107 protein-coding genes, 3 tRNA genes and 1 pseudogene (2 of these 111 only partly in view) are annotated in these 113,794 nt (G+C 72.8%); 63 read left to right on the top strand and 48 right to left on the bottom strand.

The genetic code is table 11. The annotated features are described in order from the left end of the window. Positions 1-309 carry the 5' portion of an SDR family oxidoreductase gene (locus tag AA0005_RS14735; RefSeq protein ID WP_413450883.1) on the bottom strand. Its footprint begins 1,239 nt before the window's first position, so 309 of the gene's 1,548 nt are visible here — the first part of the coding sequence; the start codon lies at positions 307-309; its stop codon lies beyond the left edge, outside the window. 44 nt (positions 310-353) lie between these two features. Continuing rightward, positions 354-785 (bottom strand): protein-tyrosine phosphatase family protein, encoded by a 432-nt coding sequence (locus AA0005_RS14730; RefSeq protein WP_413450882.1) that lies wholly within the window; start codon positions 783-785, stop codon positions 354-356. Between the two features lie 71 nt (positions 786-856). Here AA0005_RS14730 and nadE point away from each other — a divergent pair, with 71 nt between their 5' ends. After that, complete coding sequence (gene nadE / locus AA0005_RS14725) at positions 857-1,699, top strand: ammonia-dependent NAD(+) synthetase (RefSeq protein WP_413450881.1); 843 nt, start codon at positions 857-859, stop codon at positions 1,697-1,699. Positions 1,700-2,067: 368 nt separating this feature from the next. On the opposite strand, the gene AA0005_RS14720 is transcribed toward nadE, so the two are convergent. After that, positions 2,068-3,018: a DUF808 domain-containing protein gene (locus AA0005_RS14720; RefSeq protein WP_413450880.1), complete on the bottom strand. Its 951-nt coding sequence runs from the start codon at positions 3,016-3,018 to the stop codon at positions 2,068-2,070. A gap of 129 nt (positions 3,019-3,147) precedes the next feature. Here AA0005_RS14720 and AA0005_RS14715 point away from each other — a divergent pair, with 129 nt between their 5' ends. The 3 genes from AA0005_RS14715 to AA0005_RS14705 are packed head-to-tail and all read left to right on the top strand — an operon-like array spanning position 3,148 to position 5,564. Continuing rightward, positions 3,148-4,122: a zinc-dependent alcohol dehydrogenase gene (locus AA0005_RS14715; protein WP_413450879.1), complete on the top strand. Its 975-nt coding sequence runs from the start codon at positions 3,148-3,150 to the stop codon at positions 4,120-4,122. Beyond that, the gene (locus AA0005_RS14710; protein WP_413450878.1) at positions 4,123-4,509 is read left to right on the top strand and encodes a 6-pyruvoyl trahydropterin synthase family protein; all 387 of its coding nucleotides are present in this window, start codon (positions 4,123-4,125) and stop codon (positions 4,507-4,509) included. It abuts the gene before it with no gap. 2 nt (positions 4,510-4,511) lie between these two features. After that, positions 4,512-5,564 carry a glycosyltransferase family 4 protein gene (locus AA0005_RS14705; RefSeq protein ID WP_413450877.1) on the top strand — a complete coding sequence of 351 codons (1,053 nt, stop codon included), beginning with the start codon at positions 4,512-4,514 and terminating at the stop codon, positions 5,562-5,564. Here AA0005_RS14705 and ribA read toward each other — a convergent pair. From ribA to orn, 4 genes are all read right to left on the bottom strand, one after another. After that, positions 5,538-6,950, bottom strand: a complete 1,413-nt coding sequence (ribA, locus tag AA0005_RS14700) for a GTP cyclohydrolase II (RefSeq protein ID WP_413450876.1) — start codon at positions 6,948-6,950, stop codon at positions 5,538-5,540. The genes AA0005_RS14705 and ribA overlap by 27 nt on opposite strands. A 54-nt stretch (positions 6,951-7,004) precedes the next feature. Further along, positions 7,005-7,670 (bottom strand): HAD family hydrolase, encoded by a 666-nt coding sequence (locus tag AA0005_RS14695; protein ID WP_413450875.1) that lies wholly within the window; start codon positions 7,668-7,670, stop codon positions 7,005-7,007. 62 nt (positions 7,671-7,732) lie between these two features. Beyond that, a tRNA-His gene (locus tag AA0005_RS14690) sits at positions 7,733-7,805 on the bottom strand. A gap of 74 nt (positions 7,806-7,879) precedes the next feature. Continuing rightward, positions 7,880-8,521, bottom strand: a complete 642-nt coding sequence (gene orn, locus AA0005_RS14685; protein WP_413453106.1) for an oligoribonuclease — start codon at positions 8,519-8,521, stop codon at positions 7,880-7,882. A gap of 204 nt (positions 8,522-8,725) precedes the next feature. Between orn and AA0005_RS14680 the strand changes: the two genes are divergently transcribed. The 8 genes from AA0005_RS14680 (at position 8,726) to AA0005_RS14645 (ending at position 17,970) form a co-directional block, all read left to right on the top strand. After that, positions 8,726-9,769: a hypothetical protein gene (locus AA0005_RS14680; RefSeq protein WP_413450874.1), complete on the top strand. Its 1,044-nt coding sequence runs from the start codon at positions 8,726-8,728 to the stop codon at positions 9,767-9,769. Then, positions 9,766-11,346: a hypothetical protein gene (locus AA0005_RS14675; protein WP_413450873.1), complete on the top strand. Its 1,581-nt coding sequence runs from the start codon at positions 9,766-9,768 to the stop codon at positions 11,344-11,346. The genes AA0005_RS14680 and AA0005_RS14675 overlap by 4 nt, the downstream gene beginning before the upstream one ends. Next, on the top strand, positions 11,343-12,071 hold the full coding sequence (locus tag AA0005_RS14670; protein ID WP_413450872.1) for an ABC transporter ATP-binding protein: 729 nt from the start codon (positions 11,343-11,345) through the stop codon (positions 12,069-12,071). Before AA0005_RS14675 ends, AA0005_RS14670 begins: the two co-directional genes overlap by 4 nt. Beyond that, complete coding sequence (locus AA0005_RS14665) at positions 12,068-13,294, top strand: ABC transporter permease (protein ID WP_413450871.1); 1,227 nt, start codon at positions 12,068-12,070, stop codon at positions 13,292-13,294. The genes AA0005_RS14670 and AA0005_RS14665 overlap by 4 nt, the downstream gene beginning before the upstream one ends. Before the next feature lie 143 nt (positions 13,295-13,437). Beyond that, positions 13,438-14,094 carry a TetR family transcriptional regulator gene (locus AA0005_RS14660; protein WP_413450870.1) on the top strand — a complete coding sequence of 219 codons (657 nt, stop codon included), beginning with the start codon at positions 13,438-13,440 and terminating at the stop codon, positions 14,092-14,094. A gap of 17 nt (positions 14,095-14,111) precedes the next feature. Continuing rightward, on the top strand, positions 14,112-15,035 hold the full coding sequence (locus AA0005_RS14655; RefSeq protein WP_413450869.1) for an ATP-binding cassette domain-containing protein: 924 nt from the start codon (positions 14,112-14,114) through the stop codon (positions 15,033-15,035). Next, on the top strand, positions 15,032-16,663 hold the full coding sequence (locus AA0005_RS14650; protein WP_413450868.1) for an ABC transporter permease: 1,632 nt from the start codon (positions 15,032-15,034) through the stop codon (positions 16,661-16,663). Before AA0005_RS14655 ends, AA0005_RS14650 begins: the two co-directional genes overlap by 4 nt. 74 nt (positions 16,664-16,737) lie before the next feature. Continuing rightward, positions 16,738-17,970, top strand: coding sequence for an APC family permease (locus tag AA0005_RS14645; protein ID WP_413450867.1), 1,233 nt, complete (start codon positions 16,738-16,740; stop codon positions 17,968-17,970). Here the strand turns inward: AA0005_RS14645 and AA0005_RS14640 are convergent. Next, positions 17,937-19,298 (bottom strand): MFS transporter, encoded by a 1,362-nt coding sequence (locus tag AA0005_RS14640; RefSeq protein ID WP_413450866.1) that lies wholly within the window; start codon positions 19,296-19,298, stop codon positions 17,937-17,939. The genes AA0005_RS14645 and AA0005_RS14640 overlap by 34 nt on opposite strands. Before the next feature lie 100 nt (positions 19,299-19,398). Here AA0005_RS14640 and AA0005_RS14635 point away from each other — a divergent pair, with 100 nt between their 5' ends. Further along, a complete protein-coding gene (locus AA0005_RS14635) occupies positions 19,399-20,832 on the top strand; it encodes an MFS transporter (protein ID WP_413450865.1) in 1,434 nt (477 codons plus the stop codon). Between the two features lie 19 nt (positions 20,833-20,851). Here the strand turns inward: AA0005_RS14635 and AA0005_RS14630 are convergent, their stop codons facing one another. Further along, entirely contained in the window at positions 20,852-22,351 is a 1,500-nt protein-coding gene (locus tag AA0005_RS14630) for a SulP family inorganic anion transporter (RefSeq protein ID WP_413453105.1), read from the bottom strand. Positions 22,352-22,559: 208 nt separating this feature from the next. Between AA0005_RS14630 and AA0005_RS14625 the strand changes: the two genes are divergently transcribed. Then, complete coding sequence (locus tag AA0005_RS14625) at positions 22,560-22,943, top strand: MerR family transcriptional regulator (protein ID WP_413450864.1); 384 nt, start codon at positions 22,560-22,562, stop codon at positions 22,941-22,943. A 25-nt stretch (positions 22,944-22,968) separates the two neighbouring features. Here AA0005_RS14625 and AA0005_RS14620 read toward each other — a convergent pair whose 3' ends face one another. From AA0005_RS14620 to AA0005_RS14610, 3 genes are all read right to left on the bottom strand, one after another. Further along, the gene (locus AA0005_RS14620; protein ID WP_413450863.1) at positions 22,969-24,528 is read right to left on the bottom strand and encodes an SPFH domain-containing protein; all 1,560 of its coding nucleotides are present in this window, start codon (positions 24,526-24,528) and stop codon (positions 22,969-22,971) included. A gap of 163 nt (positions 24,529-24,691) precedes the next feature. Beyond that, the gene (locus AA0005_RS14615) at positions 24,692-24,880 is read right to left on the bottom strand and encodes a hypothetical protein (RefSeq protein ID WP_413450862.1); all 189 of its coding nucleotides are present in this window, start codon (positions 24,878-24,880) and stop codon (positions 24,692-24,694) included. A gap of 18 nt (positions 24,881-24,898) precedes the next feature. Beyond that, positions 24,899-25,141, bottom strand: a complete 243-nt coding sequence (locus AA0005_RS14610) for an acyl carrier protein (RefSeq protein WP_413450861.1) — start codon at positions 25,139-25,141, stop codon at positions 24,899-24,901. Between the two features lie 136 nt (positions 25,142-25,277). Between AA0005_RS14610 and AA0005_RS14605 the strand changes: the two genes are divergently transcribed. The 3 genes from AA0005_RS14605 (at position 25,278) to AA0005_RS14595 (ending at position 27,525) form a co-directional block, all read left to right on the top strand. Then, positions 25,278-25,979 carry a hypothetical protein gene (locus AA0005_RS14605; RefSeq protein ID WP_413450860.1) on the top strand — a complete coding sequence of 234 codons (702 nt, stop codon included), beginning with the start codon at positions 25,278-25,280 and terminating at the stop codon, positions 25,977-25,979. 78 nt (positions 25,980-26,057) lie between these two features. Continuing rightward, a complete protein-coding gene (locus AA0005_RS14600) occupies positions 26,058-26,534 on the top strand; it encodes a DUF6869 domain-containing protein (RefSeq protein ID WP_413450859.1) in 477 nt (158 codons plus the stop codon). A gap of 64 nt (positions 26,535-26,598) precedes the next feature. Further along, the gene (locus AA0005_RS14595) at positions 26,599-27,525 is read left to right on the top strand and encodes a hypothetical protein (protein ID WP_413450858.1); all 927 of its coding nucleotides are present in this window, start codon (positions 26,599-26,601) and stop codon (positions 27,523-27,525) included. On the opposite strand, the gene AA0005_RS14590 is transcribed toward AA0005_RS14595, so the two are convergent. Beyond that, positions 27,522-28,481 carry a helix-turn-helix transcriptional regulator gene (locus AA0005_RS14590; RefSeq protein ID WP_413450857.1) on the bottom strand — a complete coding sequence of 320 codons (960 nt, stop codon included), beginning with the start codon at positions 28,479-28,481 and terminating at the stop codon, positions 27,522-27,524. The genes AA0005_RS14595 and AA0005_RS14590 overlap by 4 nt on opposite strands. A gap of 81 nt (positions 28,482-28,562) precedes the next feature. Between AA0005_RS14590 and AA0005_RS14585 the strand changes: the two genes are divergently transcribed. After that, complete coding sequence (locus AA0005_RS14585; RefSeq protein ID WP_413450856.1) at positions 28,563-29,327, top strand: alpha/beta fold hydrolase; 765 nt, start codon at positions 28,563-28,565, stop codon at positions 29,325-29,327. A gap of 26 nt (positions 29,328-29,353) precedes the next feature. On the opposite strand, the gene AA0005_RS14580 is transcribed toward AA0005_RS14585, so the two are convergent. Next, positions 29,354-29,426, bottom strand: a tRNA-Arg gene (locus tag AA0005_RS14580). Between the two features lie 104 nt (positions 29,427-29,530). On the opposite strand from AA0005_RS14580, the gene AA0005_RS14575 reads away from it, so the two are divergent. From AA0005_RS14575 to AA0005_RS14535, 9 genes are all read left to right on the top strand, one after another. Then, entirely contained in the window at positions 29,531-31,135 is a 1,605-nt protein-coding gene (locus AA0005_RS14575; protein ID WP_413450855.1) for a hypothetical protein, read from the top strand. Further along, complete coding sequence (locus tag AA0005_RS14570; RefSeq protein ID WP_413450854.1) at positions 31,132-32,634, top strand: GTPase; 1,503 nt, start codon at positions 31,132-31,134, stop codon at positions 32,632-32,634. Before AA0005_RS14575 ends, AA0005_RS14570 begins: the two co-directional genes overlap by 4 nt. A gap of 112 nt (positions 32,635-32,746) precedes the next feature. Next, positions 32,747-33,232, top strand: a complete 486-nt coding sequence (locus AA0005_RS14565) for a single-stranded DNA-binding protein (protein WP_413450853.1) — start codon at positions 32,747-32,749, stop codon at positions 33,230-33,232. 105 nt (positions 33,233-33,337) lie between these two features. Continuing rightward, positions 33,338-35,020 (top strand): energy-dependent translational throttle protein EttA, encoded by a 1,683-nt coding sequence (gene ettA / locus AA0005_RS14560; RefSeq protein WP_413450852.1) that lies wholly within the window; start codon positions 33,338-33,340, stop codon positions 35,018-35,020. Continuing rightward, complete coding sequence (locus AA0005_RS14555) at positions 35,020-35,484, top strand: acyl-CoA thioesterase (RefSeq protein WP_413450851.1); 465 nt, start codon at positions 35,020-35,022, stop codon at positions 35,482-35,484. The genes ettA and AA0005_RS14555 overlap by 1 nt, the downstream gene beginning before the upstream one ends. A gap of 172 nt (positions 35,485-35,656) precedes the next feature. Further along, complete coding sequence (locus AA0005_RS14550; protein WP_413450850.1) at positions 35,657-36,490, top strand: CPBP family intramembrane glutamic endopeptidase; 834 nt, start codon at positions 35,657-35,659, stop codon at positions 36,488-36,490. Beyond that, positions 36,487-37,641 (top strand): sensor histidine kinase, encoded by a 1,155-nt coding sequence (locus AA0005_RS14545; RefSeq protein WP_413450849.1) that lies wholly within the window; start codon positions 36,487-36,489, stop codon positions 37,639-37,641. The genes AA0005_RS14550 and AA0005_RS14545 overlap by 4 nt, the downstream gene beginning before the upstream one ends. Beyond that, entirely contained in the window at positions 37,638-38,291 is a 654-nt protein-coding gene (locus AA0005_RS14540; protein ID WP_413450848.1) for a response regulator, read from the top strand. Before AA0005_RS14545 ends, AA0005_RS14540 begins: the two co-directional genes overlap by 4 nt. A 103-nt stretch (positions 38,292-38,394) precedes the next feature. Next, positions 38,395-40,458, top strand: coding sequence for a hypothetical protein (locus tag AA0005_RS14535; protein WP_413450847.1), 2,064 nt, complete (start codon positions 38,395-38,397; stop codon positions 40,456-40,458). Here the strand turns inward: AA0005_RS14535 and AA0005_RS14530 are convergent. The 6 genes from AA0005_RS14530 to ptsP form a co-directional block, all read right to left on the bottom strand. After that, the gene (locus AA0005_RS14530; RefSeq protein WP_413450846.1) at positions 40,425-40,715 is read right to left on the bottom strand and encodes a hypothetical protein; all 291 of its coding nucleotides are present in this window, start codon (positions 40,713-40,715) and stop codon (positions 40,425-40,427) included. The genes AA0005_RS14535 and AA0005_RS14530 overlap by 34 nt on opposite strands. A gap of 74 nt (positions 40,716-40,789) precedes the next feature. Beyond that, a complete protein-coding gene (locus AA0005_RS14525) occupies positions 40,790-41,791 on the bottom strand; it encodes a DNA topoisomerase IB (RefSeq protein ID WP_413450845.1) in 1,002 nt (333 codons plus the stop codon). Positions 41,792-41,889: 98 nt separating this feature from the next. Further along, complete coding sequence (locus tag AA0005_RS14520; RefSeq protein ID WP_413450844.1) at positions 41,890-44,154, bottom strand: family 20 glycosylhydrolase; 2,265 nt, start codon at positions 44,152-44,154, stop codon at positions 41,890-41,892. 83 nt (positions 44,155-44,237) lie between these two features. Continuing rightward, the gene (locus AA0005_RS14515) at positions 44,238-45,134 is read right to left on the bottom strand and encodes an acyl-CoA thioesterase (protein WP_413450843.1); all 897 of its coding nucleotides are present in this window, start codon (positions 45,132-45,134) and stop codon (positions 44,238-44,240) included. After that, positions 45,131-45,529: a globin gene (locus AA0005_RS14510; protein WP_413450842.1), complete on the bottom strand. Its 399-nt coding sequence runs from the start codon at positions 45,527-45,529 to the stop codon at positions 45,131-45,133. Before AA0005_RS14510 ends, AA0005_RS14515 begins: the two co-directional genes overlap by 4 nt. Then, a complete protein-coding gene (gene ptsP, locus AA0005_RS14505; RefSeq protein ID WP_413450841.1) occupies positions 45,526-47,223 on the bottom strand; it encodes a phosphoenolpyruvate--protein phosphotransferase in 1,698 nt (565 codons plus the stop codon). Before ptsP ends, AA0005_RS14510 begins: the two co-directional genes overlap by 4 nt. A 206-nt stretch (positions 47,224-47,429) precedes the next feature. On the opposite strand from ptsP, the gene malQ reads away from it, so the two are divergent. Then, positions 47,430-49,577: a 4-alpha-glucanotransferase gene (gene malQ / locus AA0005_RS14500; protein WP_413450840.1), complete on the top strand. Its 2,148-nt coding sequence runs from the start codon at positions 47,430-47,432 to the stop codon at positions 49,575-49,577. An 80-nt stretch (positions 49,578-49,657) separates the two neighbouring features. On the opposite strand, the gene AA0005_RS14495 is transcribed toward malQ, so the two are convergent. After that, positions 49,658-50,989: a PTS transporter subunit EIIC gene (locus tag AA0005_RS14495; protein ID WP_413453104.1), complete on the bottom strand. Its 1,332-nt coding sequence runs from the start codon at positions 50,987-50,989 to the stop codon at positions 49,658-49,660. A 310-nt stretch (positions 50,990-51,299) separates the two neighbouring features. On the opposite strand from AA0005_RS14495, the gene AA0005_RS14490 reads away from it, so the two are divergent. From AA0005_RS14490 to AA0005_RS14470, 5 genes and pseudogenes are all read left to right on the top strand, one after another. Continuing rightward, positions 51,300-52,070 (top strand): GntR family transcriptional regulator, encoded by a 771-nt coding sequence (locus AA0005_RS14490; protein ID WP_413450839.1) that lies wholly within the window; start codon positions 51,300-51,302, stop codon positions 52,068-52,070. Beyond that, complete coding sequence (locus AA0005_RS14485) at positions 52,067-52,318, top strand: PTS transporter subunit EIIB (RefSeq protein WP_413450838.1); 252 nt, start codon at positions 52,067-52,069, stop codon at positions 52,316-52,318. The genes AA0005_RS14490 and AA0005_RS14485 overlap by 4 nt, the downstream gene beginning before the upstream one ends. Before the next feature lie 70 nt (positions 52,319-52,388). Then, positions 52,389-52,649: pseudogene (locus AA0005_RS14480) on the top strand (glucose PTS transporter subunit EIIB); the annotation flags it as partial. Continuing rightward, positions 52,646-53,104 carry a PTS glucose transporter subunit IIA gene (locus tag AA0005_RS14475; RefSeq protein WP_413450837.1) on the top strand — a complete coding sequence of 153 codons (459 nt, stop codon included), beginning with the start codon at positions 52,646-52,648 and terminating at the stop codon, positions 53,102-53,104. The pseudogene AA0005_RS14480 and the gene AA0005_RS14475, both read left to right, overlap by 4 nt. Continuing rightward, on the top strand, positions 53,095-53,781 hold the full coding sequence (locus AA0005_RS14470) for an HAD family hydrolase (RefSeq protein ID WP_413450836.1): 687 nt from the start codon (positions 53,095-53,097) through the stop codon (positions 53,779-53,781). The genes AA0005_RS14475 and AA0005_RS14470 overlap by 10 nt, the downstream gene beginning before the upstream one ends. Before the next feature lie 541 nt (positions 53,782-54,322). Here the strand turns inward: AA0005_RS14470 and AA0005_RS14465 are convergent. The 3 genes from AA0005_RS14465 to pepN are packed head-to-tail and all read right to left on the bottom strand — an operon-like array spanning position 54,323 to position 58,513. Continuing rightward, a complete protein-coding gene (locus AA0005_RS14465; protein WP_413450835.1) occupies positions 54,323-55,030 on the bottom strand; it encodes a pyrimidine reductase family protein in 708 nt (235 codons plus the stop codon). A gap of 7 nt (positions 55,031-55,037) precedes the next feature. Then, complete coding sequence (folP, locus tag AA0005_RS14460) at positions 55,038-55,928, bottom strand: dihydropteroate synthase (RefSeq protein WP_413450834.1); 891 nt, start codon at positions 55,926-55,928, stop codon at positions 55,038-55,040. Beyond that, positions 55,925-58,513, bottom strand: coding sequence for an aminopeptidase N (gene pepN, locus AA0005_RS14455; RefSeq protein WP_413450833.1), 2,589 nt, complete (start codon positions 58,511-58,513; stop codon positions 55,925-55,927). The genes folP and pepN overlap by 4 nt, the downstream gene beginning before the upstream one ends. 162 nt (positions 58,514-58,675) lie before the next feature. On the opposite strand from pepN, the gene AA0005_RS14450 reads away from it, so the two are divergent. Further along, a complete protein-coding gene (locus AA0005_RS14450; protein WP_413450832.1) occupies positions 58,676-59,293 on the top strand; it encodes a disulfide bond formation protein DsbA in 618 nt (205 codons plus the stop codon). A gap of 70 nt (positions 59,294-59,363) precedes the next feature. Here the strand turns inward: AA0005_RS14450 and xylB are convergent, their stop codons facing one another. After that, complete coding sequence (xylB, locus tag AA0005_RS14445; protein ID WP_413450831.1) at positions 59,364-60,812, bottom strand: xylulokinase; 1,449 nt, start codon at positions 60,810-60,812, stop codon at positions 59,364-59,366. 78 nt (positions 60,813-60,890) lie between these two features. Between xylB and AA0005_RS14440 the strand changes: the two genes are divergently transcribed. Together AA0005_RS14440 and xylA are read left to right on the top strand one after the other, a co-directional pair. Further along, a complete protein-coding gene (locus AA0005_RS14440) occupies positions 60,891-62,126 on the top strand; it encodes an ROK family transcriptional regulator (protein ID WP_413450830.1) in 1,236 nt (411 codons plus the stop codon). Between the two features lie 65 nt (positions 62,127-62,191). After that, positions 62,192-63,373 (top strand): xylose isomerase, encoded by a 1,182-nt coding sequence (xylA, locus tag AA0005_RS14435; RefSeq protein ID WP_413450829.1) that lies wholly within the window; start codon positions 62,192-62,194, stop codon positions 63,371-63,373. 130 nt (positions 63,374-63,503) lie between these two features. Here the strand turns inward: xylA and AA0005_RS14430 are convergent, their stop codons facing one another. Next, positions 63,504-65,201 (bottom strand): phospho-sugar mutase, encoded by a 1,698-nt coding sequence (locus tag AA0005_RS14430; protein WP_413450828.1) that lies wholly within the window; start codon positions 65,199-65,201, stop codon positions 63,504-63,506. A gap of 15 nt (positions 65,202-65,216) precedes the next feature. Beyond that, positions 65,217-66,050, bottom strand: a complete 834-nt coding sequence (locus AA0005_RS14425) for a purine-nucleoside phosphorylase (protein ID WP_413450827.1) — start codon at positions 66,048-66,050, stop codon at positions 65,217-65,219. A gap of 66 nt (positions 66,051-66,116) precedes the next feature. Between AA0005_RS14425 and AA0005_RS14420 the strand changes: the two genes are divergently transcribed. The 5 genes from AA0005_RS14420 to AA0005_RS14400 all read left to right on the top strand — a co-directional run bounded on the left by AA0005_RS14420 (position 66,117) and on the right by AA0005_RS14400 (position 71,435). Next, positions 66,117-67,619 carry an NAD(P)H-quinone dehydrogenase gene (locus AA0005_RS14420; RefSeq protein WP_413450826.1) on the top strand — a complete coding sequence of 501 codons (1,503 nt, stop codon included), beginning with the start codon at positions 66,117-66,119 and terminating at the stop codon, positions 67,617-67,619. Then, positions 67,619-68,719 (top strand): succinyl-diaminopimelate desuccinylase, encoded by a 1,101-nt coding sequence (gene dapE, locus AA0005_RS14415; protein WP_413450825.1) that lies wholly within the window; start codon positions 67,619-67,621, stop codon positions 68,717-68,719. The genes AA0005_RS14420 and dapE overlap by 1 nt, the downstream gene beginning before the upstream one ends. After that, on the top strand, positions 68,716-69,567 hold the full coding sequence (locus AA0005_RS14410) for a TIGR00730 family Rossman fold protein (RefSeq protein WP_413450824.1): 852 nt from the start codon (positions 68,716-68,718) through the stop codon (positions 69,565-69,567). Before dapE ends, AA0005_RS14410 begins: the two co-directional genes overlap by 4 nt. A gap of 140 nt (positions 69,568-69,707) precedes the next feature. Then, a complete protein-coding gene (locus tag AA0005_RS14405) occupies positions 69,708-69,878 on the top strand; it encodes a DUF3117 domain-containing protein (RefSeq protein ID WP_110852098.1) in 171 nt (56 codons plus the stop codon). Positions 69,879-69,881: 3 nt separating this feature from the next. Then, positions 69,882-71,435, top strand: a complete 1,554-nt coding sequence (locus AA0005_RS14400) for a leucyl aminopeptidase family protein (RefSeq protein WP_413450823.1) — start codon at positions 69,882-69,884, stop codon at positions 71,433-71,435. A gap of 70 nt (positions 71,436-71,505) precedes the next feature. On the opposite strand, the gene AA0005_RS14395 is transcribed toward AA0005_RS14400, so the two are convergent. From AA0005_RS14395 to AA0005_RS14355, 9 genes are all read right to left on the bottom strand, one after another. Continuing rightward, on the bottom strand, positions 71,506-71,895 hold the full coding sequence (locus AA0005_RS14395) for an ectoine synthase (RefSeq protein ID WP_413450822.1): 390 nt from the start codon (positions 71,893-71,895) through the stop codon (positions 71,506-71,508). Positions 71,896-71,898: 3 nt separating this feature from the next. Further along, entirely contained in the window at positions 71,899-73,173 is a 1,275-nt protein-coding gene (gene ectB, locus AA0005_RS14390; protein ID WP_413450821.1) for a diaminobutyrate--2-oxoglutarate transaminase, read from the bottom strand. A gap of 43 nt (positions 73,174-73,216) precedes the next feature. Next, positions 73,217-73,756: a diaminobutyrate acetyltransferase gene (ectA, locus tag AA0005_RS14385; RefSeq protein ID WP_413450820.1), complete on the bottom strand. Its 540-nt coding sequence runs from the start codon at positions 73,754-73,756 to the stop codon at positions 73,217-73,219. 367 nt (positions 73,757-74,123) lie between these two features. Continuing rightward, a complete protein-coding gene (locus AA0005_RS14380) occupies positions 74,124-75,419 on the bottom strand; it encodes an ABC transporter ATP-binding protein (protein ID WP_413450819.1) in 1,296 nt (431 codons plus the stop codon). A gap of 24 nt (positions 75,420-75,443) precedes the next feature. Further along, complete coding sequence (locus tag AA0005_RS14375) at positions 75,444-76,292, bottom strand: carbohydrate ABC transporter permease (protein WP_413450818.1); 849 nt, start codon at positions 76,290-76,292, stop codon at positions 75,444-75,446. Further along, positions 76,292-77,287 carry a carbohydrate ABC transporter permease gene (locus AA0005_RS14370; protein WP_413450817.1) on the bottom strand — a complete coding sequence of 332 codons (996 nt, stop codon included), beginning with the start codon at positions 77,285-77,287 and terminating at the stop codon, positions 76,292-76,294. The genes AA0005_RS14375 and AA0005_RS14370 overlap by 1 nt, the downstream gene beginning before the upstream one ends. Continuing rightward, positions 77,284-78,546, bottom strand: coding sequence for an extracellular solute-binding protein (locus AA0005_RS14365; protein ID WP_413450816.1), 1,263 nt, complete (start codon positions 78,544-78,546; stop codon positions 77,284-77,286). The genes AA0005_RS14370 and AA0005_RS14365 overlap by 4 nt, the downstream gene beginning before the upstream one ends. Positions 78,547-78,695: 149 nt before the next feature. After that, entirely contained in the window at positions 78,696-79,559 is an 864-nt protein-coding gene (locus AA0005_RS14360) for a phosphatase PAP2 family protein (RefSeq protein ID WP_413450815.1), read from the bottom strand. Positions 79,560-79,599: 40 nt separating this feature from the next. Then, on the bottom strand, positions 79,600-80,748 hold the full coding sequence (locus AA0005_RS14355) for a macrolide 2'-phosphotransferase (RefSeq protein WP_413450814.1): 1,149 nt from the start codon (positions 80,746-80,748) through the stop codon (positions 79,600-79,602). Between the two features lie 85 nt (positions 80,749-80,833). On the opposite strand from AA0005_RS14355, the gene nudC reads away from it, so the two are divergent. Beyond that, positions 80,834-81,811 carry an NAD(+) diphosphatase gene (gene nudC / locus AA0005_RS14350; protein ID WP_413450813.1) on the top strand — a complete coding sequence of 326 codons (978 nt, stop codon included), beginning with the start codon at positions 80,834-80,836 and terminating at the stop codon, positions 81,809-81,811. Here the strand turns inward: nudC and AA0005_RS14345 are convergent. Further along, on the bottom strand, positions 81,783-82,040 hold the full coding sequence (locus tag AA0005_RS14345; RefSeq protein WP_413450812.1) for a mycoredoxin: 258 nt from the start codon (positions 82,038-82,040) through the stop codon (positions 81,783-81,785). The genes nudC and AA0005_RS14345 overlap by 29 nt on opposite strands. Before the next feature lie 115 nt (positions 82,041-82,155). On the opposite strand from AA0005_RS14345, the gene AA0005_RS14340 reads away from it, so the two are divergent. The 3 genes from AA0005_RS14340 to AA0005_RS14330 all read left to right on the top strand — a co-directional run bounded on the left by AA0005_RS14340 (position 82,156) and on the right by AA0005_RS14330 (position 84,954). Continuing rightward, complete coding sequence (locus AA0005_RS14340) at positions 82,156-84,201, top strand: ATP-dependent DNA helicase UvrD2 (protein ID WP_413450811.1); 2,046 nt, start codon at positions 82,156-82,158, stop codon at positions 84,199-84,201. A gap of 174 nt (positions 84,202-84,375) precedes the next feature. Further along, a complete protein-coding gene (locus tag AA0005_RS14335) occupies positions 84,376-84,510 on the top strand; it encodes a hypothetical protein (protein WP_413450810.1) in 135 nt (44 codons plus the stop codon). Between the two features lie 180 nt (positions 84,511-84,690). Next, complete coding sequence (locus AA0005_RS14330) at positions 84,691-84,954, top strand: WhiB family transcriptional regulator (RefSeq protein ID WP_413453103.1); 264 nt, start codon at positions 84,691-84,693, stop codon at positions 84,952-84,954. Between the two features lies 1 nt (position 84,955). Here the strand turns inward: AA0005_RS14330 and AA0005_RS14325 are convergent, their stop codons facing one another. Continuing rightward, positions 84,956-85,984, bottom strand: coding sequence for a thiamine biosynthesis protein ThiF (locus tag AA0005_RS14325; protein ID WP_413450809.1), 1,029 nt, complete (start codon positions 85,982-85,984; stop codon positions 84,956-84,958). A 138-nt stretch (positions 85,985-86,122) separates the two neighbouring features. Here AA0005_RS14325 and AA0005_RS14320 point away from each other — a divergent pair, with 138 nt between their 5' ends. Then, a complete protein-coding gene (locus AA0005_RS14320) occupies positions 86,123-86,656 on the top strand; it encodes a M48 family metallopeptidase (protein ID WP_413450808.1) in 534 nt (177 codons plus the stop codon). Here AA0005_RS14320 and AA0005_RS14315 read toward each other — a convergent pair. Further along, positions 86,653-88,083: a zinc-dependent metalloprotease gene (locus AA0005_RS14315; RefSeq protein ID WP_413450807.1), complete on the bottom strand. Its 1,431-nt coding sequence runs from the start codon at positions 88,081-88,083 to the stop codon at positions 86,653-86,655. The two genes, AA0005_RS14320 and AA0005_RS14315, sit on opposite strands and share 4 nt — an antisense overlap. 140 nt (positions 88,084-88,223) lie before the next feature. Between AA0005_RS14315 and AA0005_RS14310 the strand changes: the two genes are divergently transcribed. Continuing rightward, a complete protein-coding gene (locus tag AA0005_RS14310; RefSeq protein ID WP_413450806.1) occupies positions 88,224-89,321 on the top strand; it encodes a PDZ domain-containing protein in 1,098 nt (365 codons plus the stop codon). A 4-nt stretch (positions 89,322-89,325) separates the two neighbouring features. On the opposite strand, the gene AA0005_RS14305 is transcribed toward AA0005_RS14310, so the two are convergent. Continuing rightward, positions 89,326-89,883, bottom strand: a complete 558-nt coding sequence (locus AA0005_RS14305; protein WP_413450805.1) for a PPA1309 family protein — start codon at positions 89,881-89,883, stop codon at positions 89,326-89,328. Between the two features lie 137 nt (positions 89,884-90,020). Between AA0005_RS14305 and AA0005_RS14300 the strand changes: the two genes are divergently transcribed. The 4 genes from AA0005_RS14300 to AA0005_RS14285 all read left to right on the top strand — a co-directional run bounded on the left by AA0005_RS14300 (position 90,021) and on the right by AA0005_RS14285 (position 94,844). Further along, positions 90,021-93,062, top strand: a complete 3,042-nt coding sequence (locus AA0005_RS14300; protein ID WP_413450804.1) for a UPF0182 family protein — start codon at positions 90,021-90,023, stop codon at positions 93,060-93,062. Between the two features lie 86 nt (positions 93,063-93,148). Further along, positions 93,149-93,225, top strand: a tRNA-Met gene (locus tag AA0005_RS14295). Between the two features lie 179 nt (positions 93,226-93,404). Continuing rightward, positions 93,405-93,638 carry a helix-turn-helix domain-containing protein gene (locus AA0005_RS14290; protein ID WP_413450803.1) on the top strand — a complete coding sequence of 78 codons (234 nt, stop codon included), beginning with the start codon at positions 93,405-93,407 and terminating at the stop codon, positions 93,636-93,638. Positions 93,639-93,644: 6 nt separating this feature from the next. Beyond that, positions 93,645-94,844 carry a tyrosine-type recombinase/integrase gene (locus AA0005_RS14285; protein WP_413450802.1) on the top strand — a complete coding sequence of 400 codons (1,200 nt, stop codon included), beginning with the start codon at positions 93,645-93,647 and terminating at the stop codon, positions 94,842-94,844. Between the two features lie 577 nt (positions 94,845-95,421). On the opposite strand, the gene AA0005_RS14280 is transcribed toward AA0005_RS14285, so the two are convergent. Further along, positions 95,422-95,628 (bottom strand): hypothetical protein, encoded by a 207-nt coding sequence (locus AA0005_RS14280; protein ID WP_413450801.1) that lies wholly within the window; start codon positions 95,626-95,628, stop codon positions 95,422-95,424. A gap of 41 nt (positions 95,629-95,669) precedes the next feature. Between AA0005_RS14280 and AA0005_RS14275 the strand changes: the two genes are divergently transcribed. Further along, complete coding sequence (locus tag AA0005_RS14275) at positions 95,670-96,578, top strand: hypothetical protein (RefSeq protein ID WP_413450800.1); 909 nt, start codon at positions 95,670-95,672, stop codon at positions 96,576-96,578. A gap of 632 nt (positions 96,579-97,210) precedes the next feature. Continuing rightward, entirely contained in the window at positions 97,211-97,900 is a 690-nt protein-coding gene (locus AA0005_RS14270; protein WP_413450799.1) for a hypothetical protein, read from the top strand. Between the two features lie 54 nt (positions 97,901-97,954). On the opposite strand, the gene AA0005_RS14265 is transcribed toward AA0005_RS14270, so the two are convergent. Beyond that, positions 97,955-98,398 (bottom strand): hypothetical protein, encoded by a 444-nt coding sequence (locus AA0005_RS14265; RefSeq protein ID WP_413450798.1) that lies wholly within the window; start codon positions 98,396-98,398, stop codon positions 97,955-97,957. A 361-nt stretch (positions 98,399-98,759) separates the two neighbouring features. Beyond that, positions 98,760-99,011 carry a hypothetical protein gene (locus tag AA0005_RS14260; protein ID WP_413450797.1) on the bottom strand — a complete coding sequence of 84 codons (252 nt, stop codon included), beginning with the start codon at positions 99,009-99,011 and terminating at the stop codon, positions 98,760-98,762. 986 nt (positions 99,012-99,997) lie between these two features. Between AA0005_RS14260 and AA0005_RS14255 the strand changes: the two genes are divergently transcribed. The 9 genes from AA0005_RS14255 (at position 99,998) to AA0005_RS14215 (ending at position 108,553) form a co-directional block, all read left to right on the top strand. Next, positions 99,998-100,156 (top strand): hypothetical protein, encoded by a 159-nt coding sequence (locus AA0005_RS14255; protein ID WP_413450796.1) that lies wholly within the window; start codon positions 99,998-100,000, stop codon positions 100,154-100,156. Between the two features lie 99 nt (positions 100,157-100,255). After that, positions 100,256-100,978 (top strand): hypothetical protein, encoded by a 723-nt coding sequence (locus AA0005_RS14250; protein WP_413450795.1) that lies wholly within the window; start codon positions 100,256-100,258, stop codon positions 100,976-100,978. Further along, on the top strand, positions 100,971-102,134 hold the full coding sequence (locus AA0005_RS14245; RefSeq protein WP_413450794.1) for an XRE family transcriptional regulator: 1,164 nt from the start codon (positions 100,971-100,973) through the stop codon (positions 102,132-102,134). The genes AA0005_RS14250 and AA0005_RS14245 overlap by 8 nt, the downstream gene beginning before the upstream one ends. Positions 102,135-102,256: 122 nt before the next feature. Further along, positions 102,257-104,443 (top strand): ATP-dependent endonuclease, encoded by a 2,187-nt coding sequence (locus AA0005_RS14240; protein WP_413450793.1) that lies wholly within the window; start codon positions 102,257-102,259, stop codon positions 104,441-104,443. After that, positions 104,440-105,189 (top strand): UvrD-helicase domain-containing protein, encoded by a 750-nt coding sequence (locus AA0005_RS14235; RefSeq protein WP_413450792.1) that lies wholly within the window; start codon positions 104,440-104,442, stop codon positions 105,187-105,189. The genes AA0005_RS14240 and AA0005_RS14235 overlap by 4 nt, the downstream gene beginning before the upstream one ends. Before the next feature lie 58 nt (positions 105,190-105,247). After that, on the top strand, positions 105,248-106,558 hold the full coding sequence (locus tag AA0005_RS14230; RefSeq protein WP_110854004.1) for an ISL3 family transposase: 1,311 nt from the start codon (positions 105,248-105,250) through the stop codon (positions 106,556-106,558). A gap of 55 nt (positions 106,559-106,613) precedes the next feature. Further along, on the top strand, positions 106,614-107,777 hold the full coding sequence (locus AA0005_RS14225) for a 3'-5' exonuclease (RefSeq protein WP_413450791.1): 1,164 nt from the start codon (positions 106,614-106,616) through the stop codon (positions 107,775-107,777). A gap of 210 nt (positions 107,778-107,987) precedes the next feature. Further along, complete coding sequence (locus AA0005_RS14220; RefSeq protein WP_413450790.1) at positions 107,988-108,206, top strand: ribbon-helix-helix domain-containing protein; 219 nt, start codon at positions 107,988-107,990, stop codon at positions 108,204-108,206. Beyond that, a complete protein-coding gene (locus AA0005_RS14215; RefSeq protein ID WP_413450789.1) occupies positions 108,173-108,553 on the top strand; it encodes a type II toxin-antitoxin system PemK/MazF family toxin in 381 nt (126 codons plus the stop codon). The genes AA0005_RS14220 and AA0005_RS14215 overlap by 34 nt, the downstream gene beginning before the upstream one ends. Positions 108,554-108,875: 322 nt before the next feature. Here AA0005_RS14215 and AA0005_RS14210 read toward each other — a convergent pair whose 3' ends face one another. From AA0005_RS14210 to AA0005_RS14190, 5 genes are read right to left on the bottom strand one after another with little or no spacing between them, the layout of a single operon-like run. Next, positions 108,876-110,384, bottom strand: coding sequence for a SpoIIE family protein phosphatase (locus AA0005_RS14210; protein WP_413450788.1), 1,509 nt, complete (start codon positions 110,382-110,384; stop codon positions 108,876-108,878). Then, the gene (locus AA0005_RS14205) at positions 110,381-111,169 is read right to left on the bottom strand and encodes an alpha/beta fold hydrolase (protein ID WP_413453102.1); all 789 of its coding nucleotides are present in this window, start codon (positions 111,167-111,169) and stop codon (positions 110,381-110,383) included. Before AA0005_RS14205 ends, AA0005_RS14210 begins: the two co-directional genes overlap by 4 nt. Before the next feature lie 57 nt (positions 111,170-111,226). Further along, positions 111,227-112,360 carry an FAD-dependent oxidoreductase gene (locus AA0005_RS14200; RefSeq protein ID WP_413450787.1) on the bottom strand — a complete coding sequence of 378 codons (1,134 nt, stop codon included), beginning with the start codon at positions 112,358-112,360 and terminating at the stop codon, positions 111,227-111,229. Beyond that, a complete protein-coding gene (locus AA0005_RS14195; protein WP_413450786.1) occupies positions 112,357-112,578 on the bottom strand; it encodes a helix-turn-helix domain-containing protein in 222 nt (73 codons plus the stop codon). Before AA0005_RS14195 ends, AA0005_RS14200 begins: the two co-directional genes overlap by 4 nt. Beyond that, positions 112,579-113,085: a DUF2975 domain-containing protein gene (locus AA0005_RS14190; RefSeq protein WP_413450785.1), complete on the bottom strand. Its 507-nt coding sequence runs from the start codon at positions 113,083-113,085 to the stop codon at positions 112,579-112,581. 244 nt (positions 113,086-113,329) lie between these two features. Between AA0005_RS14190 and AA0005_RS14185 the strand changes: the two genes are divergently transcribed. Further along, positions 113,330-113,794, top strand: partial view of an ABC-F family ATP-binding cassette domain-containing protein gene (locus AA0005_RS14185; RefSeq protein WP_413450784.1) — the 5' end (the start) only. It continues 1,095 nt past the right edge of the window; the window shows 465 of its 1,560 coding nt (coding positions 1-465); its start codon is at positions 113,330-113,332; the stop codon falls past the right edge of the window.

Raw genomic sequence — 113,794 nt, 5'->3', positions numbered from 1 at the left:
CCGCTCGACGAAGTCGCCGCCGCCGCCCATCGAGTGGACGAGGTAGAGGACGGTGTGGACGTCGGCCATCGCGGCGCGCACCTGGTCGCCGTCCTCGAGGTCGGCGGCGACGAGCTCGACGTCGCCGGCCCACGGCCGGTCCTCGAGCTTGCGCGGGTCGCGTGCCCCCGCCCGGACGGCGAAGCCGGCGGCGACGAGCTCGGGCACGAGGCGCCCGCCGACGTAGCCGCTGGCACCGGTGACGAGGACACGCCGGCCCGCGCCCTCGGGCAGGGCCAGGTCGAGCGGGGACGTCGGGCGCGAGCTCATCCGCCCACGCTAGAGCGGGGGCGCTCCGGACACCTGTCGAGCGGTCACCCGTGCAGGTGCTGTGCCGCGGTGCCGACCCAGCGCCGCTGCTGCCGCGTCTCGACCGCCCGCGGGTGGTAGCGCAAGCGCACCCAGGCGACGGCGTCCTCGGTCGGCACCCCGCCCATGACGGCGAGCAGCGCCAGCGCCGCGCCCGTCCGGCCGACCCCGCCCCCGCAGGCGATCTCCACCCTCTCGGTCGCGGCGCGGGCGTAGGCCTCCGTGAGTGCGTCGACCGCGTCAGGTGTCGAGTCCGGGAGCCGGAAGTCGCGCCAGCGCACCCACCGGTAGTCCCGCCCCTCGACCCGGGGCTCGCGGCCGAGGAGGTAGACGGCGAAGTCCGGGACGTCAGAGTGCGGGCGGCGCACGCCACCACCCCGGACGCGGCGCCCGTCCGGCAGCTCGACGACCCCGGGCCCGGGGTCCCAGCCGGTCATGCGCAGAGCCTAGTGCGCCCCACCAGGGCCTATGTGATGACGACGTAACACGGCGCCAGTACATTCGCGGAATGGACACCCAGCTGCAGTCGGAGATCATCACCGCGCTCGAGGTCGTCGACCCCGACACCTTCGACGCCGCCGCCGAGGCGGAGCGTCGCATCGAGTTCCTCGCCCGCTACCTCCAGGACACCGGGGCCAAGGGTCTCGTGCTGGGGATCAGCGGCGGCGTCGACTCGACGGTCGCCGGGCGCCTGTGCCAGCTCGCTTGCGAGCGGGTGCGGGAGGCCGGCGGTGAGGCCACGTTCGTCGCCGTCCGCCTGCCCTACCGGGTGCAGAAGGACGAGCACGACGCCGTCGCCGCGATCGAGTTCATCGGCGCCGACATGGTCGAGACGATCGACATCGGCCCCGCGACCGACGCCCTGTGGGACCAGGTGCTCGCCTCGCGCACGCCGGTGACCGACGCCCGAGACGACTACCACAAGGGCAACGTCAAGGCCCGCCTGCGCATGGTCAGCCAGTACGCCATCGCCGGCGCTCGCGGGATGCTCGTCGTCGGCACCGACCAGGCGGCCGAGGCGTGCGTCGGCTTCTACACGAAGCACGGCGACGGCGCCGCGGACCTCACCCCGCTCTTCGGCCTTCCCAAGCGCCGGGTGCGCGACATCGGCCGCCACCTCGGCACGCCCGACGATCTCGTCAACAAGATCCCGACGGCGGACCTCGAGTCCGACAAGCCGCTGCTGGCCGACGAGGAGGCGCTCGGCGTGCGCTACGACGCGGTCGACGACTACCTCGAGGGCCGCGAGGTCTCCGCCGAGGACGAGGCGACGATCGTCGGCTGGTACCGCCGCACGGGCCACAAGCGCGCCCTGCCGGTCACCCCCGACGGCTACCTCGGCCGCCCCTGACGCAGTAACAACTCCGCTCTCGGCGACAGAACGCTGTCGCCGAGAGCGGAGTTGTTCCGGGGACGGCCTTGCGTGCCACAAAGGCGCCACGTCCGGGCGCCGATCAGGCCTGGGGCCTTGACGTCGGCGGCCGGTCGGCGGTCCTGGCGCCCGCTTGTGGCACCCTCCCCGCTGACCCGGCTCGTCCGGTGACAGTGCGGGGTTGTTCCAGGGACAACCTGGGTGCCACATAGGCGTCTGGTCCGGGTGTCGATCAGGTCCGGGGCCTTGACGTCGGCGGCCGGTCGGCGATCCTGCGCCCGCTTGTGGCACCCTCCCCGGTGACCCCTGTCGACGCCGAGGGGGCTGGAGAATCCGGCTGTCGGTGATCAGTGGGCGGCGGCGTCCTTCTTCTTCCGGGGGACGAGGTGCATGACGACGACGGCGAGGGCGCCGACGATGAGCCCGACGACGGCGGAGGCCAGCGTGTCGACGAGCCAGGTGACGAAGCCCTGCAGCGCGCCCAGCCCGCCGGCGACCGCCTCCTCGAGGTGGTGGACGAGCTCGTAGGGGGCGTGCCAGCCGAGCTCGTCGACCCCGACGAGCAGGATGTGCCCACCGACCCACAGCATCGCGATGACACCGACGACGGACAGCACCGCGAGGACCTTCGGCATCCCCTTGACGAGGCCCCGGCCCACCTTCTGCGAGAGAGTCGAGTCCCGCTGCGCCATGCGCAGCCCGATGTCGTCCATCTTGACGATGAGCGCGACGACCCCGTAGACGAGCGCGGTGATCCCGAGCGCCACGACGACGAGGATGATCGCCCGGTTGAGCAGCGGCTCGTCCGCGACCTCGTTGAGCGCGATGACCATGATCTCGGCGGAGAGGATGAAGTCGGTCTTGATGGCCGAGCTGACCATCCTGTTCTCGTGGTCCTCGCCCTTGGCCGCGACGGGCTCGGCCGTCTTCTCCTTGTGGTGCCCGGTGACGTACTCGTAGAGCTTCTCCGCGCCCTCGTAGCTGAGGTAGAGCCCGCCGAGCATGAGGATCGGGGTGAGCAGCCACGGGACGAACTGGCTGAGCAGGAGGATCGCCGGGAGGATGAACAGGAGCTTGTTGCGCAGGGAGCCGCGGGCGATCCGCCAGATCATCGGCAGCTCGCGCTTGGCAGTGAAGCCGTGGACGTAGCGCGGGGTCACCGCGGCGTCGTCGATGACGACGCCCACCGCCTTGGCGCTCGCGCGGCCCGCTGCGGCACCGATGTCGTCGACCGAGGCCGCGGCGATCTTGGCCAGGGCGGCGATGTCGTCGAGCAGTGCAGCTAGGCCACCGGCCATGGGATCTCACTTCCGTTCACGAGGGCGCACGCGCGCCGCTGGTCAGCGAGAGCATAAGTGCTGCACGGGCCGGGGGCGCGCGTGCCCGTTCGCGCCGGCCCGCACCCGGCGGGCAGGATGGGCCACGTGATGGCAGAGGCGTACTGGACGGTCGGTCCCGAGCGGGGAGAGATCCGACAGGCGCCCCTCGACCCTCCCGACGCCGGTGAGGTTCTCGTCCGCACGCTGCGCTCGGCGATCAGCCGCGGCACCGAGACGCTCGTCCACCGCCACGCCGTCCCCGAGGCCGTCCGCCCGCTCATGCGCGCGCCCTTCCAGGAGGGTGACCTCCCCGGGCCGGTGAAGTACGGCTACCTCTCCGTCGGCGTCGTCGAGGACGGCCCCGACGAGCTGCGCGGCCGGCGGGTGTTCTGCCTCCACCCCCACCAGACCCGGTACGTCGTCCCCGCCACCGCCGTCGTCCCCGTGCCCGACGACGTGCCCACCGACCGTGCCCTCCTCGCCGGCGCGGTGGAGACCGCCGTCAACGCCCTGTGGGACGCCGCCCCGCGGCTGGGGGACCGGGTCGCCGTCGTCGGGATGGGGATGATCGGGGCGTCCGTCGCCACCCTCCTCAGCGGCTTCCCGCTCGAACGGCTCGAGGTGGTCGACGTCGACCCGAGCCGCCAGGAGCTCGCCGCACGTCTCGGCCTGACGCTCGTGACGCCGGAGGACGCGACGGGCGACTGCGACGTCGTCGTCCACTGCTCGGCGAGCGAGGCGGGGCTCGCCACCGCCCTGCGCCTGGCCGGTGAGGAGGCGGAGGTCGTCGAGCTGTCCTGGTACGGCACCGACGCGCCCCGGGCGCCGCTGGGGGAGGCCTTCCACGCCCGGCGGCTGACCCTGCGCGGCAGCCAGGTCGGCGCCGTCAGCGCCGCCCGCCGCGCCCGCCGCACCACGACCGACCGGCTGGGGGTGGCACTCGACGCGCTGCGCGACCCGCGCTTCGACGCCCTTCTCACCGGGACCAGCGACTTCGCCCGGCTGCCGGAGGTCATGGCGGACGTCGCCTCCGGCCGGCTGCCCGCCCTGTGCCACGTCATCCGCTACCCCGAGGAGAGCTGAGTGTTCAGCGTGACGGTCCGCGACCACATGATGGTCGCCCACAGCCTGCCCGACCCCTTCTTCGGCCCCGCCCAGGGGCTGCACGGGGTCACCTACGTCGTCGAGGCGACGTGGTACCGGCCCGAGCTCGACGAGCACGGGGTGGTCATCGACATCGGCGCCGCGACCGAGCGGCTCGGTGAGGTGACCGGCGCGCTGCGCTACCGCAACCTCGACGAGCTCGAGGAGTTCGCCGGCGTCGTCACGACGACCGAGGTCGTCGCCCGGCACGTCGCCCACCGCCTCGCCGAGGGCCTGGACATGACCCCGTACACGGCCCTGGAGGTCACGCTGCGCGAGCACCCCGACGCGTGGGCGACCTACCGTCTCGAGCTCCCCGGGAGCTAGCCGTGCCGGCGCTGCGGCTCGTCGTCCCGGCCCGCGGGGCCGGACCGAGCGGCGGGGACGTCTACGACGCGCAGCTCGCGCGCGCCTGGGAGGCGGCGCACGGACCGGTCGAGGTCCGTGCCCTGCCCGGCCCCTGGCCGCGGCCCGGGCCCGCCGACCGGGAGGCGCTGCGCGGGGCGCTGGGCACCTCCGGCACGGTCGTCGTCGACGCCCTCGTCGGCAGCGCCTGCCCCGGGGAGCTCGCCGAGGCCGTCGCCGCGGGGGCGCGGGTCGTCCTCCTCGTCCACCTGCCGCTGCCCGCGGAGGCGGGTCTGCCGCCCGCGGAGGCGGACCGGTTCGCCGCGCTCGAGTCCCGCACCGTCGACGCCGCCTCCGCCGTCGTCACGACGAGCCGCTGGGCGGCCGCCGACCTCGTCCGCCGCTACGGCCGCGCCGACGTGCTCGTCGCCGAGCCCGGCGCCGAGCGCGGACCGGTCGCCGGCGGCAGCCGCCCGCCGCACCTCCTCGCGCTCGGGGCGCTCACCCGGGCGAAGAACCACGCCGTGCTCGTCGCGGCACTCGACGCCGTGCGGGACCTGCCGTGGCGGGCGACCTTCGCGGGGCCGTCCGGTGCGCAGCCGGAGGTGGCCGCGGAGGTCGCGCAGGCGCTGGACGCTGCGGGACTCGCCGGTCGCGTAGCGCTGCCCGGCGCCGTCACCGGGGAGGAGCTCGAGGCGCTGTGGCAGCGCACCGACCTGCTGCTCGTGCCCTCGCTCGTCGAGACCTACGGGCTCGTCGTCATCGAAGCCCTGGCCCACGGCGTCCCCGGCGTCGTGGCCGAGGGCACGGGGGCCGTCGAGGCACTTGCCGGGCGCCCCGGCCCGCTCACCGGCGGCGCGCCAGGTACGGCAGTGCCGGCCACCGAGGCCGAGGCGTGGACCCGGGCGCTGCGCCGCTGGCTGACCGACGCGGACCAGCGGACCGCGTGGCGGGCGGCCGCCCGCGCGCGCCGGGAGGAGCTGCGCACGTGGGCCGACACCGCGGCGGACCTACGGCGCGGGCTCGGCCTCGACTGAGCGCAGCGCCCGCAGGTCGAGCTCGGTGCACACGTCCTCGCCGAGGACGAAGCGGCGGGTGCGGGTGCGCAGGGCGTCGGCGAGCAGCTCGGAGCCGGTGAAACGGACCCCGGGCACGCCGTCGCCGATGAGCACCGGCGCCGTCGTGAGGAAGAGGCGGTCGAGGACACCGGCGTCGAGGAAGGCGGAGACGATGCGGCCGCCGCCCTCGACGAGCACCCGGCCCAGGCCCCGCTCGCGCAGCAGCTCGAGGACGCGGGACGGGTCGGCCGGGCCGTTGTCGTCGAGGCGGAGGACCTCGACGTGCGGGGCGAGGTCACCGGGGACGGTGGCGCCCGGGCCGACGAGCCACAGGGTGGGCGCGGCGCCGTCGGTGAGCACGTGGGAGTCGAGCGGCGTGCGGGCCCGCGGGTCGAGGACCACGCGGACCGGGTGGGCGCCGGGGACGGCGCGCACGGTGAGGCGGCAGTCGTCCGCGGTCACCGTCCCCACACCGACGACGACGGCGTCGACGAGCGCCCGCAGCCGGTGCAGGTGCTCGCGGTCCTCCTCGCCGGTGACGAACTCCGCGTCCCCGGTGCGCGAGGCGATGAAGCCGTCCAGGCTCTGGCCGAGCTGGGCGATGACGGCGTGGGAGCCGAGCGCGACGAGCGGGCCGTAGCGGTCGACGAGCTCGTGGGCGGCGTCCTCCGGGGCGACGACCGGCACCGCACCGCGCAGCAGCGCGTCCCAGGCGTCCTCGGCGGCCGGGCGGTCGTGCCGCATCCGGGCGCGCTTGGTCGCGAGGTAGGCCTCGTTCTCCGGGTGGGCCGGGACGATGAGGCTGACCCGCTCGACGACGTCGACACCCAGGGCGGTCAGCGCCTCCTCCTTGGCGGGGTTCGAGGACAGCAGCCGGATCCGCTGCACGCCGAGGTCGCGGAGGATCGCCGCGGACTGGTCGTAGCTGCGGGCGTCGGCGCTGTGCCCGAGGGCGAGGTTGGCGTCAACAGTGTCGGCGCCCATGTCCTGCAGCGCGTAGGCGCGCAGCTTCTCGAGCAGGCCGATGCCGCGACCCTCGTGGCCGCGGACGTAGACGACGGCGCCCTCACCCTCGGCGGCCACCGCCGCGAGGGCGGCGTCGAGCTGCTCGCCGCAGTCGCAGCGCCACGAGCCGAAGGCGTCACCGGTGAGGCACTCGGAGTGGACCCGCACGAGCGGGGTGGTGCGCGGATCCGGGTCGGTCAGGCCCATGACGAGGGCGACGTGCTCGGTGCCGCCGGCGTCGCGGAAGCCGAGCATCCGGAAGGCACCGTGCCGGGTCGGCAGGACGGTCTCGACCTCACGCTCGACCACGGCGGGCGGCTGCGCGGCCAGGGGTTCGGCGCGCTCCTCGAGCTGGGACATCGATTGATCCTTCCTTCACCGGTCGGGCGACCTCGCCACTCTAGACGGGACCACTCACAGCGCGGCGAGGCTCGGCGCGGCCGCCACGGCACCCGCGGCGAGCAGCTCCGCCCGCCGCGCGGGGTCGGGGGACAGGCCGATGCAGGGCATCCCGGCCGCCGTCGCCGCGTGGACGTCGCTGGCAGAGTCGCCGACCATGACGCCGTCCGCGGGCCTCACGCCGGCGCCGTCGGCCGCGGCCAGCAGCGGCTGCGGCGAGGGCTTGAGGCGGTCCAGGCGCTCCGGGTCACGCCCGTGGACGGGCAGTCCGGCGAGGAGCACCCCGCCCTTGGCGAGGACCGCGGCCGCCGCCTCCGGTGCGTTGTTCGTGACGACGGCGACGGCGGTACCCCGGTCGAGGCAGGCGGTGACGAAGGTCTCTGCACCGGCAGCCAGCGGTGCGCCGGCCGCGGCCGTGAGCTCCCGGTCCGTGCACCACCGCTCCACGGCGCGCCCCACGTCCGGGCCCCGCTCGGCGACGAGGCGAAGGAGCTGGACGTGGTCGGTCTCGGCGGCGAGCTCGTCGTCGGGCTCGAGACCGAGCGAGAGAGCGAGCTCCAGCGCGCCGGCTGTGACCCGCAGGTACTCCTGGCCGGGCAGCAGCCGGGTGAGCGGCCCGTCGAGGTCGAGCACCACGAGCCGTCGGGAGCTGAGGAGCGCTCGTGCCGCGTCGTCGTCCACGGCGCGATCGTACGGGGGAACGACCGAGGCCCGGACCGTGACGGTCCGGGCCTCGGGCTCGGGGTGAGTGACGGGACTTGAACCCGCGACATCCGCGACCACAACGCGGCGCTCTACCAGCTGAGCTACACCCACCATGCGCGCCTCAGCGAGACGCAGCAGTCACCCACTCTAGCCGGTGGATCCCGGCGGTGTGGAATCCGGACGGCTCAGGGAGCGGTGATGCGTGTCTCACCGGAGGTCTTGGCGGCCGCCTTCGCGGCCAGGCGCTCGACCTCCGCCGCGGTGGGGCTGGCCATGACGGCCTCGGCAGCGGCCTTGACCGTGGGCGTGTCCGGGCCATCGCCCTCGGGCCACAGGGCGGCGCGGTAGTAGCGCAGCTCGTCGATGCTCTCGAGGATGTCCGCCAGCGCCCGGTGACCGCCGTGCTTCTCCGGGGAGTTGAAGTAGGCGCGCGGGTACCAGCGGCGAGCCAGCTCCTTGATCGAGGAGACGTCGATGATCCGGTAGTGCAGGTGGGCGACGAGCTCGGGCATGTCGCGCTCGAGGAAGGTGCGGTCGGTGCCGACCGAGTTCCCCGCCAGCGGCGCCTTGCGGGGCTCCGGGACCCAGCGACGGACGTAGGCGAGGACCTGCTCCTGCGCGTCGGCCATGGTGAGCCCGCCGTCGAGCTCCTCGAGGAGACCGGAGGTCGTGTGCATCTCGCGCACGACGTCGCCCATCTGCTCGACGGCGCCGGCCGGCGGCGCGATGACGAGGTCGATCCCCGCGTCCACCGGCTTCAGCTCGGAGTCGGTGACGACGACGGCGACCTCGATGAGCGCATCGCGGCTGAGGTCCAGCCCGGTCATCTCGCAGTCGATCCAGACGATCGGGTCCTTGACGGTTCGCGCAGGCACCGTCCCACTGTAGGTGGTCGCGCCGCGGCCGTTACCGAACGGAGACCGGTGCGGCGAGGAAATCCACCCTAGGGATGACGTGATCGTCGACGTCTGCTCACTACCGTGAGCCCGAGTGGCTCGCAACTCGTGCGGGCCTCGTCCGAGGAGATGCCCATGCGCCCCCGACGCGTTCTCGCCGCCGCCGTCGCCGTCGCAGCACTTGCTGCCTGCTCAGGAGGCCCGGCCTCCGAGGACGGCGAGCTCAGCTGGGAGGACAGTCCGCTCGACGAGGCGCTGGGTGCCCTGTGGGGCAGTGACCAGAGCCCGGAGGACCTCGAGCGCGAGCAGGTCGAGCAGAACCGCGAGATCGAGGAGATGGTCGCTGCCTGCATGGCCGAGGAGGGCTTCGAGTACACGCCGGTCGAGCAGGACATGGGCACCGTCGTCACCGACGACGAGGACTGGAACACCGAGGAGTGGGCCCAGCAGTACGGATACGGCGTGACCACCGACCCGTGGTCGGAGGAGGTGTCGGACGAGCCCGAGGAGGAGTGGACCGACCCCAACGAGGACTACGTCGCCGGCATGTCCGGCTCCGAGCAGGAGGCGTACTACGAGGCGCTCTACGGCCCGCCGACCATGGAGGACGAGGAGTGGGTCGAGGGCGAGGAGATCGTCGAGGAGTACAACTGGGAGGAGGGCGGCTGCCAGGGGCGCGCCTACCACGAGGTGTACGAGGGGGAGGAGGACTCGTGGTCCGACCCCGCCTTCACCGAGTTCTTCGAGGCCATGGACAAGCTCTACGAGGACGCCGAGAACGACTCGCGCACCCGTGAGCTCTACGAGGAGTGGGCCACCTGCATGGCCGACGCCGGGATCAGCGGCATGACCACCCCCGTCGAGGCCACCGACCACTTCTACACGGAGTACGACAAGCTCTACACGGAGGCCGACGCGCAGATCGACTGGGACAACCTCGACTGGGAGGCCCTGGAGGCCTCGGGCACCGACCCCGTCCGCGACATCATGGAGGAGATGGGGCTGGCCGAGCTGCGTGAGCGGGAGATCGCCACCGCCGTCGCCGACTACCGTTGCCAGGAGGAGATCGACCTCGAGAGCCGCTCCCTCGAGATCCGCTTCGAGCTCGAGGAGGAGTTCGTCGAGACCTACCAGGCGGACATCGACGCGCTGCTCGCCGCCCACGGGCAGGACGCGTGATCCGGCGCCGGCAGCGCCCCGACGACGCGGAGGAGCCGGTCCTCGACCTGCCTGCTGCCCCCGAGGACGAGCTGCCGCCCGAGGTCCGGGCGCCCCGGGCCAACCGGACCATCGTCGTCGTCGCGGTGACCGCCGTCGCGAGCCTGGTGGCCGGGATCCTGGTGAGCAACCTCGTCATCTCACCGGCGCAGCGCGCCGCGGAGGCCGCACCCCCGGAGGCGGGGCTCATCACCGTGCCGGTGGAGGAGCGTGAGCTGTCCACCGACCTCACGCTGCGCGGCGACGCGCTGTACGACGACCCCGTCGCCGTCAGCATCGAGACCACCGACATCGGCGGGCCCGCCGTCGTCACCGGCCAGGTGCCCGCCGTCGGCGACGTCGTCGAGGCGGGGCAGGTCGTCATGGAGGTCGCCGGCCGCCCGGTCATCGTGCTGCCCGGTGAGCTGCCCGTCTACCGCACGCTGCGCGTGGGCAGCTCCGGCCCGGACGTCACCCAGCTGAAGAACGCGCTCCACGCCCTCGGGATCAACGCGGGCAACCGGGAGTCGGACGTCTTCGACGCCGCCACGGCCGCCGGCGTCGACGCCCTCTACCAGCAGGCCGGGTACTCCTCGCCGCTCGCGGAGGAGGGCGCCGACGAGGCGCTCGCCGCCGCCCGGGAGGGGCTGCGGATGGCCGAGGAGGCCTACGCCCAGGCGCAGGCCGAGGTCGGCCGCGCCGCCGGCGGGCCCCCGCCCTCCGAGCGGCTGCGGCTCGACACCGCGGTGGCCCGCGCCGAGCGCGCCGTCCAGCTCGCCGCGCCGGAGGGGGCCGAGGCCGTCACCCAGGCGCAGGAGGAGCTCGCCGTCGTCCGCGCCGAGCGCGAGGAGGCGCTGGCCGCCCGCGACACCTCGGTCGAGCGCGCCGCCCGCGACGCCGCCGCGACCGCCGTCGAGGAGGCCGCGCGCGCCCTGGAGGAGGCGCGCAGCAACGCGATGACCCCGCTGCCCGCGGCCGAGGTCGTCTACGTCGACACACTGCCCCGGCGGGTGGACTCGGTGACGGTCCGCCGCGGGGACACCGTCAGCGGAGAGGCGCTGACCATCTCCGGTGCCACCCTGCAGGTCCTGGCGAGCGTCTCCGCCGCCGACGCCGCTCTCGTCGCCGAGGGGACCACCGCCTTCCTCGCCGTCGGCGAGGAGGAGATCGAGGCGACCGTGACCGAGGTCCGCACCCCCACGCGCCGTCCCGAGGGCGGCGGCGAGGGCGAGGGTGAGGGCGACGGCGGGTCGAGCGGTGGCGGCGACCGCCGCGAGCTGGTCCTCGTCCCGGTCGAGATCAGCGAGGAGCAGCGCGCCGCCGTCGTCGGCGACAACGTCCGCGTGACGATCCCCCTCGAGTCGACCGGCGGTGAGGTCCTGGCGGTCCCGGTCGCCGCGCTGACCGCCGGGCCCGGCGGGGAGAGCCGCGTGGAGGTGGACCGCGGCGGTGAGCGCACCGAGATCGTCGTCGTCGAGACCGGGCTCGCCGCCGACGGCTACGTCGAGGTGAGCGCCGAGGGCCTGGCGGCCGGGGACCTCGTGGTGGTGGGCCGGTGACGGCCACCCGCGAGGACCCTGCCGCGCTTGCCGACGACGCCGGGCAGGCGCCGCCCGTCGTCGACCTCCGCGAGGTCTCCCGCTCCTTCCCCGGCCCGCCCGCGGTCACCGCGCTGCACCCGGTCTCGCTCCGGGTGCCGCGCGGGGAGTACCTCTCGATCGTCGGGCCCTCCGGCTCGGGCAAGTCGACGCTCCTCAACCTGCTCGGCCTGCTCGACCGGCCCTCCGCCGGTGAGTACTGGCTCGACGGCATCCCCACCCACACGGTGGGGGAGCGCGAGCGCACCGCCCTGCGCGGCGGCCTCATCGGCTTCGTCTTCCAGGCCTTCCACCTCCTGCCGCACCGCACCGTGCTCGAGAACGTCCTGCTCGCCACGATGTACTCCGGCGTGCCGCGGGAGGAGCGGCTGCGGCGGGCCTACGGCGCGCTGCAGCGCGTGGGCCTCGAGCACCGCATCGGCTTCCGGCCCACGACCCTCTCGGGAGGCGAGCGCCAGCGGGTGGCCGTCGCCCGCGCCGTCGTCACCGCCCCGCGGCTGCTCCTCGCCGACGAGCCCACCGGCAACCTCGACACCGCCACGTCCGGCGAGGTCCTCGACCTCTTCGACGAGCTCCACGCCGACGGCCTCACCCTGCTCGTCATCACCCACGACGACGCCGTCGCCGCCCGCGCGCAGCGCCGGGTGCGGATCACCGACGGCGTGCTGCGCGAGGTGACGGCGTGAGGGGCGGCAACGGTTTCGGTGCGCGGGACCTGCTGCGCGAGTCCGCGCACGGCATCGGCGCCCGCCCGGGCAAGCTCGCCCTGACGATCCTCGGCACGGTGCTCGGCATCGCGGCCCTCGTCGTGACGATCGGCATGGCCCAGACTGGCGGCGGGCAGATCGCCCGCCAGTTCGACGCCGTCGCCGCCACCCAGGTGGTCGTCACGCCCGGCACCGCGGAGGGGGCGGGCGGCACGAGCCGCTCGCGCACCGCCCTGCCGTGGGACAGCCCGGAGCGGCTCGAGCGGCTCAACGGGGTCGAGGCCGCCGCCCTCCTGGCCGAGCTCGACCCCGGGGACCGCCGCATCACCTCCGTGCCGCTCGTCGACCCGGCTGCGGCCACCCAGGCGCAGCCCACGCTCGTCGCGAGCTCGGCCGAGCTGCTGCCCGCGCTGCGCGGCGAGCTCGCCACCGGCCGCATGTTCGACGCCGGGCACGACGCCCGCGCGGACCGCGTCGTCGTCCTCGGCTCGGGCGCGGCCCAGCGGCTGAGCGTCAACCGGGTGGACTCCCAGCCCGCCGTCTTCATCGGCGAGGAGGCCTACACCGTCATCGGGATCATCGACGACGTCGCCCGACGGCGCGACGTCCTCGACGCCGTCATCCTCCCGCTCGGCACCGCCCGCGCCGACTTCGGTCTCACCGCGCCGAGCGAGGTGCAGGTGCGCATCGCCGTGGGCGCCGGGCCGCTGCTGGCCGAGCAGGCACCGCTCGCGCTGTCGCCGAACACGCCGGAGAACATCACCGTCCAGGCACCCTCCCTGGGTAACGCGCTGCGGGAGAACGTCCAGGGCGACATCAACGCGATCTTCCTCGCCCTCGGCGGGGTGGCGCTGCTCGTGGGAGGCCTCGGCATCGCCAACGTCACGCTGCTCGGGGTCATGGAGCGGGTGGGGGAGATCGGCCTGCGGCGGGCGCTGGGCGCGAGCCGCCGGCAGATCGCCACGCAGTTCATCGCCGAGTCGGTGACGATCGGCCTGCTGGGCGGCCTCATCGGTGCCTCGCTCGGCGCCTTCGCGGTGGTGGGCATCAGCGTGGTGCAGGAGTGGACGCCGATCCTCGACCTCTGGCTGGTCGCCGGCTCGGCCGCGCTCGGCGGGGTCATCGGCCTGCTCGCCGGCGCCTACCCGGCGCTCAAGGCCGCCTCCCTCGAGCCCGTCGCCGCCCTCCGCGGCGGCCTCTGACCCACCCGCCCGAGCCCACCGCGCCGCCGACAGCACACTTACCGCCGACAGCACACTTACCGCCGACAGTGCACTTACCGCCGACAGCCGACTTCTCCGAGACCGCTTGACGCCCGACTGAACGCGCGTTTAGCCTCTTGAACATGAGTTCAGCCGAGGCGGTCGAGCTCACGACCCGCGCCCGCATCCTCCGTGCCGCCGTCCGCCGGTTCGCGGCCGACGGCATCGCCGCACCGCTGCGCACCATCGCGGCGGACGCCGGGGTGAGCGCGGCGCTGATCATCCACCACTTCGGCTCACGGGACGGGCTGCGCGAGGCCTGTGACGAGCACGTCCTCGCGGTGACCCGGCAGAGCAAAGCCACCGTCTTCACCGGGGGCGCCGGCGCAGGCGCGATGCTCACGCAGCTCGCCCAGGTCGAGGGCTACGCGCCGGTCGTCGGGTACGTCCTGCGCCGGCTCCAGGCCGGCGGCCCGCTGGCTGCCCAGCTCGTCGACGGCTTCGTCTCCGACGCCGTCGAGTACCTCCGCCAGGGTGAGGAGGCCGGCGTCGTGCGCCCCAGCGCAGATCCCGAAGCACGCGCCCGCGTCCTCGCCGAGCAGGCCCTCGGGGCCCTGCTCCTCCAGCTCCCGGCCCAGCAGGACCACCTCGACCTCGAGGAGCTCCCTGCCTGGCTGCGGAGCTACTCCGAGCGCATCGTCGGCCCGCTGCTCGAGATCTACACCGAGCCGCTGCTCCTCGACCGATCGCTGCTCGACGCCTACCGGGCCGACCGTGCCGGCCGACCCGCCGAACCCTGACCCCTCAGGAGAACGCCATGTCGGACACCGCCATCCGTGCGCAGCACCTGACCAAGACCTTCGGCTCCGCCCGCGCCCTGGACGGCTTCTCGCTCACCGTGCCCACGGGGCAGGTCACCGGCTTCCTCGGCCCCAACGGCTCGGGCAAGTCGACGACCATCCGGGTCCTGCTCGGGATGCTCCGCGCCGACTCCGGGACCGCGGAGGTCCTCGGCCGCGACCCCTGGCACGACGCCGTCGCCGTCCACCGCCGCCTCGCCTACGTCCCGGGGGACACGAGCCTGTGGCCCGGCCTCACCGGCGGCGAGGCCATCGACGTCCTCACCCGGCACGAGCGGGGCACCGCGCACCGCCGGCGCCGAGCCGAGCTGCTCGAGCGCTTCGAGCTGGACCCGACGAAGCGGACCCGCACCTACTCCAAGGGCAACCGCCAGAAGGTCGCGCTCGTCGCCGCGCTGTCGCGCGACGTCGAGCTCTACCTGCTCGACGAGCCCACCTCGGGGCTCGACCCGCTCATGGAGGCGGTCTTCACCGAGGAGGTGCGGCGCCTGCGCGACGCGGGCCGCACCGTCCTGCTCTCGAGCCACATCCTTGCCGAGGTCGAGAAGCTCTGTGACACGGTGACGATCATCCGCGCCGGCCGCGACGTGGAGAGCGGCACCCTGGCCCAGCTGCGCCACCTCACCCGCTCGACCGTCACCGCGACGACGACGGCGGACCCGGCCCGCGTCGAGCGGGTACCGGGCGTCCATGACCTCGTCGTCGACGGCGGCCGCCTGCGTTTCGACGTCGACGACACCGCCGTCCCGCGGCTCCTGCCGCTGCTGGCCGAGCTCGAGGTCCACGACCTCACGATCACCCCGCCCTCCCTCGAGGACCTGTTCCTGCGCCACTACGGCGACGAGCTGGTCCACGACCAGGTCGTGGGGGCCGGACGATGACCACGACGACCGCGACCCCGGCCACCCACCGGGAGCCCCTCACCGGCACCGGCATGCTCCTGCGGCTCTTCCTGCGGGTCTCCCGGCGCCAGATCCTCGTCTGGACGCTCGCCTTCGCCGTCCTCGTCGCCGCCTCCGTGGCCGCGCTCCGCGACACCTACCCGGACGCGCAGGCCCTGCAGGCCCGGGCCGCGCTCATGGACAACCCGGCCGCGGTCATGATGACCGGGCCGGCCTTCGCGCTCAACGACTACACCTTCGGGGCGATGCTCGCGAACGAGCTCTCGCTGTGGGTGTTCCTCCCCGCCGCGATCATGAGCGTCCTCCTCGTCGTGCGCCACACCCGCGGCGAGGAGGAGTCCGGCCGCCTGGAGATGGTGCGCTCGCTGCCGGTGGGCCGCTTCGCCCCGGCGCTCGCCGCGGTGCTCACCGTCGTCGTCGCCGACGCCGCCGTCGGGCTCGCCGTCACCGGGGCGCTCGCCGGCACCGGGATGGAGGCCGCCGACTCGGTCGCCCTCGGCCTGGCGACGGCGCTCACCGGTCTGGTCCTTGGCGCCGTCGCCGCCGTCACGGCCCAGCTCAGCGAGCACGCCCGCACCGCCTCGGCCCTCGCCCTGGGGGCGATCGCCGTCGCCTTCCTCGTGCGCGGGACCGGCGACGTCCTCGACCGCCAGGGCTCGTGGCTCTCGTGGCTCTCGCCCTTCGCCTGGGCGCAGCAGACCCGCCTGTACGTCGACCTGCGCTGGTGGCCGCTGGCAGTCTCCGCGGTGGTGACCGTCGCGCTCCTCGTGCTCGCGGCCACGCTCGCCCGCCAGCGGGACCTCGGCGCGGGGCTCCGCCCCGCCCGCACCGGGCCGGCCACCGCCTCCGACTCCCTCCGTCGACCGGCGGGCCTGGCCACCCGCCTCCTGCGGGGCACCTTCGTCGGCTGGGCGGTCGCGCTGTTCCTCTTCGCGCTCGCCTTCGGGACGCTGGCCACCTCCCTCGAGGGGATGGTCGAGGACATCCCGGCGGTGGGGGAGTGGATCAGCCTCGACCTCGGCGACCTCACCAGGTCCTTCGCCGCCGTCATCCTCGGCTTCTTCGCGGTCGGCCCGCTGGCGCTCGCCGTCTCCGGCGTCCTGCGCCTGCGCGAGGAGGAGCGGGCCGGCCGGGTCGAGGGGGTGCTCGTCTCCGGCAGCTCCCGGACGGCGCTCGTGGGCGCCTGGGTGGCGGTCGTCGCCGCGGGCACGGTGCTGGTCCAGGTCCTCCTCGGCCTCGGCGTCGGGCTCGGCGTCGCGCTCGCCACCGGCGAGGCGGCGTGGGTCGGTGAGCTCATCGCCGCGTCGCTCGCCCACCTCCCCGCCATCCTCCTCGGTGGTGCCGTCGCCCTGGCGCTGCACGGCCTGGCCCCGCAGCTCGGTGGGCTGGCCTGGGTGCTGGTCGTGTGGGCGGCGATCGTCGCCATTCTCGGCGGCCTGCTGGGCCTACCCACGTGGGCGCAGGACCTCTCGCCGCTCGCGCACACCCCCGCCGTCCCCGACGAGCCCCTCGCCCTCGCCCCGCTGCTCGTCATGGCGGCTCTCGCCGCGGCCCTCACCGCCGTCGGCCTGCTCGGCTTCCGACGGCGCGACGTCGCCGCCGCCTGACCCGCCTGTTCACCGGCCGGTCACCCGGGCGCTGTAGCGTCCCGCCACACCTGCCCACCTGCTCGAGGAGGACCGTGCCGAGCGAGCCCGCCCTGACCCGCCGCCTGGGCACCGGCGACGCCGTCGTCGTGGGCCTGTCCTCGATGATCGGCGCGGGAGTCTTCGCCGTCTTCGCACCGGCCGCCGCGGCGGCGGGCAGCGCCCTCCTGCTCGGGCTGCTCGTCGCCGGCGCCGTCGCGGTCTGCAACGCGACGTCCTCGGCGCAGCTCGCCGCCCAGTACCCGAGCTCCGGCGGCACCTACGTCTTCGGGCGGGAGCGGCTCGGCGCGTGGCCCGGTTTCCTCGCGGGCTGGTGCTTCGTCGTCGGCAAGGCCGCGAGCTGCGCGGCGATGGCGCTGACGGTCGGCGCCTACGCCGCGCCGGACGGCTGGGAGCGGCCCGTGGCGGCCGCCGTCGTCCTCGTCCTCGGCGCCGTCAACTGCGCGGGGGTGCGGCCGATGGCGGTGGTCGCGCGCGTGGTCGTCGCCGTCGTGCTCGCCGTCCTGCTGCTCGCGGTCGCCCTCGGCCTCGGCGAGGCGGGCGGGGGCGCGGCCCTCGGCGCGACCGACTGGTCCTGGTACGGCGTGCTGCAGTCCGCCGGCCTCCTCTTCTTCGCCTTCGCCGGCTACGCGCGCCTGGCCACCCTCGGGGAGGAGGTGCGCGAGCCGGAGCGGACGATCCCGCGCGCCGTCCTCCTCGCGCTCGGCCTCGTCCTGGCGACCTACCTCCTCGTCGCCGTCATGCTCCTGCTCACGCTCGGCCCCGAGCGGCTGGCGGCGTCGCCCGCCCCGGTGGCCGACGCCGTCGGCGGGACGTGGCTCGCCCCGTTCGTCCGCGGTGCGGCGGCGCTCGCGGCCCTCGGCGCGCTGCTCACCCTGCAGGCCGGCATCGGGCGCACGACCCTCGCCATGGCCCGGACCGGTGACCTGCCGCGGTGGCTCGGCGCTGTCCACCCGCGCGCCCGGGTGCCGTACCGGGCCGAGGCGGTGCTCGCCGTCGTCGTCGCGGCTGCGGTCCTGCTCGTCGACCTGCGCGAGGCGATCGGCTTCTCCTCCTTCGGGGTGCTGCTCTACTACGCGGTCACCAACGCGGCCGCCCTCACCCAGCCGCGGGAGTGGCGCCGCTTCCCGCGGGCGGTGCCGGTGGCGGGGCTGCTCGGCTGCCTCGTCCTCGTCGCGACCCTGCCGGCGACGGCGGTCGTGGGCGGCGCCGTCGTGGTCCTCGCGGGTGCGGCCTACAGGGCCGGGCGGCGGGTGACCCGGCGGTAGGCGCGGTCCCACCAGTGCTCGGTCTGCGGCACGACGACGCGCTCGCCGCGGCTCATCCGCTCGAGGACGTCCGCGCGCACCCCGAGGAGGGTGAGGACGAGGGCGAGGGTGGAGACGACGGCGATGAGGCCGATGGAGGCCACCGCCCACCGGTAGTCGAGCAGGCTCGGGTCGGCGGCGCCGGACCGCAGGTCCAGGACCCTCCCGACGACGATCGCCGCCACCATCGCCCCGACGAAGCCGCCGGCGTTGACCAGGCCCGTCGCCGTCGAGATCCGCACCGGTGCGTTGTAGTCGCGGGCGATGTGGAAGCCGATCTGCGAGCCGGGACCACCGAGGGCGAGCAGGACGAAGGCCACCGTGACGACCGCGTGCGGCGGCTCGCCGCCCGGCCACAGCACGAGCAGCGCCAGGCCGGCGATGCCCAGGAGGGCGACGGCGATCGCCATCGGGGACCGCCAGGTCGGGCGGCGGCCGGCGAGCGGGCCGACGACGAAGCTCATCGCGAGCGTGCCGAGGACGAAGATCGACAGCTGGGAGGCCGCCGCGGCGTCGGAGTAGCCGAGGCCGGCGGTGAGGTAGGGGTAGCCCCACACGAGGGAGATGACGACGCCGGGCGCCATCGTGGCCTGGTGGGTCCAGAAGCCCAGGCGCGTCTCGCGCCGCGACCACGCCTCACGCACGTCGGCGACGGCGCGGCGCGGGACCGCGGGCACGTCGGCGGGCAGCACCCGGTAGGGCGCCGCCACCGCGGGCCGCAGCAGGAGCAGCGCGTAGACGAGCGAGGCGGCGGCCGTGAGCGCGAAGGTGCGCGTCCAGCCGAGCCAGCCGAGGGCAGCGACGAGCGGGACCGTCGCGGCGAGGTTGCCGGCCATCCCGATGAGGCCGGTGAGCATCGTGAGGACGGCGTAGCGGTGGTGCGGGAACCACATCGCGGCCAGCCGCAGCACCGCGATGAAGACGGCGGAGTCCCCGATCCCCAGCAGGCCGCGGGCCGCGAGGGCCACGGGGTAGCTCGTGGCGAAGGCGAAGGCGAGCTGCGCGGTCCCGAGCACGAGGGTGGCGGCGAACAGCACCCGGCGCGGGCCCCACCGGTCGATCGCGACCCCGGAGGGGACCTGCATGACGGCGTACAGGCCGAGCTGGACCATGACGAAGGAGCCGAGCTGGGTGGCCGTGATACCCAGCCGGTCCACCGCGTCCGGACCGGCCACGCCCAGCGAGGCGCGGTGCAGCAGCGCGAGGAAGTAGACCCCGCCGCCGGTCAGCCACACGGCCCACGCGGACTGGCGGGCGCGGTCACCGAAGCGGGAGAGTGGCGAGGTCACGATGGTCCATGATCCCACCGCACGGTGGCGGTCAGTAGCATCGTGAGGCACACATCGACGAGAGGCGGCCCACCCTGAGCCCGACGAGCGCGGTGAGGCCGTGAGCCCGGCCGAGGACACCCCGGACCCCAGGCGCTGGCGCATCCTCGCGGTGCTGCTCGTCGCCATCTTCATGTCGCTCGTCGGCGTAAGCATCATCAACGTCGTCCTGCCCTCGATCCAGCGCGGGCTGGAGGCCAGCGACTCCGAGCTCCAGTGGGTGCTCACCGGGTACGCGCTGACCTTCGGCGTCGTGCTCGTCGCCGCGGGCCGGGCGGGCGACATCCTCGGGCGCGGGCCGCTCTTCATCGTCGGCGTCGCGCTGTTCACGCTCTCCTCGGTGGCCGGCGGCCTCGCGCCGGACCCGCTGAGCCTCAACATCGCCCGCGTCGTCCAGGGCCTGGGCTCCGGGCTGCTCAACCCGCAGGCCGTCGGGATGATCCAGCAGTACTTCCGCGGCGCCGAGCGGGGCCGCGCCTACGGCGCGCTCGGCAGCGTCATCGGGGTGTCCGTCGCGATCGGCCCGGTCATCGGCGGGCTCATCGTCCAGCTCGCCGGGGAGGCGCAGGGCTGGCGCTGGACCTTCCTCGTCAACGTCCCCGTCGGGATCGCGGCCATCGTCCTCGCGCTCCGCTGGCTGCCCCGGCCGCTGCGCAACCCGCGCGAGGCGGGCGCACGCTCGGTGATCCGGGACCTCGACCCCGTGGGTGCCGTACTCCTCGGCCTCGCCGTCCTCGCTCTCCTCCTGCCCTTCGTCGAGCGCACCCTCGGGCCGGGCGGCTGGCTCGTCCTGCCCGTGGGCCTGGGGCTGCTCGGCCTGTGGGTGTGGTGGGAGCGGCGCTACCGCGACCGTGGCCATGCCCCCATGGTCGACCTCGCGCTCTTCCGGGTCCGCAGCTTCTCCACCGGCACGCTCATCGCCGGCCTCTACTTCATGGGCGTGACGAGCGTGTGGGTGCTCGTCGCGCTCTACGTCCAGAACGGCCTGGGCCGCAGCGCCCTCGAGGCCGGCCTCATCGGCATGCCCGCCGCCGTGCTCTCGGCCTTCACCGCCAACTGGTCCGGCCGGCGGGTGGGCCGCCACGGCCGGCGGATCGTCGTCGCCGGGATCTGCAGCGCCATCGTCGGGCTCGGGCTGAGCATCGCCGTCGTCCAGCTCGTCGACGCAGAGCGCGCGAGCGTGTGGTGGATGCTCCTCACCCTCGCCTTCGTCGGCGGCGCGCAGGGACTGGTCATCACCCCCAACCAGACGATCACGCTCGGGGAGGTGCCGCTGGAGTACTCCGGCAGCGCCGGCGGGGTGCTGCAGACCGGCCAGCGCATCGGGACGGCGATGGGCCTGGGCATCATCACCGCCGTCGCCTTCGCGGTGCTCGACGGCGGTGGGTGGCCCCTCGCCGTCACCGCAGGCTTCGCGACGACGGCGGGGCTGCTGCTCGTCACGCTCGTCATCGCCGTCGTCGACGTGCGCGGGGAGCGGCGGCCCACCGCCTGAGCGGAGGGTCGCCGCGGTCCTAGGACTCGCCGCTCAGGTGGCCGGCGAGGCGGGCGTGCCGCTCGGCGCTCGCCTCGTTGAGCCCGGTGATGGTGACGTTCTTGCCCTTGGCGGCGTACTTCGTCGTGATGGCGTCGAGCGTCGCGACGGTCGAGGCGTCCCAGATGTGCGACTGCGACAGGTCGATGACGACGTTCTTCGGGTCTCCGGTGTAGTCGAACTGGTAGACGAGGTCGTTGGACGAGGCCCACAGCAGCTCACCGACGACGGCGTAGACGCGGGTGTCCTCGTCCGGGTGGGCGACCTCGACGACCTGGGTGAAGTGGGAGACCCGGTTGACGAACATGACCGCGGCGACGACGACGCCCGCGATGACGCCGTAGGCGAGGTTCTCGGTCGCGACGGTGACGGCGACGGTCGCGAGCATGACCGTGGTCTCGCTCTTCGGCATGCGGCGCAGGGTGGACGGCTTGACCGAGTGCCAGTCGAAGGTGGCGACCGAGACCATGACCATGACGGCGACGAGGGCGGCCATGGGGATGGTGCCGACGATGTCACCGAGCCCGACGACGAGGATGAGGAGGAAGACACCCGCGAGGAAGGTGGAGATGCGGGTGCGGGCGCCGGAGACCTTGACGTTGATCATCGTCTGGCCGATCATCGCGCAGCCACCCATGCCGCCGAAGAAGCCGGTGATGACGTTGGCGGTGCCCTGGCCCCACGCCTCGCGGGTCTTGTCGGAGTGGGTGTCGGTGACGTCGTCGACGAGCTTGGCCGTCATGAGCGACTCCATGAGCCCGACGAGCGCCATCGCGACGGAGAAGGGGCCGATGATCTGCAGGGTCTCGAGGGTGAGCGGGACGTCCGGCAGGAAGAGGGAGGGCAGGGAGTCGGGGAGCTCGCCCTGGTCGCCGACGTTCGGGACGGCGAGGCCGAAGGCGAGGGTCACCGCGGTGAGGACGACGATCGCGACGAGCGGGCCCGGCACCGCCCTGGTCACGCGGGGCACGAGGACGATGAGCGCGATGCCCGCGACCACCATGGCGTAGACGTGCCAGGAGACGTCGGTGAGGTACGGCAGCTGGGCGAGGAAGATGAGGATCGCCAGGGCGTTGACGAAGCCGACCATGACGCTGCGCGGGATGAACCGCATGAGCCGGGCGACGCCCAGGAGACCCATGGCGACCTGGATGAGGCCGGCGAGGATGACCGTGGCGATGAGGTAGTTCATGCCGTGCTCACGCATGACCGGGGCGATGACGAGGGCGACGGCGCCGGTCGCCGCCGAGATCATCGCGGGGCGGCCGCCGAGGAAGGCGATGGACACGGCCATGGTGAAGGAGGCGAAGAGCCCCACGCGCGGGTCGACGCCGGCGATGATCGAGAAGGAGATCGCCTCGGGGATGAGCGCGAGCGCGACGACCAGGCCGGCGAGCACCTCGGTGCGCAGGCGGCGGGGGCTGCGCAGCGCCCCGACGACGGAGGTGACGTCCTCGGTGCGTGCCCGGCGGCGCTCCATGGGGCTGGGGCCGGGCGCGGCGAGGGGTGAGGTCACGAGGTCTCCCGTGGTCGAGGCGGCGGGGCGCCCGGTCGTCAGGTCAGGCGGCGCGCCGTCGAGCCGGGAGCAACTCTAACGTGACGTGAGAGTTCTGCGGGCGTGACATCGCCCACCACCGGTGCGTGCGGCCCGCTCGGTAGAGTCGGGACCCCGGACGAGAGGACGCCGCATGGGCAGCCGCATGCAGATCGGCGAGGTCGCCGAGCGCACGGGGCTGTCCCTGCGCACCATCCGCTACTACGGCGAGGTCGGCCTCGTCGCGCCGTCGAGCAGGACCGAGGGCGGGTTCCGTCTCTACACCGACGGGGACGTCGCCCGGCTCGAGCTCATCAAGACGATGAAGCCGCTGGGGTACACGCTCGAGGAGATGAGCGACGTGCTCGAGGTGCTCGCGGAGCTCGAGGGCTCCGCGAGCCGTCGTCCCGAGCTGGACGAGCGGCTGGTCGCCATCCGCGCGTCGGCCGCGACCCGCCGGGACCGCCTGCGCAAGGAGCTCGCGGCCGCCGAGTCCTTCATCCTGCAGCTCGACGAGCGAGCCGGGGACGGCGCCTGACCGGCGTCGTCCTCGGCAGCTGTCGTCAGCTCGTCGCGGCCTGGCTGTCGCCGTCGTCGCCGCGGCCACCCACGCCGGCCGGCTGGGGCTGCTGCCCGCCGGTGCGGCCGCGGACGATCTCGAGCAGGTCGATGCCGGTCTGCGCCTTGAGCAGGGTGGCGAGCTCCTGGACGCCCACGGAGACCTGGTCGGTGAGCCGGGAGGCGCCGTCCTTGTCGATGACGGTGATGTCGTCGATGCTGCCGAGCGCGTCGGCGTAGGGCTGGGCCATGCGGGGGAGCGCGTCGAGGACCATCTGGAGGCGGGCCGACTCGGGGAAGGCCTCGTAGGCGTCGGCCTCGGCCTTGATCGCGGCACCGCGGGCCTCACCCTTGGCCCGCTCGGCGGCCGCCTCGGCCTCACCGCGCGCCTGGACACCGTCCGCCTCGGCCCGGGCCAGGGCGAGGGCACCCTCGGCCCGGCGCTGCTGCTCGATGAGCTGGGCCTCGGCGCGGGCACGGGCCGCGGAGGCCTCGGCGTCGGCCTGTGCCATGGTGCGCTGCGCCTCGGCCTCCGCCTTGCGGATCGCGGCGGTCTTCGATGCCTCCGCCTCCTGCTCGGCGGCGTACTTGCGGGCGTCGGCCTCCTGCGCGGCCTCGTACTTGCGGGCCTCGGCGGGCTTGCGGACCTCGGTCTGCAGCTCCTGCTCACGCAGCGCCGCCCGGCGCTGGGCGACCTGCTCCTGCTGGACGAGGACGGCCTGCTGGGCCTCCGCCTCGGCGCGCTCGCGGGCGGCCTCGGCCTCGGCCTGCGCCGTCGCGGTCTCCTGGGCAATCTGCGCGTTGCGCAGCGCGAGGGCCTTGTTCGACTCGGCGATCTGGACGGCGGACTCGTTGGACCGTTCCGTGCTCTCCTGGCGGGCCTGCGCCTCGGCGATCTCCGCGTCCCGGGCGACGGCGGCGGCCCGGGGGCGCCCGAGGTTGCGGATGTAGTCGCCGCTGTCCTCGACGGTCTGGATCTCGAAGTTCTCCAGGACGAGGCCGCGCTCGGCGAGCATCGGGACCGCGATGTCCTTGACCTCCTTGGAGAACTCCTGGCGCTCGTAGAGGATCGACTCGACGGTGAGCGTGCCGGCGATGGTGCGCAGGACACCGACGAGGACCTCGCTGGTCTGCTGCTCGATGACCTGCTCCTGGCTGCGGCCGGCGAAGCGCTGGGCAGCGGCGCGCACCATCCGCTCGGTCCCCCCGACCTTGACGACGGCGATGGAGCGCAGCGTGACGCCGACACCGCTCTTCGTCGTCGCGTCCTCGGCGGCGACGGAGAAGCTCTGAGAGGCGAGCGACAGGCGCACGACCTGCTCGAACACCGGCTTGACGAAGGTGCCGCCCCCGATGACGACGCGCTGGCCGGACAGGTCGGTCGTCTCGTCCCCGGTCTCGGGGTTGATGACCGGCTTGCCGCTCTTGCGGCCGGTGATGATGAGCGCCTCGTCCGGCGTCGCGATCTTGAAGCGCACCTTGGCGTAGATGAAGCCGGCGATGACGAGGACGATGAGGGCAACGACCGCCACGACGACGATCAGGGCGGTGCCGGCGAGTTCCATGGGGCTCCTTCGCGGTGGACGGTACGGCCGTGCGCAGCCACCCTACCGACGCCGGACGCGACACTTGTCGCTTTCCACCGCCCCGCCCCATCTCCCGCCGACAGCACACTTACCGCCGACAGTGCACTTAGCGCCGAGAGCCGACTTCTCCGGCGTCGTCCCGTCAGCCGGCGTCGAAGCGGTCCTCGCCGGCGGCGTCGGGGTCGTCCCGCGGCTCGCCCTGTGCCGGTACGGCGCCGGTGAGGTCGGGGGTGTCCTCCCTGGTCTCCGGGGCGGCGCGGTCGGGTGTCTCGGGGGCGGACGTGTTCTGCGGGTTCTCCACGGGCACGTCCCCGGTCGGGCTCTCACTCATCGCTGTGCTCCTGTTCTGTCACTGCTGCGGTGACGTCTGGTCGGTGCCGCCCCCGAGCTGGCGGAGGAACTCGTGGCAGCGGTGCGCCCGCTCGGAGTCCTCCCTCATCACCTGCTCGAAGAAGGCGGCGATGTCCTCCTTGCCGGCGTTGCGGGCGTCGCGCACGTACTGGCCGTAGTCGTGCCCGGCCTTGAGCGCGTGGTACTGCACGGAGATGAGGTCGAAAGTGACGTCGTCGAAGCCGGTCTCGCCGGTGGCCATGGTCTGCTCCCTCGTCGGTGAAACGTGCTGGTCCTCCTAGTGTGTGACCGCCATCACGCCCGGTGCATCTCGGGACTTCGACCACCTCGTCCGCAGAGCCCTGAAAGATCGTGCTGCCGGCCGACACAGTCGGGACATGGCTCCCGATCGACCCGCAGGCCACCGACGGCGGCTCCGTGTGGCCCTCGCCGCTGCCAGCCTGTGCGCGCTCGCCGCGTGCGGGACACAGTCCGCGCCGGTCGACCCGGGTGTGACGGACCCCGGGACGAGCGCCCCTCCGCCGGCGGAGGTCGTCGAGACGGGTCCGGACTGCCTCGCCGACGACGTCGTCGCCAGCATCTCGCTGTTCCCGCACGAAACCGGCCGTCCCGGCCCTACGCCGGGCACGGTCCCGCCGGACTTCGCGCCGGCCGCCGTCGTCACCTGCAGGGTCTCGCTGACCGAGCCGCTCCTGGAGCCCGCCCCGCCCACCCTCGTGCCGCGGATCGACGACCTCGGTGCCGACGAGCCCGTTCCCAGCGACGACGGCGAACCCGGCGCGGTCCAGCGGCTCACCGTCGAGGAGGTCACGCTCACCGGCGACCTTGAGCCACTCCTCGACGCGCTCGCCCGAGAGTCGGAGCCGCCGAGCACGGGTGCGTGCATGGCGATGATGGAGATCAAGCCGGTGGTCTTCCTCGTCGACGACGAGGGCCGGGCGGTGTGGGCGCAGTGGCCGGTCGACGGCTGCGGCTTCACCCTCGAGGGAGCCACCGCGACGCTGGACGGACTGGGGGAGACGAGCGTGACCGTGCACCGTGTCGACCAGTGCGTCGGGCCGTGTGCGACGTCGGACTGAGCTGCTGCCATGACCCGGGTGCTGGAACGTGTTCTTCGACGCGACGCCGTCGCGACGGGTCCTGGGCCATGATGAGCTGTGCAGTGGAGCCCGGAGACGATCGCGGACGTAGCGCAGGCGTACCGCGCCAACCACTCGCTCGGCAGGGGCGACAGGCAGGCCCGCCTCGCACAGGAACAGCACTTCTGGGCTGCGGATGCCGTCACGGATGCCGCGGGAGACGGCACCCTGCCGCTCGAACTCATCGACGCGCTCCTGCACCTGGAGCCGCACGACGAGGCGCTCGAGTCGTACGTCGCCGCCGATGCGATCGAGGACGTCATGAGGAAGCACCCCGGCCGGTATGTGGCAGCCATCGCTGAGCGCTGCCGGCGGGACCCGGTCTGGGCGCGCGCGGTCGGCGGCGTGTGGCTGGACCGGTCCACCTGGGACCTGATCCCCGACGAGCTCCGAGCGCTCATGCTGGAGCCGGAGATCCCCCAACAGGTGCAGCGGGTGCGCACGCGCCGCGGGCGGAAGGCAAAGCGCCAGTCGCAGCGGGGCCGGCGCCGCTGAGGCGAGTGCTCGCGAAAGCGGCATCTCAGATGCGGCGCTGTGGCACGGTGTCGAGGTGCGTCGAGTGCTGAGCAGTGTCGCGGCCCTGTCCGTCGTCGTCCTGGCCGCGTGCTCGCCGGCCGAGCCTGCGTCAGAGCCTGCCGCGGCCGCGGCCACCCCTGTGCCGTCGCCTGACGACGGCGAGCAGGAGGGCACCCTGTGCGCGGAGTTCCCGCCGCGGGAGCCGATGTACCCGCCGGACCAGCTGGAGGGGTGGTGGAACGCGACCCCCGCCGACCCGCAGACGGGCGAGGTCGTCGTGGACCCGGCCGAGTGGGCCGACGCGCGGATGCGGGAGCACCCGCGCGTGGCGGTCGTCAGCACCCAGTCCGGGGCGGGGGTGACGTGGGACCGGACGAGCTGCGGCACGTCCGTCGACGGCATCCCGACCGTCGCCGACGACTGGCCACCGCTGTCCTACGTGGTCGTCGACGCGGACACTGGGGAGCTGCTCGACTCCGTGGAGATCGTCGACGTCGACGGCGGCGAGGACCTCGCGACGACCGCGAGCGTCTTGGCCACCGTTCTCGACAACGGGGGAGTGAGGCTTGAAGGGCACGAGGCCGCCCGGTACTCCGCCCTCGTGGCCCCAGAGGACCCCTATGGCCTCGAGCTCGCCGGGGCCGTCGGCATCGACGACCCCGACGTCGTCGGTGGCGCCTTCGAGTCTCCCGACGGTGTGGGCTTCAGCTTCCGCGTCCAGCGCGGGCCGGACCTGGACCTCGGCGACTTCCTGGGCTTCGTCACCGAGCCGCTCGAGGTCGACGGCGGTGAGGGGCGGACCGCCGGCGCCCGGTCGTGGAGCTTCCTGGCGGAGGCGCTGGCCACCGGCGGCGAGTGCACCGCCTCGGTCACCGCGCTGCCCACCAGCACCGACGTGCCGCCGTTCCCAGAGGGCTACGCGGACTACCTCTCGACCACCGTGCTCCAGCGGCTGCTGGCGACCTGCTAGCCCGCGGCCGCGCTGGCCCGTAGACGGTCAGCGAGGGCGAGGACCTCCTCGCGCAGCGCGTCGGGGGTGAGGACCTCGAAGTCCCAGCCGAGCCCGGCGAGCATGCGCGCCATGCCGTCGAGGCGCTCGGCGCGTGTCTCGAGGAGGACGCCGTCGGCGTGCTCGCCCAGGCGCCCGACGCTCGGCGGTAGCCGCTCGGCGGCCTCCGCGCGGGTGGCCCGCAGGACGACCCGCACCTTGTGCGCCCACCGGACCTCCGCGATCCCGGACACGACCCGGGCGGTGGCGTCGAAGTCGGCGGGGACGTCGTAGGAGCCCTCGCCCTGGGCGACCGAGGCGATGCGGTCGAGGCGGAAGGTCCGCACGTCGTCCCGGCCGTGGTCGTGCCCGGTGACGTACCAGCGGCCGGAGTGGAACACGAGGCCGTAGACGTCGAGCTCGCGCCGGGACTCGCGCCCGTCCCAGGCGGTGTACGCGACCGCGACGGTGCGCCGCGCCTGCGCCGCCGCGGCGAGCGCGAGGAGGACGTCGGCGCCGGCCGGGGCGGCGACCCGGGCCGGGCTCGTGAACTCGGCGCTCGCGAGCAGGCTGTCGAGCCGCCGGCGCAGCGCCTGCGGCAGGACGCGCGAGACCTTGGCGAGCGCGCTCGCCGTCGCCGCGGGGGCGGTGGTGGCGAGCCCCGCGCGCTCCGCTGCCTTGAGGCCGAGGACGACGGCAACCGCCTCGTCGTCGGTGAGCATGAGCGGCGGCAGCTTGTACCCGGGCAGGAGCCGGTAACCGCCGTACCGGCCGCGCTCGGACTGGACGGGGATGCCGAGGTCGGCGAGGTGCTCGGCGTACCGCCGCACCGTCCGCTCGTCGACCCCGAGCCTGCCTGCCAGCTCGCCGACGGTGCGCTGCCCACCCGTCTGGAGCAGCTCGAGCATGGCGAGCACGCGGGCGGTCGGGCGGGTCACCGCGGACCTCGCCGCGTGCCGTCGAGGTCGCTCCGATATACCGGGCGGGAAGTGTCCACAATGCACCCTAGCGTCGTGCCCATGAGCACCGACACCACCACCTACGTCCTCGTTCCCGGCTTCTGGCTGGGCGCCGCGGTCTGGCGACCGGTCGCCGACGCGCTGCGCGCCCAGGGCCACACGGTCCACGCCGTCGACCTCACCGGGATGGGCGAGCGCGCCCACCTCGCCACCCCGCAGACCGGCCTCACCACCCACGTCGACGACGTCGTCACCCTGCTCGAGGAGCAGGACCTGCACGACGTCGTCCTCGTCGGCCACAGCTACGGCGCTCTCGTGGTGACCGGCGCGGCGGACCGCGTGCCCGAGCGGGTCGCCCGCCTCGTGTACATCGACTCCGGCCCCCTGCCGCAGGGCATGGCGCAGGCCGACTTCGACGGGCCGGAGACGCGCGCGGCGAACGAGGACCAGGTCATGACGCACGGCGAGGGCTGGACGCTCGCGCCCCCGCCCTGGGCCGTCCTCGCCGACGGCGTGGACGGGGTCGATACCGCCGCCGTCGCCGCCCTCGTCGCGGGCTCACGGCCGCAGCCCTGGCGCACCGCCACCGAGCCGGTCACGCTCACCGGCGCGTGGGAGCGGCTGCCGCGGACCGCGGTGCTGTGCAGCTTCGGTGTCGACCAGGTGAGGCAGCTGGCACCGCACGCGCCGGTGTTCGCGCTCATGGTCGACGGCGACTGGAGCTACGTCGAGCTCCCGACCTGGCACTGGCCCATGGTCAGCCGCCCGGCAGAGCTCGCAGACGTGCTTGGTTCGGTCGGTCAGGCGGCGCCCGTGCACGCCTGACGGCGGTCCGGCCCGCCCGCCGTCTGCGCCCCCGGCAGGACTCGAACCTGCAACCTACGGATTAGAAGGCCGTTGCTCTATCCATTGAGCTACGGGGGCCCGGCGCGCGGCCAGGTCCCACGGTAGTGCCTGTGGACGACACGCACGCCGACACGTGACGCGCAGGCTTGGTCCTGGACGCGCTGACCAGGGAGGATGGAGGGGTGACTGCCACCCCCTACTCCCGAGACACGCTCTCGGCCCGTCATGTGCGGGGGCGGTCCCCGATTCTCGACGTCGTCACCGACCTGCTCGACGACGTCACCTCCACCCGTTTCCCGCTCGACCTGCCCGGTACCGAGGGACTGCGCGAGCTGCGCGACCGCGTCGAGACGCAGATCGGTGCCCACCTCCTGCCGCGGCTCAAGCGGGAGGCGGGTCCCGCCGTCGTCGTCCTCGGGGGCTCGACGGGGGCGGGGAAGTCGACGCTGGTCAACTCCGTCGTCGGCCGCGAGGTCTCGCCCGCCGGAGTGATCCGGCCCACGACCATCAGCCCCGTCCTGGCCGTGCGCAGCGAGGACACCTGGCTCGTCGCCGAGCACCCCGTCACCGAGCTCGCCCAGGTCGTCCCCGACGACGGCGTGCCCGCCGGCCTGGCCCTGCTCGACGCCCCCGACCTCGACTCCGTCCTCGAGGGCAACCGCACCCTGGCCAACCTCCTGCTCGAGACCGCCGACCTGTGGCTCTTCGTCACCACCGCCGCCCGCTACGGGGACGCCGTGCCGTGGCGGGTGCTCGCGCAGGCGCAGGAGCGGGGGATCTCCGTCGCCGTCGTCCTCAACCGGGTGCCGCGCCGCGTGCTGCCGGAGGTGCGGGCCGACCTCATGCGCCGGATGACCGAGCTGGGCCTGGGGGAGGCGCCGCTGTTCGTCGTCGAGGACGTCGGACCGCACGAGGGCCTGCTGCCCGAGCGCGTCGTCGAGCCCGTCCGCACCTGGCTCGGTCTCCTCGGCGGCCGCAACACCGCCCGCGGCGTCGTGCGCCGCACCACCCAGGGCGTGTGGGGGACACTGCGCGAGGAGCTGCTGCGCCTCGCCGACGGCGTCACCGAGCAGGCCATGGCCGCCGGCACGCTGCGCTCGCGGGCCGAGCAGGCGGTGGGGGAGGCCGCCGACGCGCTCGTCGCCCGCCTGCGCACCGGCGTGGCCACCCAGGGCGCCCCGACCACCCGCTGGCTCTCCGCCGCCAGCAGCGGCGGCGTACTCGCCCCGCTCACCGGCGACGTCTCCCGCATCCGCAAGGGCTGGCGCGGCAGCGGCGTGCGCGACCGCAGCCGCGCCGCCGTCGCCATCGGCGCCGAGACCCGCCAGGCGCTGGCCCCGCTCGTCGCCGACGCCGCCGCCGACGCCGCCGCGGGCCTCCGGGCAGCCTGGTCCGAGCCCGGTCGCGGCGGGACGGCCCTGCTCATGGACGACGACGGCGCTCGCGACCCGCGCGTCGAGGGCGCCATCGCCGCGTGGGCGACCCGTACCGGCACGCTCGCCGAGCGGGTGCTCGGCGAGTCCGCACGTGCCCTCGACCCCGCGGGGCTGAGCGGACTGCTCCAGGCGGCCGCGGCCGGTCTCGAGGGCGCCGCCCGCGCCGTGCGCTCGCTCGTGCCGGGCGAGGACGTCGTCGCGGCCGTCGCCCAGGACCTGCACACGACCGCGGCCGAGGCCGTGCGGGACGAGGCTCGCCCGTCCCTCGACCGGCTGGCCGCCCTCGGGCTGCGCAGCGAGGCCGGAGCGGGCCTGCGGCTGCGGGCCAGCGAGCTGAGAGGACACCGATGAGCCACCACGGCGCGCACGCCGCCCCCGCCGCCGACGACGCCCGCCTCAGCGCGAACGTCCAGCGGATCGCCGCCGCGCTCGAGCAGGCCGGTGACGAGGTCGCGCCCGAGCTCGTCACCGCCTCGCTCGCCGACATCGCCCAGGTCGAGCGGCGCCTCGCGCTCGGGGTGGACCGCACCGTCGTCGCCCTCGTCGGCGGAACCGGCTCGGGCAAGTCCTCGCTGTTCAACGCGATCTCCGGGCTGCGCTTCGCCGACGTCGGGGCGATCCGCCCCACGACCGACCGGGCGGCGGCGTGCGTGTGGGGCGGCCCTGCGACCGAGCTCCTCGACTTCCTCGAGGTGTCCGAGCACCGGCGTATCGGGCGCGAGAGCGTGCTCGACGCCGACGAGGAGCGCGCCCTGCACGGCCTCGTCCTGCTCGACATGCCCGACCACGACTCCGTCGCCGAGGCGCACGCCGACCAGGTCGACCGGCTGCTGCCGCTCGTCGACATGCTCATCTGGGTGGTCGACCCCCAGAAGTACGCCGACCACGCGCTGCACGACCGTTACCTGCGGGCCCTGGCGGACCGCCAGGAGGCCATGCTCGTCCTCGTCAACCAGGCCGACACCATCCCGGCCGCCGCGGTGCCCCGGGTGGTGGAGTCCGTGCGGGAGCTGCTGCGCGCGGACGGCCTTGACCGGGTGGAGGTCATCACCACCTCGGCCGTCACCGGGCTGGGGGTGGCCGACGTGCGCGAGGTGCTCGCCCGGACGGTCGCCCGGTCCTCGACGGCGGCGCGCACCGCCGAGGCGGAGGTCGCCGCTGTCGCCCGCCGGCTGCGGGCCGCCGTCGGCGCGGACGAGCCCTCCCTCGGGGCCGCCGAGGTCGATGCCGCCGCCGGCGAGCTGAGCCGGGCCGGGGGCGTCGCCTCCGTCGCGGACTCCGTGCGCGCCGCGCTCGTGCGGGTGCGCTCCAGCGCCCTGGCCCGGCCCGAGCCCCCGGCCACGGGCGCCGTCGAGGCCGTGCGGGGCCGCTGGCTCACCGCCGCGACGACCGGCCTGCCCGAGCGGTGGGAGCGGGCCGTGACGCAGGCCGTGCCCACGGCCGAGACGCTGCGCGAGTCCGTCACGGCCGCCGTCGAGGGCGTGCCGCTCCCCGACGTGCGGCGACCCGGTCTGCTGGCCCTGCACGTCGGTGGCCTCGTGCTGGCGGCGCTCGGCGCCGTCGCCCTCGTCCTCGGAGCGCTCGGCGCCCTCGGGGCGGCCGACCTGCCCGGCGGGGTGCTGCTCGCCGTCGGGGCCGGCCTCGTGGTCCTCGGTGTCGTGGGGCTCGTCGCCGCGCGGGTGTCGCGCGGCTCGCAGGGGGAGCGGGCCGCGGCGCAGTACCGCCGCCAGGTGGAGGAGCGGGTCGGGGAGGTCGTCCGGCAGGAGCTCGCTGCCCCGACGGTCGCCGTGCTCGAGCGCCACCGCACGCTGCGCCTGGCCCTCGACGCGGCTGCTGCACAGGACGCCTGAGCCGCCGGACCCTCCACAGCCGGGGTCCACGCCGTCCCCGGACGACGGCGGGCAGCGGCATCGTCGTGCTCACCGCCGGCACCCGGCCGGCTCTCAGCGAGGGAGCACTGCGATGAGCGACACCAACCAGATCACCGTCCGTGGCCGCGTCGGCACCGACCCGGAGATCGTCGTCACGACGAACGACCGGGAGGTGACGAAGTTCCGGCTCGCGTGCACACGCAGCTACCGGGACTCCGCCACGGGGGAGTGGCGCGAGACGGAGACCGAGTGGTTCACCGTCAAGACGTGGGGGCCCAACGGCGCGATGGTGCAGCGGTCGGTCCGCCGGGGCATGCCCGTCGTGGTCCAGGGCGTCTTCAGCTCCGAGGAGTGGGCCGGGCCCGAGCGCACGAGCCACACCAACGTCATCACGGCCGGCGTCATCGCCGTCGACATCAAGTACGGGCAGGTGAGCTACACGAAGGTGACCCGCGAGGTGCCGAGTGAGGCGGTGCCGACGGCGGAGGGCGCGGACACCGGCGAGGACACCGGCGCGAGCGGGCCGGAGCCGCTGACGGCCGACGACCCGTGGGAGAAGGCGCCCGCGGAGGTGTGATCGCCTCGAGCGAAGCGACGTACGCCCCGGGCGCGGCCGTGGCCTACCCTGGAGGACGCAAGTGGCCGGGCGATCCGGCCCGCATCCTCGAGCAGTGGGAGAGTTGTGGCCGAGTACATCTACTCGATGGTCAGGGCACGCAAGGCGCACGGTGACAAGGTCATCCTCGACGACGTCTCCATGTCCTTCCTGCCCGGCGCCAAGATCGGCATGGTCGGTCCGAACGGCGCGGGGAAGTCGACGATCCTCAAGATCATGGCCGGGCTGGAGCAGCCCTCGAACGGTGAGGCGCGGCTGAGCCCGGGCTACTCCGTCGGGATCCTGCTGCAGGAGCCGCCGCTCGACGAGTCGAAGAACGTGCTGGAGAACGTCCAGGACGGTGTCGCCGAGATCAAGGCCAAGCTCGACCGCTTCAACGCGATCGGCGAGGAGATGGCCAACCCTGACGCCGACTTCGACGCCCTCATGGCCGAGATGGGCACCCTCCAGGGGGAGATCGACGCCGCCAACGCCTGGGACCTCGACTCCCAGCTCGAGCAGGCGATGGACGCCCTGCGCCTGCCCCCGCCGGACGCCGACGTCTCCGTCCTGTCCGGTGGTGAGCGTCGCCGCGTCGCGCTGTGCAAGCTCCTCCTCGAGGCGCCCGACCTCCTGCTCCTCGACGAGCCCACCAACCACCTCGACGCCGAGTCGGTCCTCTGGCTCGAGCAGCACCTGGCGAAGTACGCCGGTGCCGTCATCGCCGTCACCCACGACCGGTACTTCCTCGACCACGTCGCGGAGTGGATCGCCGAGGTCGACCGCGGGCGCCTGTACCCATACGAGGGCAACTACTCCACCTACCTGGAGAAGAAGGCCTCCCGTCTCGAGGTCCAGGGCAAGAAGGACGCCAAGCTCCAGAAGCGCCTCAAGGACGAGCTGGAGTGGGTCCGGTCCTCGGCCAAGGGCCGCCAGGCCAAGTCCAAGGCGCGTCTGGCCCGCTACGAGGAGATGGCCGCCGAGGCCGAGCGCACCCGCAAGCTCGACTTCGAGGAGATCCAGATCCCGCCGGGCCCGCGCCTGGGCTCGGTCGTCATCGACGCCAAGAACCTCGAGAAGGGCTTCGGGGACCGCACGCTCATCGACGGGCTGTCCTTCTCCCTGCCGCCCAACGGCATCGTCGGCGTCATCGGCCCCAACGGCGTCGGCAAGACCACGCTCTTCAAGACGATTGTCGGCCTCGAGCCGCTCGACGGCGGCGACCTCAAGGTCGGGGAGACCGTGAAGATCTCCTACGTCGACCAGTCCCGCGAGGGCCTGGACCCGAAGAAGACGCTGTGGGAGGTCGTGTCCGACGGCCTGGACTTCATCCAGGTCGGCAAGGTCGAGATCCCCTCGCGCGCCTACGTCTCCCAGTTCGGCTTCAAGGGCGCCGACCAGCAGAAGCCGGCCGGGGTGCTCTCCGGCGGTGAGCGCAACCGCCTCAACCTCGCGCTCACCCTCAAGCAGGGCGGCAACCTCCTGCTCCTCGACGAGCCGACCAACGACCTCGACGTCGAGACGCTCGGCTCGCTGGAGAACGCCCTGCTCGAGTTCCCGGGCTGCGCCGTCGTCGTCTCGCACGACCGGTGGTTCCTCGACCGCGTGGCCACGCACATCCTCGCCTGGGAGGGCACCGAGGAGAACCCGGCGAACTGGTACTGGTTCGAGGGCAACTTCGCCGCCTACGAGGAGAACAAGGTGGCTCGTCTCGGCCCGGACGCCGCGCGTCCCAGCCGGATGACCTACCGCAAGCTCACGCGCGACTGATGGCCCGGCTGACCGTTCCCGTCAAGCTCCGCTGGTCGGACATCGACGGCTACGGGCACGTCAACAACGCGGCGATGCTCACCCTCCTGGAGGAGGCGCGCATCGCCGCGTTCTGGGCGAGCCCGGAGGACCCGGACGTCACCGGCGGCAGGATCCTCGCCGCCGGTGACGGCGCGCAGACCGCCACCTTCATCGCGCACCAGGAGATCGAATACCTCGCGCCGCTCGAGTACACGACGGCGCCGCTCCAGGTGGAGATGTGGCTCGCCCGCATGGGCGGGGCCAGTATCGACGTCTGCTACGAGGTGCCCGGCCCGGAGGGTGTGGCCGTGCGCGCGATGACGACGCTCGTGCTCGTCGACAGCGCCACCGGCCGCCCGCGCCGCATCACCGACGACGAGCGTGCCGCCTGGTCCGAGCTCGTCGAGGCGCCGGTGACCTTCCGCCGCAACCTCACCCGCTGACGCAGCAGCACGCGCCCTTCCGCCGAGAGCCGGACTCCTCGGACACCTTCGCTGTCCCCCGTGCGGGGGACGACCAAGTGTCCACCCCGGGGTGACGACCCGGCCGAGGCCCGAGACCTAGCGTTTCGAGCAGTCGCAGCACCCTGCGACGGAACCTCGGAAGGGACTTCTCGTGCGTCTTGCCAAGCAGCTCGGAACAGTGGTGGTTGTCGCCGCCCTCGGCAGTGCCGCCGTCCAGGTGGTGCAGGGGAGCTGGCTCCTCACCCTGGCCGCCGGCGTCACGGCGGCGCTGCTCATGCTCCTCACCTACCGCTGGGTGGTGCGCCGCACCGAGCAGCGGCCGCCGCACGAGCTGGGCCGCGCCGGTGCGGTCGCGGGCTTCGGGCAGGGGCTCGGGATCGGCGTCCTCCTCTTCGCCGTCGTCATCGGCGTCATCGCCCTCGCCGGCGGCTACCGGGTCGAGGGGTGGGGAGCCCCGGCCGCCGCGCTCGGCTACCTCGGGATCACCACCGCGGCGGTGGCCACGGAGGAGCTGGTCTTCCGCGGGATCGTCCAGCGGCTGCTCGAGGAGCGGGTGGGCACCTGGGTCGCCCTCGCCGTGACGGCGGTGCTCTTCGGTGCGATGCACCTGGTCAACCCGAACGCGACCCTCTGGGGCGCCGTCGCCATCGCGATCGAGGCGGGTGGGATGCTCGGAGCCGCCTTCGTCCTGACGCGCACGCTGTGGCTGCCCATGGGGCTCCACTTCGGCTGGAACATCGCCGCGGGCGGCATCTTCGGCACCGAGGTCTCCGGCAGCGACACCCCGCAGGGGCTGCTCGAGGGAGTGCCGTCCGGTCCGGTGCTGCTGACCGGCGGGGCCTTCGGGCCGGAGGGGAGCGTCGTGGCCGTCGTCGCCTGCTCGCTCGTCACGGCGGTGCTCCTGCTGGTCGCGCGCCGGCGGGGGCGCATCGTGCCCCGCCGCCGGCCGGTCCTGCCCGCCACCACCGCTACGGTGTCGGCATGACCGACCCGCGGGCAGCCGCCGCCGTGTGGCGACGGCTGCCCGTGGTGGTCCGTGACCTGCCGCTCGCCGTGCTCATCGCGGCGGCGCCGTGGGTCGAGGCCCTCCAGGGGCAGGGAACGCGGCTCGGGGACATGCCCGAGCGGCCGCTCGACGCGCTCGCCCTCGTGCCGGTCGCGCTGCTGTCCCTGCCGCTCGCGGTCCGGCGGCGGTGGCCCGCCGTCAGCCTCGCGCTCGTCGCTCTGGGCTTCGCCGTCGACCAGATCTCCGGCTACCTCTCCGTCGCGAGCATCGCCCTGCCGATCGCCCTGGTGAGCGCGGGTGCCCACCTCGAACGCCACCGCAGCGCCGTCGTCGTCGCCGCGTCCGCCGGCTACGTGCTCCTCGCCGTAGCGCTCGACCGCCCGGGCACGGGGGAGGAAGCCTCGAGCTTCGTCGTCTTCTACCTGGTGCTCGCGGTCGCGTGGGGGATCGGCGCGTGGCTGCGGCAGTCGCGCGACGCCGAGGCCGAGCAGCGCCGCCACGTCGAGGAGACCACGCGCCTCACCGAGCGCACGCACCTCGCCCGCGAGCTGCACGACGTCGTCACCCACCACGTCACCGCGATGGTGGTCCAGGCCGAGGCGGCGCGGTACCTCACCGCCCGGCCCGACCGCCTGGACGAGGCGCTCACGGCCGTCACCGACACCGGACGCCGCGCGATCTCCGACCTGCGGCAGGTGCTCGACCTCCTCGATCCCGCCGCCGGGCCCGCCGAGCGGGTGCCCGCGGGCGGCGAGCTGCGCGAGCTCGTCGACCGAACACGGCTGGCCGGGCAGCCGGTGGAGTACCGGCAGGAGGGCGAGCCGCGGCCCGTTGCCGGGGACGCGGAGGCCGTCGCCTACCGCGTGGTCCAGGAGGCGCTGACGAACGCGCTCAAGCACGCCCGCGGCCGGCGGACCACCGTGCACGTCGGTTACGACACGGACGTGCTCACCGTGGAGGTCGCGACCCACGGGGTGGGCAGCAAGAAGGCGGTCCCGCCGGGCGGTGGCCGCGGACTGGCCGGGCTGCGGGAGCGGGTGGCGACGGCGGGCGGCGAGCTGGTCGCCGGACCGGACGACGGCGGAGCGTTCGTCGTGCGGGCCAGCCTCCCTGCGGGCGGTGCCGCGTGAGCGCGCCGCTGCGCGTGCTCGTCTGCGACGACCAGGCGCTCGTCCGCACCGGCTTCGCGACGATCATCGACGCCCAGCCCGACCTCGAGGTCGTGGGGGAGTGCGGCGACGGGCGCGCCGCGGTGGACCTCGCGCGGCGGCTCCGGCCCGACGTCGTCGTCATGGACGTGCGGATGCCCGTGCTCGACGGCATCGAGGCCACCCGGCGACTGGCCGGCCCCGGGGTCGCGGAGCCTGTCAAGGTGCTCGTCGTGACGACCTTCAACCTCGACGCCTACGTCTACGAGGCGCTGCGGGCCGGGGCCAGCGGCTTCCTGCTCAAGGACGCGCCGCCCGCGCAGCTGCTCGACGGCATCCGGACGGTCGCGGGTGGGGCGGCCCTGCTGGCCCCGGAGGTGACACGCCGGCTGGTCGGCCGCTACGCCGACCGCATCCGGCCGCCGGCCACCGAGGAGGGCCCGCTCACGCCGCGGGAGCTCGATGTCCTGCGGCTCGTCGCGACGGGGATGTCGAACGCCGAGATCGCCGAGAGCCTCGTGCTCAGCCCGGAGACGGTCAAGACCTACGTGTCCCGGATCCTCACCAAGCTCGACCTGCGCGACCGGGTGCAGGCCGTCGTCCACGCCTACCGCCACGGGCTGGTGACCTGACCCGGGCGGACCGAGCGGCCGCGCACGAGGGGCGGGTGGCGGCGCGTAGAGTGGACCGGTGCGCGGCCAGGGTGGCCGTGACGGACGACGATCAGGGACGACGATGAGAGGCAGGCTCCTCGCAGCCGTGGCGAGCGCCGTCCTCGCCGTGGCGGGAGCCGCGGTGCCCGCGCAGGCCGCCTACGAGTCCCAGCCGGAGCACACCCACGCCAACGTCTCCATCCAGGGTGAGGACCACGCCGGCGCGCAGGCCTTCGTGCCCGAGGACGACGAGCTTCACACCGTCGGCGCCTGGCTCGTCAGCCGCTCGGCGAGCGGGACGGTCGCCGCCTCGGTCCGTACCGACGTCACCGATCCCTCCACGGAGGTCGCCGCCGCCGAGGTCGAGCTCGGCGGTACCGGGAGCGGCTGGCTCGAGCTCGACCTCGGCGGGGCCGCGGTCACGCCGGGCGAGGAGTACGCGCTCGTCCTCCAGGCCCACGGCACCGACGGCTCCGTCGAGTGGTGGGGGAGCCGGTCCGCCGCACCGGGCGCACCGCCCAGCTGGAACTACGACCGCGAGCACTGGGGCGGCTGGGTGCAGCAGGGCGTGGGGGTCGCCCGCGGCCTCGCCGGCTGGGACCTGGCCTTCTACGTCAACGACGCGCTGGGCTCTGGGGGCTGCGGCGCGCAGAACTCCTGCTGGCGCCATCTCGGCGGGGAGCAGCTCAACGTCCAGCCCGCCGGCCTCATCGGCACACCCGGCCGGCCCTACGCGTTGTCCGCCTTCGAGGCGGCGGGTGCGCGCTACGTGCCCGGGTCCAGCGTGCTCGAGCTGTCGGACGGCAGCTGGCTGTACCTCCCCGCGGGCGCCGAGGTGCCCGCCGTCGTGCCCGCCGGGCACCCGGAGGCGCTCGCGCAGGTCGAGGAGAGCCGCGCCTGGCTCTCCTCGGGGGACGTGCCCGGGCGCACCGAGCGTGAGCGTGAGATGGCCGAGCGGGCGCTGCTCGACATGCGTCTGCTCGTCCAGGACAACGGCGCCGTCGCCGCAGCCTGGCACACCATCTGGCGCTACTCCTGGCCCCGCGACTCCGCCTTCACTGCGGTGGCCCTGGCCCGCGCCGGCTTCCTCGAGGAGGCGCTGCGGATCCTGCGCTACAACGCGCGCACCCAGCGCCCCGACGGCACGTGGGAGGCGCGCACGCTGCTCGACGGCTCCGGGCCGCCCGACGCGCGCCCCTGGCAGCTGGACGCCAACGGCTGGGTGCCGTGGGCGACGTGGCAGTACCTCCAGGTCGCGCCCGCTGCCGAGCGCGACGCCGTCGTCGCCGAGCTCTACCCGACGGTCCGGGCGGCCGCCGACGTCGCCGCCGCGAGCCTCGACGAGAACGGCATCCCCCCGGCCCGCCCGGACTACTGGGAGAGCGGCTACCCGGCGCCCAACCTCGGCACCGCCGCCCCGCTGCTCGCCGGCCTGCGCTCCGCCGCCGCCGTCGCCGAGCTCGCCGGCGAGGACGACGACGCCGCCCGCTGGCTGGCCGCCGCCGCCCACCTCCAGCGCGGGATCGACCTCTCCTTCGGCTCGATCGGCTACCAGCGCACCGTCGTCGAGGGCAGCGGCAAGGACTCCGCCGTCGCGTGGCTGGCCCCGCCCTTCAACCCGGCGACGGCGGAGGTGCGCGCCGAGCTCGACACGACGTGGGAGGTCCTCGTCCAGGACACCGGCGGGGTGCAGCCCGGCGAGCGGTGGGGCGACGACATGACGTGGACGCCGGAGACGATGTTCTTCGCCCTCGCGTGGGCCAGCGACGGCCAGCAGGCCAAGGCCGAGGAGCTCGTCGAGTGGATGGACGCCCACCGCACGGAGGTGGGGGCCTACCCCGAGAAGGTCGGCCCCGACGGCAACCCGGCCGCGGTCTCCACCCTCGGCTGGACCGCCTCGCTCACCGTGCTCACCCTCGACGCGCTCGAGACGCCGGCCCCCACCCCGTCCGCGGGTCCGGGGGACGACGGCGTGGCGGGCGAGGGGCGCACGGCCGCAGCCGCCCGGGCCGCCGTCCCCGAGTCCGCGGCCGGTGGTCCCTGGCTCGTGGCGCTCGCCGTCGCCGCAGCGGCGGGTGCGCTGGCGGCCTCACTGCGCCGCCGTCGCCGCGCTCAGCCGGCAGCGGCCCGGACGTCCCGGCGCTGACGGGCGGCGGCGGACTGCCGGCGCTCGCGCCGCACCCGTGCCGCGACGTGGCCCCCGGCCAGCACGGTGAGCGCGACCAGGCTGCCGGCGATGTTCGCCCCCGGCGCCGAGCCGGTGTCGAGGAGCAGGAACGCGGCCACGGTGAGGACGCCGTAGAGGACGGTGAGGCCGGCTACCGTCCGCGTCCCGAACAGGCGCGTGACCGCGAGGAGCCCCACGATGACGGCCGTGAAGGCAAAGGCCAGCAGCAGTGCCAATGTCGTCTCCCCTCGACAGGCGCGTGCCGCCATCGTAGGCGCGCGGCCGGCACTGGACCGGCGCTTTCGCGGGGTCAGGACAGGAGGTCGATGACCGCCTGCTCGGCGGGGGCCAGCCCCGTGCGCACCTCGACCTCGCCGGGTGCTGCCGCGTCGGGCGGGATCGTCGTGCCGCGCTCGAAGCTGTCGATGACCTGCGGGTCGATGTAGGAGGCCCGGCTCACCGCCGGGGTGTTGCCGAGGTCCTCGGCGACCCGCTTGACCGCCTCGCGCACCGCTGCCTGCCGCTTGCGCGTGGTCGAGACGTCCTCGGCCCGGGCGAGGTGGACGGCGGCCATGACCGTCCCGCGCCACGTGCGGAAGTCCTTGGCGCTCGCGTCGGGCCCGAGGAGCTCCTTGAGGTAGGCGTTGATGTCGGCCGTCGACAGGTCGACCCAGCGGCTGCCGTTGCGGTAGGCGAGCAGCTCGACCCCACCGCCGCGCCGGCGGCGCAGGGTGGTGAGCGGGCCGGTGAGCTCGGGGTCGTGCAGCTCGAGGGAGCGGGGCAGGCCGGACTTGGCGGTGTACTGGAAGCTCAGCGTGCCGTCGGCGCGGATGCGCAGGTGGTCCTTGCGCAGCGTCGCCAGCCCGTAGGTCTCGTGCCGGGCGGCGTAGGTCTCCCCGCCGATGCGGAAGGCGCCGCGGTCGAGGAGGCGGAAGGCGATCGCCAGGGACTGCTCGCGGGTGAGGCGGGACAGGGCCAGGTGCTCGGCCACCTGGGACCGCGCCTCCGGCAGCCGGGTGGCCACCTCGAGGACGTGCCGGTACTTCGCCCGCTCGCGCCGGGCGCGCCACACGTCGTGGTAGAGGTACTGGCGCCGCCCGGCGTCGTCGATCCCCACGGCCTGGATGTGCCCGGCGGGGTCGGGGCAGATCCACACGTCGCGCCACGCGGGCGGGATGACGAGGGAGCGGCACCGCTCGACGACCTCGGGGTCGGTGACCCGCTGCCCGTCCGGGCCGAGGAAGTAGTAGCCCTTGCCGGCACGACGGCGGGTCAGCCCGGGGGAGTCGACGCGGACCTTGCGCAGCCTCACCTGGTATCCCTCACGGGCCCCAGTCTGGGAGCTGTGCGCCGATCTCGCTCGCCGAGGCGCGCGACCGGGTGGGCCGCGCCCCCTGCCCGGCGGCCGGCTCAGCTGTGCCGGCCGCGGCGTCGCACGAGGCCCGCGCCGGTGCCGACGAGGGCGACGACGCCGAGCGCCACCAGCCCCAGCGGGACGCCCGTCGCGGGGAGCGTGCCGCCACCGGGCCGGGCCGGCGGGCCGGGCGGGACGGCGGTCGGTGCCGGCTCGCCCGGCGGGGGCGGGGGCACCGGGTCCCCGAGGACCGTCACCGTGAGCGGCGCCTGCGCGGTGCCGTTCGGGGCGGTGACGCTGAGGACCGCGCTGTAGGTGCCCGGATCGGCGAAGCCGTGCTCGACCTGGAGGAGGTACTCGCCGTTGACGGTGAGGTCGTCGCCCGCGCGGGTGGGGACCACCGCTGCGGGCACCGGGCCGCTTCCGTCACCGAGGTCGACGGTCGCCGTGATCTCCTCCGCGGAGGTGCCGGGCGCTGTCGCGACACCGACGGTCATCGCGGCGGGCGTCCCGGGGCTCTCGAGACGCTGGTCGATCCCCGCGGCGTCCACGCTCCACGCCACCTCCGGGGTGGCGTAGAGGTTGTGGTCCTGCAGGGTCAGGCGTCCGCCGAGGGGTGCCAGCCGGTCGAGGAAGTCCGCGAGGTCGCGCGTCTCGCGGGGCGTCCAGCCGATCTCGAGGGTCGCCGCGGCCCGCGGCAGCACGAGCCACTGCGCCTGCGCGAGGCCGCGGACGGTTTCGGACCACAGCGGCCCCTCGACCCCGAGGAAGCCCTCGGGGGTGACGTCCGGGAAGAGCTCCTGCGGGTCCCACTCGTAGTACCGCTGGACCGTGCAGTCGTCGGGGCAGGCCCACGACAGCCCGATGGGCGAGACCGGGTCGTCCGGGTCGTCCGGGTCGTCGGGGTCGTCGCCGTCGTAGCGCTGGTCGAGGTAGGCGTGCGGGGCGTCGGAGACGACCATCCGGGCACCGTTCTCGTTGACCCGCTGAGGGGCGATCGCGGCGCTGGCCGTGCCGGCGCTCCACATCTGCAGGACGTTGCCCTCGTGGACGTCGGCGAGGGCGAGCTCGTTCCAGCCGAAGGGCTCCTTCCCGAGCCCCTCGACGACGTCGACCATCCGCTCCATGAAGTAGATGTAGTCCTCCTCCTCGGTCACGTGGGACTCGTCGCCGCCGATGTGGAGGTAGGGCCCGGGGGTGAGCGCGGCGATCTGGGACCACACGTGCTCGAGGAAGGTGTAGGTGACCTCGCTGCGGGTGTCGAGCGTCGAGTGGCCGACCTCGCCGGTGCCGTGCGCCGGCGGGACCCCCGTCTCGGGGTCCGGCTCCGGCGCGGCGCCCTCGGTGTTGAGCTGGGGGATCGCGTGGAGCGCGGCCTGGGTGTGCCCCGGGGTGTCGATCTCCGGGACGACGACGACGTGCCGCTGGGCGGCGTAGGCGACGATCTCGGCGTAGTCCTCCTGGGTGTAGAAGCCGGTGCGCCCGGGCTCGCCCTGGTAGCCCTGCTCCGTCATCGCCGTCTGCCCGGAGACCGAGGTGAGGCGCGTGTAGTCGATGTCGTCGCCCGCGGCCCGGCCCTCGTTGGTGATCTCGATGCGCCAGCCCTGGTCGTCGGCGAGGTGCAGGTGCAGGTGGTTCATCTTGAGCTGGACGAGGGAGTCGATGAAGGCCTTGACCTCGTCCACGGTCTGGAAGCTGCGTGCGACGTCGAGCATGATGCCGCGGTACGCGAAGCGGGGGGCGTCGAGGACGCTCACGGCCGGCACCGTCCACGGCCCGGAGGTGACGGTGTCGTGCTCGACGAAGGTGGGCAGGAGCTGGCGCAGGGTCTGGACGCCGTTGAACACGCCCTGGGCACTCGTCGCGGAGACGACGACGCCGTCGGCGCCGGCCACGAGGGTGTACGCCTCGGGGGAGCCCTCATAGCCGGCGACGGCGTGCTCCGGCCCGACCCGCAGCGTGATGTCGGCACTCGGACCACCTTCCGCCGCGACGGGCAGCTCGTAGCCGGTGGACGGGCGCAGCACCTGCGCGAGGAAGTCGCCGGCCGCGGCGGCCTCCCCGGCCGCGACGATGCGGGCGTCCGGGGCGAGGACGAAGGGGGCGGCGTCGGCGTCGTGCTCGACGGAGACGGGCCGGGGGACGATGCGCGGCGCGGCGGTGGGCTCGGACATGGCCTCCAGCGTGCCACCGACCGGTGCCGCCGCGGGGCCGTTCAGGGCGGCGGCCGGGAGGCCGAGCGCCACGACGGGCAGCAGCAGCGCCGCCGCGAGGGCGGCGCGGCGCCGTTGACGGCTCGTGGACGGTCCGGTCGTGGTCATGGCGAGCTCCCCCTTGGTCGCGACCACGGGAGGCGCGCTGTGCCCGCCCCACCGCGAGTGACGGGGTCAGGCTACGACCGTCGTCAAGACCCGGCGTGCACCCGGATCATGCCCTCCTGCGCGAGGGTGGCGACGAGCGCACCGGCGCGGTTGTAGACCTTCCCGATGCCGAGCCCGCGCCCGCCCTGGGCGCTGGGGGCGTCCTGGACGTAGAGCAGCCACTCGTCCACCCGCACGTCGCGGTGCCACCACATCGCGTGGTCGAGGCTGGCGACCGAGAGGCCGGGGGAGGTCCACACGAGCTCGTGGCGGCGCAGCACCGGCTCGAGCATCACCTGGTCGCAGGCGTAGGCGAGCAGCGCGCGGTGGGTGAGCTGGTCGGCCTCGACCGCGCCCCGGGAGCGCATCCACAGCGCCTGGCGGCTCAGCGGGGACCGGCCGCGCGGCACGTAGATCGAGCCCTCGACGTGCCGGATGTCGAAGGCACCGGTGCGGGCGTAGAACTTCGCGGCCGGGTGGTCGTAGCGGGAGAAGAGGTCCGCCGAGCTCTCCAGGCCCTCCGGGCCGGGCACCTCGGGCGGCTCCTCGGCGTGCTCGAGGCCCGGCTGCTTCTCCTGGAAGGAGGTGATCATCGAGAGGATCGGCTCGCCGTCCTGGATCGCGTGGGTGCGACGGGCGCTGAAGGAGCCGCCGTCGCGCATGCGCTCGACCTCGAAGGTGATGGGCCGGTCGAGCTTGCCCGGGCGCAGGAAGTAGCCGTGCACGGAGTGGGGCAGGCGCTCGGCCGGCAGGCCGGCGTCGGCCACGGTCTGCGCCGCCGCGATGATCGACTGGGCGAGGACCTGCCCGCCGTACACGCGGCCGCTCAGGTGCTCGAGCGAGCCGCCCGTGCACGTGTCGTGGCCTGTGCGCTCCAGTCGCAGCAGCTCGAGGACAGAGGCCAGTGCCTCGCTCTGCTCACCGGTGTCGGGAACCGTCACGGCGCCTCCATCGTGTTGACGAGCGAGAACGCGGCCCGCTCGAGGTAGGTCCACAGCATCGTCTCGAGGTCCTCGGGCAGGCCGAGCTCGTCGACGCCGTCGCGCATGTGCTGCAGCCACCGGTCACGGGCCAGCGGCGTGACGGCGTAGCCCGCGTGCCGCATCCGCAGCCGCGGGTGGCCGCGGGTCTCGGAGTAGGTCGTCGGGCCGCCCCAGTACTGCTCGAGGAACATCGTCAGGCGCTCGACGGCACCCTCCATGTCCTCCTCGGGGTACATCGGGGCGAGGACGTCGTCGGTGCGCACGCCCTCGTAGAAGCGGCGCACGAGGCGCTCGAAGGTCGCCCGGCCACCGAGCGCCTGGTAGGCGGTGACCTGGTCGGGGGAGGAGGTCACAGGCCGAGCTCGTCGAGGACCGGGAGCTGACCGCGCACGAGGGCCCGGGCCTGCTCGGCGGACTCCGCACCGAGGGCGAGCTGGGCGATCTCCTGGCAGCGCTGCAGCGTGACGGAGGCGAGCACGGCCGCGACGTCCGCGAGCGAGCGCGGGGACATCGACAGCGAGGACACGCCCAGGCCGACGAGGACGACGGCGGTGGCCGGGTCCGCGGCCGCCTCACCGCACACGCCCACGGGCCGGCTCTGCTGCGCGCCGCCGCGGCAGGTCTCCTCGACCATCCGCAGCACGGCCGGGTGGAAGGCGTCCGACAGCGAGGCGAGGGAGCCGAGGAGGCGGTCGGCGGCCATCGTGTACTGGGTGAGGTCGTTGGTGCCGATGGACGCGAAGGCCGCCCGGGCGAGGATCGGCCCGGACATGAGGGCGGCGCTGGGCACCTCGACCATGACGCCGGCCGTCGAGAGGCCGTGCTTGGCGCAGGCGGCGACGAACTCCTCGGTCTCGTCGACGGTCGCGATCATCGGGGCCATGACCCACACGTCGGCGCTCTCGGCGGCGGCCGCCTCGGCGATCGCGGTCAGCTGGTTGTCCAGGATCCGGGGGTTGCGCCACGAGGTGCGCAGGCCCCGCACGCCCAGGGCCGGGTTCGGCTCGGCGGTGTCGGTGAGGAAGGGCATCGGCTTGTCGGCGCCGGCGTCGAGGGTGCGCACGACGACCTTCTTGCCGGGGAACGCGGCGAGCACCGTGCGGTAGGCCTTGACCTGCTCCGCGACGCTCGGCTCCTCGGCGCGGTCGAGGAAGCAGAACTCGGTGCGGAACAGGCCCACACCCTCGGCGCCGGCCTCGGCGGCCTTGGCGGCACCGGCCGGCTCGCCGACGTTCGCGAGGAGCTGGACGTGGTGCCCGTCGCTCGTGCGGCCCTCGCCGTCGAAGCTGCGCACCTGCGCGGACAGCGCCTCGGCGGCGGCGACCTCCTCGGCGCTCGGGTCGAGGACGGCGGTGCCGGCGGCGCCGTCGACGAGGACGGTGCGGTCCTCCTCGAGCAGCTCCAGGGCCTGCGGCGCGCCGACGACGGCGGGGATGCCGAGGGACCGGGCGAGGATCGCCGTGTGGGAGGTCGGGCCGCCCTCGGCGGTGACGATCGCGCGGACCTTGCTCGGGTCGAGCAGCGCGGTGTCGGCGGGGGCGAGGTCGAGGGCGACGAGGACGAAGGGCTCCTCGCGCTGCGGGATGCCCGGCATCGGAATGCCGAGGAGGCTGGCGACGACGCGGTCGCGCACGTCGCGCACGTCGCGGGCCCGCTCGGCCATGTACCCGCCGAGCGCGCTCAGCTGCTCGGCGACGGCGTCCGCGGCCTCCCACACGGCCAGTGCGGGAGTCTTGCGCTCCTCGCGGACCTTGGCCTGGGCGGCCTGCACGAGCGTGGGGTCGGCGGCCATCTGGGCGGTGGTCGCGAGGATCTCGGCGGCCTCGCCCTCGGCGGTCTCGGCGGCGCTGCTCAGACCCTCGGCGACGGTGGCCGCGTGGGAGGCGACGGAGGCTGCGGCCGCCTCGACGTCGTCGGCGTCGGTGAGCCGCTCGTGCGGGGAGGGGGCGGGGACGGCCCCGGCGAGCTGAGCCACGGGGCCGACGGCGCGTCCGGGGCTCACGCCGATGCCGCGGACCTGGGTGCGGTGTACGTGCTCAGTGCTCAAGTGGGTGCTCCCGTCACGTGGTGCCATGCTGTGCCTATTGTGCGCCCTGGCCAGCGACGCTCGGCCGCTGCGCCTCGACCCTACCGCCCGCGCCGCCCGTGGTGGCACGCCCGCGCCCGCGCCCAGGCCCGGCCGGTCTGGCAAGATCACGCGGAGACCCGGCTGCCAGGCAGCCATGACGCACGAGCCGAGGAGCAGCTGAGCACGTGAACACCACACCGTCGTCCGGGCAGGCCAGCGGGCTGCCGAGCGAGACGCTCCAACGGCTCGCGGCGGCGCACGGCGTGGCCACCGACTTCTGGGACTACACCGGCAACCACCGGGTGGTCCCGGCGAGCACGATCCGTGCGGTGCTCGCCGCGCTCGGCGTCGTCGTCGAGACGGAGGAGGAGGTCGCCCAGGCGCTCGCGGACGCCGAGCTCGCCCCGTGGCGCTCGGTCCTGCCGCCCAGCCTCGTCGTGCGGCGCGGCCGCGAGGACCAGGTGGCCGTCCACCTGCCCGACGGCAGCGCCGTCGCCCTGCACGTGGCCCTCGAGGACGGCGGTGAGCGCCGGCTCGAGCAGCTGCCCGTGTGGACCGACCCCCGCGACGTCGACGGCGTGCGCACCGGCCGGGCGACCTTCGGGCTGCCCGCCGACCTGCCGCTCGGCTGGCACGAGCTCGTCGCCGTCGTCGAGGGGGAGGAGGCCGCCCGCTGCACGCTGGCCGTCACCCCCGACGTCCTCGCGGCGCCGGCCGCCGTGCCCGAGCGGGCGTGGGGCGTCATGGCCCAGCTGTACTCGGTGCGCTCGCGCACCTCGTGGGGCGTGGGTGACCTCGCGGACCTCGCGGAGCTCGGCAGCTTCTTCGGGGAGCAGGGCGCCGACTTCCTCCTCATCAACCCGCTGCACGCCGCCGAGCCGGTGGGCCCGATGACGCCCTCGCCCTACCTGCCGGTCACCCGCCGCTTCCACAACCCGCTGTACATCCGGCCCGAGGACATCCGCGAGTGCGCCTACCTGCCGGGGCCGCAGCGCGCCCTCGTCGAGTGGGCCGCCGAGGAGGTCCGCGGCGCAGCCACCGACCCCAGCCCCATCGACCGGGACGCCGCGTGGGCGGCCAAGCGCCAGGCGCTCGAGGTCATCCACAAGGCCGGCCGCTCCCCGGCCCGCCAGCGGCAGCTCGATACCTTCCGTGCCGAGGAGGGGCAGGGCCTGGAGGACTTCGCGCTGTGGTGCGCCCTCGCGGAGCGGTACGAGGGGCAGGAGTGGCCCGCCGAGCTGAACGACGTGTCCTCCCCGGCCGTCTACCGCGCCCGCGTGGAGCTGGCCGAGCGCGTCGACTACTACGTGTGGCTCCAGTGGGTCGCCGACACCCAGCTCGCCGACGCCCAGCGCACCGCCCGTGAGTCGGGCATGGCGATGGGGATCATGCACGACCTCGCCGTCGGCGTGCACCCCAGCGGCGCGGACGCGTGGAGCATGGGCGACGTCCTTGCCCGCGGCATCGGGGTCGGCGCGCCGCCGGACATGTACAACCAGCAGGGCCAGAACTGGTCCCAGCCGCCCATGCGCCCCGACGCGCTCGCCCGGGCCGGCTACGCGCCCTTCCGCGACATGCTCCGCACCGTGCTCCGCCACGCCGGCGCGCTGCGCATGGACCACATCCTCGGCCTGTTCCGCCTGTGGTGGATCCCCGACGGCCACGGCGCCGACGAGGGCACCTACGTGCGTTACGACCACGAGGCGATGGTCGGTGTCCTCCTCCTCGAGGCGCAGCGCGTGGGCGCCGTCGTCATCGGCGAGGACCTCGGCACCGTCGAGCCCTGGGTGCGCGACTACCTCGCCTCCCGCGGAGTCCTCGGCACCTCCGTGCTGTGGTTCGAGAAGGACGACGACGGCGGCCCCCTCCGCCCCGAGGAGTACCGCGAGCTCGTGCTCGCCACCGTCAACACCCACGACCTGCCCCCGACGGCGGGCTACCTCGCCGAGGAGCACGTCGACCTGCGCGAGCGGCTGGGCCTGCTGGCCGACCCGGCGCCGGTCGTCCGCGCCGAGGCCCGGCGCGAGCGCGAGCGGATGGTCGCCCGGCTGCGGGAGTACGGCCTGCTGCCCGACAGCCCCACCGAGCGGCAGCTCGTCGAGGCGCTGCACGCCTACGTCGCGCGCACGCCCTCGCGGCTGGTCGGGGTGGCGCTCGTCGACGCCGTGGGGGAGCGGCGGGCGCAGAACCAGCCAGGCACGGACACCGAGTACCCCAACTGGAAACTGCCGCTGGCCGACGGCTCGGAGAACGTCGTTCTCGTCGAGGACCTGCCCGGCATCGCCCGCCTGCGCTCCCTGGTGGAGGTCGTGGAGGAGTCCCTCAACCGGTAAACCCACCCCCTCCCGCATACGCCGAGAGCCGGATTCCTCCGTGGAGGAATCCGGCTCTCGTGCGCGTGAGCGGGGGAGTGCTAGCGCTTGCGCCTGCCGGCGTCGCCCGCGGCCTCCTCCTCGGCGGCACGCTTGCCGGTGGAGACGGCGGCCGCCTCCTGCGCCTCGTCGAAGACCGACGGGGCCGGAGCACCGTCCACGGTGTCGTCCTCGCGACCGGGGGTCTTGAGGTTGAACTTCTTGATGATGAAGCGGAAGAGGAAGTAGTAGATGACCGCGTAGACGAGGCCGATGACGATGATCATCAGCGGCTGCTCGGCGATGCGGAAGTTGAGCAGGTAGTCGATCGCGCCGGCGGAGAACGTGAAGCCGCTGCGGATGTCGAGGGCGTTGACGAGTGCCAGCGACGTTCCGGTGAGCACCGCGTGGACGACGTACAGCGGGAACGCGACGTAGGCGAAGGCGAACTCGAGCGGCTCGGTGATACCGGTGAGGAACGCCGTCAGGGCGACCGAGACCATGATGCCGCCGGTGACCTTGCGGCGGGAGGGCTTGGCGGTGTGCCAGATCGCCAGGGCCGCGGCCGGCAGCGCGAACATCATGATCGGGAAGAAGCCGGTCATGAAGATGCCGGCGGTCGGGTCGCCCGCGAGGAAGCGGAAGATGTCGCCGTTCGCCACCTGGTCGGTCTCGGGGTTGACGTACTCGCCGAACTGGAACCAGGGCAGGTTGTTGAGCAGGTGGTGCAGCCCGAAGGGGATGAGCAGGCGGTTGACCGTGCCGAAGACGAAGCCGCCGAGCACCGAGTTGCCCGGGTTGGTCACCCAGTCACCGAAGCCCGTGATGACGGTGTCGAACAGGGGGTAGATGAAGGCGAACACGACCGCGACGATGACGGACGTGAAGGCCGTGATGATCGGGACGAAGCGGCGGCCGCCGAAGAACGCGAGGTACGGGGGCAGCTTGATCCGGTAGTACCGCTGGTAGAGGAGGGCGGCCACGATGCCGATGACGATGCCGCCGAGGACGCCGTAGTTGATCGTGTACGTGAGGATCGGCTCGCCGCTGTCTGCGGCGATGGTTCCGCTGTCGGCCTCGACGCCGAAGGTCCCGCCCCACGGGGCGTTCATCGGGGCCAGCACACCGAGGACGTTGGTGAGCACGAGGTAGCCGATGACGGCTGCCAGGGCGGTGGAGCCGTCCGACTTGCGGGCGAAGCCGACGGCGACACCGACCGCGAACAGCAGCGCCAGGTTGTCCATGAGCGCCCCACCGGCAGCGGCGAAGACGTCAGCCACCGGCTGGACCCAGCCCATGCCGGACCAGCCCGCGACACCGTCGGCACCGAGCATGTCGCTCTGGCCGAGGCGCAGCAGGATGCCCGCGGCGGGCAGGGAGGCGATGGGCAGCATGAGGGAGCGACCCACACGCTGGAGCTGGGCGAAGCCGGGGATCGGCTTCCGTTCCTTCTTGGCCGGGGCCGAGCCGGCGCCGGCGGTGGCAGCAGTCACGTCAGGCTCCTCGTCGAGGGCGGCGGTGGAGGACCGTCGCGGGGTGGTCCGGCCGGGGAAGGACCGGACGGGGAAGCTGGTGTGAACATCCTGTGCAGGATGTCTGGACCAGTTGCGCATACTAGACCGCCATATGATCGTGCGTGTCAAGCATCACCCGGGCGTGGCCCCGGGTCCGTCGGTCACGGTCCGGTGACGGGAGGGTCGAGCCTTGAAGTACCTCACCGTGCGTGACCACCTGCGCGGCCTCATCGACGACGGTCTGGGCGTCGGGCAAGCCATCCCCTCCGAGCGCGAGCTGTGCGAGCAGTTCGGCGTGTCCCGCATGACGGTGCGCCAGGCGGTCGACGCGCTCGTCGTCGAGGGCCTGCTCGAGCGGGTGCAGGGCCGCGGCACCTTCGTGGCCCAGCCCAAGGTCGACCTGCAGCTGCGCCTCGTCTCCTTCCCCGAGGAGATGCGCCGCCGCGGGATGGAGCCCTCGCTGCGGGTGCTGGCCGCCGAGCGCGTGGCGGCACCGCCCCACGTGGCCGACGCGCTCGACCTGCCCCCGGAGGCCGAGGTGCACTACCTGCGGCGCCTGCGCCTGGCGGACGGGCTGCCGATGGCGGTCGAGGAGAACTGGCTGCCGGCGACCCTCGTCCCTGACCTCCTCGACGAGGAGCCCGCTCCCAGCGTCTACGACGCCCTGACTGCCCGGGGGCTGGGGCCCACCTGGGGCGAGGACGTCATCGAGGCCGTCCTGCTCGAGTCGGAGGTGGCCGGGCACCTCGACCTGCCGGCGGCGACGGCGGGGCTGCAGATCCGCCGCCGGACCTTCAGCGGGGACCTCGCCGTCGACTACGCCACCTCGATCTACCGTGCTGACCGATACTCGCTGTGGGTGCCGGTGAGCGCCCCCGGACCGACCCTGGTGCCCTCGCGCCGTCGTCTCGAGCCGACGGCGGCCGGTCACCACCCCACTCGTGAGGAGGGTCTGGCGTGAAGGACATCCACGCGATCCTGGCCGGACTCGGCGGCGTCGACAACATCCGCGAGATCGAGCCCTGCGTGACCCGGCTGCGCGTCGAGGTCGAGGACCCGGCGCGGGTCGACGCCGTCGCCATCCGGGCGGCGGGTGCACACGGGACGGTGCAGCGCGGCAAGGTCGTCCAGGTCGTCGTCGGGCCCGAGCTCGACACGCTGCTCAGCGAGCTGAGCGACGAGACGTGGCGACGCGCCGACGACGCCTAGACCCGTCACGCCGAAGACGTCTGGACCAGTTAAGGTTTCGGTACGAGACGGCGCCGTCCGTCACCGACCAACGGCCGCGGCCGTGGATGAGGAGCAGAACATGAGCAAGGCAGAGTCCATCCTCGCGGCCCTCGGCGGCGACGAGAACATCGTCGACCTCGAGGCGTGCATCACCCGTATCCGTGTCGAGGTCGAGGACTCGAGCAAGGTCGACGAGGCCGCGCTGCGCGCCGCCGGCGCCTTCGGCGTGGTCCAGCAGGGCACGGCCGTGCAGGTCGTCGTCGGCCCCGAGGCGGACAACATCGTCGAGGACATCGAGGACCTTCGGTGAGCCTGCGGGTCCTCGCACCCGTCAGCGGCACGGTCGTCGCGATGGCCGACGTCCCGGACCCCGTCTTCGCGGGTTCGATCGTCGGCCCCGGCGTCGCCATCGAGCCCGACGGCGAGGGGGAGGTGCACGTCGTCGCCCCCGTCGACGGCACCGTCGCCAAGCTCCACGCGCACGCCTTCGTCCTCGTCACCGAGGAGGGCCGCGGGGTGCTCGTCCACCTCGGCCTGGACACCGTCCAGCTCGAGGGGCGCGGCTTCACCCTGCACGCCCAGGAGAAGGACACCGTCACCGCCGGGCAGCGGCTGGTCAGCTGGAACCCGGCCGAGGTCCGAGCCGGTGGTCGCTCGCCGGTGAGCCCCGTCGTCGCCCTCGAGGGCAAGCAGGAGGCGCTCGCGGTGGCCGTCGAGCCGGGCGCCGAGGTCGCCGCGGGCGACGAGCTGTTCGTGTGGGAGTGACCCCTTCCGAGGACCTGCGGCTCCGGGTCGGCGAGTTCCTCCGCCGGCCCGGGGCCGCCGTCCTGCTCGACCTCGACGGCACGCTCGTCGACTCCGAGCCCATGCAGCGGGCGGCCTTTGCCGCCTACTTCGCCTCCCGCGGCTGGGAGGTGCCCGACGAGGTCGTGCGCCTGTTCATGGGCCGACGCGGGCGCGAGTCCTTCGCCTCGATCGACGGACCGTGGGCGGGGGAGGACCCAGGCGTGCTGACCGAGGCGGTCATCGCGATGACCGACCCCGTCGCGCACCCGCCCACGCCGGTGGCGGGCGCCGCGGAGGCGATCCGTGCCTGGCGCGAGCAGGGGGTGCCGGTCTCGCTGGTCACCTCGGCCTTCCGCACGTGGGCCGAGGAGGCGCTCGAGCTGCTCGGCGTCGCCGAGCTCGGGGTCCGTCTCGTCACCGCCGAGGACACCCCGGTGGGCAAGCCCGCGCCCGACCCGTTCCTGCTCGGTTCCGAGCGGCTCGGCGTCTCGCCCGGCGACTGTCTCGCGGCCGAGGACTCGGTCGCCGGCACGACCTCCGCACGGACCGCGGGTGTGGGCATCGTCGTCGGCGTGACGACGAGCCTGGACGCCGACGCGCTGCTCGCCGCGGGCGCCGACGCGGCTGTTCCCGACCTCACCGCCCTCGTCTCCTGACCAGCGCGGGAGGCGCCCGCCCTCACCGGGCTCCCCCCGTACGAGGCCCTCCTGCCACGTCCCTCGTGCCGGAGCCACCTGGGCCCTCGGCTGGCTACTCGCTCCGTCCGCGCCACTTGCGCCCGGAGCGCTGCCGCCGGACGCGTGCGAGGAGGAGTGCACTGCGAAGCCCTGTCGGCCGAGCAGGACTGGTGGTGGAAGACCGCGACACATGGTCGGCCAGGCGGGATCGCGTCGGCTCAGCGCGAGCGGCGGTTGCCGAGCAGGAACCGTGGTTGCTCAGCGGGTGTGACTCCCGAGAATCGGGAGCGGTGCTCGTCCGAACGAGCACGGATGCTGCGGAGCGGGACGGTTCCCGGTGAGCGGGAGCAGCGCCCGCCCGGCGCGACATCGCTCCCGGTGGGCCGACAGGCGCTCGCAACGCACCTTCTCCCGAGCGGCCTGAGCGGCCTGAGCGGCCTGAGCGGCCCGAGCGCCCGAGCGGCCCGAGCGCCCGAGCGGCCCGAGCGCTCGAGCGGCCTGGGCGGCCGGAGCGGTGGCCCTAGCGACGGCGCTCGTAGCGCAGGAAGAGCATCTCCTCACCGTGGAGGACGTGGCCGAGCCGCATGCGGCGGCTGACGGCACGGCCACTGACGGCGATCCGCGGTGCCGTCCCCGCCTCGAGGAGGGGCGAGAGGCTGAGGCACAGCTCGTCGAGCACGTCGGCCTCGACGAGGGTGCCGAGCAGGCGCGGGCCGCCCTCGGTGAGGATCTGGTGCATGCCCCGCTCCTCGAGCGCGGCGACCAGGCGGGCCGGCTCCACCCGGTGCTCGCCGCAGTCCACGATCTCGGCGACCTCCTCCAGCGCGGTACGCCGTGCGGGCGGGGCGTCGCCGTGGGTGAGGAGCAGGGGCCGCGGGCCCGGGGCGCGGAAGACCTCGGCGTCGGGCTCCAGGGCGAGTGCCGAGGAGACGATCGCCAGCCGCGGGAGATCAGGGATCCCGCGGTCGCGGCGCCAGGTGACAGCGGCGTCGTCGAGGCCGAGCCCGCCGTAGCCCTCGACCCGCACCGTCCCCGCCCCCACGACGACGACGTCCGCCAGCTGCCGCAGGGTGCGGAGCAGCAGCTGGTCCTCGGCGTCACCGAGCGGGCCGGCGACACCGTCGTGGGTCGCCGCGCCGTCGAGGCTCGCGACGACGTTCCCGCGCACCCACCGGCGGCTGCGGTCCGCGCGACCGTAGGCGGTGAGGAATTCGTCCTGGGTGGCCATCATCGTGCTACATGTTGTGGCGCAGGTGGGCGGGTGGGCGCAGGCCGAGGACCGCCTCGGTCATCCGGACCGCGTCGACCGTCGGCGCGACCTGGTGGGTGCGCACCACCCGGGCTCCGGCCGCGACCGCGAGGGTGGTCGCGGCCAGCGAGCCGGGCAACCGCTCGGCCGGCCTGCGGCCCAGCGTCTCCCCGACGAAGTCCTTGTTCGACACCGCGGCGAGGACCGGCAGCCCGATCGCCACCACCTCCGGCAGCCGCCGCAGGAGCTCGAGGGTGTGCAGGGTGTTCTTGTTGAGGTCCGGTCCAGGGTCGACGAACAGCCGCTCGGTCGGCACCCCGGCCGCCACCAGCGCGTCCACCCGCTCCCGCAGGAATCCCGTCACCTCCGCCACGACGTCCCCGTAGCGCGGGCGCGGCAGGTGCTCGTGCGGGGCGGCCACCGAGTGCGTGACGACGACGGCGGCGCGCCCCTCGCTCAGCAGCTCCACCATCGCGGGGGCCCGTGCCCCGTTCGTGTCGTTGACGACGCTGGCGCCCGCCTCGAGCGCCGCCGCCGCGACCTCCGCCCGCGCCGTGTCCACGGAGATGACGACATCGCTGCGGGCGGCCAGCTCCGCGACGATCGGCACCACCCGGTCGATCTCCTCGGCCACCGCGACGGGCGGGGTGTCCGGCGAGAAGGGGACGCCGCCGACGTCTACCCAGTCGGCGCCGTCGTCGACGGCCGCGAGGGCCGCCGCGACGGCGGCGTCCAGGGCGAAGGTCGCGCCCCGGTCCCAGAAGGAGTCCGGGGTGCGGTTGACGACGGCCATGACCGCGACCTGCCGCGAGAAGTCGAACTCGCGCCGCCCGACCGTGCGGCGCGGGGCGAGCAGCTCGGGCAGGACCGTGGTCACCGGAGCGCGGCGCGGTCGGTCTGCTGGGCGGCCAGCGCCCGGCGCACGGCGTCGCGGTCCTCGCTCACCAGGCGGCGCAGCGCCGCGGGCGCGTCGGCGTGCGCAGCGAGCCACTCGTCGGTGCGGGCCAGGACGTCCACCCCGTGCTTGTCGGCGAGGCCGGCCAGCGCGAAGGGGTAGAGCCCGGTGACGATGTTCTGCGCCATCTCGTTCGTCCGCTCGCGCCACACCCGCTCGAGGGCGTCGAAGTAGCGGTCGACGAAGGGGACGAGCAGTGAGCGGTCGTGGACGTCGGTGAAGCCGTCGATGACGGCGTCCTGCAGCGCGTTGGGCAGCTCGTCGGCCTCGACGACCGACGCCCACACCCGCTCCTTGGCCTCGCCCGTCGGGATGATCGCCCCGGCGCGGGCGGCGGCCTGCCGCCCGGCCGCGGTGTCGTCCCGGCGCGCCTCCGCCGCGATCTCCGCCTCCCCGGCGCGGCCGCCGGCGGCCAGCGCGGTGAGGAGCTTCCACCGCAGGTCGGTGTCCACCGCCAGGCCCTCGAGCACGCGGCTGCCGTCGAGCAGGCCGGCGACGACGTCGAGCTGGGCGTCGGTCGCGGCCTCGTCGGCGAAGGCGCGCACGAGCTGCAGCTGGGCGTCGGAGCCGGCGGCGGCCCCCTCGGCGAGCTCCCACAGCCGGTCGACCACCCGCGGGGTCAGCTCGGCGCGGCTCTCCGGGGCGGTGTAGGCACGCAGCGTGAGGCTGAGCTGGCGCAGGAGGACGAGCAGCACGGTGGAGTCGGTCTCGGCGCCGATGTTCGCCAGCACCAGCTCGAGGTACTCGCGGGCCGGCAGCTCGCCGTCGCGGGTCATGTCCCAGGCCGCCGCCCACACGAGCGAGCGCGGCAGGGACTCGGTGAAGCCGGCGAGGTGGGCGACGGCGGTGCGCAGCGACTCCTCGTCCAGGCGCACCTTGGCGTAGGCGAGGTCCTCGTCGTTGACGAGGAGGAGGTCGGGCCGCGGGCGGCCGACGAGCTCGGGGATCTCGGTGCGCGCGCCGTCGACGTCCGTCTCCACCCGCAGCACCCGCTCCAGGCGCGTGCCGCCGTCGTCCTCGACGACGTCGTAGCCGCCGACGACGAGACGGTGCGGGCGCAGCACGGGGTGCTCGTCCGGGGCCTCCTGGGTGAGGGCGAAGGAGGTGATGACGCCGTCGTCGTCGGTGCCGATCTCGGGGCGCAGGAGCGTGACGCCCGCCTGCTCGAGCCACACCCGCGACCACGCGGACAGGTCGCGCCCGCTCGTGGCCTCGAGCTCGGTGAGGAGGTCGCGCAGCTCGGTGTTGCCCCACTCGTGCTTGGCGAAGTACGCCCGTACACCGGCGAGGAAGGCGTCCTGGCCCACCCACGCGACGAGCTGCTTGAGGACGGAGGCGCCCTTGGCGTAGGTGATGCCGTCGAAGTTGACCTCGACGTCCTCGAGGTCGTTGATCTCCGCGACGATCGGGTGGGTCGAGGGCAGCTGGTCCTGGCGGTAGGCCCAGGACTTCTCGAGGGAGGAGAAGGTGGTCCAGGCGTCGCGCCAGTCGGTGGCCTCGGCGGTGGCGAGGGTGGACATGTACTCGGCGAAGGACTCGTTGAGCCAGAGGTCGTTCCACCAGCGCATGGTGACGAGGTCGCCGAACCACATGTGGGCGAGCTCGTGGAGGATCGTGACGACGCGGCGCTCGACCGTCGCCTCGGGCACCTTGGAGCGGAAGACGTAGTTCTCGAGGAAGGTGACCGCGCCGGCGTTCTCCATCGCGCCCGCGTTGAACTCCGGGACGAAGAGCTGGTCGTACTTCTCGAAGGGGTAGGGGCGGCCGAAGGCCTGCTCGAAGAAGGCGAAGCCCGCTCGGGTGATGTCCATGACGTTCTCGGCGTCGAGGTGCTCGGCGAGGGAGGCGCGGGCGAAGACGCCCAGGGGGATGGTGCGCCCGTCGCTGCTCGTCAGCTCGCCCGTCACCCGGTGGTAGGGCCCGGCGACGATCGCCGTGATGTAGCTCGAGATGCGCGGGGTGGGCGCGAAGTGCCAGACGGCGGCGGCGTCGTCGCCGTCCACGACCTGCGGCTCGGGGGTGGGGGAGTTGGACACGACGGTCCAGTGCCGCGGCGCCCGGACGCTGAAGCGGAAGCTCGCCTTGAGGTCGGGCTGCTCGAAGACGGCGAAGACGCGGCGGGAGTCGGCGACCTCGAACTGGCTGTAGAGGTAGACCTCGCCGTCGACCGGGTCGACGAAGCGGTGCAGACCCTCGCCGGTGTTCATGTACCGGGCGTCGGCGACGACGACGAGCTCGTTGCGCTCGGCGAGGCCGTCGACGGAGATGCGCGCGCCGTCCCACGCCCGGGGGTCCACGTGGCTGCCGTTGAGGCGGATCTCGTGGACGGCGTCGGCGAGGAGGTCGACGAAGGTGCTCGCGCCGGGCTCGGCGGTGAAGATGATCGTCGTGCGGGAGGCGAAGACCCGGGCGCCGCGGGTGAGGTCGAGGTCGACATCGTAGCTCTCGACGGCGACGAGCGCGGCGCGCTCGGCGGCCTCCTGGCGGGTGAGGTTCTCTCCGGGCACGGTCTGCTCCTTCTCGCTGGGCGGCGGCCGGTGGGCCTCCTCGATCCTGCCACGCCGCTCGGCGCCAGCACACGCGGATACCGCCGGGTGCCCGGGCCGGTCCCGGCCTAGGCTGGCTCGGCGGGCGCAGCAGCGCCGCCGAAGCACTCAAGGAGGACGTACATGGCCGATGACGTCAAGGATGTCGCCGACTTCTGGTTCGACCCCATCTGCCCGTGGGCGTGGATGACCTCGCGCTGGATGGGGGAGGTGGAGAAGGTCCGCCCGGTGACCACGCGCTGGCACATCATGTCGCTGGCGGTGCTCAACGAGGGCCGGGACCTGCCGCCCGCGTACCAGGAGTCGATGCGCAAGGCCTGGGGCCCGGCCCGCCTGGTCAACGCCGCCCGCGAGCTGCACGGCGAGGACGTCGTCAAGCCGCTGTACGACGCGCTCGGCACCCGCTACCACCCCGGCGGCCGGGACACCGGGGACGTCTCGGTCTTCACCGAGGCGCTCGCCGAGGTCGGCCTGCCCGAGGAGCTCGTGCGCTACACGACCTCCGACGAGCTCGACGACTCCCTGCGCGCCTCCCACCGGGAGGGCATCACCAAGGTGGGCGAGGACGTCGGCACCCCGGTGGTGGCCTTCAACGACACGGCCTTCTTCGGGCCCGTCGTCACCCCCGCGCCCAAGGGCGAGGAGGCGGGCCGGCTGTGGGACGGCTGCGTGCTCGTCGCCGGGATCCCGGGCTTCTTCGAGATCAAGCGCACCCGCACCCAGGGCCCCGTCTTCGACTGACACTGCCCCTCACCGCCGAGAGCCGGATTCTCCAGGAGAAGTCCGGCTCTCGGCGCTGTGCGGGTGGTGGTCAGGCGGTGAAGCGCTCGACGGCGCGGGCAGACTCGGCGCGGTAGGCCTCGAGCACCTGCGGGGTCGGCTCGGCGGAGAGCACGCGCGTGCCCTCGCGCTCCCACACCGGCGGCTCGTCGGCGCCGGAGAGCACCCAGGCGGCCTGGCGCGCCGCGCCGTCGGCGACGTACTCCCCGGGCTCGGGCAGCTCGACGTCCTGGCCCAGCACGGCGGGGGCGATGCGCTGGACCGCCTCGGAGCGGGCGGCACCGCCGATGAGGCTGATGCGCCGCACGTTGACGCCCTGCGCCTGCACCGCGGCCATCCCCTCGGCGAGGTGGCAGAGCATGCCCTCGACAGCGGCGCGGGCGAGGTTCTCGCGGGTCATCGACGCCCGGGTCATCCCGTGCAGGGAGCCGGTGGCCGTGGGGAGGTTCGGGGTGCGCTCGCCGTCGAGGTACGGCACGTGGACCAGGCCCCCGGAGCCCGGCTCCGCGGCCAGGGCCAGCTCGCTGAGCCCGGCGTGGTCGACCCCGAGCAGCCCGGCGGTGGCGTCCAGGACGCGGGAGGCGTTGAGCGTCGTCGCCATCGGCAGGAAGTTGCCAGTCGCGTCGGCGAAGCCGGTGACGAGCCCGCTCGGGTCGCGGACCGGGTCAGCGGCGACGGCGGAGACGACGCCCGAGGTGCCCAGGGAGATCGTCACGTCGCCCGGCCCCATGCCGGTGCCGAGCGCGGCGGTCGCGTTGTCCCCGGCGCCGGGGCCGAGGAGCGCGCCGGTGCCGCCCACCTGACCGGCCGCCGTCGCCGGTCCGAGGACGCGCGGGAGGATGAGGTCGGTCTCGCGGCCCAGGGCCAGGTCGAGCAGGTCGCGCCGGTAGGTGTTGCCGGCCGGGTCGAAGTACCCGGTGCCGGAGGCGTCGGAGCGGTCGGTGGCGAGGTCCTCGAGCGCGCCGGTGCCGAGGAGGCGCCAGGTCAGCCAGTCGTGGGGGAGGGCGACGGCGGCCACCCGGGCGGCGTTCTCGGGCTCGTGCTGGGCGAGCCAGCGCAGCTTCGTCACCGTGAGGGAGGCGACCGGGACCGAGCCGATGGCCTCCACCCACGCGCGGCGTCCGGCGTCGACGTCCCCCTCCCCGAGCTCGCTCACGAGGTCGGCGGCGGCCTGCGCGGAGCGGGTGTCGTTCCACAGCAGGGCGGGGCGGATGACGGCGCCGTCCGCGTCGAGCACGACCATCCCGTGCTGCTGCCCGCCCACGGCGACGGCGTCGACGTCGTCCAGCCCCCCGGCCTGGGCGAGGGCCTCCTGCAGGGCGTGCCACCAGGCCTCGGGGTCGACCTCCGTGCCGTCGGGGTGGCGGGCCTGCCCGGAGCGCACGAGCCGTCCGGTGTGGGCCTCGCGGACGACGACCTTGCAGGACTGGGTCGAGCTGTCGATCCCGGCGACGAGCCGGCCGGCGAGCGGGGGAGTCATGGCGCCACCTCTTCGTGAGTCGGAACGAGATTGTTGAAGCATAGAACTAAAACAGGGGCGGTCGGTAAGGTTCAGCGCATGACGGTCACCGACGACGCGCGGAGCGTCCCCCCGGGCTCGCTCACCCCCGGGGTGGGTCAGGCCTCGCTGCGGGACCAGAACCTCTCCGTGGTCACCATGCTCGCCTACGGGGCGCCCGAACCAGTGTCCCGGGCCGGGATCGCCGCCGCCAGCGGCCTCACCCGCTCGACGGTCTCCCGCCTCGTCGACGAGCTGCTCGCCGGCGGCCTGCTCGACGAGCTGCCCCCGCAGATCGCCGGTCGGGGCCGGCCTGCCACCCCCCTCGTCCCGGCCCGCGGCACGATCGCCGGCCTCGGCCTGGAGGTCTCCCCGAGCTACCTCGGGGCGCGCCTCGTGGACCTCAGCGGTGCCGTGCTCGCCGAGCGGGTGGTGCCCGAGCACCTCGAGGGCAGCGACCCGCACGCCGTGCTCGCCCGCCTCGAGGGCCTGGCCCGCGAGCTCCTCGTCGCGAGCGAGGGCCGCTGGACCGTGCTGGCCGGGGCGCAGGTCGCCGTCCCGGGCCTGGTCGACTCCGTCGGCCGGGTGCTGCGCGCGCCCAACCTCGGCTGGCGCGAGGTGCTGCCCTCCGAGCACCTGCGGCTGACTGGCGGACCGGACGGGCAGGCCGTCCCCGTGGGGGTCGGCAACGAGGCGGACCTCGCCGCCCTGGCCCACGCGCTGGACGCGCCCGGGCGGCCCGCCGGCAGCGGCACCTTCTTCTACGTCTCCGCCGACATCGGCATCGGTGGCACCTCCGTCGTCGACGGCGTCCCCGTGCGCGGGCGGCACGGGTGGGCGGGGGAGGTGGGCCACACGCTCGTCGACCCGGCGGGCCCGCCCTGCACCTGCGGCGCCACCGGCTGCCTCGAGCAGTACGCCGGCCGCGACGCGCTCCTCGCCGCCGCCGGCCTCGACCCGGACGCCACCGTCGCGGACATCGCCGACGCCGCCGCCACGCCGGGCCCCGCGCGCGAGGTCGTCGACCGCGCCGGGCACGCGCTCGGCACCGCCCTGGCCAACGTCGTCAACCTGCTGGACGTCGACGACATCGTCCTCGGCGGGCAGTTCATCCCGCTGCTGCCCGTCCTGCGCCCGGCGCTGGAGGAGGAGCTGGGTCGCCGCGTGCTCGCCGCGCCCTGGCTCGACGTGACGATCCGGCCCGGCCGCTCGGGCGAGCCGGCGCTCACGGGCGCGGCGCTCGCCGTCGTCGGCGACGTGCTCGCTGGCCCGAGCGGGTGGATCCCCGGGGCTTGACACGACCCGGCCCCCGCGTAGTTAAATTGCGCTACAAAACAAAACCCGCTCGACGAGGAGTCACCATGGTTCGCAAGCCCACCCCCGACGACCGCTTCTCCTTCGGCCTCTGGACCGTCGGCTGGCCCGCACAGGACCAGTTCGGCGCCGCCACCCGCCCGACGCTCGACCCCTGGGAGTACGCCACCAAGCTCGCCGAGCTCGGCGCCTGGGGCGTGACCTTCCACGACGACGACGTCGTGCCCTTCGGTGCCGACGACGCCGAGCGTGAGCGCATCCTCACCCGCTTCAAGCAGGCCACCGACGACGCCGGGCTGACCATCGAGATGGTCACGACCAACACCTTCAGCCACCCGATCTTCAAGGACGGCGGCTTCACCGCCAACGACCGCTCCGTGCGCCGCTTCGGGCTGCGCAAGGTGCTGCGCAACGTCGACCTCGCCGCCGAGCTCGGTGCGACGACCTTCGTCATGTGGGGCGGGCGCGAGGGCAGCGAGTACGACGGCGTCAAGGACGTCAACGCCGCGCTCGACCGCTACCGCGAGGGCATCGACACCGTCGCCGGCTACATCAAGGACAAGGGCTACGACCTGCGCATCGCGCTCGAGCCCAAGCCGAACGAGCCCCGCGGCGACATCCTCCTGCCGACGGTCGGCCACGCGCTCGGCTTCATCGCCGAGCTCGAGCACGGCGACATCGTCGGCCTCAACCCCGAGACCGGGCACGAGCAGATGGCCGGCCTCAACTACACCCACGCGCTGGCCCAGGCGCTGTGGTCGGGCAAGCTCTTCCACATCGACCTCAACGGCCAGCGGTCCATCAAGTACGACCAGGACCTCGTCTTCGGCCACGGCGACCTGCTCTCCGCCTTCTTCACCGTCGACCTGCTCGAGAACGGCTTCCCGGGTGGCGGCCCCCGCTACGAGGGCCCCAAGCACTTCGACTACAAGCCCTCGCGCACCGAGCACATGCAGGGCGTGTGGGACTCGGCCGAGGCCAACATGTCGATGTACCTCATGCTCGCCGAGAAGGCCAAGGCCTACCGCGCCGACTCCCGCGTCCAGGAGGCCTTCGAGGAGTCCGGCGTCCTCGAGCTGTCGCAGCCCACGCTCGCCGAGGGTGAGTCGCTCGAGGGCTTCCTCGCCGACCGCAGCACCTTCGAGGACTTCGACGTCGACGCCGCCGCGGCGCGCGAGTACCGCTTCGTGCGCCTCAACCAGCTCGCGATGGAGCACCTCATCGGCTGACCCAGCCCCTCACGCGCCGAGAGCCGGACTCCTCCACGGAGGAGTCCGGCTCTCGCCGTCTGGGCCCCCATGACGCCGAGAGCGGAGTTGTTCCTGGAACAACTCCGCTCTCGGCGCTCGGGGGAGGGGGTTACAGGCCGATGAGGGCGCTGAGCTCGGCCCGGATCTGGTCGAGGCGCTGGGCCGCGGCGCGGCGGGCGGCGGGCAGGCGGTCCCGCTCGGTCACCGGCTCGACGGCCTCGAGGTAGCACTTGAGCTTCGGCTCGGTGCCGCTGGGCCGGACGATCGCCCGGTCACCGCGCGCGGTGAGGTAGACGAGACCGTCGGTCGGGGGCAGGCCGTCCTCGCCGGCGGACAGGTCGATGGTCCGCACGACCGGCGAGCCGGCCAGCGTCTGCGGCCCGCTGTCGCGCAGCCGCTGCATGGCCGGTGGGATGACCGAGACGTCCGAGACCCGCAGGGTGAGCGGCGCGGTCGCGTGCAGTCCGTGCTGGAGGGCGAGCTCGTCGAGGACGTCGAGCAGCGTGCTGCCCCGGTCGACGAGCTGGGAGGCGAGCAGCGCGACCCGCACGGCGGCGCTGATGCCGTCCTTGTCACGCACGGCCTGCGGGTCGACGCAGTAGCCCAGCGCCTCCTCATAGCCGAAGACGAGCCCCGGCACGCGGCTGATCCACTTGAAGCCGGTGAGCGTCGTGCGGTGCTCCAGGCCGTGGGAGGCGGCGATGCGGGCGAGCAAACGCGAGGAGACGATCGAGCTGGCGAGCACGCCGTGCCCGGAGACCGCCGCGCTGATCGCGGCCTGCTTGCCCAGCAGCGCGCCCACCTCGTCACCGGTCAGCTGGCGCCAGCCGCCGGCCACCGCGGTGTCCGGCACGGCCACCGAGCAGCGGTCGGCGTCGGGGTCGTTGGCGATGACGACGTCGGCCTCCACCTGCTGCGCGAGCCGGAAGGCGAGGTCGAGGGCGCCGGGCTCCTCGGGGTTGGGGAAGGCGACGGTGGGGAACTCGGGGTCCGGCTCGGCCTGCTCCGCCACGACGTGGACGTCGGTGAAGCCGGCGGCCGCGAGGGCGGCGACGGCCACCTCGGCGCCCACCCCGTGCATCGGGGTGTAGACGATCCGCAGGCTGCGCGCGTAGCCGTGGGGCACGAGCGAGGCGACTCGCGCGATGTACTGCTCGGTGATCGAGCCGTCGAGCACCTGCCACCCGTCGGCGGGCCGCGGCACGTCCGCGAGCGCCCCGACGGCCGCGATGCGGGCGGCGATCTCGCCGTCGGCGGGCGTGACGAGCTGGGCGCCCTGCCCGGCGTCGGTGACGACCCGGCCCCCGAGGTAGACCTTGTAGCCGTTGTCCTCCTTGGGGTTGTGGGAGGCGGTGACCATGACGCCCGCGTCGGCGTCGAGCGCGCGCACGGCGTAGGCGAGCACCGGGGTGGGCCCGACGCTCGGCATGAGCATCGCCTCACCCCCGGCGCCGGTGACGACGGCGGCGGCGTCCTCGGCGAAGCGCGCCGAGCCGTGCCGGGCGTCGTAGCCGATGACGACTCGCGGCGCCGCCCCGCCCAGCTGCTCGCTCAGCCACGCGGCCAGCCCCGCCGTCGTGCGGATGACGACGGCGCGGTTCATCCGGTTGGGCCCGCCGCCGAGCGCCCCGCGCAGCCCGGCGGTGCCGAAGACGAGCGGGCCGGAGAACCGGTCTTCGAGCTCGGCGCGGGCCGCGTCGGCCTCCGGGCCCCCGGCCGTGGCGCGCTCGAGGAGCACGCCCAGCTCGTTGGCGGTCTGCGGGTCGGGGTCCTCGGCGATCCAGCTCCGGACGACGTCGACATCCATTCAGGGGTTCCTCTCTCAGAGACGACGGACGATGTCTGCCAGCAGCCGGGAGATCCGCGGGCCGGCGGCGCGGCCGGACTCGATGACCTCCTCGTGCGAGAGCGGCTCGGGGCTGATTCCGGCCGCCTGGTTCGTCACGAGCGACAGGCCCAGGATCTCCAGGCCCACGTGCCGCGCGGCGATGGCCTCCAGCGTCGTCGACATGCCCACGAGCGTGCCGCCGAGGAGCGCGACCATGCGCACCTCCGCGGGCGTCTCGTAGTGGGGGCCGGGGAGCTGGACGTAGACACCCTCGGTGAGGGTGCGGTCGACCTCCCGCGCGATGTCGCGCAGCCGGGAGGAGTACAGGTCGGTGAGGTCGACGAAGGTCGCGCCCTCGAGCGGGGAGGCGGCCGTGAGGTTGATGTGGTCGGAGATGAGGACGGGGGTGCCCGGCCGCACCGCCGGGTCCAGGCCGCCGCAGCCGTTGGTGAGGACGAGGCGCTGCACGCCGGCCGCCGCCGCGGTCCGCACCCCGTGCGCGACCGCGCGCACGTCGCGGGACTCGTAGTAGTGGGTGCGCGAGCCGAGCACGAGGGCGTGGCGGGGTCCGCCGTCGGCGTCGATGCGGATCGAGCGGATGGTGGCGCCGTGCCCCGCGACGACGGGCGCGCGGAAGCCGGGCACCTGCTCGGCGGGGACCTCGGCGACGGTCTCGCCGAGGAGCTCGGCGGCCCCGCCCCAGCCGGAGCCGAGGACGAGCGCGACGTCGTGGCGGGCCACCCCGGTGAGCTCGGCGAGCCGCTCGGCGGCCTGCCGGGCCAGCTCGAAGGGCGCGTCGTGGTCCGGGGCGTGGGTGGGGGTGACCATGCCCTGACGTTACCTGCCGGGGTGGTCGGTGGGCATGGTGCGGGACAAAGACGGCACAATGCCCCCGTGAGCACACCGACGGACGAGCACAGGCCCGCCGGGGACAGCCCCGGACCGACCGCACCCACCGAGGGGCGCCGCAGCCAGGACGCCGCCGGCCGGTCGCCGGTCCGCGAGGGCAGCCGCGTCGTCATCATCGGTGGCGGCCCGGGCGGCTACGAGGCGGCACTCGTCGGCGCCCAGCTGGGCGCTCGCGTGACGGTCGTCGAGCGGCAGGGGCTGGGCGGGGCCGCCGTCCTCACCGACGTCGTGCCCTCCAAGACCCTCATCGCCACCGCCGAGTGGATGACGACGACGGGCGCGGCCGCCGAGCTCGGCATCCGCGGCGTCGGCGGCACCTCGGTCGACATGGCCGCCGTCAACCGCCGCGTCCTCGACCTCGCGGCCCGCCAGTCCGCCGACATCCGCGGCCGCCTCGAGCGTGAGGGCATCCGGGTCGTCGACGGCACCGGCCGGATCGCCGGGGACCTGCGCGGGGACGGCACCCGCCCGGTCCACGTGACCACCGACGACGGCGAGGAGGAGCTCGTCGCCGAGATCGTCCTCGTCGCGTCCGGGGCCCACCCGCGCGTGCTGCCCGACGCGCAGCCCGACGGCGAGCGCATCCTCACCTGGGCGCAGATGTACAACCTCACCGAGCTGCCCGAGCACCTCGTCGTCGTCGGCTCCGGTGTCACCGGCGCCGAGTTCGCCGGCGCGTACAACGGCCTGGGCGTGCCCGTCACCCTCGTCTCCAGCCGCGACCGCGTGCTGCCGGGGGAGGACGAGGACGCCGCCGAGCTCATCGAGACCGTCTTCCGCCGTCGCGGCATGACCGTGCTGTCCCGCTCGCGTGCCGCCGCCGTGCGCCGCGTGGGCGACGGCGTCGAGGTCGAGCTCACCGACGGCCGGGTCATCAGCGCCTCGCACTGCCTCGTCGCCGTCGGCGGTGTGCCCAACACCGAGGGGCTGGGCCTGGAGGAGGCGGGGGTCGCGCTGAGCGGCAGCGGCCACATCCAGGTGGACCGCGTCTCGCGCACGACGGCGGTGCGCGTCTACGCCGCCGGCGACTGCACCGGCGTGCTGCCGCTCGCGTCGGTGGCCGCCATGCAGGGCCGCATCGCCATGTGGCACGCCCTGGGTGACGCCGTCTCCCCGCTCGACGTCACCGCCGTCACCGCCAACATCTTCACCGCCCCCGAGATCGCCACGATCGGCGTCGCCGAGCGGGCGGTGCACGACGGCGAGGTCGACGCGGTCGTCACCCAGCTGCCGCTGGCCCGCAACCCGCGCGCCAAGATGCTCGGCATCCGCGAGGGCTTCGTCAAGGTCGTCGCCGACCGCCACTCCGGCGCGGTCCTCGGCGGGGTGGTCGTCGCGCCGCGGGCGAGCGAGCTCATCTTCCCGCTCGCCGTCGCCGTCACCCAGCGGATCACGGTGGACCAGCTCGCCAACGTCTACACGATCTACCCCTCGCTCAGCGGGTCGATCACCGAGGCCGCCCGCACCCTGCACCAGACTGGCCGGTGATGACCACGCTCCCGGACCTGCGCACCGCCGACGTCGTCGACCTCACCCGTGCGCTGTGCGACGTCCCCTCCGTCTCGGGTGAGGAGGGGCCGCTCGCCGACGCGATCGAGGCGGCGCTCTCGGGCCTGCCGCACCTCGAGGTGCTGCGCGACGGGGACGCCGTCGTCGCGCGCACGCACCTGGGACGGGAGCGGCGGGCGGTCGTCGCGGGGCACATCGACACCGTGCCGGTCGCCGGGAACCTGCCCAGCGAGCTGCGCACCGTCGACGGGCAGGAGGTGCTGTGGGGGCGCGGGAGCGTCGACATGCTCGGCGGCGTCGCCGTCGCCCTCCACCTCGCCGCCCGGCTCACCGCGCCGGCCTGGGACGTCACCTGGGTCTTCTACGACAACGAGGAGGTCGAGGCCGAGCGCAACGGCCTGGGCCGCCTGGCGCGCCACCACCCCGAGTGGCTGGCCGCGGACTTCGCCGTGCTCGGCGAGCCGAGCAACGGCGGCATCGAGGGGGGCTGCAACGGCACCCTGCGTGTGTCCGTGACGACGGCGGGACGCGCCGCCCACTCCGCGCGCGCCTGGCGCGGGGTCAACGCCATCCATCTCGCCGCCCCGGTCCTCACCCGGCTCGCCGAGTACGAGCCCCGCTCCGTCGAGGTCGACGGGCTCGTCTACCGCGAGGGCCTGTCCGCCGTGGGCATCTCCGGTGGCATCGCCGGCAACGTCGTCCCCGACTCCTGCGAGGTGCTCGTCAACTACCGCTTCGCGCCGTCGTCCTCGCTCGCCGAGGCGGAGGCGCACGTGCGGGAGGTGCTCGCCGGCTACGACGTCACCGTCGTCGACGGTGCCGCCGGCGCCCGCCCGGGGCTCGACGCCCCCGGGGTGGGCGACTTCATCGCCGCCGTCAGCCGCGTGACGGGCGGCGGGCCGGCACCCAAGTACGGGTGGACCGACGTCGCCCGCTTCGCCGAGCTCGGGGTGCCCGCCGTCAACTTCGGCCCCGGCGACCCGTCCCTCGCGCACGCGGACGACGAGCACTGCCCCACGACCCAGATCCGCGACTGTGCCACCGCCCTCGAGGCGTGGCTGACGGAAGGAGCACGATGAGCCGGTCCTACAACCGCAACGGCTCGGGAGGCCGGGCGTCCGAGCGTCCGGTCGTCCGCGACAGCCGGGAGGCCGACGTCTACCGCAAGGGCCCGGTGACCCTCCGCGGCGCCCAGATCCCCGAGGAGACCTCCGACGAGCGCCTGCTCGCCAAGGACGGGGACGCCGACTGGGTGCACTCCGACCCGTGGCGCGTCATGCGCATCCAGAGCGAGTTCGTCGAGGGCTTCGGCGCGCTCGCCGAGCTCGGCCCCGCCATCAGCGTCTTCGGCTCCGCCCGCACCGGGCGGGACTCCGCGGAGTACCGCATGGGCGAGGAGGTTGGCCGCCTGCTCGTCGAGGCCGGCTACGCCGTCATCACCGGCGGCGGGCCTGGCGTCATGGAGGCCGCCAACAAGGGCGCCTGCGAGGCCGGCGGCGTGTCCGTGGGCCTGGGCATCGAGCTGCCCTTCGAGCAGGGCATGAACGAGTGGGTCGACCTCGGCGTCAACTTCCGCTACTTCTTCGCCCGCAAGACGATGTTCGTCAAGTACGCCCTCGGCTTCATCGTGCTGCCCGGCGGCTTCGGCACGATGGACGAGCTGTGGGAGGCGCTCACCCTCGTCCAGACCGGGAAGGTCAGCTCCTTCCCGATCGTCCTCGTCGGGCGCGAGTACTGGGGCGGGCTGCTCGCCTGGGCGCGCGACACCATGGTCCCGGCCGGCACGATCGCCGAGGCCGACCTCGACCTCATCCAGCTCGTCGACACCGCCGAGGAGGCGGTCGAGCGGGTCCGCGACCGCCTCGCACTCATGCGCGACGAGGCCGAGTCCCAGGCCCGTGCGGCCGAGGAGGCCTCCACCTCCTGAGGGCTCCCCAGCCCCGCCGCAGCGCGCCCACCTGCACCGTTGCTGCCCGAGGCGTGCCGCCGCGGGGCGGCGGTGGACTAGACTGAGGGCGGTGCGCCGCAGACCCTGCGGCACGACACGTGGAAGGAATGGGGTGCCAGATGGCCGCGATGAAGCCGAGGACCGGGGACGGGCCGATGGAGGTCACGAAGGAGGGACGCGGCATCGTCATGCGCGTTCCCCTCGAGGGCGGCGGCCGTCTCGTCGTCGAGCTCACCCCCGCCGAGGCGGGAGAGCTCAGCGAGGCCCTCAGCGCCGTCGCCCCCGCCTGACCCTTGACGTCCCTGCGCGACCTCGGTCTCACCGAGCTGCCCGAGGTCCTCGGTGAGGCCGGGTCCCTCGTCGACCACCCCCTCACGGGGGCGGACGCCGTCGTCGTCGCCGTCGCGCCGGCCGGTGCCGGCGAGGAGGGCGTCGAGCCGCGTCCCGGGACGGTGGACGCCGCCGCGCGCTACGGGATCGACCTCGTCGACCTCGCCGCCCGCAACGGCCTGACCGGCCGCGCCGGCGAGTCGGCGGTCCTCGACCTGCCCCGCGCGCTGCCCGGCCGCGACTTCGGCTGGGACGCGCTGCCCGGCCGCCTCGTCCTCCTCGGCGTGGGCGACGCCGGCCCGGCCGCCATGCGTAAGGTCGGCTCGGCCCTGTGCCGCGCCACGGTCGGGCTGGGGACGGTCGTCACCCCGGTCGGCACGCTCGCCGGCAGCACGGGCCTGGCGGCCCTGCTCGAGGGCTTCTGGCTCACGGCCTACCGCGGCCCGCGCCTGGCGCAGGCCGAGCGGCCGGGCAAGCCGCCTGCCGCGCGCCTGCTCCTGCTCGGCAACGAGGGCGACACCGCGGCGATCGCCGCGACCCGCACGGCCGCCACCGCGACGGTCCGGGCCCGCTTCCTCGCGGCCACGCCGTCGAACGTCAAGAACCCCCAGTGGCTCGCCGAGCAGGCTCGGGAGCTGGCCACCGGCGTGCCCGGCGTGAGCGTCGAGGTGCACGACGAGGCCTGGATCCGCGCCCAGGGGATGGGTGCGCTGCTCGCCGTCGGCTCGGGCTCGGCGACCCCGCCGCGGCTCGTCACCGTCACCTACGACCCGCGCAGGAGAGGCGGGCGGACGATCGCGCTCGTCGGCAAGGGCATCACCTTCGACACCGGTGGCATCTCGATCAAGCCGCGCGAGGCCATGGTCGGGATGAAGACCGACATGGCCGGTGCCGCGGCAGTGCTCGCCACCGTGCTCGCCGCCGCCGAGCTGCAGGTGCCCCACCGGGTGGTGGGCGTCCTCGCGCTGGCCGAGAACGCCTTCGGCGCCTCGTCCTACCGCCCCGGCGACGTCGTCCGCGCCTACGACGGCACGTCGATCGAGGTTTCTAACACCGACGCCGAGGGCCGCATGGTCGTCGCCGACGCGATGGCCTGGGTGCGGGACACCGCGCGTCCCGACGTCCTCGTCGACGTCGCCACGCTCACCGGCGCGGTGACCCTCGGGCTGGGACGCACGCACGCCGGCCTCTACGCCACCGACGACTCCCTCGCCGCGGCGCTGGAGGCGGCCGGCGAGCTGAGCGGGGAGCGCACCTGGCGCCTGCCGCTCGTGGACTCCTACCGGCACGCCCTGGACTCCGCCGTCGCCGACATCTCCCACCAGGCGCGCGACCCGCACGTCTCGGGCGGCTCGATCACCGCGGCGCTCTTCCTCCAGCACTTCGCGGGGGACACCCCGTGGGCGCACCTGGACATCGCCGGCGCGGGCCGCGCGACCAAGGCCCACGACGAGATCCCCGAGGGCCCAACGGGCTACGGCGCCCGCCTGCTGCTCCGCTGGCTGCAGGACCTGTAACCTCCAGGAGCCCGTAACGCCGAGAGCCGGATTCTCCAGGAGAATCCGGCTCTCGGCGTTACGGGGGGCGTCAGGCCTCGGTGATCAGGGGGTAGACGCCGTTCTCGTCGTGGACCTCGCGGCCGGTGACGGGCGGGTTGAAGACGCAGATGGTGCGGATCTCCGTGCGCGGGCGGACGACGTGCTTGTCGTGCTCGTTGAGGAGGTACATCGAGCCGGGGCGCAGCTCGTGCGTCTCGCCGGTGCCGAGGTCGGTGATCGTGCCCTCGCCCTCGATGATCATCACCGCCTCGATGTGGTTGGCGTACCAGAACTCGTTCTCCGTGCCGGCGTAGAGGGTGGTCTCGTGGACGGAGAACCCGACCTTGTCCTTGGCGAGGATGATGCGCTTGGAGCGCCAGTTGGGCGTCTGGATGTCGAACTCGGTGTCGTCGAGGTCGTGGAAGCTGCGGACGATCATGGCTCAGTTCTCCTGGTTCTCGAGGACGGTGACGACGGCCTGCTCGAGGATCCGCATCCCGGCCTCGAGCTCGGCCGGGCTGATGGTGAGGGGCGGCAGCAGCTTGACCACCTCGTCGTCGGGACCGGAGGTCTCGACGAGCAGCCCGTTGGCGAAGGCCTCCTGGGTGACGCGCCCGGCGACCTCGCCGGAGGCGAACTGGAGCCCGCGGGCGAGGCCGCGGCCCTTGGCGACGAGGCCGTGGCGCTCGTAGCGGGCGACGAGCGCGTTGAAGCGCGACTCGATGGCCATGCCGCGGGAGATTGTGCTGCGCTCGAGCTCGTCGTCCGACCAGTAGCGGCGGATCGCCTCGGTGGCGGTGACGAAGGCGGGGTTGAAGCCGCGGAAGGTGCCGTTGTGCTCGCCCGGCTCCCAGATGTCGAGCTCGGGGCGCACGAGGGTCAGCGCCATCGGCAGGCCGTAGCCGCTGATCGACTTCGACAGCGTGATGATGTCCGGGACGATGCCGGCCTCCTCGAAGCTGAAGAAGCCACCGGTGCGGCCGCAGCCCATCTGGATGTCGTCGACGATGAGCAGGATCCCGTGCCGCTTGCACAGGTCGGCGAGGTTGCGCAGCCACTCGGCGCGCGCGGCGTTGATCCCGCCCTCGCCCTGGACGGTCTCGACGATGACGGCGGCCGGCTCGTTGAGGCCGCCGCCCGCGTCGGTGAGCAGCCGCTCGAGGTAGAGGAAGTCCTCGACGCCGCCGTCGAAGTAGTCGTCGTAGGGCATGGGGGTGGCGTGCACGAGCGGGACGCCCGCGCCGCCGCGCTTCATCGCGTTGCCGGTGACCGACAGCGCGCCCAGCGTCATGCCGTGGAAGGCGTTGGTGAAGCTGATGACCGACTCGCGGCCGGTCACCTTGCGGGCGAGCTTGAGGGCGGCCTCGACGGCGTTGGCGCCGCCCGGGCCGGGGAAGACGACCTTGTGGTCCAGGCCGCGGGGGCGCAGGATCGTGTCGGCGAAGGTCTGGAGGAACTCCTCGCGGGCGGCGGTGAACATGTCGAGGGAGTGGACGACGCCGTCACGGGCGAGGTAGTCGAGCAGCGCCTTCTTCAGGGCCGGGTTGTTGTGCCCGTAGTTGAGCGAGCCGGCACCGGCGAAGAAGTCGATGTAGGGGGTGCCGTCGGTGTCGTACATCGTCGCGCCGACGGCGCGGTCGAAGGTGACCGGCCAGGAGCGCGAGTAGCTGCGGACCTGGGACTCGAGCTCGGTCGTCGTCGGGGTGGTGATCGTCATCGGGAAGGCTGCCTTTCGTGGCGGTACGCGTCGGTGTGGGGGTTCAGCTCTCGATGGGCTCCAGGGGGCCGATCCTCACCAGCCCTTCGGTCTCGTGTCCGGCGTCGGGGAAGTCCGCGGCGGCGAAGAGCTCGCTGCGGACGAGGGGGGCGCCGCGCTCGGCGGCAAAGCTCTCGAAGAGGCGCTGGGAGGCGGTGTTGTCCGCGGTGATCGAGGCCTCGACGAAACGCGCGCCGCCGGCGGCATCGGCCAGGAGACGGGCGGCCAGCCGCCGACCGCGCTGTGCGGCGTCGACGGCAACCTGCCAGACGAACAGCGTGGCCGGCTCCTCGGGGCGGCGGTAGCCGAGGAGGAAGCCCACGACCTCGCCGTCGACCACGGCCACCCGGCAGGTGCTCGCGAAGTCGCGGGCGAGCAGGAGGTAGGCGTAGGAGGTGTTGAGGTCCAGGGCGCCGGAGTCGCGGGCGAGGCGCCACATGTCGGCGCCCTCGGCCGGCTGCGGGGGCCGCACGGTCACGGGCGTGTCGCCGCCGGTGTCGACGGCGGCGGGGACACGGGGTACTGCTGGTGTGGCGGGGGGCATACGGCCGACCACGTTAACGAGGTCCGGCGCCGTCCGACAGCCGTCCGACGGCATCACCGGCCGATCCGGGCCGCTTCCCGCCGGTGCGGGGAGCGGCGGTCTGGCGTGGCACCATGCGGGAAGGTCGCCCTGCGCCGTGGCCCGTTCCGAGCGCCCGAAAGTCTGTCCGTATGGTGAGATATTTCCCCGGGTGTGACCCGGGCCATACGAGTTCGAGCCCTTTGCGAGCGAAGCGCCACGGCACGCCGGTGCCCGGCCATCCCGCGACCGCGACCGCAGGCGAGAGCGACGAGCGCGCGTGTCGTTTCGCTAGCGCTCGTCGCAGTCGCGTGCGCTCGCCTCACGCGGACGTTGGCGGGCCCCTCGGTCAGCGGCGGGTGCGGGCCGCCTCCGAGGTGCGCTCGCCCTGGCCGTCCTTCTCGGCCCGGCGCCGCGCCCGCTCGAGGGCCCGCTCGCGCATCGCCCGGGCCTCCTCCTCGAGCTCCGCGGCCCGCTCCTCGCTGCGGGTGAGGTTATCCCCGGACTCCGGGTCGAAGAGGTGGAGCGAGGCAGGGTCGAACCACAGCTCGGCGGGGTCGCCGGGCCGCACCGTGCTCGCCGCGTCGAGCGAGATGATGAGCTGGGTACGCATGCCCTCGCCGTCGAGGTCCCGGTCGAGCTCCTCGAGCTGGGCCTTGACGGCCTCGTGGGTCTCGAAGGGGATGTAGGCGTAGAGCACCTCACCCAGCCACTCGGTGACGTCGACGTCGACCTCGAAGCGCACCCCGCGCTCGGCGCGGGCCGGCTCGATGGTGTCGACGTCCTCGAAGGCGTCGGGGCGGATGCCGACGATGACGACGTCCCGGTTGCCGACGGCGGCACGCATCCGCTCGTCCATCGGGACGTCGACGACGGGCAGGCGCAGGACGTCGCCCTCGACGATCCCCGGGAGGAAGTTCATCGGCGGGGAGCCGATGAAGCCGGCGACGAAGAGGTTGACGGGCTGGTCGTACAGGCCGCGCGGGCTGGCGACCTGCTGCAGCTCACCGCGCCGCAGGACGGCGACCCGGTCGCCGAGGGTCATCGCCTCGGTCTGGTCGTGGGTGACGTAGACGGTCGTGGTGGCGAGGTTGCGCTGGAGGCGGGCGATCTCGGTGCGCATCTGCCCGCGCAGCTTGGCGTCGAGGTTGGACAGCGGCTCGTCGAAGAGGAAGGCCTTGGCGCGCCGGACGATGGCCCGGCCCATGGCCACGCGCTGGCGCTGGCCGCCGGAGAGGTTGGCGGGCTTGCGCTCGAGGTGCTCGTCGAGCTCGAGGAGCCGGGAGGCCTCCCGGACGCGCTCGTCGATCTGCTCCTCGGTGTACTCGCCCTTGGCCAGGCGCAGCGGGAAGGCGATGTTCTCGTAGACGGTGAGGTGGGGGTAGAGCGCGTAGTTCTGGAACACCATGGCGAGGTCGCGGTCGCGCGGGGCCTTGTCGTTGACGACCTCCCCACCGATGCGCAGCTCGCCGTCGGAGATGTCCTCGAGGCCGACGATCATCCGCAGCAGGGTGGACTTCCCGCAGCCGGAGGGGCCCACGAGGATGACGAACTCGCCGTCGGCGATGTCGAGGTCCACGCCCTTGACCGCGGTGAAGCCGTCCGGGTAGGTCTTGACGACGTTGTCGAGGGTGATCGATGCCATGGGAGTCTCCTTGTCGTTCGGGCCTCAGCCCTTGACTGCGCCCTGGGTGAGGCCGGACACGATGCGCCGCTGGAAGAGCAGGACGACGATGACGACCGGCACCGTGACGACGATGGCCGCCGCCGAGATCGAGCCGGTGGGCTCCTCGAACTGCGAGGCGCCGGTGAAGAAGGACAGGGCCGCCGGGACGGGCCGGGCGGCGCTCGTCGAGGTGAGCGAGATGCCGTAGACGAAGTCGTTCCACGCGATGAAGAAGGCGATGATCGCCGTCGTGAACACGCCGGGGGCGGCGAGCGGGACGACGGCCTTGCGGAAGGCCTGGAACGGGGTGGCGCCGTCGACCTGGGCCGCCTGCTCCAGCTCCCACGGGATCTGGCGGAAGAAGGCGGCCAGCGTCCAGATCGAGATCGGCAGCGTGAGCGACAGGTAGGGGATGACGAGGCCGGCCCACGTGTCGTAGAGGCCGATCGTGCGCCACAGGTTGAACAGTGGCGTGACGATCGAGACGACGGGGAAGACCGACACGGCCAGGGCGGTGGTGAGGATGACCCGCTTGCCCCGGAAGTCGAGGCGGGCGATGGCGTAGGCGCACAGGGTCGCGAGGACGACGGCGATGAAGGTCGCGATGAGCGAGATGCCGATGGAGTTGCGCAGCGAGGGGAGGAAGAGGTCCTGGGCGCTGCCGCCGGGCGCGAGGATGGTCTCGTAGTTCTCCAGCGTCCACTCCTCGGGCAGGAAGGTCCCCGAGAAGAGGCCGGCCTGCGTCTTGAACGAGGTCATGAGGATGGAGACGACCGGGAAGAGGGACCACACGAGCACGACGAGCGTGATCGCCACCCACCCGACCTTCTGCTTCGTGGACAGGCCTCTCATCACTTGCCTCCCGTCGAGCCGGCGAGATCCACCTTGAAGCCCTTGATCGCGATGCCCGCGATGATGAGGACGCAGAGGAACAGCAGGACCGAGATTGCCGAGCCGAGCCCGATCTCCAGGCGGCCGATCGAGGTGTTGTAGGCCAGCAGGGAGAGGACCTCGGTGTTGTTCGCGCCGTTGGTCATGATGTAGACGTTGTCGAAGATCCGGAAGGCCTCCAGCGCCCGGAAGAGGACGGCGACCATGATCGCGGCCTTCATGTTCGGCAGGATGACCCGCTTCATCACCTGCCAGCCGGTGGCGCCGTCGACCTTCGCCGCCTCCTCGAGGTCACCGGGGACCTGGGCCAGGCCGGAGAGCAGGAGCAGGGAGATGAAGGGCGTCGTCTTCCACACCTCGGAGGCGATGATGACGAAGAGCGAGGTCCCCTGGGCGGAGAACCAGTTGAGGTCCTCGGTGATGCCCGGGACCCAGCTGAACCAGTTGTTGACGTAGCCGCCGGAGTTGATGTCGAAGGCGTAGAACCACGCGAAGGCCGAGACGACGGTGATGATGCCGTAGGGCACGAGGATCGCCGTGCGGATGAGGCCGCGGAGGTTCTTGATCGCGCGGTGCATGACGAGCGCGAGGAGGAAGCCGAGGACGAGCTCGATGAGCACCGTGATGACGGTGATGACGATCGTGATCCACAGCGACTGGAGGAACGCGGGGTCCCCGAGCACGACCTGGTAGTTGCGGAACCACACGAGCTCGGTGTCGTCCGGCGCCGTGAGCCGCAGGGAGAACAGCGAGTCGTACAGCGCCTGGAGGATCGGGTAGAGCGTGACGAGGAGCATGACGACGAACGCCGGGCCGGCGAGGTACCAGCCGAGCCGCGCCTCGGAGCGGGAGCGGTCCGAACCGCGCCTGCGGCGCGGGCGGGAGTCGGGCCGTCGGGTGGGGGCGTCGGGGCGCCGGTCCGCCGCGGGACCGGCCGCCGGGATGTTCGAGCTCATAGCAGCCTCTCGTCTCGCAGGACCGCGGTGATGAAGTCGGCCGAGGACCCGGGTGTCTCCTCGGGGTCGACCGACGCGGGCGGGTGCCAGGTCTCCTGCAGGCCGATCGAGACCTCGTTGTAGTAGGGGGTCTGGGGCCGGGGAGCGGCGAGCTCGAGGGACTCCCGGATGGTGTCGGCCATCGGGAAGTCCTCCTGGACGCGCTCGTCCTCGTAGGCCTCGACCGACGACGGCGGGTTGCCGTTGGTCACGAAGTACTCGGCCTGGTGCTCGGGCCGCACGATGCACGCGACGGCGTCGTACGCGGCGTCGACGTGCTCGCTGAAGGCGCTGACCCCGAGGTTGATGCCGCCCACGGGCGGTGCGGCGTCGGTGCCCTCGTCCATCCGCGGGTAGATGGCCCAGCCGATGTCCTCGACGATCTCCGGGTTCGAGCCGTTGATCGCCGGCCACACGAAGGGCCAGTTGACCATGAAGGAACCGTCGTCCCCACGGAAGAGGTTCATCGACGCGTTCTCGTCCGCCGTCGGGAAGCCCGAGCCCGCGAGGCCACCCTCACCGATCTGCTGGAGCACCGCGGCGGCGGCCCGGCCGGCGTCGGAGTCGACGGCGAGCTCCACCTCGTTCGCCGGTGCCTCGGGGTTGGAGATGACCTCGCCGCCGGCGGAGGCGATGAGCGCGTTGATCCACACGGTGAGCGACTCCGCCTTGGTGCCCTGGACCCCGAGGAGCAGGTCCTGCTCGGTGGCGGCCTGGATGAGCTGGTCCCAGGTGACGGGCTGCTCCATGTCGAGGCCGGCCGCCTCGGCCACCGACTTGCGGTACCAGAGCAGCTGGGTGTTGGCCCAGAAGGGGACGGAGACGAGCTCGCCGTCCCACGTCGCGGAGTCGACGGCGCCCTGGACGACGTCCTCGGTGTCCTGCAGCTCCTCGGGTACCGGGGCGAGGAAGCCCGCGGCCGCCATCTCGGGGATGAAGGGCGGGTCGAGGCTCATGATGTCGATCGACTCGTCGGAGGCCGCCAGGCGCCGGGCGAGCTGCTCGCGCTGGGAGGCGGCGTCGCGGGGGAGCAGGGAGGTCTCGATGCGGTACTCGCCCTCGGCCTCCTCGGTGCAGGTCTGTGCGAGGGCCTCCTGGCCGCCGTCGTCGGGGTTGATGTACCAGGTGAGCACGGGTGGCCCGGACTCGCTGGCGCAGGCGCTGAGGCCGGCGGCCAGGGCGAGCGTCAGGACCGTGATCGTCGTTCGCGGTCGTCGCACGTGCCCTCCTCGGCGTCGCGGCCGGCCTCCGTCGGCCGACGTTGGCCATAGACAACACCGGAAGGGCACGCTCCGCATCCGGAGAGCCCCCACCGCATCCGCCCACACCCCGCCTACCGCCGAGAGTGCAGTTATCGCCGAGAGTGCACTTACCGCCGAGGGCGGTGCTCGGAGCCGGTGGTGAGGTGAAGCAGCAGGCCTGCGCTGACCAGGGTGACCGCGGCGACACCGAGCACGGCGCCGCCGTAGGCGATGAGCAGCTCGGTGCGGCTGGCGGCGGTGACGCCCGCCGTGACGACCAACGAGAGGCCGGCCATCATCGCGCAGACGCCCGCCCCGAGGACGAGCAGGCGGAGTGCCAACGTGGTGCGACGGTCACGCGGGCTGTGCAGGTCCGGCCCCGCGACGAGGACGGCCAGCGCTCCCCAGAGGAGGACGACGAGCATCGCCGCGGCGACGTCGGAGGCACGGTGCCAGCCGTTGACCATCGTCGCGAGCCCCGTCCCGCCCGCGTAGGCCCACCCCGCGAGGGCGACGGCCCAGCGCCAGCGGGGCGGGGCGACGAGGAGGGCGACGGCGGCCACCGTCCCCGCGACCGTCGTGTGCCCGCTCGGCAGCGAGTTCGCGACCGCGTCGGAGATGCCGAGGTCCGGCCGCGTGAGGACCTCGTACTTGAGGACCTGCGTCGTCACGTTGGCGCCACCGACGAGGACCGGGACCGCCAGGGCGGCCCGCCACTGCCGCCGGAGCAGCGCGACGACGACACCGACGAGGATGACGACGACGAGGAAGGGCACCGAGACGACGTCGAGCACTGTCTGGCTGCCCTCGGACAGCCGCCACCGCCCGATGCGCGAGCCGTCGAGCGTGGTGCTCTCCACGCGCTGGCCGAGGGACGTGGTGACGAACAGCCACCACACGGCGAGGACGCCCACCGCCGCGAGGACGGCGGTGAGCGCGGCGTCCCGGCGCAGCGTGCTGGCCGGCCGGGTGGTGGAGGCGCGGTCTGTCACGTCGCCACGATAGGCGGCCTCGTGAGGCCGGGAGCCACGCTCAGTGCCCGGTGCGCTCGTCGTCCCCGCCGCTCACCGGGGCGGCGTCCTCGTCGCTCGCCGGGGTGGCCTCCTCGTCCGCCTCCTCGCGCAGGAAGGGCAGCTCGGCGGTGGCGTTGGGGTCGAGGCCCTCGTCGTCGTCCGCCTCCACGGCGTCGACGTCCTCGTCCTCCTCGGTCCAGTCCTCCGGGCGCCCGGGGACGACGACGGGCTCGCGGTAGCCGATGGGCTCGGCGTCGCGGATCTGCTCGGCGAGGTCCTCGAGCATCTGGACGGCGTCGGTGACGATCTGCTCGTTGCCCGTGTTGACGCCGTGCATGAGCCAGCGGGCGAGGGCCAGCTCCCCGACGAGCTGGGCGCGGTCGAGGAGGTAGGTGTCGGCGTTCTCCGGCCGCGCCAGGGCGTAGGCCTCCTCGATCGAGTCGAGGCAGTCCTCGGGGGCGCTCGCGAGCAGCCAGGCGAGGTCGACGGCGGGGTCGCCCACGTGCGCCTCGGAGAAGCTGATGACGGCGCTCACCTCGCCGTCGAGCACGAGGACGTGCTCCTCGGCGAGGTCGCCGTGGACGGGGGTGGTGCGGAACCGCCACAGTGCGACGTCCTCCAGCGCCCGCTCCCACCGGGCCAGGACGACGGTGGGCACGTGGCCGGTGCGGGCAGCGGCGTCGACCTCCGCGAGCGAGCGCTTGCGGTACTCGTCGGCGTCGTAGACCGGCAGTCCGGCGTCCTCGACCACGCGCGCCGGCAGCTCGTGGAGCGCGGCCAGGCTGCGGCCGAGGTCCGCGGCCAGGCCGGGGCCCGGGCCGAGGCGCTCGAGGTCGAGCGGGCGGCCGCGCAGCTGGCGGTAGACCATCGCCCGTCCGCCCTCGGGCAGGGCGGCGAACCCTGCCGGCTCAGGGACGGCGAAGGGCAGCGCGCCCTCGCGGACGTGCACCGCGAGGTTGCTGAGCAGGGACACTTCCGCCTCGAGCGACGCGCCCGCCGACGCGTGCAGCGGGCAACGGACCACCCAGTGGCGGCCACCGGAGTCGAGGACACCGGTGACCTGGAAGTCGGCGGTCGTGCTCTGCGGGGAGCGGGTCGCGACCACGTCGAGGCCCGGCACCGCCGCAGTGGCGAGCGCCGCCAGGGCGAGGGGCGATCTACGTGTCACGCCCCCAACCGTAGGACGCCCGGGCCCGCCTCACCCGCGGCGGCCGCGGCGCGCCTCGAGATCGGCCTGCGGATACGGTGCCCGGGTGGCCCTCACCCAGCTCCCCCTCGCCCGGACGACCATCGACGCCGACGGCGCCTCCCGCACCCGCCCCGGCCTCCTCGCCGAGCTCCGGGACGACGCCGCCACGCGCGTCGTGCTCGTCCACCGCGGCCTCGTGGGGGCGGGGGAGGAGGGGCTCGCCCTGCTCCGCGCGGCCGACGTGCCCGCGGAGGCGTGGACGGCCGAGCAGGTCCACTACCTCGGCCGCGAGGGGGAGGCGCGCTTCGTCGCGCTCGTCCTGCCCGGCCACCTCGGCTCCGAGCGCGACCTCGACGGCGCGCCCGTCGACACCGACGCCCCGCTCGTACGGCTCCTCTCGGGGCTCGAGATGCGCCACCTGCGCGAGCTCGGGGACCGGCTGAGCGACCGGGACACCGGCCTGGGGACGACGGCGGTCGCCCTCGCCGCGTGGCACGAGCGCAACCCGCGCTGCCCGCGCTGCGGCGAGGCCACGGAGGTCCTCGAGGCGGGCTGGGTGCGCCGGTGCGTCGTCGACCACTCGCTGCACTACCCGCGCACCGACGCAGCGGTCATCATGGCCGTCGTCGACGCCGAGGACCGGCTGCTGCTCGGCCACGCCGCCCACTGGCCCGACCACCGCTTCTCCACCCTGGCCGGCTACGTGGAGCCGGGGGAGTCGCTGGAGGCGGCGGTGCGGCGGGAGGTGGCCGAGGAGACTGGCGTCGTCGTCGGCGCGGTGCGCTACGAGGGCAGCCAGCCCTGGCCCTTCCCCTGCTCCCTCATGACCGCCTTCCGGGCGGAGGTCGCCCCGGGGGCGGGCACGGAGGTGACCGTCGACGGCGTCGAGCTCACCGAGGCCCGCTTCTTCACGCGCGAGGAGCTCACGGCGGCGGTCGCGGAGGGGACGGTGCTGCTGCCCTCGCTGTCCTCGATCGCGCGCTCGCTCATCGAGGACTGGTACGGCGGCCCGCTCAGCCCAGGCGGGTCTTCACCTCGTTGAGCGAGGGGTTCGTCGCGGCGGAGCCGTCGGGGAACAGGACGGTCGGGACGGTCTGGTTGCCGCCGTTGACCTCCTCGACGAAGCTCGCGGCCTGCGGGTCCTCCTCGATGTTGACCTCGCGGTAGCCGATGCCCTCGCCGTCGAGCTGCTTCTTCAGCCGCCGGCAGTAGCCGCACCACGTGGTCGTGTACATCGTGATGGTGCCGGGCTCGGGCGTCGTCGTGCTCATCGAGGTGCTCCTTCTGTCGGGTTCGCCGACCATAACGCCCCGCCTCGACGGGATCATCCCGGGGAGCTGGGGACGGCTCGGCCACGTGTGGGCGGCGGCTGAGACACTGGCGGCGATGAGCAGCACGACCACCCCCAGCAGCGAGGAGCTCCTCGCCGCTCTCGACGACGACCAGCGCGCCGTGGCCCAGACCCTCACCGGGCCGCTGTGCGTCCTCGCCGGTGCGGGCACCGGCAAGACCCGCGCGATCACCTACCGCATCGCCCACGGCGTGAGCGCCGGCGTGTACAGCCCGACGACCGTGCTGGCCGTGACCTTCACGGCGCGTGCGGCGGGGGAGATGCGCTCCCGGCTGCGCGACCTCGGGGTGGGCGGCGTGCAGGCCCGGACCTTCCACGCTGCCGCGCTGCGCCAGCTGTCCTACTTCTGGCCCGCCGCCATCGGGGGCGGGCTGCCGAAGATCCAGGAGCACAAGGCGCCGCTCGTTGCTGAGGCTGCCTCGCGGCTGGGTCTGGCGGTGGACAGGGTGAGCATCCGGGACCTCGCCGCGGAGATCGAGTGGGCCAAGGTCAGTCTCGTCACCGCCGAGGACTACGCCGCGCGGGCCGCCTCTGCGGGCCGGGAGGAGGCGGCGGGACAGGACCGCGCGACGGTGGCCCGGCTGCTCGAGGTGTACGAGGACGCCAAGACCGAGCGCGGCGTCATCGACTTCGAGGACGTCCTCCTCCTCATGGTCGGCATCCTCGAGGAGCGGGCGGACGTCGCCGCCGAGGTCCGCCGCCAGTACCGCCACTTCGTCGTCGACGAGTACCAGGACGTCTCCCCGCTCCAGCAGCGGCTCCTCGACCTGTGGCTCGGGGACCGCAAGGAGCTGTGCGTGGTCGGTGACGTCTCCCAGACGATCTACTCCTTCACCGGGGCCACCCCGCGCTTCCTCACCGACTTCCCGCGCCGCTTCCCCGGCGCGGAGGTCGTCCGGCTCGTGCGGGACTACCGCTCCACCCCCCAGGTGGTGTCCCTCGCCAACAGCGTCCTCGAGCGCGCCGGGCGCCATCGCTCCAGCGCCGCCGTGCAACTCGTCGCCCAGCGGCCCTCCGGCCCGGCGGTCCGCTTCGAGGCCTTCGACGACGACGTCGCCGAGGCCGCCGGCGTCGCCGCCCGGATCGCGGCCCTGGAGAAGTCCGGGGTGCCGCGCAGCGAGATCGCCGTCCTCTACCGCACCAACGGGCAGGCCGAGGCGCTGGAGCAGGCCCTCACCCAGGCGGACATCGGCTACCTCGTGAGGGGCGGGGAGCGCTTCTTCTCCCGCCGGGAGGTGCGCGAGGCCGTCGTCCTCCTGCGCGGGGCCGCGCGCACGATGGCCGGCCACTCCATGCCCGAGGCCGTCCGCGACGTCCTCGCCGGGATGGGCTGGGCGCCGGAGCCCCCGGCGGCGCGTGGCGCCGTCCGGGAACGGTGGGAGTCGCTACAGGCGCTCGTCGCCCTCGCGGACGAGATCGCCGCCGCCCGCGGCGCCGACCTCGCCGGCCTCGTCGCAGAGCTCGAGGAGCGGGCCAGCGCGCAGCACGCGCCCACCGTCTCGGGGGTCACCCTCGCCTCCCTCCACGCGGCCAAGGGCCTGGAGTGGGACGCCGTCTTCCTCGTCGGGGTGAGCGAGGGCCTGCTGCCCATCTCCATGGCCGAGACCGACGACGCGATCGCCGAGGAGCGGCGGCTCCTCTACGTCGGGATCACCCGCGCCCGCGAGCACCTCATGATCTCCTACGCCCGCGCGCGCACCGTGGGCGGGCGCGCCAGCCGCAAGCCCTCGCGCTTCCTCGACGGGCTGTGGCCGGAGGAGGGCACCACGCGCCGCCGCCCCGCGGCCCGCGCCCCCCGGCGCGACCGCCTGGCCGAGCTCGCCGAGTCCGACCCCGAGGGCGCCGCTCTCGTCGAGCGGCTGCGCGCATGGCGGAGCCAGGTGGCCATGGCCACCGGCAAGCCGCTGCACACGATCCTCCACGACACCACCCTCGCCGCCATCGCCGAGGCCCGGCCCAAGGACCTGCGCCAGCTCGGGATCCTGCGCGGCATCGGTGCCGCCAAGCTCGAGGCCTACGGGCCGGCCGTCCTCGCCGTCGTCCGCGGCGAGGAGGTCCTCGTCGAGCCGCCCGGCGCCTGAGCCGCGGAACGACGGCGTTCCGGCCCCTTGGAGACGTTCGCGAAAATCTCCGCGATAAATACCTTGCCCCCCGTCACAGGGCGGGCGTAGTGTCCCTCTCGTCCGTGACCGAGTCGGGGCCCGTGCCTAGCCAGCACACAGGGGCTCCCATGTGCGAAGGGGAGGTGAACCGACGTGATCACCATCATCTCGATGGATGCCGCCAGCCGTGGGCTGGGCCGAGCTATGCCCTGGTTCACCCGGGACTGCTCCCGCCTTCGCCCCGCGCCCGTCGGCTACGCCGAGGGCCGCGCGCTCCGGACGCCGTAGAACCGCACACGTTCTCCGCCGGACCGCGCAGCTCCCGACCGCGGTTCGCCCCTCCCGGGGATCGCCGCAGGTCCGTCCAGACCCGGCTTCGCACTCACGGAGACACTCGTGCAACTCACCACCCTTCTCGACCGACTCACCCAGGGGTCCTCACAGTCGTGGCCGCTGCCTGAGACGGACGTGCTCGCCCTGGTCGAGCCGACCGCGGTGGCCCCGTGCCAGGACACGGAGGACCCCGACCTCTGGTTCGCCGAGCGCCAGGCGGACGTCGAGTTCGCCAAGACGCTGTGCCGCACCTGCCCCGTCCGCGAGGCCTGCCTCGCCGGCGCGATCGACCGCGCCGAGCCCTGGGGTGTGTGGGGCGGCGAGGTGTTCGTCGGCGGCGAGGTCGTCGCGACCAAGCGCGGTCGCGGCCGCCCACGCAAGCACCACCCCGCGGCCTGAGTCAGGCCCGGGCGGGCACCACCCCCGTCCGCGACGGCAGGCCGGTGCACCCGCAGTCCGGGTGCACCGGCCACTGCTGTGTCCGGGGCACCGGCCGGCGGGCGTCGACGACGAGGCTCGTGCCCGCCGTCGCCACCGGGGTGCCGTCGAGGTGGGCCACGACCTGGCCGACCGTGACGGCCGCCGCGAGGAGGCAGGTGCAGGCCTCCACGCCCCGCGACGGCGTGCCGAGCAGCTGCGTGGCCACCGCCGGCCAGCGCTCGTCCGCGGCGGTGCGGTGCAGGTCGACGCAGCGCCCGCACGGCCCCACGCCCGGGGTGACGAGCGGCCCGACGACGACGTCCACCTCCCGCACGACGACGAGCAGGTGGACGACGTCCTCCCGCACGAGCGGGCGCAGCCGCACCGGGTCGCTGACGTCCTGCTCGACGAGGACGACGACGTCGGGCCGGGTGCGCGGCGGTGCGGACGTGCGCAGGTGCGGGTGCGCCAGCCGCAGCACCGCACGCCCCCGCTCGCCGCGCTCCTTGCCCACGTCGTGCAGGCCGTAGCCGCCGAGCCCGACGTCGTCGCGCCTCACCCGCGCCCGGTCCTCCACGAGCAGCGTCCCCACCCCCGCGGCCGCGAGCCCGGAGGCGACGAGCATCCCGAGCCTGCCCAGACCCAGGACCGCGACGACCGTCTCACCGCGGGCGGCGACGACCTCGCTCGCGTCCCGCTGCCGCACCCGGGACCAGTGGTCCACCTCGGCGCCGAGCCCGAGGTGGTCGAGGCCCGGGTCGCGTGCGTGCTCCACGGCGCCGCAGGCGTCGAGCGCCGCCAGCAGCTCGCGCACCCGGGGCGCACGCACCCCCAGCTCCCGCCCGCGGGCGAGGACCGCCTGCTCGCTCGTCTCCCGCTCGAGCCCGTCGAGGAGCCGCTGCTCCTCACCGCTGAGGCCCTCGAGCACGACGGCGAGATCCGGGTCCGCGTGCACCTGGCTGCTGCCCTCCTGGCGCCACAGCACGTGCGTGCCTGGTCGTAGTCGCATCTGCCCTCCCACCACCGAGGATGGCAGCGGCCGGCCCCCGGGCGCTCGGGTGCCCCACCGTCCTGTGGACAGCGGCGACCTGTGCACGGGCCGACGCCCGGCGCCGGGGGTGTCGGAGGCTGCCCGTAGATTGGTCGCATGTCCCAGATCGAGGTCCGGCGCAGCCGCCGCCGCACGCGGACGGTGCAGGCCTTCCACGAGAACGGGCGCACCGTCGTCGCCATCCCCGACCGCTTCACCGCCGCCGAGGAGGCGGAGTGGGTGGCGCGGATGGTCGAGCGGCTCGAGCGCACCGGCCGCCGGCGCCGTCCCTCCGACGCGCAGCTCGCCGCCCGTGCCGAGCAGCTGTCGGAGCGCTACCTCGAGGGTCGCGCCCGTCCTCGCTCGGTGGCGTGGGTCGGTAACCAGACCACGCGCTGGGGCTCCTGCACGCCCAGCACTGGCACGATCCGGATCTCCGACCACGTCAAGGGCATGCCCACGTGGGTGCTGGACTACGTCCTCGTCCACGAGCTGGCGCACCTGCTCGTCGGCGGCCACGGGCCCGACTTCTGGGCCTGGGTGGAGCGCTACCCGCAGTCCGAGCGGGCCCGCGGCTTCCTCGACGGCGTCTCCTTCGCCCGCCGGCAGGAGGGCCAGGCGGCACCCGAGCCGGGCGGCGCGGAGGACTAGCGGGGCTCGTCCTCGCCGTCGTCGTCCGCGGCGGATTCCTCGTCACCGGGGGTCTCCTGCTCGGCCTCGGCGAAGATGCTGGCGAGCGCCGCGTCGACGTCGCCCTCGGCGGAAGCCGCGGCGTCGCGCGCGGCGACGAAGCCCTGCGGGTCGTCGAGCTCCTCGGCGGTGGGCATGAGGTCGGGGTGCGACCACAGCGCGTCCCGGGCCTCGGTGCCGCGCTGCTCCGCCAGGTGCGTCCACAGCGCGGCGGCCTCGCGCAGCCGGCGCGGCCGCAGCTCCAGCCCCACGAGCGAGGCGAAGGTCTGCTCGGCGGGCCCGCCGGCGGCGCGGCGCCGGCGCACCATCTCCCGCAGCGGCACCGCGTGCGGCAGGTGCGGGGCGACGGCCAGCCCGGTGACGACCTCGACCCAGCCCTCGACGAGGGCCAGGGCCGTCTCGAGGCGGACGAGCGCGGCGCGCTGGGCCTCGCTCTGCTCGAGGGCGAAGACCCCGCCGGAGAAGGCCTCGCGCAGCGCGTCGGGGTCGCTGGGGTCGATGGAGCGGACGGCCTCCTCGATGGCGCCGGTGTCGATGGAGATCTCGCGGGCGTAGGCCTCGACCGTGCCGAGCAGGTGGGAGCGCAGCCACGGCACGTGGGCGAAGAGCCGCGCGTGGGCGACCTCCCGGACCGCGAGGAAGAGGCGCACCTCCTCCGCCGGGGCATCCAGGCCCTCGGTGAAGGCGGCGACGTTCGCGGGGACGAGCGCGGCGTCGGGACCCTCGACCAGCGGGAGCCCGGTGTCGGAGGCGCCGAAGGCCTCGCCGGCGAGGGTGCCGACGGCCTGCCCGACCTGCATGCCGAAGACGGCGCCGCCGAGCTGGCGGATCATCCCGCCGCCCGCCCCGGCACCGAGACCGGCGGCGAGGGGGTGGTCACCGAGCTCGCGGGTCTGCTCCTCCAGGACGCGCTCGAGCGCGCGCGCCACGGAGGTGGCGATGGGCTCGGCGAGCTTCTTCCACGTCGGCAGCGTCTCGCGCGCCCAGTCCGAGCGCGACCAGGCGCGGGTGGCGCCCCCGCTCGGGCCCAGCTCGGTGACGGCGTCGAGCCACAGGTCCGCGACACGCAGGGCGTCGGTGACCTCGGCGGCCTGCGCGGCGGTGACGGTGACGTCACCGTGCTGGCGGACCACCTGGGTGGCGACGTCCCCGGCGAGGGCCCAGTTGACCGGGTCGGTGCCGCCGGCCGCGAGGATGTGCTGCATCTGGCTGAGCATCATCGCCAGCTGGTTGCGGTCCTGCGGCAGCCCGGCGGCGTTGGCCATCGTCTCGGGGTCGAGGCCGGCGGCGCGCATCGCGGCCATCGCGTCCTCGGCGGCCTGCGGGCCGAGCATGGAGCGCAGCAGCGCCTCCCAGCTCTCGTCTCCGGCTCGCGGGTCCTGGCTCATGGGGCAGCTCCGATCCTTCGGGAGGCACCACGGTAACCCCCGGGACCGGGGCCGCCGGTGCGCGGCCCGAGCGGTTTCGCCCAGGGCGTGACGGGGCCCGACGGTTCGGCCCGGGGGCGTGGCGGGGTGATGATGTGGCGGTGCGCCCCGACCTCACCACCGACCGGCCGCTGCTCACCCCGCGGACGGTGACGGCGGCGGTGGCCTGCGCGGTCACCTTCGTCCTCGCCCTCGCCATGCTCTTCGTGACCCCGCCCTACGCGATCCAGAGCCCCGGCCCCACCGTCGACACCCTCGGCGAGGTCGCCGAGGACGAGCCGCTCATCACGGTCGAGGGCGTGGAGACCTACCCCACCGAGGGCGAGCTGCGCCTCACGACCGTCTCCACGCGAGGCGGCCCCGGGTTCCCGGCCACCGCGGCCCAGGTGGTCAGCGGCTGGCTGTCCGGGACGACGACGGTCGTGCCCCGTGAGGCCGCCTTCGACCCGGAGCAGACGCGCGAGGACGTGGAGGAGGAGTCGAGCCTGCAGATGAGCTCCTCGCAGACCAACGCCACCGTCGTGGCGCTCACCGAGCTCGGCTACGACGTGCCGACCGAGCTGCGCGTGGCGGGCACGAGCCCGCACGGCCCGACCGCCGGGCTGCTCGAGGAGGGCGACACGCTCGTGAGCATCTCGGCCGGCGGCCCGCCGACCGAGCTCAGCTCCTTCGCCGTGCTCAGCGAGGTCCTCGCCGGCACCCCGCCCCGGTCCACCGTCACGCTCGGCGTCGAGCGGGAGGGGGAGCAGACCGAGGTCGAGGTCGTCACCAGCGACGACGGCGACGGCGGCAGCCTCCTCGGCGTCATGATCTCGCCCGACGTCGAGCTGCCCGTCGACGTCGAGTTCGCCATCGAGAACATCGGCGGACCGAGCGCCGGGCTCATGCTCACTCTCGGGATCGTCGACATCCTCACGCCCGGCTCCCTCACCGGCGGCGCGGTCGTCGCGGGGACGGGGACCGTCGACCTCGCCGGCGACGTCGGCCCGATCGGCGGGATCGCGCAGAAGATGGCCGGCGCCGTCCGCGACGGTGCCGAGTGGTTCCTGGCGCCCGTCGAGAACTGCGACGAGGTCGTCGGTGCGGTCCCGGACGGGCTCGAGGTCGTCGCCGTCGACACGGTGTCCGACGCCGTGACGGCGCTCGAGGCCGTGGCCGAGGGCGCGACGGCGGATCTGGAGCGCTGCCCGGCGCCTTAGGGAATCAGGAGAAGGTCGCGCGCAGCGCCTCGACGAGCCCCGGCACGGCGTCGGGGGAGCCGCCGACGGCGTCGTCGGTGTCGTGGTTGCGCGAGCGCAGCGCGCACCAGGACTCCCCGCTGCGCAGCACCCCGGCGACGATCCGCACGTCCTGGCGGTCGGGGTGGGCCTCGAGGTAGGCGACGGCCGCGTCGGGGTCGCGCGGCATGTCGGCCTCGGCCTCCGGCGGCACGACGATGCGCTCGACGACGATCGCGGCGCCGTCGACCTCCTCGGGCCAGCCCAGCTGGGCGAGGAGCTCCTCGAGGGTGTCCGCCTGCGGCAGACCGTCCTGCTCGATGGACAGCAGGTGCTCGGGGTCGAGCCGCGCCGACTCCTCCGCGCCCTCGGGCAGCTCGCCGGCCAGGGCGGGGTTGACCGCGAGCGCCGCGGCGGTGCGCACGAGCGAGAAGACGAGGACCGGTGAGTCCCAGCCGAGCGAGCTCACGTGCCGCTCGATGTCGACGACGGCCTCGGTGAGGGCGCGCTGGCGGGGGCTCGGGTCGGTGGGGGAAGTCGTCATGCGCTCATGATCGCGCACCCCGGCCGGGGGAGGCGACCGTGGGATATGGGAACCTAGGAGGCGGGTGGCGCGTTGCCCCAGCAGGGGCGACACAGACAGCCGCCCACCGTCAGCTCCACGACCGAAGGTGCCACCACGTGACAACTTCCTCCGTCCCACGCCCACCACGGCCCGCGGGGGGCCGACGACGCGGCGCGCTCGTGCCCACGCTCGTCGTCCTCGGCGTGCTGGCCGCGCTCCTCATGCTCGTCGCCCAGTTCTGGACGGAGGTGCTGTGGTTCTCGCACCTGGACTTCGAGGACGTCCTGTGGCGGGAGTGGATCACCCGCGCGGTGCTCTTCGTCGTCGGCTTCCTCGTCATGGGCGCCTCCGTCTGGCTGGGCCTGCGCCTGGCCTACGGCTCCCGGCCGATCTACGCGCCGGTCACCCCCGAGCAGCAGAACCTCGATCGCTACCGCGAGAGCGTGGAGCCGCTGCGCCGCCTCGTCATGATCGGCGCCCCGATCGTGCTGGGCATCTTCTCCGGCATCTCCGCGAGCGGGAACTGGCGCGCGGTGCTCATGTGGCTCAACCGTGAGCCCTTCGGCACGAACGACCCCGAGTTCGGGATCGACATCGGCTTCTTCGTCTTCACGCTGCCGGTGCTGCGCACGCTCGTCTCCTTCCTCATGACGGTCGTCCTCATCACCCTCGTGGCCTCGCTCGTCACGCACTACCTCTACGGCGGCATCCAGCTCGCCGGCCGCCCCCAGCGGGTCACGCGCGCCGCGCGGGTCCAGCTGTCGGTCATGGCGGCGGTCTTCGTCCTCCTCATCGGGGCGAACTACTGGCTGGACCGCTACTCGCTGCTCGTCGGGCAGAACGAGCGCTTCGCGGGCGCGTCCTACGCCGACATCAACGCCAACCTCCCGGGCCGGGAGATCCTTGCGATCATCGCCGTCATCATCGCGGTGCTCTTCATCGTCGCCGCCTTCCGCGGCAGCTGGCTGCTGCCCGCCGCGGGTGTCGGCGTCATGATCGTCTCCGGCGTCGTCATCGGTGGGATCTACCCCGCGATCGTCCAGCGCTTCCAGGTGACCCCCAACGCCGTCGAGGCGGAGTCGCCCTTCATCCAGCGCAACATCGAGGCGACGCTCGCCGCCTACGGGCTCGACGACGTCGAGAGCCAGACCTACGACGCCGTCACCGAGGCCGAGGCGGGGCAGCTGCGCAACGACACCGAGTCGACCGCCAGCATCCGCCTGCTCGACCCCAACATCGTCAGCCCGACCTTCCGCCAGCTCCAGCAGAACCGCCAGTACTACGACTTCAACGAGACGCTGTCGGTGGACCGCTACGAGATCGACGGCGAGAAGCGCGACACCGTCATCGCGATCCGTGAGCTCAACCAGGAGGGCCTGGGCAACGACCAGCGCACCTGGGTCAACGACCACACGGTCTACACCCACGGCTTCGGCGCGGTCGCGGCCTACGGCAACACCGTCTCCGCGGACGGCCAGCCGGCCTTCTTCGAGTACGGCATCCCGAGCGTCGGTGAGATCGGGGAGTACGAGGAGCGGGTCTACTTCGGCCAGAACACCCCGAGCTACTCCATCGTCGGCGCCCCCGAGGGCACCGACCCGTGGGAGCTGGACTACCCGGACGACGACGCCGACCAGGGCCAGGTCAACACGACCTACCAGGGCGACGGCGGACCGAGCCTCGGCAGCTTCTGGAACAAGCTGCTCTACGCGATCCGCATGGGCTCGGAGCAGATCCTCTTCTCCGACCGCGTCAACGAGGAGTCCCAGATCCTCTACGACCGCGACCCGCACGAGCGCGTGCAGAAGGTCGCGCCCTACCTCACCCTCGACGCCCGCGCCTACCCGGCGATCGTCGACATGGACGACGACGAGTCCACGCCCAAGGAGCTCGTGTGGATCGTCGACGGCTACACGACGACGAACGAGTACCCCTACTCGGCGCGTGAGTCCCTCGAGGACGCGACGACCGACGCCCTGACCGACGAGCTCGGCGGCGTCGTCGTCGGCCCCGCGCCGGAGGAGGTCAACTACATCCGCAACTCCGTCAAGGCGGTCGTCAACGCCTACGACGGCGAGGTCACGCTCTACGAGTGGGACGAGGAGGACCCGATCCTCCAGACCTGGCAGAACGTGTTCCCCGAGCACATCTCGCCGATGGACGAGATCAGCGGTGACCTCATGAGCCACCTGCGCTACCCCGAGGACCTCTTCAAGGTCCAGCGCGAGCTGCTCAGCCGTTACCACGTCACCGACGCGGCCTCGTTCTACTCCGGCGGCAACTTCTGGAACATCCCCAACGACCCCACCGCGGGCGAGGGCGTGCCGCAGCCGCCGTACTACCTCACGATGCAGATGCCGGGGCAGGAGACCGCCGAGTTCTCCCTGACCTCCAGCTTCATCCCGGGTGGTCAGACCGACCGGAACATCCTCACCGGATTCCTCGCGGTGGACTCCGAGACCGGCAGTACACCGGGCGAGGTGAGGGAGGGCTTCGGACAGCTGAGGCTGCTCGAGCTGCCGTCGGACGTCACGGTGCCCGGCCCGGGCCAGGTGCAGAACACCTTCAACTCCAACCCGACGATCTCCACCGAGCTCAACCTGCTCCAGCAGGGTGGGTCGCAGGTGCTGCACGGCAACCTCCTCACCGTCCCGGTGGGTGGCGGCCTGCTCTACGTCCAGCCGGTCTACGTCCAGGCCTCGGCCGGTACGCAGTACCCGCTGCTGCAGTACGTGCTCGTCGCCTTCGGTGAGGAGATCGGCTTCGCGCCGACCCTGACCGAGGCGCTCGACCAGGTCTTCGGTGGCGACTCCGGCGCGGAGGGCGGTGACGCCGACGTCGTCGGCGAGACACCCGCCGACACCCCCGCGGGCGAGGAGCCCGAGGGGACCACGGAGGTCGACGCGGGAGCCCAGCAGCGCCTCACCGACGCCCTGACCGAGGCGAACGAGGCGCTCCAGGAGGGCCAGGCCGCCCTCACCGAGGGTGACTGGACCGCCTACGGCGAGGCGCAGTCCCGCCTCCAGGCCGCGCTCGAGGAGGCCGCCGAGGCCCAGCAGGAGCTCGACGCCGCGGGCACCGCGCCCGCCGACGGGCAGACGCCACCGGCCGACGACGCCGAGTCACCGCCCGAGGGCGGCGACGACGGCGGCGGCTGACCGGGCGGTCCGGCGGGCGGTGAGTCGACTCACAGCCCGCCGGATTGCCACCCGGGGGCACCGCCGCGTAAGGTGGTGTTCACCGACGCGGGGTGGAGCAGTTCGGTAGCTCGCCGGGCTCATAACCCGGAGGTCGCAGGTTCAAATCCTGCCCCCGCTACCAGATCAGGCCCGGGAATCCACGGATTCCCGGGCCTGAGGCTTATAGGGATTTGATCCACCCTCCACAAACCCTCCACTTTGACCTCTCCGTCGAGGTCGGGTCGGGGCTGCCGCGCGGTCGTCGCCGGTCGCTGCCGGGGTGTCACGGCTACCACGGCGCGCCCCGCGCACCTGGCAGGCATGGGAACCTCACCGACACAGTGGAGCGGGCTGGACCCGCTCCTGGGCATCCAAGAGCTCGCCGAGTACCTCGGCGTGCCTGTCCGGACGATCTACGACTGGCGCCAGACGGGGCACGGTCCGCGCGGCTTCCGGGTCGGCCGGCACCTGAGGTTCGCCGTCTCCGACGTCGCGGCGTGGGTCGAGGGCCAGCGCGACGCCACGGCGAACGGCCGCGATCGCTCGGCGGGGTGAGCTGAGGTGGCACGGCCCCGCACCCTGATCGGCACGTTCGGCGACATCGAGTTCACCGCCCTGGCGGGCGGGGTGGTCCGCGCTCGTGTGCGCGTCAGGGACCTCGACGGTCGGCTCCGGCGGGTCGAGGCCCGCGGCCCGACGCGCAAGGCGGCCGAGCATCGCCTCAAGGAGAAGCTCGCCCGGCGGGCCGACTACGCCACCGGGACCGGCGAGCTGACGCCCGACACCTCCTTCGGGCGCCTCGTCGACCTCTGGCTGGAGGATCTCGATCTCGAGGGCAAGCTCGCGCCGAGCACCAGGGCGCTCTACGAACGCAACATGCGGCAGCTGGTGATGCCGGCCTTCGAGCACTACACGCTGCGCGAGATCAGCGTCGCCAAGGTCGACAGGTTCATCAAGGCGCTGGCCACCACCCGGAGCTACAGCATGGCCAAGCAGGCGCGCACCGTCCTCAGCCTCGCCCTCGGCCTGGCGGTCCGCTACGACGCGCTACGGGAGAACCCGGTGCGGGACACGGCCCGGTTGAGGAAGCCGCCGACTCGGGCGATGGCCCTGACCCTGGAGCAGGTCAACGCAATCCGAGCCGCGGTGCGGGGCTGGCGCCGAGAGCCCGGGATGCCCGGACCGCCGCCGGACGGCCAGCTCGGCCAGATCATCGAGGTCATGCTCGGCACCTCTGCCCGGATCGGCGAGGTGCTGGCGATCCGCAAGTGCGACGTCGACCACACCGCCTCACCGGCCACCGTCCGGCTCAGCGGGACGATCGTGTCCCCGACGGGCAAGCCGACCCACCGGCAGCCGCACCCCAAGACCGCGAAGTCGGCCCGAACCGTGGCGGTGCCCTCGTTCACCGCTGAGGTGCTGCGCCAGCGGCTCGCCGAGATCGCCGACGAGGACCCGGAGCACCTGATCTTCTTCAGCCGCAACCACACGCCGCTGACGACCAACAACGTGCGCCGGCGCCTGCGCGCCATCCTGGAGGAGGCCGGCATCACGGGTGTCACGCCGCACTCGTTCCGTCGGACCGTCGCGACGGTCATCGACCGGGCCGGCGGTGCGGACCTCGCGGCCGAGATGCTCGGCCACACCTCCTCCCAGATCACCAAGGAGCACTACATCGAGCCCGACGAGAAGGTGAACCCGGTGACCGCCGAGATCCTCGAGTCACTCGCTCCTCGTGACAGCAGCGACGACGAGAAGTGAACGTTGGACGCGGTGGTGGGGAGTCCTCAACGTCGCTCTCTCCCCCGAGGTCGGCGACTGCACCGAAGGGAATCGCCTGCCCGCCGGCGCGTCCGCGGTGGTGATGAGTCATCACCACCGCTCTCTTCCCCCAAAGCACGCTCGTCGAACCCGGGCGCGGGCCGACCTCGGCCTGCTCACCGTCGACACGTGCGATCGCTCGATCCATGTGGCCAGTCTCGCGTGGGTGCGTTACCGAGAACGTACGGGGTGCCTGACCCCGTACGCACCCCGTACGCACCCCGTACGCACCCTGGCGAGGAGCATCAGCCCAGGTCATAGTGCGTACGGGGCAATCGTCGCCGCGGCGGGGGCGACTGGTCTAAGACACCCCGCCCGAGACCGTCGGCGAGGCGTCGATCAGCCGCTCACGCGGTGCTTCCAGTACCCCGGCAGCCGCCTCTCATGGGCGTACGCGACGGCTACGACCTCGCCATCGGCTACGTAGTGGATCACCCCGTGGCGACCATCAGCCGCCGGCGCGGCGCGGCTCGGCGTGCCGGTTTAAATCGATGGCGATCAGTTCGTTGCGGATACCCTAACCGTCGGCGCTGTTCGCCTCGATGTCCTCGGCGAGGTCCTGCAGCGTCCCCGCGTCGCACTCGAGCGCCGCCTGCAGCGCCTCAGCCGTGATGTGCCCGGAAAGCCGGTGCACGTCGCCATAGTCCTCCGCGAGCTCGAAGACCTCTTCGCAGGTGATGATCTGCTCGTGTGGCGAGGTCGCGCCGGCCGGGACTTTGATCATGGTCGTCTTGTCGGCCTGGGGGCACCCGGAGGTGAGCAGACATGTTCTTCACCGGGCGCTTCGCCCACGCGTCAACCAGCAAGCCCTACGGTGAACGTATGACAGATGACGGCCCTGACGGTCCGGCTTGGCGGCATCGGCTCCGGCGCGTCGTGGGCGCTGCCCGCGAATGGGAGGCGATCGGCCAACGTGAGCCGGAAGTCCACCCGAGGAGCGAGCTTGCTGGCGACGACGCACGCTGGCCGAAGTACCCGGCTAGCTCTCTAGTACGGATGAACCTGCTTGCAGCCTTCGACCATCTTGGCCTCGCGGCTGATGACGTCGAGCGGGTGCTTAATCAAGAAGGTCCACTGCGTACTCAGGCGCCGTTCACCCTCACACGGTCGGCGCTCCTGGGTGCATCTCACGCGGTGTGGGTGCTCTGCAGCGAAGACCGCGAGGAACGGGTGCGGCGCGGTCTGGCGTTGGCAGAACACGACCTGAAGGACATGTCCGACTACTTCAGAGACTATCTGGAAGACGACGACCGACTCCACGAAGACGTCTCACAGGACCTTCTGGACGCCATGCGAGCCAGGTACGAGAGCATCAAGAGGCAGCGGACGGCCATCGCTCAACAACTCGGAGGCAAGCCTCCGAACGCCACCAGGATTCTCCGAGAAGCAGCTCTCTACCTCACCAGGCGCGAACGAGACTCCTGGCAGCTCCGGGCTCTGCGAAGCGAATGGCGGATGTCCAGTGCTTCCGCCCACGGACGGCTTTGGCCCTTCTTCGTCCGTCCGACCGAGCGCATTCCGCGACCAGGCGGTGGCGAAACGCGAATCATGCTAGCGACCCTCCAGGACTGCGCGACAGCGATGGGGGCCGCGACGCTGATGACCAGCGAGGCGCTACGTCTGTGGGATCAGCGATCAAGTCGACCCAATGCAGGCGCGGCCTTTGGCTTGTAGTGGACACCCTCCATGAGGTGCTCGGGGGGCACGTGTTACTCATGGAACCGGCGGTGGCCCTGCCCATCCTCCGGGAGGCGCCATCGCGAGCGCCGATAGATGTTCGGGTCCCACACCGTATGACCGCAACCAGGTCAAGCTGCGCGCCGAGGGCCGCCACGGCCTCGCGGTGCTCCGCCCCCATGCCATCGCCGTGGTCCACCTGACCGCAGCCTGATAGACCCCCCGGGCATCGACCTCACCCCGCCGACCTCCAGGTATGGCACGGGTCGGTCCAGGATGGATGCTGGGGGGAACCCCTCCTAGTGGGCCGCTCGCACCCCGACCAGCGCCACGGCGGGACCACGCCCACGGCGGAACCCGGTGCAGCCCTCCCCTGCTCCGCCGTGGCAGCCCAACGACGAGGAGACAGCTCCATGCGACCGTTCGACCGGCTACGGCTCGACCCCTGAAGGCCGACGCCGCCGACGGGTGACCCCACCCCCATCGCACGCGAAGGGCTGGGAAAGTGGCGAACCGCCGGTACGTTGGGACGCATGCCGTACCAATCCCCCCACTCAGCGCCGCATACCCACGCTTCGCGCGGGGAGGCACGCATCTCCCGTGTTACCAAGGCGAAGTGACTCGGCGAGATGGACTCTGGGGCGCTCGGCATCATCGTCACGGCTGTGGTCGGCCTCGCTGGGATCTTGGGCACTTACCTCGTTGCCCGGTTGCAGCGCAAGAGCGACGCTGAACGGGCGGAACGGGAGAGGAGAGAGCGCTACACGTTGGCGCGCCACGAGATGCTCACTTCTGCGGTGTCGGATTACGTGGCGGAGCTGCGCGCAAGTTCGATCGCCGTAGCACTCCGAGTCAGGGTGACCCGTGCGGTCCAGCAACGTCTATCGGTGGATCAGTTGATGGAGGTACTCGGCGCAGATGCGGACCCCGAGGTCGTCAAGGCGCTGAACAACCCCAACTTCAATGCAGCGTTGCGCCGCTTCCAGCCGCCTAACGGCGCCTCACCTCCCCTCGATGCCATGACCGTCGTTCGACGTGTGGCCGAACTGTCGTCGCGAATCACGGTGCTGGCTGGCAGGGAACTGCACTCGGCCGTACGAGACGCGGAACGTCAGGCGACTGCGCTCCTATTGCGGCTGCAAGCTTCCGAGCTTCGAGGGGTCATGGAGGACATCTCCACGGATGGTCTGGATTCGGCAATCGAAAAGGTCGAGATTGCTGCCATCTACGAACTGCAGCTCCTGCCGTACGGGGAGAAAGCCTCGTTCGAAGAACTTCTAGCCCAAACTTCACGGGAAGGTGCTGAGAAGAATATGTAGCGCCGTCCCTAGGGCTTTCCCCAGGGACGGCGCTACGACCTGCGAGAGCGGTTACTAGCAGAGCGCCTCGGTTCTCACCGCCTCGACTGGGCGCTTGGTCGCCGGGCCGGTCCATCTCCAGCTCCGCGCCCAGCGAAGCCGGATGTGGGTCTTCACGTGGCCGGTGTGGAGGTACTTGATCAGTGCCTCCCCGGTGGTCAGCTCGCGCTTGAAGGCCAGCAGTTCTCGGTGTTGAGCGAAGACTTCCGTGTCGCAGCGCGCGGCCTCCCGCGCCTCCGCGAGCGAGGGCACCGGGGCGGGGGCGGCCCGTCTCCTCCTCGTCGTCTCCGCCACGGTGTACTCCTCCCAAAGCGCCCCGGCGCAGCACGCGCAGGTGTTGGGCCCCACGTCCAGCCACGTCTGCACCACAGTGCAGTCAGGCGGATGGCCGATCATGCCGTCCATGTAGGTGGTGCCCTCGCAGCCGGTGCAGTCCTCGCCCTTCCTGGCCTCGCGCACCGTTATGTCCATGTCTTCCGTGTCGTAGCGACCTGCGCCCCAAGGGGCACTCTCCGAACGAGACCTGGTCGTCCCGCCCGACGTTCCGACAGTCCATGCCGACTTGCTCCGGGGGCAGCGGATTCTCGTGCCGCTGAAGGTGCCCGATGGCGATAGGGGAAGCCGGCCACGCCCTTGCGCTGGACGACCGGCTCACATTCCCAGTCGCGACTCGGCGGCCATGGGTCGGGCATCGCGGCGATGCTCTCCCGTATCTGTCGCGTCGGATCATGGAACTCTTGGCCTGTGGCCGAGTCGTCGTACCAAGTGGCTCCGGCACGAAGCTCAGCGCGTGCCTCGGGATGCTCGCACTGGGCGAGCGTCACCGGCGCTTCGACGCGAGTTCAGCTGAAAGGAGCCGGTACGTCTTGTCCGCGTCGCCCAGTTCGACATCGCCCGCGAGGATGTCGTCGATCCGCGAGCCGACCTCATCGCGCCAGGCGACCTCGACCTCCGCCGGTTCAGTGTCGGCGTCCTGGTCCACGCTGAGCCGAAGCACGCGAGCAGCTTCCAGGCGCTCACCAGGGGCGAGCGAGTAGCCCGCCTCGATGTACTCCGTCAGCTTCGGGGTCATGCATCGATGGTCGGGCGGCGCACCGACGTCGGCCATGACTGTGGCTTACTACCAGGTGCGCCGTCGGTGCCAGGGTGCACCACTGTGTAGCCCGATGCGGACCGGGACCGAGGGCTCGTCGCTGAGAATCACGCCGCCGTGCGAGCGGTCGCACGCTTGCTCGGGTACCTCAAGAATGAGCGGAGGCAGTGGCCGAGTTGTAGTCCTCACACCTCTGGCACCCGAGGCACACCTCGTTGGTGTGACGGTCTCGATGCGGGTGATCTCCGCGGGCAAGGGGGTACGGATACCTGCTCGGTCGGTCATGCAGGGCGACGGGGACGCGACCCGGGCGAGCGCGTGTCGGCGGCGTACTTCACCGAGGCGGGCACACCGCCTGGTTGTGATGGGCGGGGGAGTTGCGTACTTCAGGGCGGGCGACCTGCGCCGCGGCATGACGGTGACGCCGGAAAACTTGCGACGTTCTTGGCCGTGGGAACGACCCAGTCACCGGGAGGGAACCTGGGCCGGCCGTTCCGGGAGTACTCGAGCGGGGCCGCGCGGGCCGCGGCGTTGACCGCCCGGGTCAGCCGGTCATGGCCTGCTGAGGAGTTCACCGCCGAGGTGACTCGCATCCAGACAGGGTAGGCCGCATGGGGACCGCAGACCGCGGCCGCCGGGTTCGCCCTGACGTTCTCCATCCCCACGTCGGTCTCCGTGTTGTAGGGCCTCGCCGATGCCAACACCCAGGAGCTCATCGTCGAGGCCCACCACGCCGCCGTCGCCCAGGTGCTCGACCTCGTCGAGCGAGAGATCGTAGTGACTCGCACGGTCATGCCTGGATCGCGCAGGTGCTCAACCCCGGCCGGAATGCGGCGTAAGGACGGCACGACCACCGTGCGCCCCCGGCAATGGACTTGCTACTTCAGTGCGCACCTGCTCGTTGCGGAGGACCGGCTGCTCAACTGGCCGAGGACCGCCTCACGGCTCTCGTCGTCCCGGACCACATGGTCGACACCGTGCGTCTCGGCATCAGGGTCGATAAGGCGGTGATCGACGGCGAGCAGGCCGCGCTCACGAGGGTCCTCACCTCGGGCCGGCGCCTGCACCTGTTGGTCGGTTCGGCGGGCACCTTCAACACCACATGGGAAATCTGGCGCCAGTAACGACCGTCGACGACGGCATGCCGACGGCCAGTGAGCGTTCGGCGTCGAAAACTAAAGCGATGTGATAGCTTCGCTATAGGCGAATGAAGGGAGCCTCAGGTGGCGATCGACGAGGGACGTGCGTGGGCGCTGCGAACGCTGGGAGCTGATGGGGTAATGGTGCGAGAGCAGATCCCGGCCATCATCCGCGACTGCCACGAGAAGATGGCGAACGCGCAGGCGGAAGCCGAGATGAAGCACACCGGGGTGTACGGGCAGATCTGGCGCAAGTGCCTGGATGAGTTCGTGGCGGTGCTCGGGCGGCTTCCTTCGGCTGAGATCATCCCGCGGCGAGGCTACAAGCTGGTCTCGTTCAACGGCGTGGTCCTGTTCCCCTGGCGATTCGCTCGAGAGCGTTCCACGGACATCGGATCGCGTCCTTTCGCGGTGTCAGACACGCGCACCTCCCTCTTTAGGCAGGAACGGGATTTCGCGCAGCGGCGCCTCGATATCGAGTTCGAGCACCCGGAACTGACCGAGGAGGAGCGCGAGTTGCTCGACGCCGAAGCCAAGGCGCTCGAAGAGACGCTGACGTCTTACCGTGTTGTCGTCGTGCCCTACGCGAGCAACCCGTTTGCGCTCCACAGCGTCGACTGGGGCGAGGCGAGTATGGAAGCCGATGGTTACCTCACCTTTGCGTCGATGGAGTCGTTGCTAGACGTCGGCTCGGGCTCGCTGGTGGATGTCAAGCCTGTGGAAGACGAGGGCTTCTCGAACGGCCCTGTCCCGCGCCCTCAGCTGGGGGTGAGGGAGGAAAAGGCAGATGGAGGCACTCATGGATGACCGGGACACGCTGTTCTCCCTGGTGGAGCCATCCGATCGCCCTGACCTCGATACTGTCGCGGGCAGCTTCGACCCTGCACGCCTCACGCAGGCGCGCTGCGCGGCAGGCCTGTCTAAGGCCAAGCTCGCCGATCTCGTCGGAGTGACACCCGCGGCCATCGGTCAGTACGAGTCACAGTCCTCCACGCCGCGACGTGACCTCCTGCCCGTGTTGGCGCGCGAACTGCACGTTCCCGTGGACTACTTCGCGACCGGGCGCCCGATCGGTCGAGTGGACGGGTCGCAGGCGCACTTCCGGAGCCTGCGTTCGACGTCCGCGCGGGACCGCGCGAAGGCGATCGCCTTCATCGAGCAAGTTTGGGAACTGACGTTCGCGCTGGAGAAGAAGGTCCGCTTCCCGGAGGTCGATCTGCCACCGATCAATCGGGGGCACGCAGATCCGCTTTCCGCCGCCCAGGCACTTCGCGCGCGATGGGGACTCGGCGTGAAGCCGGTGAAGCATCTCGTCGCCCTAGTGGAGTCGCGCGGGATCGTCGTCAGCCTACTCACCATGGCGAACGCGGACGTCGCTCGCGTTGGCGCGTTTTCTACATCCCACCTGGCAAGGCCCGTCATCGTCGTCACCCCGGAACGAGCAAAGTCCGTGTTTGTGTACCGGTTCACGGTCGCGCACGAGCTCGGGCACTTGCTGCTGCACGGTGAGGCGGCGCCGGGTGACAAGCAGCAGGAACGCGAAGCGGACCAGTTCGCCGCTGAGTTCCTCACGCCGCACTCCCAGATCGTCAACCTGCTGCCACGCACGGTGAACTTGTCGCGGCTGGACGAGTTGTCGCGACACTGGGGTGTCTCCGTCGACTCGCTGCTCCTGCGGATGAAGGAGACTGGCACCGTCTCTGACGCGTCGATACGGCGCGGATATCAAAAGTTGAACCAGTTGCGGAGTTCGGGACTGAAAACGCCGGAACCCGTGAACGCCTACCCCGGAGAAGTGCCCTCGATGCTCGCCCAAGCTGCGGAACTCGCCGGTCAAGCAGGCTACGGTCGGGCGGACCTTGCGCGAGAGCTGAGGTGGCACCCTGCGCGCGTGCGCGAGGTGCTCGGCGCGGAAGACCCCCGACCTGCTTTACGAATCGTTAGCGACCCGCCTCAGGCGTAGGACCTTATTCCGTAGAGGTCGCCTCCTTGAAACAGTCACTGTAGTTGATACCTCACTCAATTCTAGGAATGTGCGCTAGTGTAGAGTCGTGAGTTTCGCTAGCCGCCCTCGAGGAGTTCGTAGTGCAAATTAAGTGTTTTCGTGTTGAGAACTTCAGGCGACTCAAGAGTGCGCGGGTTGACCTCGAGCAGGAGCGCACTATATTTGTCGGCGCAAACAACAGCGGTAAGACGTCGGCCACGCATCTGTTCCAAATGTTTCTGACGCAGCAACCGCGTGCGCCGTTTCAGATCTACGACTTCACTGCCGACTGCTGGGAGGTTTTCGACTCCTTCGACGTCGACGACGGGGATCCAGACGTCGAACTTCCTCGAATCACGTTCGATCTGTGGTTCGAGGTCGACGAAGATAACCTCCACCGCGTGCTCGAACTCTTGCCAAGCCTGGACTGGGAAGGCGAACCCGTGGGTGTCCGAATGGAGTACGCTCCGCGGGACGGTGCCAAACTGGTTGCGAACTATAAGGAAGCGCGCGCGAAGGCCGAGGCAAGCACTGGTGGCGTCGAGACGTTCTACAAGCCGTGGCCACAAACCATGGTGGAGTACTTGACGAAGCGGCTTCAGCAGGAGTATGAGATCAAGTACTATGCACTCGACGCTAATCAGTGCGACGACCAGTTCGTGCTGAACGACGGGTACGAGCCCTTCTTCCTTGGCGCCCACACAACCGGCGCGTCGAGCATCGTTGACTCGATTATCCGCGTCGACTTCCTGAACGCGCAGCGGCACCTGTCCGATGTCGACTCGCGCGGTAGAAGTGAGGACCTCTCGAGGCGTCTGAGTCGCTTCTATGAGCGGAGTCTTCAGAAGCTGGATAGCGACCTGGACGCCCTTGGAGCTATTGCCGAGTCGGAGGAGCGTCTGAACGAGCACTTCGCCGACGTCTTCGGACCGACCCTGGCGCGACTGGGGGAGGTGGGCTACCCCGGCGTCGGCAATCCCGGCATGGTCGTCAAAGCATCGTTCAATGCCCATGGCATCCTCAGCGCCAGCGCCAAAGTCCACTACTCGCTACCCGCGCCAGCGGGTGCCGGCGTGGTCATCGAGCAAATGCTCCCCGATCAGTACAACGGCCTTGGCTTTAAGAACCTTATCTTCATGGTGGTTGAGGTGCTCGATTTCCATCAGGCATGGGCGGAGGCCGAGATCGACCGTCCGCCGATTCACCTCGTTATGATCGAGGAGCCAGAGGCCCACCTTCACGCTCAGCTACAGCAGGTGTTCATCCGGAAGATCCTCGAGATCTTGCCCGCGCCTGAGGCGGGCTTCCAGACGCAACTAGTGGTCACGACGCACTCGCCGCACATCATCTATGAGAGCAACTTCAAACCGATCCGCTACTTCTGTCGATCAGTCGCGCCGAACGGACTCCATTGCAGCGACGTCAAAAATTTGTCGATGTTCTACGACGAAGAGGAGGTGACGACGCGGGAATTCTTGCAGCAGTACATCAAGTTGACCCACTGTGATCTCTTCTTCGCCGATGCCGCCGTTCTCGTCGAAGGCAACGTCGAGCGCCTGCTCCTACCACTCGTCATCGAGCGATTCGTGCCTGAACTCCGCTCGTGTCACCTGACGATCCTGGAGGTCGGCGGCGCCTTCGCGTACAAGTTCGCCAAGCTCGTGGACTTCCTGAGCCTTCCGACGCTCGTCATCACGGATCTCGACAGCGTGGCTGTTCCGGACGCAACGGGAAGAGGCGATGAAGATGGCAAGCGCGCATCTGCCTGTGCGGTAGATACCCCTGGAGCAATCACCTCTAACGAGACGCTGAAGCAGTGGCTTCCGAAAATTGAGAAGATTAGTGAACTTCTAGCGGCCGATGCTAATCAGAAGGCGCCCGTTCGTCCTGACGGCAGCCCCGGCTTGGTTCGCGTTGCCTATCAGACCAACGAGACCGTCTCCTGGCAGGCGGCCCAGGAGATTAGGGCTGGTAGGACGTTGGAGGAAGCGTTCGCTCTTCAGAATCTCGACTGGACTCAGAGTGTGGAGGGCAAAGACCTGGGGCTGCGCATTGGCAAGGCGTCCGAACTGTCGATCACAGAGTTGCACGAGGAGCTCTTCAAGCGCGTTAAGGGAGCGCGCTTCGACAAGACCGCCTTTGCTCTTAATGTGATTGCGGCGGCCGAGCAGTCCTGGAAATCGCCCGCATACATTACTGAGGGCCTTGAGTGGCTGCGCGAGCAATTGGAGCTTGTCGTGCCGGAGGAGCTCGCCAACCAGGTAGCTGGGGGGTCCGACTCAGAATGACGTCTCGAGTTGATGCGCCCGACACCGACGCCGATCGCCAGATTCGAGAGATCCTGGACCGCGATCAACTGATCGGGTTTACAGTCGTAGCTGGCGCAGGGTCAGGTAAGACCACGTCGCTAGTGAAGGCGCTGGCACATGTCACGAGAACCCGCGGGCCGTCACTGCTCGCAAAGACGCAGCGCGTCGCCTGCATCACCTACACCGAGATTGCCGCACGGGAGATCCACGAGGAAATCGGCAACGATCGTCTCGCCTCCGTGTCCACTATCCACAGTTTCTTGTGGGCGCTCGCGAAGCCGTTCCAGAAGGACATCGGCGTCTGGGTTGCGGCTCGCATCGACGAGCAGATAACTGGGCTTCTTGAGAAGCAAGCGAGCTACAAGCCCGGCACGCGTCAGACGACGAAGGACAACGATGCGGCGGATTTAGAGAAGCGCCGACACCAGCAGGCCGCCGTGAAGGACATCAAGCGGTGGACGTACGGGATCGGGGCCGACTATGCCCGCGGCGTCGTCGGCCATGCGGACGTCATAAAGATGGTGCCAAAGATGATCCTCCAAAGCAGGCTCTTGGCGCAACTTGTGGGCCGGCAGTTCCCGTTCGTCTTTGTGGACGAGAGCCAGGACACGTTCCCTGAGGTCGTCGAGGCGCTGAAGCACGTTTGGTGGCTCTTCCGGAATGAGGGTGTAGAGGCGGTGTCGGCCGGGCGCCCAGCGCGAAGTGGCGTGTCGGGGGCCGGGTAGGGGTCGAGGTCTTCCGATGATGGGGGTTCCTACGCCAACCCATCGGGAAGACCTCGACGTGTCTGACGCTACCTTCGCTCGCCCTGACCTGACCACGTTCGCACGCCTGGACGAGCTCGGCCTCGAAGTCATCGGGCAGCGGCTCGAGCCGGATCGCGCGGTCCTGGCATGCCGAGTCGTGGAGCCCGATGAGTGGTGCCGGCGCTGCGGCTGCGAGGGCGTCGCGCGTGACACCGTCACCCGTGAGCTCGCGCACGAGCCGCTGGGTTGGCGGCCCACGACGCTGCTGCTCACCGTGCGCCGCTACCGGTGCACCGGGTGCGGACATGTCTGGCGCCAAGACACCGGTGCGGCGGCCGAGCCGCGAGCCAAGCTCTCGCGCCGGGCTCTGCGGTGGGCGCTGGAGGGCATCGTGTGCCAGCACCTGAGCGTGGCCCGCATCGCCGAGGCGTTGGCGGTCTCGTGGGACACCGCCAACGCCGCGGTGCTGGCCGAAGGGCGCCGAGTCCTGATCGAGGACCCGACCCGGTTCGACGGCGTGAGGGCTATCGGTGTCGACGAACACGTGTGGCGCCACACCCGCCGCGGGGACAAGTACGTCACCGTCATCATCGACCTCACCGGCATCCGCGACGGGACCGGCCCCTCCCGGCTGCTCGACATGGTTGAGGGCCGCTCCAAGCAGGCGTTCAAGACTTGGCTCGCCGACCGCCCGCAGGCCTGGCGCGACGGCGTCGAAGTCGTCGCGATGGACGGCTTCACCGGGTTCAAGACGGCGACCGTCGAAGAGCTACCTGAAGCCGTCGCGGTCATGGACCCCTTCCACGTCGTCCGCCTGGCCGGGGACGCTCTGGACCAGTGCCGCCGCCGCGTCCAGCAAGACATCCATGGCCACCGCGGCCGCAAAGGCGACCCGCTCTACGCCGCCCGCCGCACCCTGCACACCGGCGCCGACCTGCTCACCCAGAAGCAGACCACGCGGATCGAGGCGCTGTTCACCGGTGAGGACCACGTCCAAGTAGAGGTCACCTGGGCCGTCTACCAGCGCATGATCTCCGCCTACCGCGAGCCCGACCGGGCCAAAGCACGTGACCTGATGACCCGCCTGATCGACTCCCTGAGCGGCGGTGTCCCGGCGCCCATGACCGAGCTCCGCACCCTCGGCCGCACGCTCAAGCGTCGCGCCGCCGACGTCCTGGCCTACTTCGATCGCCCCGGCACGTCCAACGGCCCCACCGAAGCCATGAACGGACGCCTCGAGCACCTACGCGGGTCCGCCCTCGGCTTCCGCAATCTCACGAACTACATCGCCCGATCACTCCTCGAGGTCGGCGGATTCAGACCTCGACTACACCCTGGATTCGGATGAGCCCGTTTGGTCGCTCGCGGGCGGGAGGATGTGCCTTGCCTTCTTCGGTGACCCGATGCAGCAGATTTACCAGCAAGGTGTCGTATCGGTGTCGCTGGAGCCGGGGTGGGTGAACGTCGACAAGCCACAGAACTTCCGGTCTTCACGGCGGGTGCTGGCCTGCGTAAACGCCATTCGGTCAGAAGGTGACTCCCTTCAGCAGGTGAGTGGCTTATCGGAACAGGCAGAAGGGGAGGCTTTCTGTTTTGTTCTTCCGTCAGACGACCAACGGGGTGAGCGGCTGGAGGTTGTGCGTTCTTGGCTCGACGAACACAGCACTTCAGGGAACTGGACTCGCTCCGCGCACGAGGGCGGCTCCAAGATCTTGATGATCGTGCACCGCATGGCGGCTAAGCGCCTCGGCTTCGAGAATCTATACGCGGCGTTCAATGACCTCAAGGCCGGCAGCCTGGGTGAGGCCTTCGCCGAAGGCAACGCGTGGCCACTGACGCCTTTTAGGGACGTGATTTTGCCGCTCTGTTTGGCGAGAGATGCAAGTTCGTCGGCAGTTCTGGCGGTGCTGAGAGAGAGCAGTCCTCTTGTGCGTGCTGGGCAGGCGTCCCGGCAACTCAAGGCCGTCCTGGCATCGAGCAAGGCGGCCGTTGGGGAGCTGCGCCAGCTCGCGCGAGATCCGAGCACCGCGAAGCTGGGCGACCTGCTCCGCAGCGCAGCCAGCAGCGAACTAATTGAGCTCGATCCCCGAATGGCGGCGTACCTCCACCCGGAGGGAGAGCACGGCGACGTTGTTCTCGACGAGCGGGTTGTCGACGTATTGAATGCTATGTCCGACTGCGTCTTGTCCGAGTTGGAGGGCTACTACACCTACGTCAAGCAGGAGTCACCGTACTCCACGCAACATGGCACGAAGGGCTCTGAGTTCGAGCGCGTCATTGTCGTCCTCGACGACAATGAGGGGCGATATCCCCTGTACTCATATGATAAGTTTCTCGGCTTGAAGGAGCTGTCGGCCGCCGATGTTGGCAACCAAGCGAGGGGTGCCGACTCTGCGATCGAGCGGACGCGCAGGCTCTTCTATGTCTGCGTCTCTCGTGCACGGGAGTCAGTCGCCGTTGTCCTATTCTCCGATGACGTGGCTCGGGCTGTCGAGGCAGTTCGCGAGTCAGCGATTGGGCAGCATGTTCAGGTTCTCACGGTCGATGACCTGTCACCTCAGTCCTGACTGAGGCGGATGGACTGCTGCGCGAACAGGCGACATTTGATCTGGGGTGCCAAACGGTGCCACTGGAAGGGTGTAGCCGGTGCCGAAGCCCTACCCCAGGGAATTCCGCGGCGATGTTGTCCGTGTCGCGAGGAACCGTGAGCCGCGCGTCCGTCACCAGCACGACAACTGCCCTGTCGACTCCTGGTAGGACTGCGGCAGCATTGCGGTATGAAGCTCAGTGTCAGCCTGCCAGAGGAGGATGTGGCGATCCTCGACGAGTACGCCCGTACCGCCGGCCTGCCCTCGAGGTCTGCAGCGTTGCAACACGCCGTGCGGATGCTCCGCTTGCCCGCTTTGGAGCAGGACTACGAAGCCGCGTGGCAGGAATGGGAAGCCTCGGGTGATCAGGCGGCATGGGACTCGAGCGCAGCCGACGGGATCGCTTGATGTTGCGCGGTGAGATCCGGCTCGTCGAACTGGACCCCGATCGCGGGACCGAGGCCAACAGTCGTCGTCCTGCCGTGATCGTCAGCAATGACCGAGCGAACGCGACCGCGGCTCGACTCGGCCGCGGAGTGGTCACCGTGGTGCCAGTCACCAGCAACACCGACCGGAGCTTCCCCTTCCAAACCCTCCTGCCCGCAGCCGCGACCGGCCTCCGGCAGGACTCCAAGGCCCGGGCCGAGCAAGTCCGCGCCATCGCGGTCGAGCGCCTCGGCGCCGTCATCGGACGAGCCCCCGCCGACGTCATGGCCCACCTCGACGATGCACTTCGCCTCCACCTGCAGCTGTAAGCACTGCACTCCAAGAGTGGCGCTGGCCTGGATCCTGGGGACGCTGGCTGTCGGCAAGATCGCTGGACTGCCAGCGTTCGAGCCGCCCTCCATTTACCCTCCACATTGAGCCGTCACAGTTCGTCACAGACCGGGTAGAGTCGGAGGTGCCAGCGAGGAGACTTCCTCGACAACACAAGCGAATCCGCTGTTTCCCGCGCCGATCGGCGGTAGCCGGAAGGCCCTTGATCCGTTCCGGAGGTCGCAGGTTCAAATCCTGCCCCCGCTACCAAGGAGAAGGCCCGGACCATCTGGTCCGGGCCTTCTGCGTTCCCCGTGTGCCTCAGGCCGGGCCGCGCCAGGTGAGCAGGAGCAGGCAGACGTCGTCGTGCCCCTCGCCGGGCGGCAGCAGGCGCTCGGTCACCGTGCGCACCAGCGCCGGGGCGGTGAGGGCCGCCGTCTGCCCGCCCACGGTGAGGAGCTCCTCGAGCCGGTCGGGCAGCGGCCGGTCACGCCGCTCGACGAGCCCGTCGGTGTACAGCAGCAGGCGGTCGCCGGGGGCGAGGTCGACCGCGCCCTCCGCGCGTCCCCGGCCGGGCACCGTGACCCCCAGCGGGGTGGAGCGCCCGTCCCACACGAGTCGCTGCGCGCCGCTGTGCTCGAGCAGCAGCGGTGGCAGGTGACCGGCGCAGGCGAAGCGGAAGCGGCCCGTGAGGAGGTCGAGCTCGCCGTAGAGGAGGGTGGCGGAGGCGGCGTCGGGCACGAGAGGGACGAAGCGGTCCAGCGCGTCGAGCACCCGGACGGGGCCGACGTCGGGAGCAGCGACCGCCCGCACGGCGCTGCGCAGCTGGCCCATGGCGATCGCGGCGTCCAGCCCGCGGCCGACGACGTCGCCGACCGCGACGGCCAGGACGTCGTCGGTGAGGTGGAAGGCGTCGTGCCAGTCCCCACCGACCTCGAGGGACTCCACGCCCGGCCGGTACGCCGTCGTCACCTCGACCCGGGCGTCGTGCGGCTGCGGAGCGGTGAGGAGCGCCTGCTGGAGCTGGTGGGCGATGGCAGCACTGCGGTCGAAGAGGCTGGCGCGGTCCAGGGCGGCGCCCGCCTGCTGGCCGACAGCGGTGAGCACCGCCAGGTCTGGCGCCTCGGCTCCCGCGGCGTCGTCGGGGAGCAGGGACAGCACCCCGCGGAGGCCGGACTGGCCGTGGAGTGGGACGAGCACGCGGCGGCCGTCGACGAGGGCGGTGCGTGGCCACGGCCACGTGGGCAGGACGCCCGTGCTGCCCGCACTCTCGCCCGTCGCCGAGTGGGGGACGAGCCGGCCCTGGGCGTCGGTCAGCCAGCACGTCGCCGCACTGGCGGCGAGGGAGGGCAGCGCGCCGAGCAGCGCCCCGACCACCCCGTCCCGGCCGACCGCGGCGGACAGCGCCGCGGTGACGTCCTGGAGCACGCGGGCGCGGCCGGCGGCGGCGTCCGCGTCCTTCCGTGCGGCGAGCAGCTCGCGCTCGTAGCGGGAGCGGTCCCGGGCGCTGTGGACGGAGACCCGCACGCCGCCGTCCCCGGCGACGACGGCCGTCATCATGACCGGCAGCCGGCCCCCGGGGGCGCGCAGCTCCAGGGCGACCTCCTCGGCCCGGCCCTCGACGTGGAGCAGCGGTGACAGGTGCGTCTCCCAGTAGATCCGGCCCCCGACCGAGAGGAGCTCGCTCAGCCGCACCCGCCCGAGCACCTCGGCGGCGGGCCGCCCGACCCACCGCAGGAAGGTCGCGTTCGCGTCGCGGACCGTGCCGTCGCCCGCCAGGACGAGCAGGCCGCACGGGGCCTCGTCCCAGGAGCCGGCACGGTCGTTCACGCCGCCAGGTACGCCTTCATCGCCGCGACGAGCTGGTCCGGGGCGCTGAGGTTCGGGCAGTGCCCCACGGTGTCGAGGACGGTGAACTCGCTGCGCGGCAGGTGGTCGCGAACGTACTCGCCCACCTGCATGGGGGCGATGACGTCCTCACGGCACTGGACGACGAGCGCGGGGGTGTCGACCTCCGGCAGGTCCGCCCGGTTGTCGGAGAGGAAGGTCGTGCGGGCGAAGCTCCGGGCGAGGTCGGGGTCGGTGCGGCAGAAGCTCGCCGTGAGCTCCTCACCGAGCTCGGGACGGTCGGGCCTGCCCATGATGACCGGGGCGATGTGCGCGGACCAGCCGAGGTAGTTGTCGTCCATCGTCTCGAGGAGCTCCTCGATCTCCTCCCGGGTGAAGCCACCGCGGTAGTCGCCGTCGTCGATGTAGCGGGGGCTGGGTCCGACGAGCACGAGCCGCTCGACGAGATCGGGCCGTGAGCGGGCCGCCAGCACGCCGATCATCGCGCTGACGGAGTGGCCGACGAAGACCACCGGCTCCCCGCCGAGCGCGTCGAGGATCTCGACGACGTCCTGCGCGTAGCCCTCGAGGCGGGCGTGGCGGGTGCTGTCGAAGGCGGAGGGGTCCGCGGCGCCCGCACCCACGTGGTCGAAGAGCACCACCCGGTGCGTCTCCTCGAAGTGCGGGGCGACGAAGCGCCACATCTGCTGGTCGCAGCCGAAGCCGTGGGCGAGGACCAGGGTGGGCGCCCCGGTAGTACCGCTCACCCGCACGTTGTTCCGCTCCATCACGTCCACGAGTCCGACATTACGGCACGGTGGAGCGAGGTTCGGGGTGGTTCGGGCTCAGGCGGTGGGCTGCGGCGCGGGCAGCGGGAACGAGCGGTCCTCGAAGAAGATGCTCCGGGCCGCGCGCTGCCCGGGCGGTGTGCGCAGGGCCGCGAACCCGGCCTCCATGAGGCCGGGGGAGCGAACGAGGCCCATCGCCCGCCGCATCGCGACCCGGCCGCGGAAGCGACGGCGCAGCGCCGCGCCGTCGTAGGAGCGCAGGGCGCCCGGGTCCCCGCTGCGCAGTGCCTCGTCGAGGGCGTCCGCCGCGTGCTCCGACAGCCGCAGGCACGGGTCCAGGCCGCCGGCGGTCAGCGGTGACACCGCCCCTGCGGCATCGCCGACGAGCAGCCCCTGCGCGGAGCTGATCCGCCGCAGCAGCCCACCGACGGGGATCGGCCCGCCGCGCCGCTCGACGACGTGGGGCCGTGCCGGGAGGCCTGGCGCCACGGACGCGAGCTGCCGCAGCGCCGCCCACACCCCGCCGGGGTAGCGGGCGGCGTAGCCGGCGGTGCCGAGGTGGACGTGCTCGCCGTCGTCGACGACCCAGCCGAGGTACCCGGGAGCCAGCCGCGGGTCCAGCACGCAGTGGAAGGTGGGCGTCTGCGTGCCCGCGCTCGGGAACACCTCCTCCGCGCCGACGAGCAGCCGTTCGTTGCGGTCCAGGCCGAGGTCGCGGGCCACCCGGGAGCGTGCGCCGTCCGCGCCGACGATGTACCGCGCCCGGACCGCCGACGGCGCCCCGTCAGCGCCCACGACCCGGGCCACGCCGTCGGCGTACCCGGTCCAGCGGGTGCCGAGGAGCAGGCGCGCCCCCGCAGCGACGGCGCGTGCGGCGACGGCCGTGTAGAGGCCGGGCATGTCCCCGACCCGGAACTCGTCGCGGTCGCTGACGAGGATGAGGGGCTGCCGCAGGCTCGGTGGGTACAGCGCGACCTGCCGGATCGGCGGGCCGAGGCAGTCCTCGGGGAGCGGGAAGTCGTCGAGGGTCCGGCGGACGAAGATGCCGGTCGTGCGGATGGAGCGCGTGAGGTCGCTGCGCTTGTCGACGACGGTGACGCCGTGGCCGCGCGCGGCGAGCAGCGTGGCCAGGTGGAGGCCCGCGAGGCCGGCGCCGACGACGAGGACGTCGGCCCGGTGCCCGGTGCTCACGGTGCCCCCGCCCCGTCCGGCTCCCACCGCAGCAGGTCGCCCGGCTGGCAGTCGAGCGCCTCGCACAGCGCCTCGAGGGTGGTGAAGCGCACCGCCTTGGCGCGCCCGTTCTTGAGGACGGCGAGGTTCGCGGGCGTGATGCCCACCCGCTCGGCGAGGGTCCCCACCGACATCTTCCGGCGGGCGAGCATGACGTCGATGTCGACGACGATGGGCACCTAGATCACCTCGTCGAGCTCGGAGCGCAGGTGCTCGGCGCGGGCAGCGGTCTCGACGGCCTGCACGAGCAGCGTGCGCATGACGTAGACGACGAGCGCCACGCCGCCGACGACGAGTGCGATCCCGCAGATCAGACCCACGATGCCGGGTGGGACGACGTCGCCGTCGGTCGTCCGGTTGAGGACGGCGGAGACGACGGCGATGCCGAGGACGAGCACCGATGCGGCCGCGATCGCGCCGATGACGACGTCGACGTACCGGAACGCCGCGGTGGAGAAGACCGTGCCGCGGCGGACCATGGTGAGCAGCCGCCAGACGCACACGGCGATGACCTGGAGGCAGAGCACGCCGAGGAAGAAGATCGCGACGAGCGTGACCCGCGGCCCGGTGGCGAGGTCCTCCATGTCCACCCACAGCAGGGGGATGAGGACCGCCTGGACGACGAGCGAGCCGGCGAGCGCGACCGCGATGACGAGCCGGAGGACCCGGATGACGTAGCTGCCCACGAGGGCCTCCTTTGATCGAGCGACGATGTGAATCTATCGAGACTCGATAGGTGCTGGCAAGGGTCCGGGATATTCCGTTGCCGGCCGGCTGCCGCGGCACGCACACTGGCGGCCGTCCCCGCGGGCCCGCCGCGCGTGTGAGGGGACGGACGAGAAGGACCGAGCGATGATCGACCTCCGGAGTGCTGCCCCCGCGCGCTGACGCCACCGGCGCGGCGCGACGTCCCGCAACCGGAAGGTCCCCGTGCCCACCCCCTCGTCCTCCGTCGTCCTGCACGACCTCTCCTTCTCCTGGCCCGACGGCACCCCCGTCCTCGACGGCGTCTCCGGCGCCTTCGGCCGCGGCAGCACCGGGCTCGTCGGCGCCAACGGCGCCGGGAAGTCGACCCTGCTCCGGCTCGTCTCCGGCGAGCTCGCCGCCACCGGCGGCTCCGTCTCGGTGCGGGGAGTCGTCGACCACCTGCCGCAGCGGCTCACCGCTGCTCCTGCGGCCACGCTGGCCGACCTCCTCGGCATCGCCGCGACCCGCAGTGCGCTGCGCGCCGTCGAGGCGGGCTCCACCGACCCCGCGGACTTCGACGCCGTCGGCACGTCCTGGGACGTCGAGGAGCGCGCCGCCGCCGAGCTCGCCGCCCTCGGCCTGCCGCAGGACCTCGACCGCCCCGTCACTGCCCTGTCCGGAGGGGAGGCGGTCCTCGCGGCGCTCGCC

Source organism: Georgenia phoenicis (genome assembly GCF_047302425.1).
GTDB lineage: Bacteria > Actinomycetota > Actinomycetes > Actinomycetales > Actinomycetaceae > Oceanitalea.
This window is presented reverse-complemented; position numbering and strand designations above follow the sequence as displayed.

Bases quoted from the DNA above. Each gene is read 5' to 3' on its own strand.
- AA0005_RS14730 (WP_413450882.1), bottom strand. From the start codon at position 785: ATGACCGGCTGGGACCCCGGGCCCGGGGTCGTCGAGCTGCCGGACGGG.
- nadE (WP_413450881.1), top strand. From the start codon at position 857: ATGGACACCCAGCTGCAGTCGGAGATCATCACCGCGCTCGAGGTCGTC.
- AA0005_RS14720 (WP_413450880.1), bottom strand. From the start codon at position 3,018: ATGGCCGGTGGCCTAGCTGCACTGCTCGACGACATCGCCGCCCTGGCC.
- AA0005_RS14715 (WP_413450879.1), top strand. From the start codon at position 3,148: ATGGCAGAGGCGTACTGGACGGTCGGTCCCGAGCGGGGAGAGATCCGA.
- ribA (WP_413450876.1), bottom strand. From the start codon at position 6,950: ATGTCCCAGCTCGAGGAGCGCGCCGAACCCCTGGCCGCGCAGCCGCCC.
- orn (WP_413453106.1), bottom strand. From the start codon at position 8,521: ATGACCGGGCTGGACCTCAGCCGCGATGCGCTCATCGAGGTCGCCGTC.
- AA0005_RS14680 (WP_413450874.1), top strand. From the start codon at position 8,726: ATGCGCCCCCGACGCGTTCTCGCCGCCGCCGTCGCCGTCGCAGCACTT.
- AA0005_RS14660 (WP_413450870.1), top strand. From the start codon at position 13,438: ATGAGTTCAGCCGAGGCGGTCGAGCTCACGACCCGCGCCCGCATCCTC.
- AA0005_RS14655 (WP_413450869.1), top strand. From the start codon at position 14,112: ATGTCGGACACCGCCATCCGTGCGCAGCACCTGACCAAGACCTTCGGC.
- AA0005_RS14650 (WP_413450868.1), top strand. From the start codon at position 15,032: ATGACCACGACGACCGCGACCCCGGCCACCCACCGGGAGCCCCTCACC.
- AA0005_RS14630 (WP_413453105.1), bottom strand. From the start codon at position 22,351: ATGGAGCGCCGCCGGGCACGCACCGAGGACGTCACCTCCGTCGTCGGG.
- AA0005_RS14625 (WP_413450864.1), top strand. From the start codon at position 22,560: ATGGGCAGCCGCATGCAGATCGGCGAGGTCGCCGAGCGCACGGGGCTG.
- AA0005_RS14620 (WP_413450863.1), bottom strand. From the start codon at position 24,528: ATGGAACTCGCCGGCACCGCCCTGATCGTCGTCGTGGCGGTCGTTGCC.
- AA0005_RS14615 (WP_413450862.1), bottom strand. From the start codon at position 24,880: ATGAGTGAGAGCCCGACCGGGGACGTGCCCGTGGAGAACCCGCAGAAC.
- AA0005_RS14610 (WP_413450861.1), bottom strand. From the start codon at position 25,141: ATGGCCACCGGCGAGACCGGCTTCGACGACGTCACTTTCGACCTCATC.
- AA0005_RS14605 (WP_413450860.1), top strand. From the start codon at position 25,278: ATGGCTCCCGATCGACCCGCAGGCCACCGACGGCGGCTCCGTGTGGCC.
- AA0005_RS14585 (WP_413450856.1), top strand. From the start codon at position 28,563: ATGAGCACCGACACCACCACCTACGTCCTCGTTCCCGGCTTCTGGCTG.
- AA0005_RS14570 (WP_413450854.1), top strand. From the start codon at position 31,132: ATGAGCCACCACGGCGCGCACGCCGCCCCCGCCGCCGACGACGCCCGC.
- AA0005_RS14565 (WP_413450853.1), top strand. From the start codon at position 32,747: ATGAGCGACACCAACCAGATCACCGTCCGTGGCCGCGTCGGCACCGAC.
- AA0005_RS14555 (WP_413450851.1), top strand. From the start codon at position 35,020: ATGGCCCGGCTGACCGTTCCCGTCAAGCTCCGCTGGTCGGACATCGAC.
- AA0005_RS14545 (WP_413450849.1), top strand. From the start codon at position 36,487: ATGACCGACCCGCGGGCAGCCGCCGCCGTGTGGCGACGGCTGCCCGTG.
- AA0005_RS14535 (WP_413450847.1), top strand. From the start codon at position 38,395: ATGAGAGGCAGGCTCCTCGCAGCCGTGGCGAGCGCCGTCCTCGCCGTG.
- AA0005_RS14520 (WP_413450844.1), bottom strand. From the start codon at position 44,154: ATGACCACGACCGGACCGTCCACGAGCCGTCAACGGCGCCGCGCCGCC.
- AA0005_RS14495 (WP_413453104.1), bottom strand. From the start codon at position 50,989: ATGCTGCCCATCGCCTCCCTGCCCGCCGCGGGCATCCTGCTGCGCCTC.
- AA0005_RS14465 (WP_413450835.1), bottom strand. From the start codon at position 55,030: ATGGCCACCCAGGACGAATTCCTCACCGCCTACGGTCGCGCGGACCGC.
- AA0005_RS14450 (WP_413450832.1), top strand. From the start codon at position 58,676: ATGGCCGATGACGTCAAGGATGTCGCCGACTTCTGGTTCGACCCCATC.
- xylB (WP_413450831.1), bottom strand. From the start codon at position 60,812: ATGACTCCCCCGCTCGCCGGCCGGCTCGTCGCCGGGATCGACAGCTCG.
- AA0005_RS14440 (WP_413450830.1), top strand. From the start codon at position 60,891: ATGACGGTCACCGACGACGCGCGGAGCGTCCCCCCGGGCTCGCTCACC.
- xylA (WP_413450829.1), top strand. From the start codon at position 62,192: ATGGTTCGCAAGCCCACCCCCGACGACCGCTTCTCCTTCGGCCTCTGG.
- AA0005_RS14430 (WP_413450828.1), bottom strand. From the start codon at position 65,201: ATGGATGTCGACGTCGTCCGGAGCTGGATCGCCGAGGACCCCGACCCG.
- AA0005_RS14425 (WP_413450827.1), bottom strand. From the start codon at position 66,050: ATGGTCACCCCCACCCACGCCCCGGACCACGACGCGCCCTTCGAGCTG.
- dapE (WP_413450825.1), top strand. From the start codon at position 67,619: ATGACCACGCTCCCGGACCTGCGCACCGCCGACGTCGTCGACCTCACC.
- AA0005_RS14410 (WP_413450824.1), top strand. From the start codon at position 68,716: ATGAGCCGGTCCTACAACCGCAACGGCTCGGGAGGCCGGGCGTCCGAG.
- AA0005_RS14405 (WP_110852098.1), top strand. From the start codon at position 69,708: ATGGCCGCGATGAAGCCGAGGACCGGGGACGGGCCGATGGAGGTCACG.
- AA0005_RS14395 (WP_413450822.1), bottom strand. From the start codon at position 71,895: ATGATCGTCCGCAGCTTCCACGACCTCGACGACACCGAGTTCGACATC.
- ectB (WP_413450821.1), bottom strand. From the start codon at position 73,173: ATGACGATCACCACCCCGACGACGACCGAGCTCGAGTCCCAGGTCCGC.
- ectA (WP_413450820.1), bottom strand. From the start codon at position 73,756: ATGCCCCCCGCCACACCAGCAGTACCCCGTGTCCCCGCCGCCGTCGAC.
- AA0005_RS14380 (WP_413450819.1), bottom strand. From the start codon at position 75,419: ATGGCATCGATCACCCTCGACAACGTCGTCAAGACCTACCCGGACGGC.
- AA0005_RS14375 (WP_413450818.1), bottom strand. From the start codon at position 76,292: ATGAGAGGCCTGTCCACGAAGCAGAAGGTCGGGTGGGTGGCGATCACG.
- AA0005_RS14370 (WP_413450817.1), bottom strand. From the start codon at position 77,287: ATGAGCTCGAACATCCCGGCGGCCGGTCCCGCGGCGGACCGGCGCCCC.
- AA0005_RS14345 (WP_413450812.1), bottom strand. From the start codon at position 82,040: ATGAGCACGACGACGCCCGAGCCCGGCACCATCACGATGTACACGACC.
- AA0005_RS14340 (WP_413450811.1), top strand. From the start codon at position 82,156: ATGAGCAGCACGACCACCCCCAGCAGCGAGGAGCTCCTCGCCGCTCTC.
- AA0005_RS14325 (WP_413450809.1), bottom strand. From the start codon at position 85,984: ATGCGACTACGACCAGGCACGCACGTGCTGTGGCGCCAGGAGGGCAGC.
- AA0005_RS14320 (WP_413450808.1), top strand. From the start codon at position 86,123: ATGTCCCAGATCGAGGTCCGGCGCAGCCGCCGCCGCACGCGGACGGTG.
- AA0005_RS14315 (WP_413450807.1), bottom strand. From the start codon at position 88,083: ATGAGCCAGGACCCGCGAGCCGGAGACGAGAGCTGGGAGGCGCTGCTG.
- AA0005_RS14305 (WP_413450805.1), bottom strand. From the start codon at position 89,883: ATGACGACTTCCCCCACCGACCCGAGCCCCCGCCAGCGCGCCCTCACC.
- AA0005_RS14290 (WP_413450803.1), top strand. From the start codon at position 93,405: ATGGGAACCTCACCGACACAGTGGAGCGGGCTGGACCCGCTCCTGGGC.
- AA0005_RS14280 (WP_413450801.1), bottom strand. From the start codon at position 95,628: ATGATCAAAGTCCCGGCCGGCGCGACCTCGCCACACGAGCAGATCATC.
- AA0005_RS14275 (WP_413450800.1), top strand. From the start codon at position 95,670: ATGTTCTTCACCGGGCGCTTCGCCCACGCGTCAACCAGCAAGCCCTAC.
- AA0005_RS14270 (WP_413450799.1), top strand. From the start codon at position 97,211: ATGGACTCTGGGGCGCTCGGCATCATCGTCACGGCTGTGGTCGGCCTC.
- AA0005_RS14260 (WP_413450797.1), bottom strand. From the start codon at position 99,011: ATGACCCCGAAGCTGACGGAGTACATCGAGGCGGGCTACTCGCTCGCC.
- AA0005_RS14255 (WP_413450796.1), top strand. From the start codon at position 99,998: ATGGTCGACACCGTGCGTCTCGGCATCAGGGTCGATAAGGCGGTGATC.
- AA0005_RS14245 (WP_413450794.1), top strand. From the start codon at position 100,971: ATGGATGACCGGGACACGCTGTTCTCCCTGGTGGAGCCATCCGATCGC.
- AA0005_RS14235 (WP_413450792.1), top strand. From the start codon at position 104,440: ATGACGTCTCGAGTTGATGCGCCCGACACCGACGCCGATCGCCAGATT.
- AA0005_RS14225 (WP_413450791.1), top strand. From the start codon at position 106,614: ATGCAGCAGATTTACCAGCAAGGTGTCGTATCGGTGTCGCTGGAGCCG.
- AA0005_RS14220 (WP_413450790.1), top strand. From the start codon at position 107,988: ATGAAGCTCAGTGTCAGCCTGCCAGAGGAGGATGTGGCGATCCTCGAC.
- AA0005_RS14215 (WP_413450789.1), top strand. From the start codon at position 108,173: ATGGGACTCGAGCGCAGCCGACGGGATCGCTTGATGTTGCGCGGTGAG.
- AA0005_RS14205 (WP_413453102.1), bottom strand. From the start codon at position 111,169: ATGGAGCGGAACAACGTGCGGGTGAGCGGTACTACCGGGGCGCCCACC.